Annotated in this window: 88 protein-coding genes, 3 pseudogenes and 1 riboswitch; of the genes and pseudogenes, 42 read left to right on the forward strand and 49 right to left on the reverse strand. The window is 67.2% G+C overall.

Translation table 11 applies throughout. The features are described from left to right. The 3 genes and pseudogenes from ABD243_RS16920 to ABD243_RS16930 form a co-directional block, all read right to left on the reverse strand. Positions 1 to 182, reverse strand: a pseudogene (locus tag ABD243_RS16920) (cation:proton antiporter); the annotation flags it as partial. Continuing rightward, positions 179 to 616 carry a hypothetical protein gene (locus ABD243_RS16925; protein ID WP_344367551.1) on the reverse strand — a complete coding sequence of 146 codons (438 nt, stop codon included), beginning with the start codon at positions 614 to 616 and terminating at the stop codon, positions 179 to 181. The gene ABD243_RS16925 and the pseudogene ABD243_RS16920, both read right to left, overlap by 4 nt. Positions 617 to 651: 35 nt before the next feature. Beyond that, complete coding sequence (locus ABD243_RS16930) at positions 652 to 906, reverse strand: hypothetical protein (RefSeq protein ID WP_344367552.1); 255 nt, start codon at positions 904 to 906, stop codon at positions 652 to 654. Between the two features lie 177 nt (positions 907 to 1,083). Beyond that, positions 1,084 to 1,282: riboswitch (cyclic di-AMP (ydaO/yuaA leader) on the forward strand. A gap of 4 nt (positions 1,283 to 1,286) precedes the next feature. On the opposite strand from ABD243_RS16930, the gene ABD243_RS16935 reads away from it, so the two are divergent. Continuing rightward, positions 1,287 to 1,961, forward strand: coding sequence for an NlpC/P60 family protein (locus tag ABD243_RS16935; RefSeq protein WP_344367553.1), 675 nt, complete (start codon positions 1,287 to 1,289; stop codon positions 1,959 to 1,961). A gap of 129 nt (positions 1,962 to 2,090) precedes the next feature. Here the strand turns inward: ABD243_RS16935 and ABD243_RS16940 are convergent, their stop codons facing one another. From ABD243_RS16940 to ABD243_RS16960, 5 genes are all read right to left on the reverse strand, one after another. Continuing rightward, positions 2,091 to 3,098, reverse strand: coding sequence for a sensor histidine kinase (locus tag ABD243_RS16940; protein ID WP_344367554.1), 1,008 nt, complete (start codon positions 3,096 to 3,098; stop codon positions 2,091 to 2,093). Then, on the reverse strand, positions 3,091 to 3,765 hold the full coding sequence (locus tag ABD243_RS16945; protein WP_344367555.1) for a response regulator transcription factor: 675 nt from the start codon (positions 3,763 to 3,765) through the stop codon (positions 3,091 to 3,093). Before ABD243_RS16945 ends, ABD243_RS16940 begins: the two co-directional genes overlap by 8 nt. Positions 3,766 to 3,770: 5 nt before the next feature. Then, a complete protein-coding gene (locus ABD243_RS16950) occupies positions 3,771 to 4,493 on the reverse strand; it encodes a VTT domain-containing protein (protein WP_425547241.1) in 723 nt (240 codons plus the stop codon). Between the two features lie 12 nt (positions 4,494 to 4,505). Further along, positions 4,506 to 5,276 carry a phosphatase PAP2 family protein gene (locus tag ABD243_RS16955; protein ID WP_344367556.1) on the reverse strand — a complete coding sequence of 257 codons (771 nt, stop codon included), beginning with the start codon at positions 5,274 to 5,276 and terminating at the stop codon, positions 4,506 to 4,508. 109 nt (positions 5,277 to 5,385) lie between these two features. After that, positions 5,386 to 5,943: a dihydrofolate reductase family protein gene (locus ABD243_RS16960; RefSeq protein WP_344367557.1), complete on the reverse strand. Its 558-nt coding sequence runs from the start codon at positions 5,941 to 5,943 to the stop codon at positions 5,386 to 5,388. A 206-nt stretch (positions 5,944 to 6,149) separates the two neighbouring features. On the opposite strand from ABD243_RS16960, the gene ABD243_RS16965 reads away from it, so the two are divergent. The 3 genes from ABD243_RS16965 to ABD243_RS16975 all read left to right on the forward strand — a co-directional run bounded on the left by ABD243_RS16965 (position 6,150) and on the right by ABD243_RS16975 (position 8,896). Next, a complete protein-coding gene (locus ABD243_RS16965; RefSeq protein WP_344367558.1) occupies positions 6,150 to 6,347 on the forward strand; it encodes a helix-turn-helix transcriptional regulator in 198 nt (65 codons plus the stop codon). Then, positions 6,347 to 7,552 (forward strand): type II toxin-antitoxin system HipA family toxin, encoded by a 1,206-nt coding sequence (locus tag ABD243_RS16970; RefSeq protein WP_344367559.1) that lies wholly within the window; start codon positions 6,347 to 6,349, stop codon positions 7,550 to 7,552. Before ABD243_RS16965 ends, ABD243_RS16970 begins: the two co-directional genes overlap by 1 nt. 174 nt (positions 7,553 to 7,726) lie before the next feature. Then, the gene (locus ABD243_RS16975) at positions 7,727 to 8,896 is read left to right on the forward strand and encodes a serine hydrolase (protein ID WP_344367560.1); all 1,170 of its coding nucleotides are present in this window, start codon (positions 7,727 to 7,729) and stop codon (positions 8,894 to 8,896) included. 13 nt (positions 8,897 to 8,909) lie between these two features. On the opposite strand, the gene ABD243_RS16980 is transcribed toward ABD243_RS16975, so the two are convergent. The 4 genes from ABD243_RS16980 to ABD243_RS16995 are packed head-to-tail and all read right to left on the reverse strand — an operon-like array spanning position 8,910 to position 16,596. Then, on the reverse strand, positions 8,910 to 9,797 hold the full coding sequence (locus ABD243_RS16980; protein WP_344367561.1) for a hypothetical protein: 888 nt from the start codon (positions 9,795 to 9,797) through the stop codon (positions 8,910 to 8,912). 43 nt (positions 9,798 to 9,840) lie between these two features. Continuing rightward, entirely contained in the window at positions 9,841 to 12,981 is a 3,141-nt protein-coding gene (locus ABD243_RS16985) for an efflux RND transporter permease subunit (RefSeq protein WP_344367562.1), read from the reverse strand. Between the two features lies 1 nt (position 12,982). Further along, positions 12,983 to 13,453 carry an efflux RND transporter periplasmic adaptor subunit gene (locus ABD243_RS16990; protein ID WP_344367563.1) on the reverse strand — a complete coding sequence of 157 codons (471 nt, stop codon included), beginning with the start codon at positions 13,451 to 13,453 and terminating at the stop codon, positions 12,983 to 12,985. Continuing rightward, entirely contained in the window at positions 13,450 to 16,596 is a 3,147-nt protein-coding gene (locus ABD243_RS16995; RefSeq protein WP_344367564.1) for an efflux RND transporter permease subunit, read from the reverse strand. The genes ABD243_RS16990 and ABD243_RS16995 overlap by 4 nt, the downstream gene beginning before the upstream one ends. Positions 16,597 to 16,865: 269 nt before the next feature. Here ABD243_RS16995 and ABD243_RS17000 point away from each other — a divergent pair, with 269 nt between their 5' ends. After that, the gene (locus ABD243_RS17000) at positions 16,866 to 17,060 is read left to right on the forward strand and encodes a DUF1918 domain-containing protein (RefSeq protein WP_091252400.1); all 195 of its coding nucleotides are present in this window, start codon (positions 16,866 to 16,868) and stop codon (positions 17,058 to 17,060) included. A gap of 48 nt (positions 17,061 to 17,108) precedes the next feature. Here ABD243_RS17000 and ABD243_RS17005 read toward each other — a convergent pair whose 3' ends face one another. Next, positions 17,109 to 18,563, reverse strand: a complete 1,455-nt coding sequence (locus tag ABD243_RS17005; RefSeq protein ID WP_344367565.1) for a DUF5129 domain-containing protein — start codon at positions 18,561 to 18,563, stop codon at positions 17,109 to 17,111. 104 nt (positions 18,564 to 18,667) lie between these two features. Between ABD243_RS17005 and ABD243_RS17010 the strand changes: the two genes are divergently transcribed. The 3 genes from ABD243_RS17010 to ABD243_RS17020 are packed head-to-tail and all read left to right on the forward strand — an operon-like array spanning position 18,668 to position 21,396. Beyond that, entirely contained in the window at positions 18,668 to 19,201 is a 534-nt protein-coding gene (locus ABD243_RS17010) for an LpqB family beta-propeller domain-containing protein (RefSeq protein ID WP_344367566.1), read from the forward strand. Continuing rightward, positions 19,198 to 20,880: a DUF5671 domain-containing protein gene (locus tag ABD243_RS17015; protein ID WP_344367567.1), complete on the forward strand. Its 1,683-nt coding sequence runs from the start codon at positions 19,198 to 19,200 to the stop codon at positions 20,878 to 20,880. The genes ABD243_RS17010 and ABD243_RS17015 overlap by 4 nt, the downstream gene beginning before the upstream one ends. A gap of 48 nt (positions 20,881 to 20,928) precedes the next feature. After that, complete coding sequence (locus ABD243_RS17020; RefSeq protein WP_116768291.1) at positions 20,929 to 21,396, forward strand: SRPBCC family protein; 468 nt, start codon at positions 20,929 to 20,931, stop codon at positions 21,394 to 21,396. Positions 21,397 to 21,441: 45 nt separating this feature from the next. Here ABD243_RS17020 and ABD243_RS17025 read toward each other — a convergent pair whose 3' ends face one another. Next, positions 21,442 to 22,479: an isopenicillin N synthase family dioxygenase gene (locus tag ABD243_RS17025; RefSeq protein ID WP_344367568.1), complete on the reverse strand. Its 1,038-nt coding sequence runs from the start codon at positions 22,477 to 22,479 to the stop codon at positions 21,442 to 21,444. A gap of 438 nt (positions 22,480 to 22,917) precedes the next feature. Between ABD243_RS17025 and ABD243_RS17030 the strand changes: the two genes are divergently transcribed. Further along, complete coding sequence (locus ABD243_RS17030; protein WP_237563547.1) at positions 22,918 to 23,859, forward strand: alkaline phosphatase family protein; 942 nt, start codon at positions 22,918 to 22,920, stop codon at positions 23,857 to 23,859. A 37-nt stretch (positions 23,860 to 23,896) separates the two neighbouring features. On the opposite strand, the gene ABD243_RS17035 is transcribed toward ABD243_RS17030, so the two are convergent. The 3 genes from ABD243_RS17035 to ABD243_RS17045 form a co-directional block, all read right to left on the reverse strand. Continuing rightward, a complete protein-coding gene (locus ABD243_RS17035) occupies positions 23,897 to 25,099 on the reverse strand; it encodes an alkaline phosphatase family protein (protein ID WP_344367569.1) in 1,203 nt (400 codons plus the stop codon). Beyond that, complete coding sequence (locus ABD243_RS17040) at positions 25,096 to 26,364, reverse strand: alkaline phosphatase family protein (protein WP_344367570.1); 1,269 nt, start codon at positions 26,362 to 26,364, stop codon at positions 25,096 to 25,098. Before ABD243_RS17040 ends, ABD243_RS17035 begins: the two co-directional genes overlap by 4 nt. 96 nt (positions 26,365 to 26,460) lie before the next feature. Next, on the reverse strand, positions 26,461 to 27,168 hold the full coding sequence (locus ABD243_RS17045) for an endonuclease/exonuclease/phosphatase family protein (protein ID WP_116768287.1): 708 nt from the start codon (positions 27,166 to 27,168) through the stop codon (positions 26,461 to 26,463). A gap of 170 nt (positions 27,169 to 27,338) precedes the next feature. Here ABD243_RS17045 and ABD243_RS17050 point away from each other — a divergent pair, with 170 nt between their 5' ends. Further along, complete coding sequence (locus tag ABD243_RS17050) at positions 27,339 to 28,142, forward strand: thioesterase family protein (RefSeq protein WP_344367571.1); 804 nt, start codon at positions 27,339 to 27,341, stop codon at positions 28,140 to 28,142. 16 nt (positions 28,143 to 28,158) lie between these two features. Here the strand turns inward: ABD243_RS17050 and ABD243_RS17055 are convergent, their stop codons facing one another. Then, a complete protein-coding gene (locus ABD243_RS17055; RefSeq protein WP_344367572.1) occupies positions 28,159 to 28,548 on the reverse strand; it encodes a DUF2177 family protein in 390 nt (129 codons plus the stop codon). 16 nt (positions 28,549 to 28,564) lie between these two features. Between ABD243_RS17055 and ABD243_RS17060 the strand changes: the two genes are divergently transcribed. Continuing rightward, positions 28,565 to 29,311, forward strand: coding sequence for a lipoate--protein ligase family protein (locus ABD243_RS17060; protein ID WP_344367573.1), 747 nt, complete (start codon positions 28,565 to 28,567; stop codon positions 29,309 to 29,311). Between the two features lie 9 nt (positions 29,312 to 29,320). Here ABD243_RS17060 and ABD243_RS17065 read toward each other — a convergent pair whose 3' ends face one another. Next, a complete protein-coding gene (locus ABD243_RS17065) occupies positions 29,321 to 30,856 on the reverse strand; it encodes a carboxyl transferase domain-containing protein (protein WP_344367574.1) in 1,536 nt (511 codons plus the stop codon). Next, positions 30,850 to 32,109 (reverse strand): CaiB/BaiF CoA transferase family protein, encoded by a 1,260-nt coding sequence (locus tag ABD243_RS17070; RefSeq protein ID WP_344367575.1) that lies wholly within the window; start codon positions 32,107 to 32,109, stop codon positions 30,850 to 30,852. Before ABD243_RS17070 ends, ABD243_RS17065 begins: the two co-directional genes overlap by 7 nt. Before the next feature lie 126 nt (positions 32,110 to 32,235). On the opposite strand from ABD243_RS17070, the gene ABD243_RS17075 reads away from it, so the two are divergent. Both ABD243_RS17075 and ABD243_RS17080 read left to right on the forward strand, forming a co-directional pair. After that, entirely contained in the window at positions 32,236 to 32,943 is a 708-nt protein-coding gene (locus ABD243_RS17075) for a FadR/GntR family transcriptional regulator (RefSeq protein ID WP_344367576.1), read from the forward strand. A 6-nt stretch (positions 32,944 to 32,949) separates the two neighbouring features. Beyond that, positions 32,950 to 34,281 carry a carboxylesterase family protein gene (locus ABD243_RS17080; RefSeq protein ID WP_344367577.1) on the forward strand — a complete coding sequence of 444 codons (1,332 nt, stop codon included), beginning with the start codon at positions 32,950 to 32,952 and terminating at the stop codon, positions 34,279 to 34,281. A gap of 27 nt (positions 34,282 to 34,308) precedes the next feature. Here ABD243_RS17080 and ABD243_RS17085 read toward each other — a convergent pair whose 3' ends face one another. The 3 genes from ABD243_RS17085 to ABD243_RS17095 form a co-directional block, all read right to left on the reverse strand. Next, positions 34,309 to 35,139: an oxidoreductase gene (locus ABD243_RS17085; protein ID WP_344367578.1), complete on the reverse strand. Its 831-nt coding sequence runs from the start codon at positions 35,137 to 35,139 to the stop codon at positions 34,309 to 34,311. 166 nt (positions 35,140 to 35,305) lie between these two features. Next, positions 35,306 to 35,563 carry a hypothetical protein gene (locus ABD243_RS17090; RefSeq protein WP_344367579.1) on the reverse strand — a complete coding sequence of 86 codons (258 nt, stop codon included), beginning with the start codon at positions 35,561 to 35,563 and terminating at the stop codon, positions 35,306 to 35,308. A gap of 44 nt (positions 35,564 to 35,607) precedes the next feature. Next, the gene (locus ABD243_RS17095) at positions 35,608 to 36,240 is read right to left on the reverse strand and encodes a cysteine hydrolase family protein (RefSeq protein WP_344367580.1); all 633 of its coding nucleotides are present in this window, start codon (positions 36,238 to 36,240) and stop codon (positions 35,608 to 35,610) included. Between the two features lie 133 nt (positions 36,241 to 36,373). On the opposite strand from ABD243_RS17095, the gene ABD243_RS17100 reads away from it, so the two are divergent. Further along, entirely contained in the window at positions 36,374 to 36,907 is a 534-nt protein-coding gene (locus tag ABD243_RS17100) for a GNAT family N-acetyltransferase (protein ID WP_344367581.1), read from the forward strand. 95 nt (positions 36,908 to 37,002) lie between these two features. Next, positions 37,003 to 37,491 (forward strand): hypothetical protein, encoded by a 489-nt coding sequence (locus ABD243_RS17105; RefSeq protein ID WP_344367582.1) that lies wholly within the window; start codon positions 37,003 to 37,005, stop codon positions 37,489 to 37,491. On the opposite strand, the gene ABD243_RS17110 is transcribed toward ABD243_RS17105, so the two are convergent. From ABD243_RS17110 to ABD243_RS17140, 7 genes and pseudogenes are all read right to left on the reverse strand, one after another. Next, the gene (locus tag ABD243_RS17110) at positions 37,481 to 37,987 is read right to left on the reverse strand and encodes an NAD(P)-binding domain-containing protein (protein WP_344367583.1); all 507 of its coding nucleotides are present in this window, start codon (positions 37,985 to 37,987) and stop codon (positions 37,481 to 37,483) included. The two genes, ABD243_RS17105 and ABD243_RS17110, sit on opposite strands and share 11 nt — an antisense overlap. Before the next feature lie 60 nt (positions 37,988 to 38,047). Beyond that, the gene (locus ABD243_RS17115; RefSeq protein ID WP_344367584.1) at positions 38,048 to 39,322 is read right to left on the reverse strand and encodes a cytochrome P450; all 1,275 of its coding nucleotides are present in this window, start codon (positions 39,320 to 39,322) and stop codon (positions 38,048 to 38,050) included. A gap of 55 nt (positions 39,323 to 39,377) precedes the next feature. Next, complete coding sequence (locus tag ABD243_RS17120) at positions 39,378 to 39,791, reverse strand: oxidoreductase C-terminal domain-containing protein (protein WP_344368074.1); 414 nt, start codon at positions 39,789 to 39,791, stop codon at positions 39,378 to 39,380. Positions 39,792 to 39,821: 30 nt separating this feature from the next. Continuing rightward, a pseudogene (locus ABD243_RS17125) lies at positions 39,822 to 41,009 on the reverse strand (FAD-dependent oxidoreductase); the annotation flags it as partial. Between the two features lie 100 nt (positions 41,010 to 41,109). After that, positions 41,110 to 42,396 carry an ABC transporter permease gene (locus ABD243_RS17130; protein ID WP_344367585.1) on the reverse strand — a complete coding sequence of 429 codons (1,287 nt, stop codon included), beginning with the start codon at positions 42,394 to 42,396 and terminating at the stop codon, positions 41,110 to 41,112. Next, positions 42,393 to 43,091: an ABC transporter ATP-binding protein gene (locus tag ABD243_RS17135; RefSeq protein WP_344367586.1), complete on the reverse strand. Its 699-nt coding sequence runs from the start codon at positions 43,089 to 43,091 to the stop codon at positions 42,393 to 42,395. Before ABD243_RS17135 ends, ABD243_RS17130 begins: the two co-directional genes overlap by 4 nt. A 120-nt stretch (positions 43,092 to 43,211) precedes the next feature. Further along, positions 43,212 to 44,588 carry an alpha/beta hydrolase gene (locus tag ABD243_RS17140; RefSeq protein WP_344367587.1) on the reverse strand — a complete coding sequence of 459 codons (1,377 nt, stop codon included), beginning with the start codon at positions 44,586 to 44,588 and terminating at the stop codon, positions 43,212 to 43,214. 276 nt (positions 44,589 to 44,864) lie between these two features. Here ABD243_RS17140 and ABD243_RS17145 point away from each other — a divergent pair, with 276 nt between their 5' ends. The 11 genes from ABD243_RS17145 (at position 44,865) to ABD243_RS17195 (ending at position 55,733) form a co-directional block, all read left to right on the forward strand. Continuing rightward, positions 44,865 to 47,474 carry a bifunctional lysylphosphatidylglycerol flippase/synthetase MprF gene (locus ABD243_RS17145; protein ID WP_344367588.1) on the forward strand — a complete coding sequence of 870 codons (2,610 nt, stop codon included), beginning with the start codon at positions 44,865 to 44,867 and terminating at the stop codon, positions 47,472 to 47,474. A 242-nt stretch (positions 47,475 to 47,716) separates the two neighbouring features. Continuing rightward, positions 47,717 to 48,037 carry a hypothetical protein gene (locus ABD243_RS17150; RefSeq protein WP_344367589.1) on the forward strand — a complete coding sequence of 107 codons (321 nt, stop codon included), beginning with the start codon at positions 47,717 to 47,719 and terminating at the stop codon, positions 48,035 to 48,037. Next, complete coding sequence (locus ABD243_RS17155) at positions 48,034 to 48,960, forward strand: hypothetical protein (protein WP_344367590.1); 927 nt, start codon at positions 48,034 to 48,036, stop codon at positions 48,958 to 48,960. The genes ABD243_RS17150 and ABD243_RS17155 overlap by 4 nt, the downstream gene beginning before the upstream one ends. Continuing rightward, on the forward strand, positions 48,947 to 50,257 hold the full coding sequence (locus ABD243_RS17160) for a V-type ATPase 116kDa subunit family protein (protein ID WP_344367591.1): 1,311 nt from the start codon (positions 48,947 to 48,949) through the stop codon (positions 50,255 to 50,257). The genes ABD243_RS17155 and ABD243_RS17160 overlap by 14 nt, the downstream gene beginning before the upstream one ends. Before the next feature lie 12 nt (positions 50,258 to 50,269). After that, positions 50,270 to 50,710: an ATP synthase subunit C gene (locus ABD243_RS17165; RefSeq protein WP_344367592.1), complete on the forward strand. Its 441-nt coding sequence runs from the start codon at positions 50,270 to 50,272 to the stop codon at positions 50,708 to 50,710. Between the two features lie 18 nt (positions 50,711 to 50,728). Further along, on the forward strand, positions 50,729 to 50,953 hold the full coding sequence (locus ABD243_RS17170; RefSeq protein WP_344367593.1) for a V-type ATP synthase subunit F: 225 nt from the start codon (positions 50,729 to 50,731) through the stop codon (positions 50,951 to 50,953). Next, positions 50,950 to 51,471, forward strand: a complete 522-nt coding sequence (locus ABD243_RS17175) for a hypothetical protein (protein WP_344367594.1) — start codon at positions 50,950 to 50,952, stop codon at positions 51,469 to 51,471. Before ABD243_RS17170 ends, ABD243_RS17175 begins: the two co-directional genes overlap by 4 nt. Beyond that, the gene (locus ABD243_RS17180; RefSeq protein ID WP_344367596.1) at positions 51,459 to 53,207 is read left to right on the forward strand and encodes a V-type ATP synthase subunit A; all 1,749 of its coding nucleotides are present in this window, start codon (positions 51,459 to 51,461) and stop codon (positions 53,205 to 53,207) included. The genes ABD243_RS17175 and ABD243_RS17180 overlap by 13 nt, the downstream gene beginning before the upstream one ends. After that, on the forward strand, positions 53,204 to 54,649 hold the full coding sequence (locus tag ABD243_RS17185; RefSeq protein ID WP_344367597.1) for a V-type ATP synthase subunit B: 1,446 nt from the start codon (positions 53,204 to 53,206) through the stop codon (positions 54,647 to 54,649). Before ABD243_RS17180 ends, ABD243_RS17185 begins: the two co-directional genes overlap by 4 nt. After that, positions 54,646 to 55,302, forward strand: a complete 657-nt coding sequence (locus ABD243_RS17190; RefSeq protein ID WP_344367598.1) for a V-type ATP synthase subunit D — start codon at positions 54,646 to 54,648, stop codon at positions 55,300 to 55,302. Before ABD243_RS17185 ends, ABD243_RS17190 begins: the two co-directional genes overlap by 4 nt. Continuing rightward, positions 55,299 to 55,733 carry a universal stress protein gene (locus ABD243_RS17195; RefSeq protein WP_344367599.1) on the forward strand — a complete coding sequence of 145 codons (435 nt, stop codon included), beginning with the start codon at positions 55,299 to 55,301 and terminating at the stop codon, positions 55,731 to 55,733. Before ABD243_RS17190 ends, ABD243_RS17195 begins: the two co-directional genes overlap by 4 nt. Before the next feature lie 72 nt (positions 55,734 to 55,805). Here ABD243_RS17195 and ABD243_RS17200 read toward each other — a convergent pair whose 3' ends face one another. Together ABD243_RS17200 and ABD243_RS17205 are read right to left on the reverse strand one after the other, a co-directional pair. Further along, positions 55,806 to 56,519, reverse strand: coding sequence for a GAF domain-containing protein (locus ABD243_RS17200; RefSeq protein ID WP_344367600.1), 714 nt, complete (start codon positions 56,517 to 56,519; stop codon positions 55,806 to 55,808). A 27-nt stretch (positions 56,520 to 56,546) separates the two neighbouring features. Continuing rightward, positions 56,547 to 57,227, reverse strand: coding sequence for a GAF and ANTAR domain-containing protein (locus ABD243_RS17205; RefSeq protein ID WP_344367602.1), 681 nt, complete (start codon positions 57,225 to 57,227; stop codon positions 56,547 to 56,549). 398 nt (positions 57,228 to 57,625) lie between these two features. Here ABD243_RS17205 and ABD243_RS17210 point away from each other — a divergent pair, with 398 nt between their 5' ends. Together ABD243_RS17210 and ABD243_RS17215 are read left to right on the forward strand one after the other, a co-directional pair. Continuing rightward, the gene (locus ABD243_RS17210) at positions 57,626 to 58,129 is read left to right on the forward strand and encodes a hypothetical protein (protein WP_344367603.1); all 504 of its coding nucleotides are present in this window, start codon (positions 57,626 to 57,628) and stop codon (positions 58,127 to 58,129) included. Beyond that, positions 58,126 to 58,353, forward strand: coding sequence for a hypothetical protein (locus ABD243_RS17215; protein ID WP_344367605.1), 228 nt, complete (start codon positions 58,126 to 58,128; stop codon positions 58,351 to 58,353). The genes ABD243_RS17210 and ABD243_RS17215 overlap by 4 nt, the downstream gene beginning before the upstream one ends. Positions 58,354 to 58,381: 28 nt before the next feature. Here ABD243_RS17215 and ABD243_RS17220 read toward each other — a convergent pair whose 3' ends face one another. From ABD243_RS17220 to ABD243_RS17235, 4 genes are all read right to left on the reverse strand, one after another. Beyond that, on the reverse strand, positions 58,382 to 59,254 hold the full coding sequence (locus ABD243_RS17220; protein WP_116767950.1) for an SGNH/GDSL hydrolase family protein: 873 nt from the start codon (positions 59,252 to 59,254) through the stop codon (positions 58,382 to 58,384). A gap of 158 nt (positions 59,255 to 59,412) precedes the next feature. Then, a complete protein-coding gene (locus ABD243_RS17225) occupies positions 59,413 to 60,516 on the reverse strand; it encodes an ABC transporter permease (protein WP_344367607.1) in 1,104 nt (367 codons plus the stop codon). 27 nt (positions 60,517 to 60,543) lie between these two features. Continuing rightward, entirely contained in the window at positions 60,544 to 61,653 is a 1,110-nt protein-coding gene (locus ABD243_RS17230) for an ABC transporter permease (protein WP_344367608.1), read from the reverse strand. Then, entirely contained in the window at positions 61,650 to 62,588 is a 939-nt protein-coding gene (locus tag ABD243_RS17235; RefSeq protein ID WP_344367609.1) for an ABC transporter ATP-binding protein, read from the reverse strand. The genes ABD243_RS17230 and ABD243_RS17235 overlap by 4 nt, the downstream gene beginning before the upstream one ends. A gap of 224 nt (positions 62,589 to 62,812) precedes the next feature. Between ABD243_RS17235 and ABD243_RS17240 the strand changes: the two genes are divergently transcribed. Genes ABD243_RS17240 through ABD243_RS17250 form a run of 3 tightly spaced genes read left to right on the forward strand, consistent with a single transcriptional unit; the run spans position 62,813 to position 65,235 of the window. Beyond that, the gene (locus ABD243_RS17240; RefSeq protein ID WP_116767955.1) at positions 62,813 to 63,877 is read left to right on the forward strand and encodes a hypothetical protein; all 1,065 of its coding nucleotides are present in this window, start codon (positions 62,813 to 62,815) and stop codon (positions 63,875 to 63,877) included. Between the two features lie 18 nt (positions 63,878 to 63,895). Next, the gene (locus ABD243_RS17245) at positions 63,896 to 64,435 is read left to right on the forward strand and encodes a methyltransferase family protein (protein ID WP_116768002.1); all 540 of its coding nucleotides are present in this window, start codon (positions 63,896 to 63,898) and stop codon (positions 64,433 to 64,435) included. Between the two features lie 11 nt (positions 64,436 to 64,446). Beyond that, entirely contained in the window at positions 64,447 to 65,235 is a 789-nt protein-coding gene (locus tag ABD243_RS17250; protein ID WP_344367610.1) for a GNAT family N-acetyltransferase, read from the forward strand. A 26-nt stretch (positions 65,236 to 65,261) separates the two neighbouring features. Here the strand turns inward: ABD243_RS17250 and ABD243_RS17255 are convergent, their stop codons facing one another. From ABD243_RS17255 to ABD243_RS17280, 6 genes and pseudogenes are all read right to left on the reverse strand, one after another. After that, complete coding sequence (locus ABD243_RS17255; RefSeq protein WP_116767957.1) at positions 65,262 to 65,876, reverse strand: hypothetical protein; 615 nt, start codon at positions 65,874 to 65,876, stop codon at positions 65,262 to 65,264. A gap of 31 nt (positions 65,877 to 65,907) precedes the next feature. Then, positions 65,908 to 66,399 (reverse strand): NADH-quinone oxidoreductase subunit E, encoded by a 492-nt coding sequence (locus ABD243_RS17260; protein WP_133247526.1) that lies wholly within the window; start codon positions 66,397 to 66,399, stop codon positions 65,908 to 65,910. 498 nt (positions 66,400 to 66,897) lie between these two features. Then, positions 66,898 to 67,596 (reverse strand): annotated as a pseudogene (locus tag ABD243_RS17265) (pyridoxal-phosphate dependent enzyme); the annotation flags it as partial. 92 nt (positions 67,597 to 67,688) lie between these two features. Further along, positions 67,689 to 68,030: an Hpt domain-containing protein gene (locus ABD243_RS17270; protein WP_237563508.1), complete on the reverse strand. Its 342-nt coding sequence runs from the start codon at positions 68,028 to 68,030 to the stop codon at positions 67,689 to 67,691. Between the two features lie 196 nt (positions 68,031 to 68,226). Continuing rightward, positions 68,227 to 68,868, reverse strand: coding sequence for a VC0807 family protein (locus ABD243_RS17275; RefSeq protein WP_344367612.1), 642 nt, complete (start codon positions 68,866 to 68,868; stop codon positions 68,227 to 68,229). A gap of 589 nt (positions 68,869 to 69,457) precedes the next feature. Next, on the reverse strand, positions 69,458 to 70,498 hold the full coding sequence (locus tag ABD243_RS17280) for an NAD-dependent epimerase/dehydratase family protein (protein WP_344367613.1): 1,041 nt from the start codon (positions 70,496 to 70,498) through the stop codon (positions 69,458 to 69,460). A gap of 135 nt (positions 70,499 to 70,633) precedes the next feature. On the opposite strand from ABD243_RS17280, the gene ABD243_RS17285 reads away from it, so the two are divergent. The 3 genes from ABD243_RS17285 to ABD243_RS17295 all read left to right on the forward strand — a co-directional run bounded on the left by ABD243_RS17285 (position 70,634) and on the right by ABD243_RS17295 (position 74,465). Then, positions 70,634 to 73,348, forward strand: a complete 2,715-nt coding sequence (locus ABD243_RS17285; protein ID WP_344367614.1) for a winged helix-turn-helix domain-containing protein — start codon at positions 70,634 to 70,636, stop codon at positions 73,346 to 73,348. Positions 73,349 to 73,473: 125 nt separating this feature from the next. Further along, a complete protein-coding gene (locus ABD243_RS17290; protein ID WP_344367615.1) occupies positions 73,474 to 74,163 on the forward strand; it encodes a hypothetical protein in 690 nt (229 codons plus the stop codon). A gap of 32 nt (positions 74,164 to 74,195) precedes the next feature. After that, positions 74,196 to 74,465: a hypothetical protein gene (locus tag ABD243_RS17295; protein ID WP_344367616.1), complete on the forward strand. Its 270-nt coding sequence runs from the start codon at positions 74,196 to 74,198 to the stop codon at positions 74,463 to 74,465. Here the strand turns inward: ABD243_RS17295 and ABD243_RS17300 are convergent. The 4 genes from ABD243_RS17300 to ABD243_RS17315 form a co-directional block, all read right to left on the reverse strand. Then, positions 74,462 to 74,962, reverse strand: coding sequence for a DinB family protein (locus ABD243_RS17300; RefSeq protein ID WP_116767965.1), 501 nt, complete (start codon positions 74,960 to 74,962; stop codon positions 74,462 to 74,464). The two genes, ABD243_RS17295 and ABD243_RS17300, sit on opposite strands and share 4 nt — an antisense overlap. Positions 74,963 to 75,038: 76 nt before the next feature. Then, on the reverse strand, positions 75,039 to 75,683 hold the full coding sequence (locus ABD243_RS17305) for an MBL fold metallo-hydrolase (protein ID WP_116767966.1): 645 nt from the start codon (positions 75,681 to 75,683) through the stop codon (positions 75,039 to 75,041). Next, positions 75,680 to 76,765 (reverse strand): S-(hydroxymethyl)mycothiol dehydrogenase, encoded by a 1,086-nt coding sequence (locus tag ABD243_RS17310; protein ID WP_116767967.1) that lies wholly within the window; start codon positions 76,763 to 76,765, stop codon positions 75,680 to 75,682. Before ABD243_RS17310 ends, ABD243_RS17305 begins: the two co-directional genes overlap by 4 nt. A gap of 147 nt (positions 76,766 to 76,912) precedes the next feature. Further along, positions 76,913 to 77,170 (reverse strand): mycoredoxin, encoded by a 258-nt coding sequence (locus ABD243_RS17315; protein WP_091252308.1) that lies wholly within the window; start codon positions 77,168 to 77,170, stop codon positions 76,913 to 76,915. Between the two features lie 135 nt (positions 77,171 to 77,305). Between ABD243_RS17315 and ABD243_RS17320 the strand changes: the two genes are divergently transcribed. Continuing rightward, on the forward strand, positions 77,306 to 78,055 hold the full coding sequence (locus ABD243_RS17320) for an SOS response-associated peptidase (RefSeq protein WP_344367617.1): 750 nt from the start codon (positions 77,306 to 77,308) through the stop codon (positions 78,053 to 78,055). 16 nt (positions 78,056 to 78,071) lie between these two features. On the opposite strand, the gene ABD243_RS17325 is transcribed toward ABD243_RS17320, so the two are convergent. Further along, on the reverse strand, positions 78,072 to 78,494 hold the full coding sequence (locus ABD243_RS17325) for a VOC family protein (RefSeq protein ID WP_116767969.1): 423 nt from the start codon (positions 78,492 to 78,494) through the stop codon (positions 78,072 to 78,074). A gap of 14 nt (positions 78,495 to 78,508) precedes the next feature. On the opposite strand from ABD243_RS17325, the gene ABD243_RS17330 reads away from it, so the two are divergent. Continuing rightward, the gene (locus ABD243_RS17330) at positions 78,509 to 78,835 is read left to right on the forward strand and encodes a chorismate mutase (RefSeq protein ID WP_091252314.1); all 327 of its coding nucleotides are present in this window, start codon (positions 78,509 to 78,511) and stop codon (positions 78,833 to 78,835) included. A gap of 29 nt (positions 78,836 to 78,864) precedes the next feature. On the opposite strand, the gene ABD243_RS17335 is transcribed toward ABD243_RS17330, so the two are convergent. Both ABD243_RS17335 and ABD243_RS17340 read right to left on the reverse strand, forming a co-directional pair. Continuing rightward, the gene (locus ABD243_RS17335; RefSeq protein ID WP_091252316.1) at positions 78,865 to 79,251 is read right to left on the reverse strand and encodes a hypothetical protein; all 387 of its coding nucleotides are present in this window, start codon (positions 79,249 to 79,251) and stop codon (positions 78,865 to 78,867) included. Beyond that, positions 79,248 to 80,522 (reverse strand): Vgb family protein, encoded by a 1,275-nt coding sequence (locus ABD243_RS17340; protein WP_344367618.1) that lies wholly within the window; start codon positions 80,520 to 80,522, stop codon positions 79,248 to 79,250. Before ABD243_RS17340 ends, ABD243_RS17335 begins: the two co-directional genes overlap by 4 nt. A gap of 272 nt (positions 80,523 to 80,794) precedes the next feature. Between ABD243_RS17340 and ABD243_RS17345 the strand changes: the two genes are divergently transcribed. The 6 genes from ABD243_RS17345 to pdxS all read left to right on the forward strand — a co-directional run bounded on the left by ABD243_RS17345 (position 80,795) and on the right by pdxS (position 89,213). Further along, positions 80,795 to 81,130 carry a DUF6504 family protein gene (locus ABD243_RS17345; RefSeq protein WP_344367619.1) on the forward strand — a complete coding sequence of 112 codons (336 nt, stop codon included), beginning with the start codon at positions 80,795 to 80,797 and terminating at the stop codon, positions 81,128 to 81,130. Next, complete coding sequence (locus ABD243_RS17350; RefSeq protein ID WP_344367620.1) at positions 81,127 to 84,639, forward strand: DNA polymerase III subunit alpha; 3,513 nt, start codon at positions 81,127 to 81,129, stop codon at positions 84,637 to 84,639. Before ABD243_RS17345 ends, ABD243_RS17350 begins: the two co-directional genes overlap by 4 nt. 158 nt (positions 84,640 to 84,797) lie before the next feature. Next, entirely contained in the window at positions 84,798 to 86,807 is a 2,010-nt protein-coding gene (gene thrS / locus ABD243_RS17355; protein WP_344367621.1) for a threonine--tRNA ligase, read from the forward strand. Positions 86,808 to 86,826: 19 nt separating this feature from the next. After that, the gene (locus tag ABD243_RS17360; protein ID WP_344367622.1) at positions 86,827 to 87,447 is read left to right on the forward strand and encodes an HIT family protein; all 621 of its coding nucleotides are present in this window, start codon (positions 86,827 to 86,829) and stop codon (positions 87,445 to 87,447) included. Beyond that, the gene (pgsA, locus tag ABD243_RS17365; protein WP_116767973.1) at positions 87,440 to 88,078 is read left to right on the forward strand and encodes a phosphatidylinositol phosphate synthase; all 639 of its coding nucleotides are present in this window, start codon (positions 87,440 to 87,442) and stop codon (positions 88,076 to 88,078) included. Before ABD243_RS17360 ends, pgsA begins: the two co-directional genes overlap by 8 nt. Positions 88,079 to 88,286: 208 nt before the next feature. Beyond that, the gene (gene pdxS, locus ABD243_RS17370) at positions 88,287 to 89,213 is read left to right on the forward strand and encodes a pyridoxal 5'-phosphate synthase lyase subunit PdxS (protein ID WP_344367623.1); all 927 of its coding nucleotides are present in this window, start codon (positions 88,287 to 88,289) and stop codon (positions 89,211 to 89,213) included. Positions 89,214 to 89,342 lie beyond the last annotated feature (129 nt).

Raw genomic sequence — 89,342 nt, forward strand, 5'->3', positions numbered from 1 at the left:
ATGTTGGCCAGGAAGCTGAACGTCGGATCTGCCGGGTTCACCAGGCCCAGGCCCGTCCGTCCGATCGCGATCCCGGCCAGCAGTTCGCCCAGTACCACCGGCAGCCGCCAGTGCACCGGCAGAGCGAGCAGGGGACCAGCCAGGGCGACGACGGCGATCAGCGCCAGGGTCAAGAAGGTCATGGCTCGAGACTGCGGGACGGCCCCGGGCCAATCGGGGCAACAAGCTTCACCGGAATGTCGGTGTTCTCGTCCGTGAGGTAGGAAGCGCAGACGCGGTGATAGCCGTCGGCAATCTGGGCCGCGACTCCGGCGTCGAGGTCCCCGCGGACCAGGAGGACGGGGGAGAGCGGGCGGCCGTCGGCAATCTTGGCCAGGTCGGAGGCCACATGGGGGTTGTCCCGGGTCAGGAGCGGCAGGCCTGAGGCCCGCAGGATGTCTTTGGCCACGTGGTGGGTTACGGGCGCCAGGCGCAACGACTCCACGATGACGGCGGCCCGTGCGTCATCGGTGAGCAGCGAGAGATAACGACCGGCGGCCGGATAGTCGTGTTCCTCGGGCTCCCCGCGCCACAACACCTGGTCGCCCTCATGGCCCTTGTCCGAATCCTTTGTCATGGAATGAGACTAGTCCCGTGGAGGGGGCAGCGCGCCTACGTTCCTGACCGCCGTTCCACCACCGCGTAGGCCTTGCCGTCCAGGAATGCCCAGTCGTTGACAACCATAAACCCGAGGGCGTCCACCCGGTCGTTCAGGACGTGTTCGTCGAAGCCGCCGTCCCGTGGCTCCGCATCCCATGTGGACACGTGGACGTCCGGGCCGTCCAGGATCAGCAGTTCGGTATTGACGTCGAAATCCTCCTGGGGCTGGTTGCTCAACTGGCAGATGGCGACACAGTGGCTGTTCATTTCGGGCCTCCGCTTCCAAGGTGGTGCTGATGGCATCATCTTATGGTCGAAAAGCTGCGCCGCCCTATGGGCAACTGCCGGACCGCACTGTGGCGGCCGTTACCTGAATGTGACTTTTGCCTGCGGTTCGCGCTACGGTGGATAAGTGCCTGTTGTCTCCGATACGGGCGCTCCCCAGCCGATTGCCTAACTCTGCCGCGGCCCGGGGGTAACTCGCACCAACGACCGGCAGAGACGGGGAAACCACTTTTGGCCTGCTGATACGCAGGCCTTGGGGTGAAGCCGCACAGTGCCCGCAACGACGGGCCCCGGAGTGCGGCCGGGTGACTCCCATCCGAATCCGACAGCTCACCTCGCAGGCATTGGGAGAGGCTACATCCATGTCTTCAATCAATACTTTTGCGCGCCATGCCGCCGTCCTCGCCGCCGCATCCGGTCTGGTTCTTACCAGCGGAATGGCCGCCAACGCAGCCCCGGCACCCGTGCAGCGGGAATCCGCCCCGGCCTCCGCCGCGGACGTCAAGGGACTTCTCAGCGCGCCCGTCAGCGCCGATTCAAGCGTCAAGATCAGCTTCGACCGCCCCGCAGTAAGCTCTGTCGCCGCGCCGGTCATCGAACAGCCCAAGCCCGTTGCCGCTGCTCCCGCAGCAGCGCCGGCAGCAGCACCCAAGGCGGCCGCGGCGCCGTCCGTACAGGTGCAGGCAGCTCCGGCGGCCGCCCCGGCCGCGGCGCCCGCCGGTGGCCGCAACGCCATCATGCTTTCTGCCGCATACAGCCAGCTGGGCATCACCCAGGACTGCACCGCGATGGTGGAAAAGGCCCTTGGCGCGGCCGGTAAGCCCGTCGGCGACATCGGGCCCCGGGCCTTCCTCGGCCTCGGAATCGTTGTGGCGGCCCCGCAGCCCGGTGACATGGTGGTCCAGTCCGGCCACGTCGGCATCTACGCCGGCAACGGCCAGGTGATCAGCGGCGGCATGAACGGCGCCAACCAGACGATCGTGCACCCGCTGTCCTGGCTCACCGCGACCGGCGGCGTGACCTTCGTCCGCGCCTAAACCCCGCAGGGGCCAGACGGCCACTCCCGGGGCCACCCAATCCGGAAAGACCGGCGATCGATTTTCCCTTGGGGGCAAGCGATCGCCGGTCTTTCCCTTACCCGGATTCTCACGGATTCCCCCGGTCTCTCAGTCATTTTTGCCCGCGGCGAGCGGAAGCGTCATCTTCATGACCGTGCCGGCGTCGCCGGTGGAGGCAACCTCGACGGCGCCTCCGGCAGCCACGGCGATCTCCCGGACCAGGGCCAAGCCGATGCCAAAGCTCCGTTGTCCCTGTGTTCCGCCGGTGCTGGCGGTCCGCACGAAGCGGTCAAAGATCCGGGCCTGGTCCACTCCGGTGATCCCGGTCCCTGTGTCCGCCACGGTGATGACCGCGCGGTTCTGCTCGATCGCCGTCGTGATGGTCACACGGCCGCCCGGCGGGGTGTGGGAGAGGGCGTTGTCCGCCAGGGCCAGGACGGCGCGGCGCAAGGCGTTGGCGTCGATCCTGGCCAGCGGCCGGGCAACGGCGAAGAAGTCCAGGCGCACGTCCCGTTGCTCCGCGACCAGCCGAAGGCTTTCGGCGACGCCGGAGGCGGTGTCGGCGAGGTCGGCAGGCGCTGCCGAGCGGTCAGGGGCGTCGGTGGTGGCCGCGAGGAGCAGTTCGTTGACGATCCCGGTCAGCGTCGCCGCGTCCTCCCGGATCCGGGCCAGGTCCTGGGCCTGTTTGGAGCCGGGCTCGGTGTTGCGCTGGGCAAGCTGGATCCTGGTGTCCAGGATGGTCAAGGGAGTGCGCAGTTCATGGCTGGCGTCCTGGACGAAGCGCCGCTGCCGGGCCAAGGCGTCGCCGAGGGGGCGGATGGCGCTGCGCGCGCTGAGCCATCCGACGATGCCTGCCAGCACGATTCCCGCGACCCCGGCGATGAGCATGGCTTCGAGCACGTCCCGGGAATCCAGGTAGGCGTAGGCCGCCCCGGCCGATGCCGAACGCGGAACTTCAGGATGGGCCAGCTGGTTGACGAGGTACAGCGCCGTGGCGGCGAGGAGTCCGAGGACCATGACCGCGCAGGCGGCGCTGATCCGCAAGGCGACTTTGAGGGAGGCCTTGCGCAGGGTGGAGTGGTCCGGGGTTTCGCCGGCGCCCCCGCCGTTACTCATGGGCATCGCCGATCTGGTAGCCGACGCCGTGCACGGTGCGGATGACGGCCTTGGAGATCTTCCGGCGCAAGTGGTGGACATAGGTATCGATCACCCCCGGCTGGTCGGAGGCATGGAAGTGCGCTGAGAGGAGTTCGTCCCGGGTGAAGACCCGGTCAGGTTCCGCGGCCAGGGCTGCCAGGAGCTGCCCTTCCTTTGCGGTCAGCGACACCGTGTGCCCGTAGACCGAGCGGATCGAGCGCTGCGCCGGGTCAAGTTCCCAGTCCCCGATGCTCAGCGGTGCCGGCACTGCGGCATAGGTGCGCGTCAGTGCGCGCAGTCGTGCCGCCAGTTCGCCGGCGTCGAACGGTTTGGTCACGTAGTCGTTGGCGCCGGCGTCCAGACCCCTGACTTTCTCCTCTGCGTCGCCCAGCGCGGTCAGGATCAGGATGGGCGTGCCGATTCCTTTGGACCGCAAGGCCCCGATGAGGGCGATGCCGTCCATCACGGGCAGACCGCGGTCGATCACCATGACGTCCCAGGCCTCGGTCAGCCCCACGTGCAGGCCGTCACGACCGTTGGTGACCAGCCGAACGTGGTAATCCGTGTCCAGAAGCTCGGCGATGAGCGGTCCCAGGGCGGCGTCATCCTCGACGAGCAGCAGGGACGGCCGGTCAGCGGTTGTCATGTCAGCTATTCTTCCGTGACCAATTCCCGGGCCGGCAGTCCCTCCCCGGTTTCCGCCTCCGTGTCGCCGGCAGTTACCCCCGCGCGCCGGCTGGTGCGGCGGCGCCTGAGGAACTGCACGATACCCGGGACGACGGAGAGCAGGACCATGCCCACGGCGATGACGTCGATGTTTTTGGCGACGATGTCAAAGTGTCCCAGCCAGGTACCCAGCATCGTCACGGAGATTGCCCACGCCGCCGCGCCGGTGATGTTCCAGAGGACGAAGGATTTGTACTCATAGCGTGCGATCCCGGCACTGAGCGGCGCGAAGGTCCTGACCATGGGGACGAAGCGCGCGAGCACGACGGCGGCGCCGCCGTGCCGCCGGAAGAAGTCTTCCGTGGTGGTCAGGTGGGCCGTCTTCAGGATCCGGGCATCGTCCTTGAACCATCGCCGGCCGAAAGTGCGGCCCAGCATGTACCCCACCTGGTCCCCGACGACGGCGGCCGCGGTGACGACGCCGATCAGCACCGGCAGCGTCAGGTGCAGCTGCTGGTGCAGGAGCCCGGCGGTGAAGAGCAGCGAGTCTCCGGGCAGGAAGGGAAAGAGCACGCCGGACTCGATGAAGACCATGAGCGCGATGACGCCCAGGGCTCCCGGGCCCAGACCGGCGAGCAGGCTTGCCGGATCCAGCAGCGACGGTGACCCGGCGGCCTGCGCGGCCGGAAGGAGGGCTGAAATGTCCACGGTGTGCAGAGGTTACTTCCTCTCAGATGCCGGCTCAGAGGCCAGCGGGCGGGCGATGGCACGGGCAGGTAGCCGGTCCGCGATCTTCGGCGCGGCAACGTTCCAGAGCCCGGTGAGCATCACCACGGCTGCGCTCGCAGCCAGGAATGATGCCGTGACGTCGGAGGGGTAGTGGACGCCGATGTACAGCCTGGACCACGCCACGATGAGCGCCATCGCCGCGGCCGCGAAGGCCGATACCTTGGCCCAGCGGGTCCCGCGGGCCAGGAAATACAGCGCGAAACCGAGAGCGACGGCAAAGGACACATGGCCGCTCGGGAAGCTGTTGGAGCCGGTTTCCGGTGCCAAAGGATCGAACAGCAGCGCGGGGTTCGGCCGCTGGCGGGCCACGAGGATCTTGAAGAATTCGCTGGCCACCCAGCCGGACACTGCCACCAGGCCGAATGCTATCGCCTTGACCAGTCCGCCGCGGAACAGCCAGATGCAGAGGGCGACGGCGGCGATCAGCGCGACGCCGGCGACCGGGCCAAACACGACGTTCAGTATCATCGCGACGGCGGTCAGGGCCGCGGCGTGATGCTGGCTGAGGTCCTGATCGACGCCGAGCTCGGTGGCGCTGAAGCCCGGCGTCAGCTGCGCCGCCAGGCCGAGAGCCAGGACGGCGGCGGAGAGGAGGAGGCCCAGCAGCAACCAGTGGCGGACCTGGGGGAGGGCCAGCAGCTGCGGCCGCGCGGCGGTACGACCTAGTGCTGTATCGCGTTCAACAGGGACGGGTCCAGTCATGGGTCCTCCGGCTCGGGACAAGGGCGCCAGGTTGGCGCCGGTTTCCACTCTTCCGCGAGGCAATTAAGAAACGCTTAAGAAGTGCCGCCCGGACGTTCCGCAGGGCTGATTACGCGGCGTAGCGCAGCAGGGTCACTCCGTTGCCGAAGGTCCGGGTCTCCAATAGCCGGAGCTGGACCGTTTTGTCCTCAGGCTTGAACAGGGGACTACCCCGTCCCACGAGAACCGGATGGACGTACAGCCAGTATTCGTCGATCAGTCCGAGCCGCCGGAAAGTGTCCGCGAGATTCGCTCCGCCAAGGGCCAGGTCGCCGCCCGGCTGCGACTTCAGCGCCAGGACTTCTTCGGCCACGACCTCCGGCACCACGGTGGTGTTCCAGCCGGCTGTCTTCAGCGTCCGGGAATACACGATCTTGGGCATCTCCCGCCAGATGTGGGCGAACTCGGCCATCGGGGCGCTGACATCGGGGTCGGCGTCCGCTGTCGGCCAGAACTCCGCCATCAGCTCGTAGGTGACGCGGCCGTCCAGGAAGGCGTCCATGGCGGCGAGCTGCTCGTTGAAGTGGCGGTGCAGTTCGTCGTCGACCATGTGCCAGCTCAGGTCCCGGTCCGGGCCCTCAAAGAACCCGTCCAAGGACACCTGCATGGCCATAATAATTTTCCGCATCGGGCGCTCCTTGCGTTTTTTCCAGCGTACCCCCGGCAGAATCCTGCCGGTTGGGGGGTTTCGGTCATGTCCAGCCCCCGCCCCACCGCCGATCCGGCAGGATCTTGCCGAATTGCAGCCACTGAGGCAGGATGGGAGCCACGACCCGCCCAAGCGGCAGCATCCTGCCTCTTCCGGTGCGGGGAATAGGGGAGGCAGGCGCGGCTGTGAGTGATGTTTTGTCAGTGGCTGCGGGCATCCGGAGCGCCCGCAAGGACGCCGGAATCACGCAGGAGGACCTGGCCCACCTGGCGGGAACTTCGGTGCGCACCGTCCGATCCATCGAAACGGGAAGCGGCAACCCGTCGCTGCAGGCCGTCATCGCCGTCAGCAATGTCCTGGGCCTGCACCTGACGGTGCAGTGATGGGGGTCCTGGCGCCGGGGGACCTGCAGGACCTGAAGTTCGTCCGGTCCGCGGACGTCTATAAGAGCGGCATTTTGGCCGGACACCTGAGCCGGACCGATTCCGGCGCGGTGAGGTTCGACTATCTCCCGGACTATCTCACGTCCGGCCTGCCTCCCGTGGCTGTCTCCCTCCCGCTGTCCGCGGCAGCGGTGGAGAGCACTGCCGGGGCGTTGCCGGCGTTTTTCGCCGGACTCCTGCCGGAGGGGCACCGGCTCACGGTCTTGAAGAACGCGACCAAGACCAGCTTCGACGACGAACTCACCCTCCTGCTGGCCGTGGGGGCGGACGTGCCGGGGGATGTTCAGGTGGTCCCCGCGGGTGCCCCTCCGGCGGAACCGCCCACCCTGGCCGACACGTCCCGGCCGGAGGAACTCGACTTTTCCGTGCTGGCCAACACGGTGGACCTGCACGGCCTGCCGGGGGTCCAGCGGAAGACCAGCGCCTCGATGCTGACGACGCCGCTCGCCCTGCGCGGGCACCGCTACGTGCTCAAACTGGACCCGCCGGAACATCCGCATCTGGTGGTCAACGAGGCCGCTCATTTGCGCGCCGCGAAGTCGCTGAAGATCCCTGTGGCCAAGAGCCGGGTCATCGCGGACCGGAACGGCCTCCCCGGCCTGCTGGTGGAACGGTTCGACCGCGTCAGGAATCCGGCCGGCGACTGGATCCGGCTTCCCCTGGAGGACGGCACCCAGGTGCTGGGACTGCCCCCGGCAGCGAAGTACGGCGTCAGCTCGGAGCAGGTGGCAGCGGCCCTGGCCGGGATCTGCAAGGCACCGGTGGTCGCGAGCCGCAACCTCTACCTGCAGTTCGTCTTTGCCTGGCTGACCGGCAACGGTGACCTCCATGCCAAGAACCTGGCCGTCCTCGGGAACGGACCGGGACGCACCATCGCCCCGGTCTTCGACGTCCCGTGCACCCTCCTCTACGGCGACGAAACCCTCGCTCTGCCCGTCTCGGGGAAGACCAGGAACCTCAAGGCGAGGCACTGGGCAGAGTTCGCCGCCACGCTGGGCCTTCCACCGCGAGCGGCGGCCTCGGCCAACAGGACCGCGCTCGCCGCCGCGGGCACCGTCAGGCTGGAGGACCTGCCGTTCACCGGGTCGCCGCTGCACGGTGCGCAGCGGGAACTGGGATTTCGACGGCGGGAGCTGACCGGCTGATCGCAGCTTTTCCCACGGCCAGGCTCTTGCGCGGGGTCTTGCGCCAGGCTCTTGCGCGGGGTCCGGGGAGGGTGCAGAATGCAGGGACTTTAGTGCCCCACAGCGGTCAGTCGCCGTCCGAGGGAGAAACATGTCTGCGAACGTTTTTCGAACAGATGCCCCGGGGAATTCGGGATGACTGAGCCGGCGCGTCATTACGGGTCCGGCGGGCACCGGGTCTCCGACGGGTCGAAGCCCGGGCCATGGCCCCTCGCCTGGCGGGTGGGAAGGATCCGGCCGCAGTACCTGACGGCGGCCGCCGTCGCAGTCGCCCTGGCGGTGACCGGCAGCGTCTACGCGAGCGGCCAGGCGGGGATGCCGGGGATGCCGGCTGAGCCCGCGGCCGCGGCGGCCGCTGCGGCTTCCGGTACCGCCGTCACGGCCCCGCTCACGGCGCAGGCAACGCCGGCAGTCACTGACACCAGCCAAGCGGCCGCGACGGAAGCTACCGTGCCGGAAACTACCGGGCCGGAAACCACTGATCTGGCCCTCCCCGCCCCGTCCGCGACTGCCGCCCCCTCCGTCACGCCGCCCGCGGCCTCCGGTACTGCCGTCCCCTCCGTCACGACGCCTCCGGAAATCGCCGACGAGCCCGTCGCTGCCGTCACGGTCCCGACGGTCACACCCGAACTGGGCAGCCGGATCAACGCGATCATCGCGGCCAACAGCGCGTATGCACTGGGGGTGTCGTTGATCGATGTCTCGGACGGCGTGGTCCACGGCTACGGGGTCCAGGGCAATTTTGTCGCCGCCAGTACAGCCAAGATCCTTGCCGCGTCGGCCTATTACCACCTCGTCGAGACCGGCCGCGCCTCGCTGAGTGCCCCGTTGGGCGCCTCGACGGCGGGGGCCCAGATCCGCCAGATGGTTCAGCAGAGCAATAACGATTCATGGCTCCTGATACTTCGGGCTGTCGGTCAGCAGCGGATGACGGCTTACGCCGCGTCAATCGGGATCGGCTACGACTTCACGGTGAACCTGCTGACCCCGGAGGAGATGGCGCGGACCCTCTACCTGCTCTACACGGGGCAGCTGCTCAATGCGCGCAACACGGCCCAGCTGTTGTCCTACATGCAGAACACCAATTACGAGACCCTGATCCCGCCCGCGGTTCCGCCCGGCATAGGGGTTCACCACAAGTACGGGCTGCTGTTTGGAAACCTGCATGATGCCAGTGTCCTGGACAAGGACGGCCGCGCCTTCGTGTTTGTCGTGTACACGCGCGGCCGCGACTACTCGGACATGGGCCCCCGTACGGCGATCATTCAGCAGCTCACCCGGACGGTGACCGCCGCGTTGTTCTGAGCAATGATGGCTGTTAGGAACCGGTGCAGGCCTTTTCGGTGGTGCCGTAGACGTCAGGACTGACCGTATAGCCGTGGCGATCCTGGGCCAGCGCACGCTTGTTGACGGCGGCCAGGGCGGCCGCATCAAGCATCGTGGTCGAGACGAGGTTGAGGAACTCCTGGCTGTCCCCGCTGGACGCCGTGACTTTGAAGCTCCCCACGCCGGCGCGGTAGTACTTTTGCTGGTGGCCGACAGACGCCCCGTCCAGCGGGTTGAATTCGTCGATCTTCAGGACATTGGCTTTCCGGCTGACCACCTGGGCGCAGTCCAGGAAACCAATCGAGGGCGCTGACGCCTGCGTATAGGGTCCAAATCCTTTTGCGGGGTGCGCCAACATGGCGATGCCTGCCCGTGCCTTGTCGACTCCCGAGATGAACGTGTTCGGGGCGCCGGTAAACTTCCCGGCGTCGAACTCCTCCGGGTACTCACCCAGGAGCCAGACGGCTCCCTTTTCGGTCTGCGCGAAGAAGGCCAGTTCGGATTCCCCAAGGACTCCGTCCGAGTAATCGCGGTCCCACAGGACCACCGTGCGGACTCCGTCGATCTCCTTTGTCAGTCCCGTCACGATCGACACCACGCGGTGCGTGTGGACCTCCGGCGGACTCGTGGTGAGGTCCTTGACGGTGCCAGTGAACTCGGAGCGGGTTCCCGGCTTCATGGGAAGCCAGGTGTTGTCCACTGTGGGCTCGTGGGGGAAGTTTCCGGCGTTGAAGTCGGGCAGCGAACCCGGTCCGCAGTCTGTCGCGGTCGAGGCGCGGGCCGGCGCGGGTGCGGTGCCGGCCTCCCCTGCACCGGCCGTGAGGAGGGACAGCGGCAACGCCAGGAGGCAACTGACTACGGCAATGTTCTTGTGCAACATCGGACATTCCTTTGCGGGGTTCCAGGCCGGCCCGTAGCCGGGTTCAAACGGTCGCCGGGCCGGCGGCCGCGCGTTCCTTCTGACGTGTCTTCTTGGATTTGGCGAACCGGAGATAGAGAGAGGGAACGATGAACAGATTGAGCAGGGTGGAGGTGACCAGGCCGCCCAGGATGACGACGGCCATGGGGTGTTCAATTTCGTGGCCGGGGATGTTGCCCATGACGACCAGGGGCACCAGTGCCAGCCCGGTGGCCAGGGTGGTCATGAGGATCGGCGAGAGCCGCTCCGCCGCCCCGCGCATCACCAGGGGACGGCCGAAGGTCTCGCCCTCATGCATTTCCAGATACTGGCAGTGGTTGATCAGCAGGATGCCGTTGCGGGCAGCTATCCCCATCACGGTGAGGAAGCCAACGAGGGACCCGAGGGACAGGACACCGCCGGTCATGTAGGCGGCTATGACGCCGCCCACCAGGGCTACCGGCAGCGTCAGCAGCGACAGCACGGCCAGCCGCCAGCTCCGGAAGGACGCCTGCAGCAGCAGAAGGATCACGGCAAGCGCCGCCGCGGAGAAAATCATCAAGCGGTTCGTTGCCGCTTCGCGTTCGGTGTACTCGCCAAGCAGCTGCACGCTGTAGCCGGTCGGCAGATCCAGGCTTTCCAGCCGCGACTGCAGCGCGCCGACCACCCTTCCCAAGTCCGCCCCCTGGGCCAGGAACGATCCCACTTCCACGCGGCGGGAGCCGTTGGTGCGGTCGATCTGGTTCGGCGTCGGCACCAGGCTCACGTTCGCGACGTCGGCCAGGCGCACCCGCTGTCCGCTCGGCGTGTCGATGGGCAGGTCTTCAATGCTGGTGACGCTGGCCCGGGTCGCCGGGGTGCTCCAGACCTGGACGTCGTAGGCCCGGCCGTCGCGGAAAACGTCCCCGACTTCCTCGCCTGCCACGAGCGTCGCGGCAGCACGCCGGACGTCGCCGGGCTTGAGCCCGTACTTTTGCGCCGCGGCCAGATTGACCGTGACGGCGATCTGGGGGACCTCCACTTCAAGGGAGACATGCGCGTCTTCGGTGCCCTGGATCCCGTCCAAGATGGCCTTGACCCGCTGCGCCTGTTCCCGCAGCACGTTCAAATCGTCCCCGTACACACGGACCAGGATGGGCTCGCTGGCGCCGGTGATGACCTCTTCGATGCGCTCCTTCAGATATGTTTGGACGTCGCGGTGCAGTCCCGGGTAGCCGTCAACCACTTCCTGGATGGCGGCGACCGTCTTGTCGTAATCGGCGTGGCGGTCGATGCTGATCCAGTGTTCGCCGGCATTGACACCGACGATCTCGTCCGCGGCGAAAGCCTGCCCAATGTGCGTCCCGCAGTTCAGGACGCCGGGGACCTTGAGGAATTCCTCGCAGCCACGCTGCGCGATCCGGTACTCCTCCGCGGCAGAGGTTCCCGGCTGCGAGACCCAGTGCATCAGGAAGTCCCGTTCCTTGAAGGTGGGGAACAGGGACGAGCCCATCAGGGGAGCGATGACCAGGCCCACGACCGCCAGCACCCCAAAGCCGGCGTAGCCGTACCGGGGCCTGTTCATGGTCTTGGACAGGGCGGCGTGGTAGCCGCGTTTGAGCACCCGGACCAGGGGAGGGTCGCGTTCCTCGAGTTTGGCGTTGCCCAGAAGGATCAGCGCCAGGGCCGGTGTGACAGTCAGTGCCACGAGCATGGAGGCGAGGACAGCCAGGGTGTAGGCGACGGCGAGCGGGCGGAAGAAGACGCCCGTGAGCCCGTCCAGGAAGAAGATCGGCACGGCCGCGACCACGATGATCAGCGTCGCGTACACGATCGGGCTCCGCATCTCGAGCGAGGCCCGCAGGACCACCGACGACGCGGATTCGTCACCGCCCGCGGCGCGGTGCTGTCGGAGCCGGCGCATGATGTTCTCGACGTCGATGATCGCGTCATCGACCACGACGCCTACGGCGATCACCAGCCCCGCCAGGACCATCGTGTTGATCGAACTGGACGTGAAATACAGCACCAGTGCGGCTGTGAGCAGGGACAGCGGAATGGCGATGAGGCTGATCAATGCCGTGCGCCATTGGAAGAGGAACGCGACGAGGATCATGACGACCAGCAGGCAGCCCAGCAGCAGCGCGACACTGAGGTTGGAGATCGCCTCCTCAACGAAGCTGGCGGGACGGAAGATCGTGGTGTCGAAGTTGATGCCGCTCAGGCCCGGCTGCAGTTCGTGCAGGGCCTCCTCGACGCCCTTGGTCACATCCAGGGTGTTGCCCCAGGGCAGCTTCTCGACGATCAGCATGAGCCCGTGGCCGTTGTTGATCACGGCGTCACCAATGAGCGGCTGATGGTCCTCCACGACCTGGGCCACATCGCCCAGATGCAGTGCCACCCCGTCCTTTTCCCGAATGGTCACCTGGGCCAGGTCTGCAGGGGTCTGGATCGGCTGGACGTGACGGATGCCCATCCTCTGGGTGGGGCTGTCGATGAAGCCGCCTGTTCCGATGAACCGTCCGGGCGAGTATTTCAGCAGACCGGCGTCCAGGGCGCCGGCGGTGACTTCCATAACCTGGTTGAGGGAGACGTTCTGGGCCTTGAGCTTGTCAGGTTCAACCTGCACCTGCAGCATCTGGAGCCGCTCACCCCAGATGGCCACGTTGGCCACACCAGGTACCCGCAGCAGCCGGGCCCGGATCGTCCAGTAGGACAGCATCGACATTTCGATGAGCGAGTGCTCCTGGGATGTCATCCCGATCTTCATGACCCGGCTGGTCGAGGACAGCGGCTGCAGCATCACCGGCGGGGCCGCCCAGGTGGGCAGCGCCGCGGTTACCGAGGCCATCCGTTCCGACACCAGCTGGCGGGCGTTGAGCAGGTCCGTGCCCTGGTGGAAAACCAGCACGATCGACGACAATTGCGGCACGGACTTTGACCGCAGCTCGTCCAGACCCGGCATGCCGCTCACGGCGGCCTCGATCGGCACGCTGACGAGCTCTTCGACTTCCTGGGCGGTCAACCCCAGGCACGCGGTCTGGATTTCCACGCGGGGCGGGGCGAATTCGGGGAAGACGTCCACGGACGCGGCACTCAACTGCAGGGAACCTAGCAGCATTACGGCGCAGGCGAGGGCGACGACGATCGTCCTGAATCGGAGGCTGATCCCGATGAGCCAGCGCATGTCAGTGGGCCGTGTCGAATTCAGCGCCGAAGAGTTCCTCGGCCCCCGTCGTGACCACTACGGTGCCGGCCGGAGGCCCCTCCGTCAGGACGGCGACGTCGCCGTTGATGCGCTCGACCGTGATGGGCTGGCGGATGTAGACCCGGGGCTCGGGGTTGGTGTACACCCACGTCTTGCCCGTGCTGTCATAGATTACGGCCCCGTAGGGGACGGTGAGCTTCTTGGTCTGGGGATCCGTGGCCGTCGCGGCGGTTTCGATTCCGACGCGTTGGACGGCGTGTTCGGTGAGGGTCAGCCGGTGCAGGTCCGTGCCGGGCACTTCGGCAACGACCGCAGGGTCGCCGTCGGCCGGGGCGGCTGCCGGCGTCGGGCTGCAGCCGACGACGCTGAGTGCCGTCAACGCCGTCACAAACGCCCCGATGATGAATGACGCAACCTTGGTGCCCCGCTGCTGCGAAGGTGTCGAATTCATGATGCATCCTGACTTTCCGTCCGTACAGCGGAGCCCTGGCCGGTCTCTGCGCCGGGTGCCGGCTTCGGCTCGAACCGGAGCAGCACGGCGGGCACGACTATCAGGGTGAAGAAGAGCGTTGTCAGCAGGCCGCCCCAGATGATTACGGCGAGCGGCTGGATGATTTCCGTTCCGACGACGCCCCCGAAGAGAACCAGGGGCAACAGCGCCAGGCCCGATATCACGGTCGATATCAGCACGGGACCAAGCCTCTCCCGGGTCCCGCGGACCACCAGGGCAGGCCACGGTGCAGTGGCGTCCCCGGCACGCAGGCTCCGGACGTGGCCCGTCAACAGGAGGGCGCCGCGGACGGCGATCCCCAGGACGGCGGCGAATGCGACCAGAGCCACCAGCGAGTTGACCCCGCCCGTGGCCTGGGCGGCCAGCACGCCGCCGGACAGCGCGAGGATCAGGCCCAGGAAGAGCGGTGCGGCAAGCCGCCAGCTTCCCGTCGCCGTTTGCAGCAGGACCAGGATGCCGGCCGCGGCAACCGCCGCGAGGAGCCATAGCCACTGGTAATTGCTCTGCTGCTGCGCGTATTGAGTGAGGATTTCCGCGTGGTACGACATCGGGAACTGCATCTTCTGCAGGCTTGCGTCGATGTCGCGCTGGATGTCGCCCAGGGGGCGTCCCTGGATCTCGGCTTTGACGTCGATGCGCCGCGACGTGTCATCGTGCAGGATGACGGACTCGTTCCCGACCATGGTCACTTTCGCGATGTCGCCGAGGCGGGCATGTCCGCCGTTGGGGGTGTCGATGATCAGGTCGCGGACGCTGTCCAGGCTGTTGCGGGTGGCTGCAGTCCCCTTCACGATGACCGAGAAGACTTTCTGCTGTTCGTAGAGGTTCCCGACTTCAATGCCCTGCAGCAGTGCGGCGGCCGCACGCCGGACGTCGCCGGGGACGACGCCGGCCTTTTGGGCGGCGGCGAGGTCCACCTTGACCTCGGCGATCGGCTGCTCGGCCGGCAGGTCGACATGGGGGTTAACGACTCCGGCCGTGTGCTCCAGCAGCTGTTGCACCTCCGCCGCCTTCTGCCGCAGGATCGCCGGGTCGAGTCCGAAGACCCGGACGGCAAAGCCGCTGTCCGCCTCTTCCCGGATCTGGTCGATGCGCTCCTGGGGGTAGGTGGAGATCTTGCTTGTCAGGCCCGGATAGCCTGCGATCACCCGGTCGACGGCGGCGGCCGTGTCGGCGTAGGAGGCGTCGTCGGCCACGGTCACCCACAGCTCGCCGGAGCTGACGTCGCCGACCTGATCGGAGGTGATGGCCCGCCCGACGTGCCCACCGACGTTGGCCACGCCAGGGAGGGCGCGCAGCTCTGCGGCTGCTGCCGCGGTGACCCGGCTCATTTCCTGGTCGGAGGTGCCGGCACTCGCGTTCCAGTGCACCACCAGGGTCTTGTCCGCCAGCACCGGCACGACGGGATTGCTCCCGGCCAGCTGGGGAACGAGTGCAAGTCCGGCCAGTGCCACCACCGCAGCGGCGGCGAACACCCACCGTGTCTTCCCCGCCAGGCGCGTCACGAGCCGGCCGTACGCGCCTTCGAGCCGCCTTAGCGACCGGCGCTCCGGCGCGTTGGAAGCGACAGGAAGGACGAATGCCAGGGCAGCAGTGACGGTGATCGCGATGATCATCGAGACAACCAGGGCGATCAGGTAGCTCTGCACCAAGGGCCCGAAGAGGGCGCCGTTCTCACCGGAAATGAAGAGCGCAGGCATGACAGCCAATGCCATGATCAGCAGCGAGTAGAGGATCGGCGTGCGGACAGCCCGCAGGGCCGCCGGGATCACGGAATCGCCCGGTTGCCGGTCCTGTGCCTGCTGGCGCCGTGCCCGGGCAATGCCGTTGAGGTCCTCCGCGACATCGCCCACGATGACCGCCAGGGCCAGCACCATGCCGGCCAGGACCATGGTGTTCATCCCGGTGCCGCGCCAGTCGAGCACCAGCGCCGCCGCGGTCAGCGACACCGGAATGGTGATGAGGCTGATCAGGGCCGTGCGCCAGGAACGGAAGAAGACGCCGAACAGGGCAACGATCAGCAGGAGAGTAATGAGCAGAGCGACGCCGAGCGTCCCGACCTCGTTGTCGATAAATGAGGCCTGCCGGTACACGCTGGTATCGATGGTGACCCCTGGCAGGCCCGGCTGGAGCGCGCGGAGTGCCTCGTCAACGCCGCGGGTCACGTCCATCGTGTTTGTCTCGGGGAATTTCTCGATGACCAGCAGCAACTCGGCGTCCCGGCTCAGCAGGGCGTCGCCGATCAGCGGCTGGTGGTCCGTGGCCACGGTGGCCACGTCCTTGAGCAGGAGATTGCCGCCGGCCCCCTCGATGGGAACCTGGCCCAGATCCTCCGGCGTGGTGATCGGCAGGACATGCTGAACACCGATCCGCTGGTGGCCCGTCTCGAAGAAGCCGCCGGTGCCCGGTGTGGATGCCTCCAGGTAGCTCAGCGGCGAAACCCACACTGAGTTGCCGGTCGTCTTGATGACCTCGTCCAGCGTAACCCCCTTGGCCTGGAGCTGCGCCGGATCCACCAGGACTTGAAGTTGTTGGTCCCGCAGGCCCCAGATCGCCACGTTCGCGACGCCGGGCACGGCCAGGAGTCCGGGCTTCATGGTCCAGCGGGCCAGCACTGACATGTCGATGGCCGACATGTCTTTGGAGGTCAGCCGGATCATCATGACCCGGCTCGTCGAGGACAGCGGCTGCATCAGCACGGGCGCCGCCGACACGTTGGGGAGTGCGCGTGCCTGGGTCAGCCGTTCGGAGACCAGCTGGCGAGCGCGGAAGAGATCGGTCCCTGGCTTGAAGACCATCTGGATTGAGGAAAGGCCCGGCACGGACTTGGACCGGATCGCCTCCACCCAGGCAACGCCGTTCAGCAGGTCGGCTTCCATGGGCGAGGTGATGAGCTGCTCAACCTCGGCGGCCGAGAGTCCTAAGGCTTCAGTCTGGATTTCCACCTGCGGCGGGGCGAATTCCGGAAAGGCGTCCACGGACATGCCCGGCAGGCTGGTGAGCCCGAGGGCCAGGATTCCCGCCGCCGCGGCGAGGACCAACAGGCGGAACTGCAAGACCCAGCGGAGGATTGCACCCATCATGGCCGGTACCGTGCAGGCTCCACAGGAGTGCACACATCAGGGGAATCAGGGTCGAGTCGTCGGCGTCGTCTGTATCCGGGGCCGTGGAGTGGCCCCGCCGCGAAACCGATCACCGGGAAAAGGGTTTTTGAGGCTTTTCCTGTTTGCCAAATTGCCTGTTTGCTACGCACGGCGCGGCTCCTTGGTTCAAGGCCATAGCGCCCCCCAGCCGTCAAGAGCAATAATGATCTTCGGGCACACAGGCGTCAATAGAAATGCAGGTGACCGCCATGAAGGCAGCCGCAGGAGACCGCATCATCATCCGTGGGACCACGGTGGAGTCCACGGACCGGCACGGTCTGATCCTTGAGGTCAAGGGAGCCGATGGGGCGCCCCCGTACCACGTCAGATTCGACGACGGCCACGAGACGATCATGTTCCCCGGCGGGGATTTCGTCGTCGAACGGGCCGGGAACGGGCCCTAAAAGGCACCTTCGGAGAGCGCCGGGAACTGGGCCCCAGGACGCTCCGCCCTAGAAACCCGACGAGCTCCCGGAGCCGGAAAAGCTGCCGCCGCTGGATCCGTACCCGGTTGTGGCTCCGCCGCCGCGGGCGGTGCTGACGCTGCTGACGCCGGTGCTGAAGCCGGAATTGAAGTTCGGCACCGAGAAGAAGTAGTAGGACGGATACACGGTGCCGAGGATGCTCGGCTCGTAGGAGCGGCCGTACCTGGCTTTGGTCCCGGCCTGGGCGCTCTCCATGTCCTTGCGCATGAGCCCGGCCTCCTTCTCGTTGCGGGCGTAGGCCCCGATCACGGTATCGGCGTGCTGCTTCAGCAGTTCGGACAGCCGGGTCCGGGCATCACGCAACCGGTCCAGCGCCGTCTCGGGCGTGATGGAGCCGTCGGCCAGTTCCGATGACCAGCGTTCAAGGTCGCTGCGGCTTTCATCGCGAAAGGACCGCAGGGCAGCCGCCGTCGCTGAGGATCCCTCGGCACGGCGCTGGCTGAGCATCTCTTCCAGGCCGTTCAGGTCGCTGCGGAAGGGTGCGAGCTGGTGGTCCCAGGCGGCCGGCCAGGATGCTCCGCGGTTGAGCAGGGCATTGGTATCGGCAATCACGTCGTCCAGCACGTCCAGTTCTGCCGCCGCGTCGGCGTAGTTCCGGATCAGTTTGAGGTTGGGCCGGCGGCTAAGGTCCCGGCGGCTGAGGGCATGCACCTGATTGGAAAGCTCGGTGGCCATGTTGTAGCGGTTCATGAACGTGCGGTGTTTTTCGAGGACCGTGCTGCCGTACCGCGAGGATTCGGGGATGGTGCTGGCGTTGAGCTCGGTGACCTGCAGGTCCATGCTGACGTTCGCGTAGCTGGCGTCGCCCCGCGCGAGTTCCTTCCGGCAGGACACCCTGGTCCGCCACCGGACGATCAGCCATGCTGCCGCGCCGCAGACCGCGGCGGTCACCGTCAGCCAGGCCGAGGCAACGAAAGCCGTGGACCGGTACCATGGCTGGTTGATGAGTTCGGCGCCGCGGCGGACCCCGGCAATGGTGCCGTCAGTCCACTGGGCATCGCGGAACAGTTCCTTGGAGGCGTTCTGGATGTCCTCGCGCTGTTCGAGGGAGACCTTGCGGTCCTCACCCATGTAGGTCCCGACATGCCGGCCGACCGGGTCCAGGGCAAAAATGAACAGCCCGTCCGCCCACTTCTGCCCGTCGGGACTGATCCATTCGGGATGTTCGGCGCGGGCGAACCTCAGGACTTCCTCGTTCAGGTTGTCCGCGGCCGTGCCGTTGTATGTGTAGATCGCAACCTTGGTGGGCTGATAGAACTCGGTGGACCGCACCGCCGGCAGGAGCGTGTTTTGGTCCAGGACCCCGGCGCGGTCCTCAACCACGACGGCGGTCGGTGTCACGGCGAGCGCCGCGGCGGCTCCGCCGAGCAGTCCGACCATGAGCAGGAGCACAGCGGCGAGGGCATTGCGCATGATTCCCATTTTCCGAGCGTAGTGGGTGGCCCCGGCCGCGTCGATGCAACCGCCGCGGGAACGGGACGAAAGACACCATGACCGCGCACCGGCCCGGCGTCCATACTTGCGGCATGAGTTCTCCGCCGGAAGGATCCCAGCCCGAACGACCTCCAGGAGAACCAGAACCGGAGGAAACGAAGCCCGTTCCGGCGCGCCCCGCCAGGCCCGACCGGACCCTGCTGGCCATCATGGTCGCGATCGCGGTGATTGTGATCGTTGCCCTGGCTGTCGTCCTGACCCGCGGAGAACCGGCGCCGCTGGCCGAGTCGACGCCCGCCGGCGTCGTGCAGCGCTATGCCGCCGCTGTCATTGCCGGGGATGAGGCGGCCGCGTCCGCCTACTTGACCCCGGCCGCCCGGAGCAAGTGCAACAACGAGGCCCGTCCGCCCGCGCAGAACCTGCGTGTCACGCTGGTCTCCACCACCGAGCGGCCGGAGTCAGCGGACGTGCGGGTGCTCATCACCGTGTCCGAGCCGGGCGGGCCGTTCGGCAGTGCTGAATACCAGGTGGAGGACGTCTTTGACCTCGTTCGGTCGGGGAACGGCTGGCAGATCGACAACGCACCCTGGCAGCTGACGGTGTGTCCCGGTCAGGTGAAGCAATGAGCGCCCAACGGACGGTGCGCCGGCTGATCACCTACGCGCTGCTGTTCGCGCTGGTGGTGATCGCCGCCGTCGGGCTTGGCGGACTGCTGGGCCGCCTGTTCGTGACGGGAACGGAACTGGCCGTGGACGATGTCGCGGGGCTGGCGCGCTCGCTGGCCTTCGCCCTGATCGGCGGCCCGCTCGCGGCCGTCTTGTGGTGGGTGGTCTGGCGGCGGCTCGAGGACCCGGAGGAACGGTCCGCCGTCGGGTGGGGCCTCTATGTGACCGGCGCCTACCTGGTTGCCCTGCTGATCGCGTCCACCAATCTGATCAACACGCTGTCCTCGCTGATCGGCGGCCCGGGCCAGGAGTGGCGGCTGTCGCTGGCCACGGGACTGGTGTGGGCGGCGGTCTGGGTCTGGCACCGGTGGATGTGGCGCCATCCCCGGAAGGGTCCGGCCGAGCTGGCCGAGGTCCCCACGGTGCTCGGCTCGGTGCTGGGGCTCGTGCTGGGCGTCGGCGGCGCCGTCTCGGCCCTGTCCACCCTTCTGGATGCCGCCCTGCGGGGCGCCGCGGTTGAGGCATCGGTGGGCAAGCCATGGTGGGTGTCGGCGCTGCAGTCCCTGGTTTGGGCCGTCGGCGGAACCGCCGTCTGGTGGTGGCACTGGAAGCACGACGGCGGCCGGCGGCTGCGCACCGGGCTGGCTGACGTCGCACTCATCACCGTCGGGGTGCTCGGCGCCGGCATCCTCACCCTGGCCGGGTCCGGGGTGGCACTCTTTGTGGCCCTTCGCCTGCTGTTTGACCGTACCGAAGCGCTGGAGCTGTTGCTGGAGCCCCTCGCTCCCGCCGTGGCGGCGGCTGCCATCGGTTGCCTCGTCTGGGTTTACCACCGCAACATCGCGAGCGGGCGCTCGGAAACCACCCTTCAGGGCGGCAGGCTCGTGACCTCCGGCGTCGCGCTGGTCGCGGCGGCGTCGGGGATCGGCGTGATCGTGAATTCGGTCCTGGCCATGACGGCGACGCCGCTGGCCGGCGCCGGGGCGCGGACGCTCCTGCTCGGGGGAATCAGCTCCCTCCTGGTGGGCGGGCCTGTCTGGTGGCTCGCATGGCGTCCGCTGGAGCAGGCGGCGGGGACAGGCACAGCAACCGGCGCCGGACTGAACGCCCGGCGGATCTACCTGGTCGCCGTGTTCGGCCTGAGCGCCGTCGTTGCGGTGGTCACCCTGCTGGTGATCGGGTTCCGGCTGTTCGAGTTCTTCCTGAGCGATGTCAGCGGCGGAAGCCTCATAGACCGGATCCGCGCCCCGCTGGGGCTCCTGGTCGCCACCGGGCTCGTGTTCGGCTACCACTTCGCGGTATGGAGGCAGGACCGGGCCGTCCTCGCCACGGTCGGTCCGGTCCGTCCGCGAACGATCGGCCACGTGATCCTGGTGGCCGGACCGGATTCCGCGGCCTTGCGCCGCGTCATCAGCGAGGTCACGGGGGCAGCGGTCACCGTCTGGACGCGGGCGGACGCCAGGGCTGCTGACCTGACCGGCGTGCCTGCACTTCCCGGCGGCCCGCCCGGGCCACTCCAGGAGGCCGGCGCGGCGCAGGAAGAGCAGCTGGCGGCGGCACTGCACGGCGTGTCAGCGGCCCGGGTTCTGGTGGTTGCGGATCAGCACGGGGGGATCGACGTCATCCCGTTGCAAGGCTGACCGTCTGTCCTGCGTCAGGTGGGGCCGGCCACGCCCTAGGATGGCGGCATGTCTACCTTTGAAGTTACGCGCAGCGCAGTCATTCCCGCACCGGCAGAGGACATCTTTCCGCTGGTCGACGACTTCCACGAATGGACCAAGTGGTCGCCGTGGGAGTCTGTTGACCCTGCCATGGAGCGCAGCTATTCCGGCGTCGAATCCGGCGTCGGCGCCAAGTACGCCTGGAGCGGCAACCGGAAGGCCGGCTCCGGCACCATGGAGATCGTGGACGCCGCCGCGCCACGCAGCATCAAGATCCGCTTGGAGTTCACCAAGCCCTTCAAGGCCGTCAACCCCACCACGTTCACTTTCACGCCGTCGGGCAGCGGCACTCAGGTCACGTGGACCATGACCGGGGAGAACAAGGGCATCGGCAAGGTCTTCGCCCTCTTCATGAACATGGACAAGATGGTTGGTGCAGACTTCGAGAAGGGGCTCGCCGCGCTCGCCACGGCTGCCGCACAGCCAAAGGCCTGAGCAGGGAAGCCCCGCCCGGTGACGTTGCCCCGCCGCCGGGGCAGTTCAGGACCCGGTGGTCGGGACCAGTTCGGGGTGATGGATCCGGGCGACCTCCGGGTGTGCGCGCAGCCAGCCCTTGAGCACGTTGGCGCCGTAGGATGCGAGCATCGGGTTGTCCGGGTCATCGGTGATCCCCCGGGACCGGGCCGCGAGCGCGGGCGGGAGGGGCACCGGATCTATGACGGCGTCGAGCCGGGGCGACCAGAAGAACGGGACCGTGTAGCGGTCGACGCCGGGCGGGGGCGCCTCGACGCGGTGGATGGTGGCCGCCAGGTAGCCCTGGGTCGCGACTTCGAGCATTTCTCCGAGGTTGACCACCAGGGCCCCCTGAACCGGCTCCACCGGAATCCAGTTGTCGCTGCCCGGCGGGAGCACCTGCAGGCCGCCGACCTCGTCCTGAAGCAGCAAGGTGACGAAGCCGTAGTCCGCATGGGCGCCGACCCCCTGGGGACCGGCATCGGCGACGACGCCGCCGACATAGTGGACGAGCTTGGCCATCCAGGCCGGCGAGTCCCGGAACGGTTCGTCGAAGTAGTCTTCCGGCAGTTCCAAGGACACGGCGATGGCGCTCAGCAGTTCTGCGCCGATCCGTGACATGCGGTCCGCCCAGGCCATGCACACGCTCCGCAGCTCAGGCAGCGCGCGGTCCGGCATCAGGTTGGGCCCCTGCACCAGCCAATACGGCTGATCCGGCGGGTAGCCCTCGACGGCGGGGCGCTCCGGTCCAAAATCGAGCTGTTCACGGGCGTCCGGCCGCCCGCGGGTGACTTCGTGGCCCAACCGCGTGTAGCCGCGGAAATGCGGTGAGAGCCGGTTGTCCAGTTCCAGCCTGGACTCAAGCGGAAGCTCGAAGAAGCGCCGGGTGACGTCGAAGAGTTCGTCCACCTCGCCGGGAGTGGCCCCGTAGCCCGTGAGCTGGAAGAAGCCCACCCGGTGCGAAGCATCGCGCAAGGCTTCAATAAACGCCGGGTCAAAAGTGCCGTCCCGCCCTCTGGCTGCACTGAGATCCAGCAACGGAATCGAATCCGATGGTGCGTTCATGCTTGCAAACTACCACCACGGCATCCCCTACTGAACGGTAGGCCGGTTCCGGTTGCCCGGACGCCAGCCGAATTGGCGGTGCCGGTTCCCAGCTATTGCCTAGGCTCCTCGCGGGCTTTCTTGATCGCGGTGTGTAAGAGTTCAACAACGAAGGTTGCCAATGCCACGCCGATCGGGTTAACGAGAAAGCCGGAATCCATGCGCCGGAACGCCACGAAAGCTCAACGTCGAATCGCCGCGCGGCTGCTTGTTGCAGCAGTCCTGGTGCTCTCAGCAGCAGCGTGTCAGCCCTCGCCGCCCGGTGGCAGCCCGGGAACGGGATCCGGCACGCCTAGTGCCACGCCGAGTACCGGCGCGTCAGCGGGCACCAGCAGCCCCGGCACCACGTCCGGGGGCTCTGCCTCGGCGCAGGCGGGCTCAAAACCGGGGCATGTGTTCGTGATCAACCTCGAGAACAAGGGCTACAACAAGGTGTGGGGTGCCGGTTCTGAGGCCACCTATCTCTCCCAGACGCTCCGCAGCCAGGGCGTCCTGCTGTCCGAGTACTACGGAATCGCCCACAACTCGAACCCGAACTACCTGGCCCAGATCTCCGGCCAGGCATCGAACGCCATGACCCGCGACGACTGCCCCACGTACGTCGCTTTCAAACAAACGGGGACGGCCGCGCTGGGGCAGGTGGAGGGAACCGGCTGCGTGTATCCGGCATCGGTCCCCACGGTCGCCGGACAGCTCAGCGCCGCCGGCAAGACGTGGAAGGGGTACATGGAGGACATGGGGACGCCATGCCGGCATCCCAAGCTCGGCGCGAAGGACACCAGCCAGGGTGCCAAGGTGGGCGACCAGTACGCGACCCGGCATAATCCGTTCGTGTATTTCGAGTCCATCACCTCGACCCCGGACTGCCAGAGCAACGTGGTGGACTTCAGCCAGCTTGCCGGTGACCTCCAGTCCGTCGACACCACACCCAATTTGGCCTACATCTCGCCGAATCTGTGCAACGACGGCCACGACAGCCCCTGCGTCGATGGCAGCGCCGGCGGGCTGGCGGCCGCTGACAGCTGGCTGAGCCAGCAGGTCCCGGCGATCCTGGACTCCCCGGCGTTCAAACAGGACGGGATGCTGGTCATCACCTTCGATGAAACAGAGGGAAAGACGGTAGGACCGTCAGCCCTGCTGCCGGGCGGGACGGCCGGCGGCAAGATCGGTGCGCTGGTCATCTCGCCGTTCACCAAGGGCGGCACGACGTCGGATCAGGCGTACAACCACTTCAGCCTCCTGGCCAGCATCGAAGACGCCTTCTCGCTGCCGCGGCTCGGTTATGCCGGGGCGCCGGGCCTGAACAGCTTTGGCGCGGACGTCTTCAACGCCGGCTCCTAGCGGCGGCGCCCCGCCCTCGTCGCTGCCACGGCGCCGTTTAGACCCCCGCGTTGTAGACGTCGAGCCCGAAACGGTTCAGTCCCGGGGTTCCCGCATAGCCCAGGTATGGCAGGCCAAAGCTGTCTTCGATACTGGCCAGCAGGCTGTAGTGGTTGTAGGGGGTGGTGGACCACGTTCCACCCTTCGTGAAGGGTGAGATCACGAGGGAGCCGACGCGGCCACCGCCCGGGCCGGTTATGCCAGGCTCGGGGGTGTTGGGCCCGGCGGTTGCGGCGCAGCAGGCAGTGGCGTCGGACTGCGGCCCGTCGGATTCGTCAAACGTGATCACCAGGACGCCGTCCTCCTGGAAGGCCGGGGACGACGTAATGACAGGTACCCATTGCTTCAGCCATTCGTCCGCGCTTGCCAGGCCGCCGGGTTGTCCGTCCACGCAGGGGGTGTCGTGGCCGTCATGACACAGGTTTGGGGTGATCATCGACAGGTTCGCGGTGGTGGCTACCGAGGTGAGGTCCTTCGTCAGGGCGGTGAGGTCGACGTCGTTCTTGGCGCAGTCCGGGGAGCCGGTGATCCCTGCGAAGTAGACAAAGGGGTTGTGGCGGGCCGCGTACTGGTCGCCGACCCTGGCCTTCTGCGTGTCATCCACCGCGCCGAGGGCCGGGTGGCGGCACGGCGTTCCCATGTCTTCCATGTAGCCCTTCCACGTCTTGCCGGCGGCGGTGAGCTGCCCGGCGACGGTGGGCACCGTGTCTGGGAAGACGCAGCCGTCCCCGACGGCCTGGCCTTGGCTGGCCGTTCCTGCTTCCGCGAAGGGAGAGTAGGTCTGGCAATCGGCCTGCATCTGGGGGTTGGGGCCCTGACCGGAAATCTGGGCGACGTAGTTCGGTTGTGAATTGTGAGCCGTGCCGTAGTACTGATTGAGCAGCACGCCCTGGCCGCGCAGCGTCTGCGAGAGATACGGTGCGGCCGACGCCGGGCCCCAAGTCTCGTCGTAGCCCTTGTTTTCGACGTTGATCACGAAGATGTGCTTTGCGCCGGGCAGGTAGCCCTGGCCCGCGGTGGTTGCGGCCGGCGCGGCCGCATTGGCTGGCGTGGCCGCCGTGACGGCCGAAGGGCCGTAGCTGAGCGCCGCGGCGGCCAGCACGAGCAGCGCGGCGGAGGCGAAGCGCTTCAAGGTGCGGCGGCTCGCGCGCCGTTGCCGTGCGGCGCGTGCGGCGGGGGCTGTTTGGGTAGTGCGGTTCACGGGAGATTCCATCCGTCGGCGAGTGCTTTTTCTTTGAGTCCAGACCATTCCTCGGCCGGTGGTGGTCCGACGGGAGTGCAGGCGGGGCCGGCCACGAACGGCGGGACAAAGTATTTGGGAGCGGCCAGGTTTGCCGGCCTGCTGAAGTCCAGGACTTCGGCGATGTTGCGGGCTGCCCGGTCGCGCGGGGTCAAGGGCGGCAGGTTCCATCGCCATTCGATGGCCTTGAGGACCGAGGTGTGGTCGTAGACGTCGTGGGCAACGTACCGGCGTCGTGCGCGGGGTGAGACCACCACGGAGGGAACCCGGAAACCGCGCAGGGCGGTTTCCGGGTTGGTGTCCGGTGCGGTGGCTGGCGCGACGTGGTCGTAGAAGCCGCCCCACTCGTCGTAGTTGATGACCAGCAGGGTGTTCGCCCAGGCCGGCCCGGTCGTGACGGCGTTGTACACCTCTGCGAGGAAGAGCTCGCCGGAGCGGATATCGGCGTGCGGGTGGTCGTCGCCGGAGGTCCCGGAGCCTTCGTCGGTGAACCGCGGGTCCACAAAGGACACCGCGGGCAGGGTCCCTGCGGAGCAGTCGGTGAGGAATTCGGAGTAGTGGTGCGAAATGCCCTGATACTTGGCGCCCCAGAGCGCGGTGAAGGGGATGTCGCCGTAGTAGTACTTGCCGGAAACGCCGGCGGCGGCAAGCCGGTCCCAGATGGTGGGCAGCGTGGACGTCACCGTGGAGTTGTGCAGCCGGTCGGTGGCGGCGGCGTGCTGGTAGAACCGGTTCGGGTAGGTTTCAGCCATGGTCGCCGCGAAATACTGGTCGCAGACCGTCCAGTCCGGACCGGCCTGCCGCCAGAAGTCGAGGTCGGCGGCGTTGTAGTACCCGACGGCGAATTCGTCGTTTTCGCCGGCCCGCAACCAGCCGTTGTTCTTGCCGTTGTTGTACTGGATCCGGCCGCCTTCGTAGGAGTGGTCCGGATCCGGGTGGCCACAGCCTTGGAAGTCTGCCAGGTGGTGCGTGGTGTGCGGAATACCGTAGCGGTCCGTGAAGGTCAGGCCGGCCTGGGCGCCGTCAGCTCCGGGGAGCCAGCCCAGGAAGTGGTCAAAGGAACGGTTTTCCATCATCACGACGATGATGTGGTCGATGCCCGATGCGGCGGCCGGGGGCAGGACGGCCGTGGCGGCCTCCGCCGCGCGCCAGCTGGTGCCGGCAGCTAGCGCGGTAGCCGTGGCCGTTCCGGCAGTGGTCAGGAACGTGCGTCTGGAGAAGTTCACGCCCAGCAGTAGATCACGGCAAGATTACGATAAGCCTGCTTTCGATACCCGGTTCACCGTTTGTTCACCCGGTGTTCTTGACCGCGGGATGGCCCGCTACGGAGCGGCGGGTCCCGAACCGTTTCCGGACGCCTCCTGGCCGTATTCGGCCGTGATCAGGATGGGAAGGTGGTCCGAGGCGCCGCGGGGCAGTGTCTCCACGCTTTCGATCTCCAGCCCCTGGGAAGTGGCGAAGTCGAAGTGGCCCTTGAAGACCTTGTAGCGGGTGTAGGTCCGGCGGTCGCTCATGGTGAGGTCGTAGCCGGCGTCCTTCATCTGCGCTGTGAGGGATTTGGTGAAGAACGGATAGTTGAAGTCACCCACCATCAGTGACATCAGCCCGCCGCCCATGCTGAGCAGCTCGGCGTGGGCGGCATGGATCTGGTTCCGCCGCAACGAGTTCGACGCCGTCAGCGGTGCGGCGTGGAAGGAGGCGATGACGAGCTCGTGGTCGGTCTCGTTGTCCGTGACACGCGTTCCGATGAGCCGCTCATGCGCGGGTGCCAGGACGCGGTCGTGGAGGGACTTCTTCAAAGCGAAGGTCTTGGTGTCGTAAGCGGTGAAGCGGTCCTTGCGGTAGTAAATCGCCAGGCCCAGCCGGTTCCCCCGGGTGGCGTCGGCCAGGTGGAGGTTGCCGATGGTGGCCGGCAGGTCCTCGGTATCGCACTCCTGGAGGCACAAAGCGTCAATCTCGAAATCGCGGGCCAGATCGACCAGCTCGCCACTGGCCTTGTGCTTGCGGAGGTTGTAGCTAATGACTCGGATCAGGAGAGCACCCCTTCGGATGATAGTTGCGAACGCTGTGATCGAGTCTACCCAGTCCGGCTGGCCGAACGCTGAATATTGAGCGCATCAGGGACCCCGTGGCCTCCCGGCGAGGCGTTCGGCGATAGGGTGGTCTGGAATTCTCCGATGGAAGCTGCGAAAGGTCGACGTTGACTGCTGAACTGCCTGTTCTGGCCGAGGGCGATTTCTACTATGAGGCGCTGGGGGACGGGCGTTTCCGCTCCACAATCCACGCTCAGGGTGCCTGGAACGTGCACGAGCAGCACATGGCCCCGGCATCCGGGATCATGGCCGACTGCCTGGCCAGGCACGAGCCGCGCGAGGACATGCGCATGGCCCGTCTCAGCTACGAAATCCTCGGGCTGATCCCCGGCGGGGACTTCGAGGTGGTGACCTCCACCCTGCGCCCGGGCCGGACCATCGAACTGGTGCAGGCCGAGCTCGTCGCGGGTGGCCGCACGGCCATCCGCGCCACGGCCTGGCGGATGATCACCACGGACACGTCTGCCATCGCGGCTTTCGAGGATCCCCGGATCCCCGCCCCTGAGGACTGCGAACCGTACGACGCCGCGAGCGTGTGGCCCGGCGGCTACATCGCGTCCCTGCACATGCGGATCGCCGAGGGCCACCGGGCGGGGTCCGGGACGGTGTGGCTCCGCACCGTCCATCCGCTGACCGACCGGGCGGACAGCGGCGACCTCGCCCGGCTGATTGGCCTCGTGGACACGGCCAACGGCATTGCCGCCCGGGTCCCGCCGGGCAAGGGCAGCTACGCCTTCCCCAACCTGGACCTGCAGATCCACATGTACCGGCAGCCGGAGGGGGAGTGGCTGGGGCTGGATAACGAAGTATCGTTCGGCACCGACGGGATCGGGCTGACCTCCACGGTGCTGCATGACCTCACCGGACCGTTCGGCCGCGCCGAACAGATCCTGACGCTGCGAAAGTCCTAGTTCGTCCGGGAGATTCCTAGTTCGTGTGGAAGACGACCCAGCCGGCCAGCGTGGCCAGGCCCGTCAACGCCGCACCCCAGAGGATGTCGACCACGATCAGCTGCCACGGCCAGGTCTTGAGGGTGGCGGCATTGGTCAGATCGTAGGTGGCGTAGCCAAACACGCCCAGGGCGGCACCGTAGCCGACGGCGGAGAGCCAGCTGCCGCCGTCGAGCGCGGGCCGCAGGGCAAAGAACACGATCCCGGCAATGTAGATCACGTAGAACACCACCGCGTACCCTAGATTGGGCTTGTCGGCCAGCAGGCCACCAATCTGGCGGCGGTAGAACGGGTTCATCGTCTTGAGCCAGATGGCGTCGATGATGGCGAACGCGGCGGCTACGACGAGGAATTGCAGGATGACCATAAGGGAGCATAACAACATGCCGCAGGCGCCAGCCGGACCCCGGACACTGTCGGTGGTGCGGCAGGAGGAATCGCTCGGCGCCGCCGCCGACCTCGACTTCGCGCTCGGGCTCCTCCAGAAGGTCAAGACCGGTGCGCTGGGTCCCACCCTCCGGCTCTACCGGCCCGTTCCCACGGTCGCCTTCGGGCAGCGCGACACGCACCTGACCGGCTTCGAGGCCGCCGCCGCCGCCTGCCGCGAACACGGCTTCGAGCCTCTGGTCCGCAAGGCCGGCGGCCGCGCCGCCGCGTACCACCAAGGAACGCTGGTCATCGACCACCTGGAACCCGATACCGACGCGATCGCCGGGGCCAAAGGCCGGTTTTCGCTGTTTGGCGAACTGCTCGCCCGGGCGCTGCGCGACGCCGGCGTGGACGCCGGCGTCGGAGAGATCCCGGGCGAATACTGCCCCGGCGAGTTCAGCGTGCACGGCCGGGACCCGCAGGTCCCGGAACACCTCATCAAACTCGTGGGCACCGCCCAGCGGGTGGTCGCCGGCGGCTGGCTCTTCAGCTCCGTGATCGTGGTGGAGAATTCCGCCCCGATCCGCTCAGTCCTGGAGGCCAGCTACGCCGCGCTCGGCCTGGAATGGAACCCGGCGACGGCGGGCGCCGCCGACGACCTCGTGCCGGGCCTCGACGTCAACGCCGTCGAAGCCGCCGTGGTTGCCGCCTACGGCCGCTACGCCGCGCTCAGTGATGCGGAGTTCTCGAGCCTGCGCTAGGCGCGGTCCTCAACCGGACCGGGGAGCAACAGGTGGGAGCAGGCCGCCCAGGTTGCGGTACTTCGCCAGCCGCCGGGGGAGTAGCTCGGCGATTCCTGCACTGGCGAGGGTACCGAGTTCGTGCTCGATGGCCTGGCCCAGCCGCCGGCAGAAGGCCTTCGGTTCGTCGGCGGCGTCGGGGCATTCATCCACGATGTGCTCCACGAGTCCGTTGGCGTGCAGCGATGCCACGTTGACACCCTGGGCTTCCGACATGGCCGGCGCGCAGCCGGTGCTCCGGTGGACGATGGCGCTGGCGCCCTCGGGCGGGAGGGGAGACAACCAGGCATGCTGGGCCGCGATGGTCCGGTCCGCGGGCAGGAGGGCCAGTGCGCCGCCGCCGGCACCCTGGCCGAGCAGGACCGACACCGTGGGCGCGTTCAGTCCGATGAGGTCATGCAAGGAACGGGCGATCTCGCCGGCCAGGCCGCCTTCCTCGGCCTCCGGTGACAGCGCCGCGCCGGCGGTGTCGATCACGGTGACAAGAGGCAGCCCGAGTTCTTCGGCCAGGCGCATGCCGCGCCGGGCCTCGCGGAGGGACGCCGGGCCCATCGCCGTCTGCCGGGAAGGCCGGGGCCGGGTGTGGCCGATGACCACACAGGATTGATGGCCGAAGCGGGCCAGCGCGAGCTGAAGGCCGGGGTCCTTTTCGCCCTGGCCCGTGCCGTTGAGAGGCAAGACGTCCCGGGCGCCGTGCGCGAGTAGTTGGCGCACATCCGGCCGGCGGGGATTGCGGGAGATCCTGATCGATTGCCAGGCGCCGGCGTCGGACGGCTTCACCGACAGCGTCGCGGGAGGCACCACCCGCGGGTGCGGGCCGGCAGACACAATGCTCAAGGCGCGGTCGACGACGTCGGGCAGTTGCCCGGGCGGGACCACCGCGTCGATCAGACCTTGGTCGAAGAGGTTTTCGGCCCTCTGGACGCCCTCCGGGAACGGTTCGCCGCGCAGGGCCTCGTAGACCCGTGGTCCAAGGAAGCCGAGCAGGGCTCCGGGCTCGGCGGCCGTGATGTGGCCAAGGGATCCCCAGGACGCCATGACGCCACCGGTGGTGGGATGCCGCAGGTAGACCAAGTAGGGCAGCCCCGCCTGCCGGTGGGCGCGGACGGCCGCGCTGATCTTCACCATGGACAGGAACGCGATGGTCCCTTCTTGCATGCGGGTGCCGCCGGACGCCGGGCCCGCGAGGAGAGGAAGGCCTTCGCGGGTGGCCCGTTCGACGGCGTTGACGATCCGTTGCGCCGCGGCGAGGCCGATGGAGCCCGCGAGGAACCGGAATTCGCTGACGATGACGGCGACCCGGCGCCCGCGGATGAGGCCCTCGCCGGTGAGGACGGATTCGTCCACTCCGGTCTTGGCCCGGGCGGCGGCGAGTTCCTGCCGGTACTCCGGCCCGGGATCGGGGTCCACGACCGGCGCGTCCCAGCTCCGATAGGAACCCGGGTCGAGGACCGCGGCGAGGAGTTCGGCGGCGTCCAGGTGCCGGACTTTCTGTTGGGTCAGCATGCCGGGTGACCTTCCTGTGCCGTGCCGGATTCTGTGGCCGTGCCGCCACTGCTCGGCGGCACCAGCCCAAGCCATGTACGGATCCGTTCACCGTCCTGGCCCAGCAGCGGCGGTGCAGTGTGGGCCTTCAGGGTGGTTTCGGTAGTGTCGGCGGGGCCGAAGAACCGCAGCGGGGGACCGGGCAGGCTCACTGTGCCGAGGACTTTGTGTTCGACGTCGATCACGAGCCCCTGCGAGCGAACCTGGTCCCATTCGTAGACCTCGTCCAGGGTTCTGACCTTGCCGGCCGGGATGCCGGCGGCGTTGAGTTTGGCGAGCAGCGGCTCGGCGTCGTAATCGGAGAACATGCGCTCCACTTCCTCGATGACTTTCTCGCGGTTGCGAACGCGGTCCGCGTTGGTGGCGAACTCCGGCCGCGCGGCGTCGATCCCGAACTCGGCAGCGAACGTGCGCCAGAGTTTTTCGCTGCCCACGCTGATCTGGACCCGGCCCTGCCGGCAGTGGAACAGGCCGTAGGGGGCGATGGAGGGGTGGTGGTTGCCCTGGGCCCTGGGAACCTCGCCGGCCACGGTGGACCTGGTGCCCTGGAAGGCGTGGACCCCGATCAGCGCCGCCAGCAGCGAGGTGCGGACGATCTGGCCCTGGCCGGTGCGTTCGCGCTGCAGCAGCGCGGCCAGGGTGCCGAACGCCCCGTACATGCCGGCGAGGAGGTCTGCGATGGGGACCCCGACGCGCTGCGGATCGTCCGGCCCGGACCCGGTCAGCGACATCAGCCCGGCCTCGCCCTGCAGGATCTGGTCGTAGCCGCTGCGCCGGGATTCCGGGCCGTCGTGCCCGAACCCGGTGATAGACAGGACCACCAGCGCCGGATTCAGGGCATGCATCTCCGCAGCGGAGAACCCGAGCCGGTCCAGGACGCCGGGACGGAAGTTCTCGATGACAACATCGGCGCGCTCCAGCAGTTCACGCAGGACTGACCGGCCGTCGTCGCTCTTCAAATCCAGGGCAATGGACTCCTTGTTGCGGTTGCAGGACAGGAAGTACGTGGCCTGGGGATCGTCCTCGGGGCCCACGAACGGCGGGCCCCAGCCGCGGGTGTCGTCTCCGGTGCCGGGGTTTTCCACCTTGATCACCCGCGCGCCGAGATCTGCCAGCATCATGCCGGCGTGCGGGCCGGCGAGGGCGCGGCTCAGGTCCACCACGAGATAACCGGTCAGGGGACCGTGGTCGCGCGGCATGGGTTCAGAAGTCATGAGGTGGGCTCCGGATCTGGCGATGATTAGATTACTGGCTTAGTGGCCTAGCCTCCTAGACACTAGGTGTCTTTGTCAATAGTTCTCCGGTACTCTTAGAAGTCAGGACAGGCTGGAAGGACGCGCATGGCAAAGCAGGCAGCAACGCATCAGATATCCCGCGTTTCACGGCCGCGGCTCTACGAACAGCTGGTGGAGCAGATCATGGATTTCATCGAGGCCGCCCAGCTGGGTCCTGGCGACACGCTGCCTGCCGAGCGGGACCTTGCCGAGCGGCTGGGGGTTTCGCGGGCAACGCTGGCGCAGGCCCTCGTGGCCCTGGAAGTGCTCGGCGTGATCGACGTCCAGCACGGCACAGGTGCAGTGCTGGTCTACCGGCCCAACGTTCCTTCGGTGATCAAGGGCCTCCGCGAGCACCGCAGCCGGCTGCCCGAGATCGTTGAGGCGCGCAGCACGCTCGAGGTCAAGCTGGCCGAGCTGGCCGCGGCACGGCGCACCGGGCAGGATATGAAGGCCATCGATCAGGCCCTCGACGCCATGGCGGAAGAAGTCGCCACCGGAGACCGCGGTGCACGCGGCGACGAGCTCTTTCACCAGGCGGTGACCGCCGCCGCGCATTCGGCCGTGCTGGCCCAATTGATGACATTCATTGCCGGAATGGTCCTGGAAACGCGCCTCGAATCGCTTGGACAGCCCGGCCGTCCGGAGCAGTCGCTCGCCTCCCACCGCAAGATTGCCGATGCGATCAGGTCCCAGGATTCGGCCGCCGCCGCGGCGGCAATGCTGGAGCACATTGACCTTGTCTCCGATGTGGCCCTGCTGAAACACGGCTGAACCGGTATGACTGCGGACCATTCTTTCGCACCGCCGTGCGGTCCCGTTACCGGATGGCGCGACGGCTCCGTCGTGCGTGCCACCGGCATTCCGTACGCCACCGCGGGCCGTTTTCAGCCGCCGGCGCCGGCCTCCGACTGGACGGACGTGCTCACGGCAACGTCCCTGTCCCCGGCATGCCCGCAGGCCCCGGTGCCCTTCCTGGACGACGTGCTGGGCACCCGCTACGGCGAACTCCCCGGCGACGAGCATTGCCAGCACCTGTCGATCACCCTGCCCGCCGACGTCGGGGACGGCGAACGGCTGCCGGTCATGGTGTGGCTGCACGGCGGGTCCTACACGTCCGGCTCGGGGGACCTGGCGATTTTCGACCCGGCCGTGCTGGTTGCCGAAACCCGCGTCATCGTCGTCTCGGTGACCTACCGGCTGGGCATCTTCGGATATTTGTCTACCAGCACCGGCCGGCCGGCCAATCTGGGCCTGCTGGACCAGATCGAGGCGTTCCGCTGGGTCCAGCGCAACATCACATCCTTTGGAGGCGATCCGGGCAGGGTCACCGCCTTCGGGCAGTCGGCCGGCGGCGACGCCGTCGCACACCTCATGGCGACGCCGGACGCGGCGTCTCTCTTCCAGCGGGCCATCATCCAAAGCGCACCTTTGGGGATTACCCGCGGGCGGGAAAAGATGAGCGCCGCCATGGGCGCCGCCGCGGAAGCCGTCACCGACGCCACCCCGGCGATGGAGGTCGTCGCCCTCGAGGAGGATGTGGCCCGGGCTGCCAGCAAATTCGGGCTCATGGCTGCCATGCCGTTCGGAACCCAGTACGGGCACGCGCCCCTGCCGAAGGCGTCCGAGGTTGACCAGGCCTGGAATGCTGCCGCGCCGGGGATCGACATCCTCATTGGCCACACGGCGGAGGAGGCCCGGCTGTTCCTGCCCCAAAGCCCACGCCTCAGCCGGGTGGCGCGGCTTCCCGTCGTCGGTGGCGCCGTGCTCAAGGCCGTCACGTGGGTGGTCACCGAAGTGGTCTACGGCAAGTCAGCCAGACAGTTTGCCAGGCGGCATGTGCGCGCCGGCGGACGGGCCCACAGCTACGTACTGTCCTGGCGGGCACCCGGCAATATTTACGGCGCCGCACACACGGTTGACCTGCCGCTGCTGTTCGGCCACCAGCGGACATGGGAGTCCGCCGGACTCCTGGCCGGTGCGACCTGGGACGAGGTCAACGCCCACGGCCGGGCGATGCGGGCACTCTGGGCAAAATTCGCGTACGGGGAGAGCCTGGGAACCCGGGGAGAGATTCCCGGCGCGCTCCGGTACCGCGCCGTCCGAACGTAGTCCGGGCGCTGACGCCGCCGGGCCGGTTCAGCGGTCGATGCCGGTGCTGAGGCTGAGCCCGCGCCATTGGTCCAGTTCCGTACGCTGTGCGTCGGCGACGGCGGCAAAGGCGTCGAACGCGTCTTTGCCGAGCACCATGAGCGAGGGCGGGTTGGCGCTGTCGACGACTGCCAGGATGGCTTCTGCGGCCTTGGCCGGGTCGCCTGGCTGGGTGCCGTGGACTGTGTCGTTCTCCTTGCGTCGCTTCCCGGCCGTCTCCGCATAGTCCGGAATCGCCGTCGCCGACTGGGTGAGTGAGCGGCCGGCGAAGTCGGTCCGGAACGCGCCGGGCTCGATCACCGTGACCTTGATGCCGAGGGGCTGCAGTTCCTTGTGGAGGGACCCGGACAGGCCCTCCAGGGCCGCCTTGGTTGCCGAGTAGTAGCCGGACCCGGCCGGTGAGATGCGTGCTCCGATGGAGGTGATGTTCAGGATGTTCCCTGCCCTTCTCGCGCGCATGTCCGGGAGGACCGCTTTGATCATGTCGATGGCGCCGAAGACGTTCGTGTCGAACAACTGCCGGATGTCGGCGTCGTCCGCTTCCTCCACCGCGGCGCGGTAGCCGTAGCCGGCATTGTTGACCAGCACGTCGATGCCGCCGAAGCGCGTCCGGGCCTGCTCAACTACGGAGCTGATTTGTGCCTTGTTGGTGACGTCGAGGGGGAGGGCCAGTGCGGTGTCCGGGAATTCGGCCGCGATGTCCTCCAAGGTGGCGACGTTTCGTGCCGTGACGACGGCGTTGTGGCCGTGCGCGAGCACTGCCTGGGCGAGGGCGCGGCCGAGCCCGGTCGAGCATCCTGTGATGAGCCAAGTGGACATTGGGTCTTCCTTTCATTTCTCCGGAACCGGAGCATGGAGGCGGTCCGCGTGGGGCCGCCAGGGGTTCCTATACAGAACACCGCAGAATCGGCACGTTTGGGAGTGGCTGTTGATACAGGTAGTGACAGACCCCCTCGGAACCGGCCGGCCCGGGGTGGAAGCGCGCCTATGTCAGGGCGACGGCGATCACCCAAAGCAGTGCGAAAGCCCCGACGGCGATCATCGGGCGGTTACATTGACTCTTCACTGTTCCGTCGGAGGACTGGAGTCCGGAGGTGCGGGCGTCCTGCCAGGCCTTGGCGATCTCGTCACGGCCGGTGGCCACCACGGGACGGCCCGACGCCGAGCGGTGCGTTCTGTACTGCAGCGCAGAGTCCGTCCTGTGAGCCTTCGGTTGATTCAGGTTCGCGTCCGGTGCTTTCAATGGTCCCCCTCCATGCCCCGAGCAGTCGTCAGGATAAGAGGAACCTACATCAATCGGCCTTCTGCGGCTGCGTCGCGTCCTGCCTGAGTGCTGGCGAAAATGTCCGGTTTCGGGACGGACGTGCCGTGTTCAACAGCGTCGATCCACTCACCGGTGGTCAGGACGGAGGCGAAGCGCGACTGCAGAACCACGAGCACGGCGCTGTGCAGCTGTTCGGCGCCCAGTGATCCCGCGTGGTTGGACATGGCTAGAGTTCCTGTGGCGTCGGAGAGGAACTCGACCTTCAGTCCACGGTGTGCCGCGTCCCGGGCTGTTGATTCGTCGCAGTTCTGCGTCATGTATCCGGCGATCACGACCGTGTCGATGTCACGCTCAGCGAGCCATTCCTCGAGATCTGTGCCGGCGAAGCAGGAGGGAAGGGTCTTTTCGATCAGGTGGTCATGGCTACGGCTGCTGACGACGGGATGCAAAGCGAATCCATGGCTGCCGCGGGCGAAAATTGGCGATGTTTCCGGCGCAGTTTGCTGGACCGCAATGACAGGAATGCCTGCTTCCGTAGCGGCGTCGATGGCTTTGCCGATGTTGGCCAGGCTCACTTCCGGGTCGGGGAAACCGATCGGCAGGTTTCCGGAGATGTATTCGTTCTGCACGTCGATGACGAGAAGGGCGCGGTTCACGGGGGTCCTTGAATGTGCGTGGTCGAGCGGGCGAGAGGCATCCCGGCGTTGCGATCCTAACCTCTTTCCGTGAGGGAGAGTCCCTCCCGCGCGCCGCACGGCACCGGTGAACTCAGTTGGTAGATTCGCGAGCATGACCACTTCGGATATCAGCGTCAGGGCCGCGACCGAAGACGACGCCGCACGGCTTGCAGAGATTCACGTTGCGGCATGGCGGGCCACGTACCGTGGCGTCATGACCGATCAGTATCTTGACGGCCTCGACGTCGGACGCGCGGCGTCTGCGTGGCGCCGCAATATCCGCGAGCCCCGCGAGGGGACTATGCACCTCGTGGTCCGATGCGGCAATGAGGTGACGGGATTCGCCATTGTCGGTCCCGCCGTCGGAGGCCCGGCAGCGGGCGCCGGTCAGCTGCACGCGATCAATGTGCATCCGGACTGGTGGGCGCAGGGCGCAGGCTCGGTCTTGTTTGCAGCCGCCGAACAGCAGTTGATCGAACTCGGCTATGAGCGGGCAGTTCTCTGGGTGGCGAAGAGCAACGATCGGGCCATCAGCTTCTACAACAACCGTCGCTGGCTCCACGACGGAGCGACCCTGGAAGACACCAGTTTCGATCCTCCCGTGTCAGAGAACCGCCACAGCCGGACCTTCCCTCGGGCGCGGTAACCGGCTCATTCATTCGTGGCAGGCTTCGGCAACGATCAGGGCACGAATCCGGCACAACCGTGTCCCCGGGCTGTTGTTCCGCCGAGAATGACCGGATGGCATTCTGTCTGAAGTACCGTGGCCGGCGGTTCACGACCGCTGCGCTGATGGGTGCCCTGTTGCTGCTTGCCCCGATTTCGGGTTGCTCTTCGGCGGCAGGCGGGGAGCCGCCGTGTTTCCCGCCCGCCTATTCGCTGACCCCCGCGGAAGCCACGCTGGGGGACAAAGTCACCGTGGCGGCGCCGGACGCCGACTGCAATCCCCGCTACGGCATGAACGCACGAATCCAGGTGAGCTTGACCGACGCCTCGGGTGCGGAAGTCGTCAAAGCTACAACGGCAATGAACGACGCCGGCGGGTTCTCCTACACATTTGTCGTACCTCTTCGGGCGGTGGCCGGAGATGCGGTGGTCACCGCCGTGCCGTACAACATTGACTGGTGCGATGACACCGGCAGGAACAACCGCGTGGCGGCCTCAGGGGATGTCCTGCCGGAGCGGGTGTCGTGCGTGATTCCCATGCAGCCCCTGGCTATCACGCGCTGAAGCGCTTTCCTCGGCGGTGTGACGCGGTCGGCGGCCTAGTTCCCGATATCCCTGGTGAGGATCTTAAATCCCACGCCGCGGCCCGGGCCCTGTTCGAATGCCAGAGCGAACCAGAGCTTGGCGAAGTCATCGACGAGGCCCGGTCGACGCGGGGGTCCGGTGCGTGGTCGCTGATCAGGGCGATGCTGTTCATGGCCGTGCCGCCGGTGTTGTTGGTGGCGTCAATGACGATCTTGTGGTCAAGCGCGGCGGCCGTTGCCGTTACGGCGTGTTCCATGGCGGCGCCGTTGATGGCCAGCAGGACGACGTCTGAGGAGGCGATCGCGTCGTTGATGGTGTCGCGGGCAGCGCCGATGCCGTTGGCGTAGTCGGTGAGGTTGGCGTCGTCGGGGGTGCGGACGCCGAAGACCACCGGGTAGCCGGCTTCGGTCCAGCGGCGGGCACGAGTGCGCCCGATGATGCCGGCGCCGATGACGGCGATTTTGGGCTGGATCAAGAGAATTCTCGATTCTGCAACGCCGACGCGGGGCCGCAGCCAAAGCCGGGTCAGCCGGCCCTACCGGACCGTGCCGTCGCCGGCGGGCCCGTCAGGGGCGAGGACGCCGTTGATGTCCACCGGGAGGTGGGACGGGCCGCGCAGGAACGGGCTCGGCCGGTATGGGGGCGGGTCGGAGACCAGGCGCGGGTTCTCCAGCCTGGTGGCGAAGGCGGTGAGGGCGATTTGCGCTTCCAGCCGGGCCAGGGGCGCCCCGAAGCAGAGGTGAACGCCGCCGCCAAAGCCGAGGTGTTTGTTGTTGTGCCGGTCCGGGATGAAGAGGCCGGGATCAGCCACGTGGGCGGGGTCCCGGTTGCCCGCGGCCAGGACCAGGGTGAGGGAAGCGCCGGCCGGGATGGTGGTGCCGGCGATGTCGATGTCATCGAGGGCCGTTCTGAACGGGACGAAATGTACGGGCGGCTCGTAGCGAAGCAGCTCCTCGACCATCGGGATGGCCATGCCGGGATCATCACGCAACCTCTGGAGCTCGGCCGGGTGGCGCAGCAACGTCAGTGCGCCGTTGGAGATGAGGTTCACGGTGGTTTCATGTCCCGCGATGAGCAGGAGAAGCCCGGTGCCCACCAGTTGTTCGTCCGGCATGCGGCCTTCCGGGCCGTCATCGGTGACCATCGCCGACAGCAAGTCATTCCCCGGAGCGCGCCGGTGGGCGTCGACCAGCTCTTCCATGAACGCGCGCAGTTCCTTGCCGGCCTCAATCCGCTTCTTTTGCTGTGTTTCGGGATCCAGGCCGGGATCCGTCGATTGCAGGGCAACGTCCACCCAGACCCGGAAGCGCTGTTCATCCCCCGGGGGCACTCCCAGAAGTTCGCAGATCACCGTGACGGGCAGCGGATACGCCAGGTCATCGACGACGTCGATCCGGCTGCGGGCCGCCATGTTGTCGATGAGGTCAGTCGCAATTTCCGTCATCCGCGCCTCCATCCCCGCCACCCTGCCCGGCGTCGTGGGTGGTCCGAAATGTCGCATGGTGATCCGCCGGAACTTGTCGTGATCCGGAGGATCCATGCTGAGGAACGTTGGCGTCATGCCCGGCCCGTCCCCTTCCCCGTCCTCACCGGCGGCGGCGCGCATCGCAGCGGCCGCCGGGTTGCGCTCAATGTCGGAACTGACCCGCGGATCGTGCAGCAGGGCGGCAATCTCCGCATAGGTGCTCACGAGGTAGCTTCCGTCCGGAAGCCGTGTCACAGGGGTCTTGCGGAGCTCTTCGTAGAAGGGGTAGGGGTTGGCCCGGTTGGAGTAGTCGAGGATCTGCTCCCATGTGCTGGGCTGGGACATGGCGAAGGCTCCTTGGGTCGTGGGGCCGGTGGCTGCCGGTCTCCGGGGCGGCGCTCTACGGGACGCGGCGGTCAGTCAGCCTGGCGCGTCGCTCATTGGGATAGTGGCCGGTTACGACGACGGTCGCGTCCTGGGTGGGGTTGGCGGCGGCCGGGAATCCGGCGGGCACCGGCCGGGCTTCGGCCGGTTCGTCAACGTGGCGGAACGTGGGCGGGAAAGGCGCCGCCTGCTCGATCAGCGGTTCGTAGAATTCGAACCATTTGTTCTGGTTGAAGGCCACCGCAGCCACGATGCGTCCCTTGTAGCCGTAGACGGCCAGGAACCGCCGCAACGCGACCGATCCCTGTACGATGGCGACCTCGTCCGCAACCGAAGGCACGCCCACGCTCTTGATTTCGGTGCCGAACTGGACGGACCAGAATTTCGGCACGGCAAGGTGCGGCCAGCGTTCGGTCTCGCCGCTGACCATATTGTGTGCTGCAACTTCGGCCTGAGAGATTGCGTTGCCCCAGTGCTCGACGGCGAGGAACTGGTAGCCGAACATCGGCTGCGGGGCGCGGGATGCGTCGCCGGCGACGAAGACATCGTCGGTGACCAGCCCGTTGACGTCGAAAGCGCGGCAGCCGGCGTCGCACGCGACGCCCCACGGGCCGCTGGCCAAGCCGGAACCGGCGAGCCATTCGGCGTTACGGACGGCCCCGAGCGCGGTGACGGCCACGTTCACGTCCAGTGCTGTGCCATCGGACAGGTGGGCGCGGCACAGCTGTCCGGTCGCGTCGCCTTCGAGCGAAACCACCCTGACGCCGCAGCGCAGATCCACGCCGTTCTCTTCCTGCAGCTCTCCGGCGACTGCGCCGATGACACCGCCGAGAGCCGCGCCGAGCGGTGCCGGACCCGCCTCCGCCACCGTGACCGACAGGCCGAGTTAGCGGCACACCGAAGCGACTTCGCAACCGATGAACCCGGCGCCGATGACCAAGACCCGACGAGGGCGGCCGGCCAGGAGCTTCCGAAGCGTGGCCGCATCCTCCCGGGTCCGCAAGGTCAGGACTCCTGCCAGCGCCGCCTCCGCTGCGTTGGGCCAGGACCGGGCCCGCACCCCGGTGGCGATCAACAGCTTGTCGAACCCGATCCGGCTACCGTCGGCGAGCTGCACCTGTCGTGCGGCCAGATCCAGTCCTGTGGCGGCGACGCCCAGACGCCAGTCGACGTCGAGTGCCCGGCGGCGTGGCAGCGACGTGTCTTCGGACCGTACCGCACCGGCCAGGACCTGTTTCGACAGCGGCGGCCGGTCATACGGCTCGTGTGTTTCCTCGCCGATCAGGGTCAACGAACCTGTGAACCCCTCCTCGCGCAGCCGTTCCGCTGCGCGCAGGCCGGTCAGTGACGCGCCCACGACGACGATCCTTCCGGATCGTTTGAAGCTGCCCCCGTTGCCTCCGCTAGCGGCTGCCGCACCTGGGGATTCTGTCGGAGGTTGCGAACTCGCCGGCTCCTCAAGCTGGTCGAGCCGGATGGCCTGTACGGGACAGGCGGCCGCAGCCCGCCGGATCCGTGTTCGCTGCCCCTCGTCAGGGGCGGGGTCGTACGTGAGTGCCTCGTCCCCCTGGATCGTGAAGACGTCCGGTGCGAGGAAGGCACACTGCGCGTAACCCTGGCATTTAGTGAGATCGACGACGAGCCTCATGCCGAGCTTCTCCCTGTTTCGTCAAGCCAATCGAGTCTAAGCCTCGCGGGCCGGCCGCGGAAGAGGCCTGCGGCCGGCTGCGGCGAGGCCCTGGCGGGCCTTATTCGTAGCGGAGGGCGTCGATCGGGTTTTGCCGCGCTGCCCGCCACGCCGGGAGGGTCCCGGCGATGAAGGCGATGGCCATGACCAGGAGGATGACGCCGGCAACGGAGCCGGGAGCGAAGGCGAGGATGTGGAGGCCCTCCAGATCGCTGAGGGGCCCGCGGGCCAGGGCGCCGCTCACCGCGGTGCCGAGCCCGATTGCGGCGGCGGAGCCGATGGCGCTTCCGAGGAAGCCGATGAATGCCGCTTCGGTGCTGAAGAGCGCGAAGACGGATCCGCTGCCCATGCCCATGGCTTTCATGAGGCCGATTTCCCGGGTGCGTTCCTGCACGGACATCAGCAGGGTGTTCACGATCCCGAAGCCTGCGGCCACCAGGGCGATGACGGCGAAGGCGTCCAGGACGCCGATGATCCCGTTGATGACGGTTTTGACCGTGCCGATCCGGTCATCGAGGGTCTGGGCGGTGTAGCCGGCTGCGGCGAGCTTGCCCTTCATGTCGTTGACCTGGGCGGCGGAGGACGGGGCGAAACTGGCTGTCACGTTCGCCCAGACGGACTTTGATGCGGCAGGGGCGCCGGTTCCCTGGGCATCGGCGAGGGCCGTTGAGAGGGACTTGTTGATGAAAGCGCCGCCGCCGCCGAGCAGTGCGCTCTGTTCAATGCCGGTGATCCGGGCGGTGATGGAGTGCATGATTCCGGTCGCGTCGGTGATGCCTATCGTGGCGTCCTGACCGACGGCCTGGTTATTGTCGGCAAAGCCGAGCGGGGTCACGTAGCTGGAGGGAAGGATCAGCTGCGGCTGGGCCGCGGAATCGTCCAGGGGAGCGCCCGCCGCGAGCTGCGGCTGCGCCCCGGCAAGGGGGCTGACCGACAGCTGGTACTTGTCGTGGTCGTTCCATTGGATGAAGTCCGGGCTGAGCCGGGTCACCGGGGTGACGCCTGTGATACCAGGGATGGCGCCGATCGCGTCCAGATCGGCCTGGCCCAGGGCCAGCTGGGTTGAACCCGGCCTGCCGCCGGCCGCAAGGACTTTCGTAGTGGCGTCGTATTTTTTCGGTCCCGAGGCGGGATTGCCGCTCGTGTCAGTTTTGGCGACCGTGAAGGAATTGCTGGAGCCGACGGCGGCGATCTGGCTGTCGATGTAATTGGAGATGCCGGTGCCAAGACCGTTGGTAATGGTCAGGGTGAACGCTCCGACGAAGATCGCCAGGATGGTCAGCAGCGTGCGCAACTTGCTGCGGAAGCTGTTCGCCATGGCGGTCTTCAGGATTTCGAGCGGGTTCATGCCGCGTGCTCCTCGCCGGTGTTGATCAGCAGGCCGTCACGGATATAGAGACGGCGGTTGAAGCGTGCGGCAAGATCGTGGTCGTGGGTGACGGTGATCAGGGTGATGCCGTGGTTGGAATTGAGGTCGAACAGGATGTCCTCGACGATGCGCCCGGTGGCCGTGTCCAGGTTCCCGGTGGGCTCGTCCGCGAACAGGACCTGGGGACTGTTGATCAGGGCCCGGGCGATCACGACCCGTTGCTTCTGACCGCCGGAGAGGTTGCCGGCCTTGTTGCGGGCTTTGTCGGCCAGTTCGAGCTGTTCCAGGACGGCCATTCCGCGGGTGCGCCGTTCCCGGCTGCCGACGCCGGCAATCTTGAGGGGGAGGGCGACGTTCTCCAGCACGCTGGAACCCGGGTTGAGGAAGAACTGCTGGAAGACGAAGCCGAACATCGTGTTCCGCAGCGCGTTGAGCCTCCGCCCGCTCAGGGTCTTCGCGTCAGTCCCGTCGACGTGGACCTGCCCGCCGCCGGGGGTGTCCAGGAGTGCGAGGATGTGCATCAGCGTTGATTTGCCGGAGCCGCTCTTACCCACGATCGCCACGGAATCGCCGCGGTCGATCTCCAGGGAGACGCCTTTGAGGGCGTCGAAACGGTCGGGCCCGCGCCCGTAGGTCTTGGTGAGGTCTTGGGCGGCCAGAATTGGCACAGGCATGGGGTTCCAATCAGGAGGTGGGACGGCATAAAGGTCAGGGGAGGGGCGGGCGGCGCCGGGCGGTCGGTGGCCCGGCAAGCTAGGTCAAGAAGCCCTGCGAACCGAAAGCGGTGGAGGCACTCATGACGGGGCGAGGCCGAATCTCTGGAAGAGCAGCGGCAGCCCGGTTTTGAGGCCGTAGCTCACAGCGTCCCCGCGATGTCCGATGCCGGGCCCGACGAACCGGTGCGTTGTCATGCCGGCGGCCTTCGCCTCTGCCGCGGCCTTCGCGCTCTGGGGCCCGTATTGCGGGTCAATGGCGCCGTTGGTGAAGATGGCGAGCAAATCGGTGTACGTGTGGGCTTTGAGGATCGTTACGGGCTTCTCCGCATCGAATGCGGCCTGGCTGCCGCCGAAAATGGTTTTCACGGTATTCGCCGCGGTGCCGTCCACGGGCTCCAGCTCTCCGGAGATGTCCAGCAGCGAGCCGAAGAGCTCCGGTCGCTTGGCCGCGAACGAGAGCGCGCATTCCCCGCCGTTGGAGTATCCGGCCACGGCCCACTGGGTCCGGTCCGTCGCCACGTTGAGGTTCTTACGGATGTAGTTGACGACGTCGGTAGTGACATAGGTGTAAACGTTGCCCTTGGCGGAGTCAACGCATACAGGATTCTTGTAGGGACTCCCCAGCTGATCCACCGTGAGGAATAGCGGGGCCAGCCCCTGGTGTCGCTGGGCCAGGGTGTCGAGCTCCTCGATGGCCGTTTTGCTCTGTTCGGGGCCGCCCGGCTGGCCCATCATCATGATGACGATCGGTAGATCCGGCGGATTGTCCACCAGGGCAGCGGGCGGGAGGTAGAGGGTGGCATCACGGGCGTGGAATCCTGAGGCGTCAGCCGGAATCGTGACTGTTCCGCTTCGTCCGACAGACGGCATCCCCGCAGGGGGCTTCCATTCTTGCCACAATGCGGACCCGGTGACTGGCTGGTGTGCCGGGTTGAGTTTGGGCAGGGCAAGATGCGTCGTCTGGCTGATGCCCAACATGGCTCCCAATGTCGGGTTCAGTCCATAGCCGGCGTTGATCCCGAGCGCCGCCGTCGTGATGAACAGCACACTGGCGAGCACGGCAACCGCCTTCCGCCACCAGCGGGACCGCCACAGGTTAACGACAGCCAGGCCGAGCCCTGCGAACGCGAAGATCACCCAGACGCGGGTGTCCGTGTCCAGTGGCAGGCCGAAGACGTTCAGCACCCTTTCGCAGACAAACAGAGTCAGGGCTCCGGTCAGGGCGCCGGCAGCCACGGCGACGGCCGCCGTGACGAGCCACCTCCGCCGGCCGGGCAATTGTGATGCGTGCGACGCCGGGTCGCTGGCCTCCCCGGCTGACGGCCGCGGCCGGCCGATCCGGCGCGGCAGTAGCCCGGCGCGCAGGAGCAGGAAGAGGACCGCCAAGGCGGACAAGGCATAGAAGGAATAGAGCAACGGCTCATTGATGACGCTGACATTGAGGAGTTGCTCCATCGTGTTTCCTCCTGTCCGCGATTGGGGTTGCGCCCGGCGGTCCGCCCAAGGCTGCACGCTGCTCCGCACGGGAATGCAGGCGCCTTCACGGGCTTTTATAGCACGCCAGCCGTAGGCGAAGCTGGGAATTTGAGGGGTGCTACCATCGTTCCGGCCCCGGGGCGCCGTCGATGGGCGATCAGCGGAACAGCCTTTGCGGGCTCGGACGTAAGTGGTCAAATGGAAGCGACAGGATGGGCCTGCCTTGAGTGTCCCGAAATCCTGAAAGGATTCCCAGTGCCAGAATCGCCGCCCCTCGCCGGGCACCGGCGGTTGCATCGCCGCAGGCCGGTGCGATGGCTGCTCTCGGTGTTGCGGGGGGCTCCCGTCACGGTGGCGTTCGTTGCTGTCTTCTGGATCATGGGTCTCCTGACCTCGAGTATTGTCTCCGGCCCCGCACTGCGCTGGAGGGCCGATGTGGCGGCCACGGCGCAGTCGCTGCCGAATCATTGGTGGACGCCTTTGACCGCCGCGTTCTGGGCCCGGGATCTGCTCGGCTATGTGGTGGGAACGGTGCTGGTGCTGTTGGCCTGCATACCGTTGGAACGGCAGCTGGGCAGCAGGAAGTTCGCGCTGGCGGCCGTTGTGACCCAGATTGCGGGGCTCGTGGCGGCCGCAGGATTTTGGGCGGGCACCCGTGCCCTTACGGGGAACTGGGCCCGGGAAGTGGGCGGAACATTTTTTCTTGGCCCGAGCGCTTTCATCTGCGGGACCGCCCTGGCCGCCACGGCTTCCATGGGCACCTTGTGGAGGCGGCGGATCCGTCTGGGGCTCTTTGGGCTCCTGATTCTTCTCGCCCTCTACAACGGGGGGTTCGCCGATCTGGCGCGACTTGGAGCCGGTGCTGCGGGTGCGCTCCTGGGCCCGATCCTTCTGGGCCGCCGCCCCCGGCTGGTGCGCCCGGTGAGTTCACGGCATGAGGGGAGGATCCTCGTAGCTCTCCTCGTGGCAGTCTCGGCCGTCGGGCCGGTGGTTGCGGGCCTGGCCCCGCACGCTGTCGGGCCGCTCTCGGTCTTGCGCTTCCTCTTCACGGACATCCGGCCCGTGGACCCCCAGACATTGCAGAACGTCTGCGCAGTCCCGGCCCAGCACCGGGACTGTGAGGCCGCGCACCTGCAACTGAGGGCAGGGGCGGGCGCAATCTTCATGGCGATTGTTCCGTCCTTTCTTCTGCTGCTGCTTTCTGAGGGCCTCCGACGCGGACGGCGCTTCGCCTGGGCCGGTGTGCTGGTGGTCCAGGCCGCGCTATCACTGCTGGCCCTCATTACGTTGGTGGGGGTGCTCCTGGCGGCAGGACCGGACACGGTTGCCGGGGAACTGGTGGATGCGAGCCAGCCGGGCCACAGCACCCAACCGCTGGCACTTGTGGTCCCGCTTCTCGTCCCCGTCATGATTTTCGGCGTGGTCTTGGCCTGCCGGAGGTTGTTTCCTGTCGCCGCACCCCCCGGGACCTACACCCGGCTCGCCCTGCAGGTCCTGGCCCTGGCCGGCGTCCTGGGCGTTATCTATGTCGCGGCCGGGCTGGTCCTCGCAGCGGATTTCACCCCCGTCCCCGGACTCGCCGATCTGGTGGCCGACGTCCCCGACAGGTTCCTGCCGCTGGGCTTCACGGTGGACGTTCCGCCCGCCTTCTTCCCGGAGAGCACCTTGGCAGTTCTGCTCTACGAGGGAGTCGGCATTGTCTTCTGGGCCATCACGGGCGTCCTGGTCCTTAAATCCTTTGTCCGTCCGACACACCCCCGGCACGGCGATGACAAAGACAAAGCGTTGGCGATCCTCACATCACAGGAAGGCAGTTCCATATCCTGGATGACGACGTGGACCGGGAACGCCTACTGGTTCTCCCGCACGGGCCAGAGCTTCATCGCTTACCGCGTCATCGCCGGAATCGCCCTGACGGCCGGCGGGCCCGTTGGACCCAAGAACCTGATCCCGGCGGTAGTGGAGGAGTTCTACGGCTACTGCAGGTCCAATGGGTGGACGCCCTGCTTTTACTCCGTTACTGCGGAGGTCCGGGATGCAGCATCCGGCCTCGGCTGGGACTCCGTCCAGGTCGCCCAGGAAACCGTCCTTCCCCTGGACACCCTGTCGTTCAAAGGGAAGAGATTCCAGGACATACGCACGGCCTTGAACAACGCGGCCAAGGCCGGAATCCATGCAGAATGGATTCGCTATCCCACGGCCGGCCTGGGCATCCAGACCCAGATCCTGGCCATCTCAGAAGAATGGGTCGCGGACCGTAAAATGCCCGAAATGGGGTTCACCCTTGGCGGGCTCGACGAACTCAACGACCCTGAAGTTCGCTGCCTGCTCGCCATTGACGCCCACCAACAGGTCCACGCGGTCACCTCCTGGCTTCCGGTCTACCGCAACGGACTGATCGTCGGCTGGACCCTTGATTTCATGAGGAGGCGCAGCACCGGCTTCCGGCCGGCTATCGAGTTCCTCATAGCCTCCGCAGCAACGAGCCTCAAGGATGAGAACTGCGAATTCATCAGCCTCTCCGGGGCGCCCCTGGCCCGGGTGTCTCCCACCCTCCACCCGGACGGGACGCCGGAGCGTCCGCCTGCGACCGCCGGCCTCGACCGGCTCTTGGATCGTCTGGGATCCGCCCTTGAACCCGTCTACGGATTCCGGTCCCTCCTGGCTTTCAAGAGCAAGTTTCACCCCCGCTATGTCCCTCTCTACATGGTCTATCCGGACTCGGCAGCCCTGCCCGGCATCGCCAATGCCCTCACCCGCGCCTACCTGCCGGACCTGTCCCTGGGCGAGGGGTTCCGGCTCCTGCGCAGCATCCTTAGCGAACGCGTCGGGACGGTTGGACATCCGGGTCGTCGGCCGCAATGAGGGCGGACGACCATGGGGTCTTTGGTCTCTGCCTTCGCGACAGGAGCCAAGGGATGATGTGAGGACCCGCTCAGGAATGTGGCTCTGCGGACCCGGAAGGCGGCCCTGAGGAATTCCCGGGAGACGAGATGGCGCGATTGAGTATTCTGGACCGTTTCAGGCCTGTAGGTACCCCGGGAGCTGCCGGGCCGGCCGGGGTGCCGGCTGCAGACGACCAGGGGCGGGCTGCAGAACTGGCACCAGTGTTCGCTGCACTCGCCGGCGACGTAGCAGCATGCGAGTCGCTCGTTGCGGAGGCACGCCTGAGCGCGGAAGGAGAGGTGGCCCGGGCCCGCGCCGAAGCGGCAGCAATCGTGGCCCGGGCCCGGCTTGACGCCGAGGCGGCACGCGTCAGGGCCGCCGTCCGGATCGAACAGGATGCATCGGAGCGGGACGCGCAGCTGCTGGAACAGGCACGCCAAGAGGCTGCAACACTGGAAAAGACCGGCCTGGCGCGCATTCCCGCCGTCGTCGGAGAGGTCATCGACAACCTGCTGGCTCCACAGAGCGCCGAGCAGTCATGAAAGCCGACTGGGTCGCGGCCTCTGTGCGTGCCCGGTCCATGGCGCAGCGGCGCGCCGGTGCCGGGGCCAGCCGGGCGATGGCCACCCAGCCGACGCTGGACAGTGCCGTGGCCCTCCTGCGGGAATCGAGCTACGGGCAACGACTGGCCGGGGCCCGCGGGCTCGCGGCCGCTGAACGGGCCGTCCAGGAAACCGTCCTGTGGCAACTGAGGGTGCTGGCGGGCTGGCTTCCGGCGTCGGGCACGGCGCTCGCGCGGACTGCTGCCGGGATTTATGAAATCGAAAACATTGCGGCCCTAGCGCATCACCTTGCCGGCGGAGGACCCACCCCGGAGTTCTACGCTCTTGGGGCGCTCGCCACCGCGTGGCCCAGGCTACGGACGGCGGGCTCGGCCGAAGAACTCGCCGCCATCCTGCGCGCCAGCGCCTGGGGTGACGTCGGCACCGCCGGGCCGGGCCCGATGCGGGATGCGCTGACCGTCGCATGGGTGCGAAGGCTGGCCGCCTCGGCAGCCGCGGCGCGGCCGTGGTGCGGCGCGGCGTGTGTACTCGCGGCCGCCAGGATCGTGCTGGTCGACGGCGCCGCTCCCGCCGCGCAGGTTCTGCACCTGTTGCGTCCAGTCCTTGGCAGTTCCTGGGAAACCGCTAGCGACATCGAAGGGTTCACCGCCGCCCTTCCACACTCTCTTCAGGGCGTGGTGCTTGGCGTTGCGTCCCCAAAGGACCTCTGGCGTGCTGAGGCCCGGGCGTATGCCGCGGCGGAGAACGATGGATTCCGTCTACTCCGGGGTTCGATGCCCGGGCCGGACGTTGTACTGGGCGCCATCGCGGTTCTGGCGATGGATGCCTGGCGTGTCCGGGCGGCCCTGGCGGCGGCTGCCTCCGGCGCGGGGTCAAGCGAGGTGCTCGATGCCGCGGCGTGAATCTCTGGCTCCCGTCCGGATGGAACGGGTGGCCCTCGTGGTCCCCGAGCAGGATCGCCGGCGCATGCTCGCAGAAGTGGCCCGCAGCGCCGTCGTCGAACTTGACCTTCCCTACGCGCCTGGCCGCGGCGCCGAGGAACTGGACAAGGCGGTGGCCGCCGCCATCGTCTCCGGGCCTGCCGCGGCGCTGGCGGGCTGGGCACCACGGCGCGAAATTCCCGCACTGACGGCCAGGCTTGCCCCGCTCGGGGCCGCCGTTGTCCCGCTGCCGCGGCCGAAGTGGATCCAGCCACCCACGCTGCTTGGCGGACAGGCGCGCAGCGGAGTGTCCCGGACACTCGTCGATACCTATGGAACCGTTCCCTACGCGGATCTGGATCCCACATGGGCCGCCGGCGTGGCCTACGTGCTGATGTTCGGGATGATGTTTGGCGATGTGGGACACGGCGCGATCCTGCTGGGCATGGGACTCTTCCTCCGCACGGGCCGGAGCAAAAGACTGGCCAAACTGCACAAGACCTGGCCGTTCGTGAGCGCGGCCGGGTTGGCCGCGATGTTCTTCGGCGCGCTGTACGGGGAGGCCTTTGGTCCCACCGGCCTGGTGCCGGTGCTGTGGCTGCAACCCCTGGAGGACCCGGTGCAGTTCCTGATCGCCGGCCTGTGGGTGGGAGCGTTGCTGCTTGCCGGCTCCTACGCCGTCGGCACCATCAACCGTGTCAGGGAGGGCGGCTGGGCCTACGCCCTGTACGCCCGCTCGGGCGTCGCCGGCTCCCTTCTATTCCTTGCTCTGGGGCTCCTCGTCTGGGGACTCGCGACGGGCACCGGGTCCCTGACGGCTGCCGCGGCGGTCATCGGTCTCGGCGCACTCATCTTCATCTACATCGGACTCTTCGTAGAAGCCGGAGGCGGGGCCACCGCCGTCTTCCAGGCACTCGTCGAGCTTGTGGACACTGTGATCCGTCTGGGATCGAACCTGGTCTCCTTTGCCCGACTCGCTGCCTTCGGGTTGACGCACGCAGCGTTGTTGACGGTGGTCTGGAATGGGACGACGGCGTTGTGGGGACCGGATTGGCGCGCTGCCGCCGCCATCCTGGTGTTCGTCGTCGGAAATGCCGTGACGTTCGCACTTGAAGCGCTGGTGGCGGGAATCCAGGCCCTGCGCCTCGAATACTACGAACTCTTTTCCCGCGTCTTCCAGGCCGAGGGGCGCCCGTTCAGGCCGTGGTCGCCGGAACTGACCTCCACCGCCGGGGATCCGGACGCCACCGCTTCGGTCCTCCCGTCCGGCACCGGCTGAAAGGCAATCACCGTGAACCTCTGGTTCGGCGCCATCCCTGTCTTCCTTATCGCCGCAACAGGAGCCGTCCTCCTCGTCAAGCGCTGGCGAAAATCGGCATTCAAGGTGCTGGCGGCGCTCAACGTCGCCGTGATGGGAGGGGCCCTGGCCCTTCTGGCCGGCGCGTTAAGTGCAGGCCCGGCTGTCGCAACAGGCCAGGTTCCTGCCCTTGCCGCGGCGGCCGCTGACACGACCACCGGTGCCGGCGGATCGGCCCTGATCGCTGCGGCCATCGCCGTGGCCGGCTCATCGATCGGGGCGGCATTTGCCGTGGCCTACACCGGATCGGCGGCACTGGCCGCAATGAGTGAACGCCCGGAAATCTTCGGCCGGGCAATGGTTGTTGTCGGGCTCGCGGAAGGAATCGCCATCTATGGCCTCATCATCGCCATCATCCTTATCGGCAAGGCATGAGCGCGGAGAGCTGGAACGATGCCAGGAACCATTGCCGCGATTGGTGAACCGGCGTTGCTGGACGGTTTCCGGCTCGCCGGCGTCGTCATCTTCACCGGTTCCACGGATGAGGAAATCCGCCGCGCGTGGACCGCACTGCCCCCGGACACGGCCATCGTCATCCTCACGCCCCGTTCTGCACGCGCGCTGGAGCCGGCCCTGACCGATCCCCGCTCGCCTATGACCGTGGTGCTTCCCTCATGAGCGGGCTGTCACCGGAAGCAGACGCCACATTGGAGCCGGTGCGGCGGGCACTGCGCTCGGCGGCCGAACAGCAGGCCGCTGAGCTCAAAGACGAGGCAAGCCGGCAAGCCGGTGCCCTGCTGGATGCTGCACGGGCCGAAGCGGCGGCGATCCTCGCCGCAGCAGTGAAGGAGGGCGAAGACGCGGCCCGCTCCGAGGCCGCACTGCGCTCAGCGCGGGCCCGCCGCCAGGCCCACGAGCTGGTCCTGGCACAGCGCAGTTCCCTACGGCTGGAACTGCACCGCCAGGTGCGGGAGGCTGCGGCCGGACTCACGTCAGACCCGCGCTACCCGGAACTGGTGGCACGGCTGACGGGACTGTGCCGGCAACTGCTGGGCCCTGATGCCCTCGTGTCAGAGAGCCTCGAGGGCGGCGTCTTCGCCGAGGCCGGTCCGCGCCGCCTGGACCTTTCGCTGCCTGTACTGGCCGAGATGACCCTGGACGCCATGCCCGCGGCGCGTGAGCTGTGGACCCCGTAACGTCCCGGCGGGTCGGCACCGTGGTGCGTGTCAGCGGACCTCTGGTGGAGATCGAGGGGGTGGAAGGACTGTCCATGCTGGAGTTGATCGCCGTCGGTCCCCGGCGCATCAGCGCCGAAGCTGTCGCCATTGCAGGGAACCGGGCAACCCTGCAGGCCTATGAATATACCGGCGGCTTGAAAGCCGGCGATGTTGCCGTCCCCACGGGTGATGAACTCGCGGGCCTCTTGGGGCCGGGACTGTTGGGACACGTGTTCGACGGGCTGATGCGCCCGTTGTCGTCTGCGCCGATGTGGCTGACCCCGGAGCGGTCCGGATCCGCGGAAGACCCCGCGGTTTTGGCCCGCGATTGGACCTTTCAACCGGCGGCGGTGCCCGGCACCACTGTCTCTGCCGGCCAAGTCCTGGGCACGGTCCCCAATTCCGGGGCGGTGGAACACCGGGTCCTGGTGCCGGCGGGTGTGTCCGGCGAGCTTAGCTGGCTGGCCCAGGAGAGTCGGGTCCACGTCCTCGACACCGTGGCCGTGATCGGCGGCCGCGAGGTGGCGCTGGCCGAACGCTGTCCCGTGCGCCGGCCGCGTCCTTTCCAGTCCAGGCACTCCGGCACGGTGCCACTGCATACCGGCCAGCGGGTCCTGGATCTGATATTTCCGGTGGCGCGCGGGGCCGCGGCAGCGGTGCCGGGCGGCTTCGGTACAGGGAAGACACTGCTGCTGCAGCAAATCGCCAAGTGGAGCGACGCCGACGTGATTGTCTATGTGGGCTGCGGGGAGCGGGGAAATGAGATGGCTGATGTCCTTGACGGGCTCTCCCAGCTCGAGGACGGGCGGACCGGCGGGAAGCTGATCGAACGCACCGTCATTATCGCCAACACTTCCAACATGCCGATGATGGCGCGAGAGGCGAGCATCTTCACCGGGATCACGGTCGCCGAGTACTACCGGGACATGGGGTACGACGTCGTCGTAATCGCGGACTCGACCTCCCGGTGGGCCGAAGCTCTGCGTGAATTCGCCAACCGCAACGGCGACCTTCCTGCCGAAGAGGGCTACCCGGCGAATCTTGCATCCGAACTTGCCTCCTTCTACGAGCGGGCCGGCCGCGTGACAACGCTCGGACGGATGACCGCCTCCGTCACTGTGATCGGGGCCGTTTCGCCGCCCGGCGGCGACATGACGGAACCCGTAACCACGGACTCCCAGCGCTTCGTCCGCTCCCTGTGGACGCTGGACCGGGACCTCGCCTATTCCCGGCATTATCCGGCGGTGAGCTGGACAGGTTCGTTCGCCCGCGACGCGGAAGCACTCGGCAGCTGGCATGCGGCCAACGGGGATCCGGGTTGGGCCGAGCGCCGAGCCCGGGCCGCTGCCCTGCTGGCGGAGTCAGACCGATTGGCCGAACTGGCGGAGATCATCGGGACGTCGTCGCTGCCGGGCCACGAACGGATGGTGCTGCTCGGCGGGCGCCTGCTGCGCGACGGCGTGCTGATGCAGAACGCGCTCAGCGTCAACGATGGTTTCTGTTCGGCGGACAAGGGCGCCGCTCTGCTGGATCTTGTGCTCGACGTCGTTGATTCCTGCCAGAGACTTGTGGAAGGGGGCGTGGCAGCCACCACGATCGAACAAGCCGATCTCGGTCGGGTGCTTCGCGCCCGTGAGGAAACGGGTCCGGGGGACGCGGCAGCTGTCCAAGCCCTAGGCGGCGAGGTGCTCAAGGCATTGGAGGCCCTGCAATGAATGACGCAACAGCCTCGGCATCCGGCGGTGCCGGGTCCGTGCCGTTGGCGGCAGGCTTCGCCGCGCAGATCTCCTACGGAGATGTACGGGAGCTCCGCGGGCCGCTGCTCATTGCGGGCGCGGTTGACGGCGTTGGCTGGGATGAATTTGCCACCATCGACATGGACGGCGGCGAGCGGCGCCATGGCCTCGTCCTCGAAGTGGACCAGGACCTCGCGACGTTGCAGGTCCTCGAAAGCACCGACGGCATGTCGCTGGGAGGAATCCGGATCCGCTTCGAGGGCCGTCCCCTTCACGTGCAGGTGGGAACGGAGTGGCTCGGCAGAGTTTGCAATGGACGTGGGGAACCGCTCGACGGCGGGCCGCCCGTGACGGGCACGGCAAGCCTGCCGGTCAGCGGTTGGCCGCTGAACCCGGTCTACCGGCAGCCCCCGCAGGAACCGGTCCTGACCGGCATCTCGGTCATCGACGCCTTGACCACGCTGGTCAGGGGACAGAAACTCCCCATCTTCTCCGTTCCGGGTCTGCCACACCTGACGCTGGCGACCCAGATCGCGGCACAGGCGACGTCAGGCGGCCACTCATTCCGGGTGGTGTTCGCCGCCATGGGGCTGACGCACGCGGATATCGCGTATGTGCGTGACCGTCTTGAGGAACGTTCCGCCGGGAAGGAGTTGGTGCTCCTGCTCAACGCTGCCGACGATCCCGTCATTGAACGGATCCTCACGCCGCGGATCGCGCTGACGATTGCCGAACAACTCGCCTACACCGAGGGCCACGACGTTCTGGTGATCATGTCGGACATGACCAGTTATGCCGAAGCGGTCCGGGAAGTGTCTGCGGCGCGGCGGGAGATCCCGGCCCGGCGGGGCTACCCCGGTTACCTCTATAGCGATCTCGCCACCCTCTATGAGCGGTGCGGGCGGGTCAAGGACCACGATGGTTCCGTCACGATCGTTCCGGTGCTGACGATGCCGGCCGGCGACATCACCCATCCGGTACCGGACCTGACCGGCTACATCACGGAGGGGCAGATTGTCCTTGCGCCCGACATTGCGGCACGCGGCATATACCCGCCGGTGGACGTCCTGTCCTCGCTGTCCCGCCTCATGCGCAGCGGCGCGGGCAAAGACCGGACCCGCGAGGACCACCTTGACGTGGCCGCCCAGGTTCTTGCTGCCATGGCGCGCGCGCGGCAGGCGGCGGAACTGGCGGAACTAGTGGGTGCGGCGGCGCTGAGCGAAACCGACCGCAGCTACATCCACTACCGGGAATTGGTGGAAACGGGCCTCTTCAACCAGGGGCGCGACGAAATCAGGTCCCTGGACGACACCCTGGGCAGGGCATGGGCGGCGCTGGGTGCGCTGCCGGAACAGGAGCTGACCATGGTTTCGACCGCGCTCCTGGAACGGTATCTTCCCCATCGGGAAGGCCGGCCATGACCAGCACGGGCCGGACAGGCAAGGTCCGGGTGGAGCGCCGGCTGATGACGGCCCGCCACGGCGCGCGCCTGCTGGACCGGAAGCAGCACATCCTGGCGGACGAGCTGGAACGGTTCCAACTTCGCATGGAACTGAGCCGTGCGGAGTGGGAGGAGTTGGCCAAGGAAGCGGCGCTCTGGCTGCGTCGGGCTGCCGCCCTGGACGGCAGCAGGCGGGTTGAGGCAGCGGCTCCGCTGGAGCCCGCCTGGGTCAGCGTGCCGTGGGGAAGCGCCATGGGTGTGCTGTATCCGGAGGACCCCGAGTGCCGGCTCCCGGCGGCGCCACACGCGGGGGGAAGCTCGGCCTTGTCCTACGCGGCCGCCGTTCATCGCAGGGCTCTCGAGGCCGGGGTGCGCTACGCCGCGGTGCAGCGTGCGGAACTGCTGCTGGCTGCCGAACTCGCGGCGACCCGGACCCGGCAGCGGGCGGTTGAAAACCGCTGGATTCCCAGACTGGAAGACGAACTGCAGAGCATCCGGCGGCAGCTTGACGCGCAGGAACTTGAAGAGAGCCTGCGCCTGCGCTGGGCGGCTGACCGGAACTCAGGAAACACGGGAACCACCGGAAACTCAGCAATCCTGGCGCAGGATCCCGACACGAGGGGGACCCGATGAGCGATGTGATCTTGGTGGCAGTCAATGACTCCCGGGCAGCTTTCCGGGCAGCGGAAGTGGCCGTCGAGTATGCGCGCCGGTTGGGCGCGAGCCTGCGGGTCGTGACGGTCAGGGACCCGGGGGCGCTTGATAGACATCCCGGTGCCATCGACCCAGCCGCCTTGGCCAGACATGCGGATCTGGCAGCCGAGGCCGCGCTCCGCCATGTGGCCGCGCTGGGGGCGGCGGCAGGAGTGCCGGTGTCTCTTAGCCATCGCTCTGGTCGGGTTGCGGCCGAAATCCTGGCCGAGGCCCGCGAAGCCAAGGCGGCCCTGATCGTAGTGGCGTTGGTGGACCGTCCCGGCAGTGCAACCCGCTACATCGGCAGCCACACCCTGCGTGTTCTGGAGTTCTCCGGCGTTCCTGTGATGGTGGTGCCCCTCGGGGAGTGAACGTCAGCGACGAATCGCAGGACCGAGACGAATGCCGGGCGACGCCGTCGAGGAGCCGGATTGCGGTTCGGGCTAGATGCTAATTCTGCGGTTGACGATCTTGTCCGCTGTTTCATAGATGGTCTGGTTGTGAGCGCGCGCGTAGCCGCGCAGCAGGGCAAACGCCGCGTTCATGTCGACCTTGGAGGTCTGTGCGATCACGCCCTTGGCCTGTTCGATCAGGATGCGGCTGCTGAGAGCACGCTGCAGCTGCTCGTTGATCATGGCGCTTTCCCTCGCCGCGCGTTCCTGCAGGAGGCTGATGGTTGCCACGTCAGCAAAGGCCTGTGCAATCGCGGCGTCCTCGGCGGTGAGGGGACCGGCCTCGTGGCCAAAGAGATTCAAAGCACCAATGGTCCGGCTGCGCAGGCGCATCGGGACGGCGTGCAGGGACCGGAATCCCTGGGATAGTGCAGAGGCCTGGAACAAGGGCCATCGGGAACCTTGCGCCGCGATGTCATCGACAGCTACAACAGCTCCGGTCCGGTAGCAGTCCACGCACGGACCCGCACCGGCCTCGAGCTGGAGGACCTCCACCAATTGGCTTTCCTCGCTCGTTGAAGCCATAACTTGGAGGTCTCCGGCCGGATCGACAAGCACGAGTCCTGCGGCGGCGGCGTCAAGAATGCCGACGGATTCATCTACCAGAGTGTGCAGGAGGTCGAAGACGTCGAAGTCTGCCACGAGTGTGTCCGCGATCTTGACGAAAGCGGCACTTACGCGTCCGGCGCGGCTTATCATCGCCATATTCGGATTCTACTGCATGCGCCCAACTCAGCCGCCCCCGGGGGTGAAGTCGAGGCTTCTGCTGACCACGTCCCTCGCCACCTCCCGGACGGTACGTCCGTGGGCGAACGCGTGCGCCCGCATCAGCAGAAGTGCGTCCCGTGCAGACGTCCCGGCTTGTGCCAGGACCATCCCGGTGGCCTGGTGGATCTCGCGCCGTGAGAGGGGAGAGCCATCCGGTGGTGGGTCAGTGCCGTCTCCGGTGGGAAGGGTCAGGAGCTGGCGCAGCAACTGCCAGGTCACGACGTCGGCGAGCTGCAGGGCTTTGGAATGCTCCGCCCGGCTAAGTGGGCCGGACACGGAACTATAGAGCTCTGCCACGCCGACATCCAGCGCGCCGAGCGCCAGCGGAAAAACAAAGAGGGCCGAAACATCCAGCTCCAACAGGGACTTTGCAAAGACCGGCCACGCGGCATGCGAACCATTGCGCACATCCGGTAGAAGCACGGGGCTGCGGGTTTTCAGGGCTTCCCAGCGTGGGCCTTCCCCGAGGTCGTACTGCAGCTCGTCGATTCTTGCAGAGACGGCGTCGCTGGCACACACCATTGTCTCCGGCGCCAGCCCCGAGAACACCGAGATTGCCGCTCCGGAAATCGGCAACGACTCAAGGAACCCGGCGCACAGGCCGGCATCAAGTCCGTCTGCCAATGAGTCTGAATCATCAACCATGCCGGGCCGCCGGACCAGGCGAGTCCACGAGGCCGAAGCTTCCCGCGGGGGGAGGGACATGCCATTCAATCGTCAGGCAGCTGGCCATGGGGTCGCGCCTCCTCGGCCGGGTCGCAGTGCCATCAATCGCGATGGAACCACCTCAATGTTTGTTCCAGTTTATGCCTGCCTCAACTTGACCCTGGTGGCGGCGCAAGCTCCTCCTTTTTGCCGCTGCTGTCTCAGCGGCGTGGACTTGCCCCGGCTCGCCCTACCTTCTTGAATCAAGATCCGATAAAGTGACCTTGTTGCCCCAGACCCCGGTAGCGCCATTCTTCGGCGTATTATCCAGGAGGCTCCCGCTGATGCGAGGCAACCCCGACCCCAGAGTCGAGTCCGTACACCCTTTCCACCGTCCCATGGCCATCATCGACAATCCGCGCGTCGAGCGCAGGAAAGCCAATGAGCAGCAGGACCAGACCGGTGATGGCGGGCAGGCGCCGGCGCCTCCGGTCCAGGCCTCGGAGCAGGTGCTGCCGGCCGAGCTTGCCGACTTCCTGTGGAGGCGACAGGAACCGGGTCTTGACCAGCTGCCGTCTTCCACCGGTGGGCGAGGTAACGCGCAAAATTTCGGAATCTGGCGGGATCAGCTGTTGGCAGAGATCGAAAACATCGCCGGGAAGCTGAGAGTGAAGGTGGAACGGTACGCCTTGGTGCGGGCAGCCTACTTTTCCGATCAAGCCGCGGAACCAACCAACGAAGTTGCCGTGGCCTGGATTCAGGATGCCCTTGAAGATATTGCCGCGACTGCCGTGGGCATCGAGATTGCCTCACGCGAACTATTTCTCCGCGCCAAGTCGGCAGGGGAACAGGACCTCAGAAACGAAACAGTCGACGAACGACAGACAGGAACAGCAGAATGACCAACCCCCTCGAGGCCGAATGGACTTGTTTCGTAGAGGCAAATGAGCCCCATCTCATTGAAGAGAACCTGAACGCCGCATTGGACGTAGCACTGGAGCACGCCATGAAGGACGGCCGGTTCGGCATTCTCGTGACTCGTCATGGACACACAAGGTTCACGGTCGCCCTCAGCGCCGATGTGCCCTACGGGCAGACCATGGAGGAGAACGGGCCCGCTTCATAAAAGCGGCAAGGCCCCTGGCCCGGCCGGGTTAGTCCTGTGCATCATTTCCGATGAATGTCCCGGGTGGCATCCGGGCGCCAAACACGGGGCCCGCGGCTGGCCGCTTGGCACGGAGCTCTTCCTGCGCGATCCGTTGTTTGAGGCGTTGCAGGACCCACGGGGCCAAGTGTTCGCGTGCCCAGAAAATGTCATCGGCCCTTGCCTCGCGCCACCTGCGCCCCGGGAGGTCTTTGGGCGTCATTGGTTGCAAGGTGTGGGGGACGTTGAGGGTATCCAACACCATCATGGCGATGGTGTGCTGGCCCAGCGCGGAGAAGTGCAGCCGGTCCGGATCCCACATCTGCGGGTGGGCGAGCTGACGCAGTGCCCAGAGGTCGGCGATGACCGCATCATGGCGGACCGCAATGGTGCGCATATTCTCGTTGAAGATGGCCACCCTGCCGCGGACCCGACCCAGCACGGGAGTTGCGCCCCAGTCCGGGCCGGCGAATATGACGACCATGGCGCCGGTGGAGGCCAGCAGTTCCACGCCGGCGTCCATCCGGGCGGCGAGTTTATCCGGATCGCTCCTGTGGAAGATCAAGTCATTTCCCCCGGCATTGAGCGTGATCAGATCCGGACGCAGGTCTAGAGCCGGACCCACCTGCTCATCCAGGATCTGGTGAAGCAACCGTCCGCGGATTGCCAGGTTTGCATAGGCGAAGCCTTCGTGTCCGTTGCTTAGCTCCTCCGCGACCCGGTCCGCCCAGCCCCGCAGGCCCCCCGGGCTCCGCGGTTCCGGATCCCCGACCCCTTCAGTGAATGAATCACCCAAGGCCACATAACGGCTCCAAGGGTGCAGACGGGCTCGGTCTTCAACAAAGCCAGCCTGCGCCGGACCCTCGGCGCTGGGAACGTTCATTCACACATACTGCGCTCAACCGAGGGCGGGCGCCATGCCCGGAGCTATCACATGACTTTCGGTCTACCCCTGGTATCAAGACTCTTGCCCGGAGGCCCATGCAGTGCCGCCCACGGACGGTGTGCGGGCAGCGCATTCCGTCCGGCCCCCATCCGGACTTAGTCGTCAAGGACGAGCCGCCGCCGGAGTGACATGATGCCCAAGACCAGGCCGCCTGCGGCGGTCAGCAGCAGCACCGCCACGTCCCGGCCAAGGTTGTCCGTCGACTGGTAGAAGATCGCGGCCTCCAGTGCATCGACCCCGTAAAACGTGGGCGTGAAGTGCGCTATGGTCTGAATCCATCCGGGCAGGAAGGCCGCGACGCTGATTCCGCCGCTTAGGAAGAAGAGGTAGATCGCCACGTTGATCCCGGCCGCCGATACCGGGGCGAACCGGCGGAACGTGGCTCCAAGGGCGGCCCCGACGCCGGCCGCCGCGAGTGCGATCAGCCCGATCACGGCCAGCGCCGGCAGCCAGTACCAGCCCGCCGGCCGCAGGAAGCCTGAGACGGCCGACAGGACCAGCACCAGCGCTGCCACCAGCATGGTGGTCACCCAGCACCCTAGGATCTTCCCGGCGATCAGGGCCCCGCGGCCGATCGGTGCAAGCAGCAGCGCCTTGATGGTCAGGTCCTCGAATTCCCGGGCGGTGGCCAGCCCGCCGTTGACGACACCCATGAGCGTCAGCAGCAGCACGAGGATGGGCACCAGTTCGAACTGTACGAGGTCAACGTCATGCGGCCTCAGATCCGACTCGGCGACGCCGACCATGACGGGGTTGTCCGGCTCGCCCGCGTAAAAGCGCGTGATCGCCGTCGGCAGCGATCGCCGGAGGTCGTTGGTGAAGTCCAGGTTCAGATTGTTGATCCGGATCTGTACCGGGTCCGGCCGGTGCATCCGGTAGTCGTCGTCGAAGGAGGCTGGGATGGTGATCACGGCGGCCACCTGAAGGGTATCGAGCAAATGCGCCGCCTCATCCGGAGTTGCGGCTTGGACGCGGAACGCGTCGGAGTCATTGAGGATCGAGACCAGGCGCTGAGCCTGCGGGCCGGTGTCCTCGGCCACCACTGCCACCGGATTGCGGCCGGTTGCCCCCGCCACGACGAAGATGATCAGCAGGAAGGCGATCGGCGGCAGCAGGCTGACCGCGATTGCCGAGGGTGTGCGCACCCACGTCACGATGTCTTTTGCCGCGATGGCAAGGACTGCCCGCAGGGCTCCCATCAGTGCGATCCCATCAGTGCGATCCCATCAGTGCCCCACCCCCCGGCGGCCGAAAACCAATGCGGTGAGCGCCACCGTGAGAAGGGTGAACCCGGCCAGGACCATCGTGTCGACGGTCAGGTCCTGGGTGGCCGTCTGGAAACCGTGGAAGGCGTGCTGGAACGCGGCGATCGCATAGGTGAGCGGGGATACGGCCGCGATGGCTCCGGGAACTTCACCCAGCCAGTTCGCCGGTCCGAACGGACCGCTCAGAAAGAACAGCGGCAGGACGCAGGCGATGGAGAGCGGGATCGCCTGCTGGCGCCGGCGGACCAGCGTCCCGACCAGCACACCGAGGGCAAGAAAGGCTGCGATCACCAAAAGGCCAAACCCGAGTACCTCCAGGGGATGGAGGGGCTGCACCCCGATCACCAGGATGACGACGCCCAGCACCAGAATGGCCGACGCTGCAGTGAGCGCGGCTGCGCCGAGAATTTTTCCGAGCCCGATCGCAAGCCGGCTAACCGGGGCCAGTGCCAGTTCCTTGATGGTTCCCAGTTCGTAGTCCCGCGCGGCGTTGACGCTGCCCTGCAACAGCGCGGCGAGCATCAGCCCGGCCACCACGATGCTGACGGCCAAGTAGGGGATGTAGCCGGTGTCGTGCTCCTGGACGTCGGACTCGACCGCCTTCACGACGACCTGTTCAGGGAACGCGGTGGCGTAGAAGGATGTTATGGACAGCGGCACCGCCCGCCGGATGTCGTTGGTGAAGTCGACGTTGAGGTTGTTGAGCTCGACCGGGATGTCCACCCGTCGTCCAGCGTTGAGCGCGGCATCAAAGTCTTGCGGTACCGTCACGACGGCGACGACGGTTCCCGCGCGGATCTCGCGCTCCGCGTCCGCCGGGGAGGCCGTATGGATGATAAACGACTGAGAGTTGTTCATGGCCTGAACGAATTGCCCGGCCAACGGGCCTTGGGTCTTCATCACCACCGCGATCGGCGCCTGGCCCCCGCTGATGGCGAACAGCAGGAAAAGCAGCAGGAAGTTGATCGGGATGATGATGCCGGCTATCGCGAACAGCGGTTCCCGGAGGGTGAGGCGGACGTCCACCGCCGCGACGGCCCGGACCACACGCAGGTTGTGTCGGAGGCTCATTCCCTGAGCTCCTTGCCTGTCAGGCTCAGGAAGACCTCGTCCAGGCTCGGTTCGCGGCTCTGGATCTCCTCGAGGCTCGTGGATTCGACCACCGCCGTCACCACCTTGCCGGTGACGGCGGCGCCCCCTTCCACAGTGACCTTTAGCCATTCGTCGGCAGCGACAGCGGAAACCACACCGGGCAGGGCGCGGACTTTCCGGACGATGTCCTCCGCCGGCACCGGCTGGGTGCGCATTTCCAGGACCGTGTCACCGAAGCTGCGGCGAAGGTTCGACGGCGAGTCCAGCGCCACGAGGCGCCCGCGGTCGATGATGCCCAGCCGGTCACAGAGGACGTTTGCCTCTTCGAGGTAGTTCGTGGTGATGAGCACGGTGGTTCCGCGCTCTTTGAGCTCGAGGATCCGGTCCCAGAGCGCGCGCCGGCTCTGCACATCGACTCCCAGGGCGGGCTCGTCGAAGTAGAGCAGCTCGGGCTCGTGGAGCAGTGCCCGGACCAGGGCCAGACGTCGTTTCATGCCGCCGGAGAAGGTGGAGACGCGGCTCTTTCGCCGTTCGTCCAGCTGCGCAAGCTCGAGCAATGACGTGATCCGCTTCTCGAGGCCCTTCCGGGGCACGTCGAAGAGATCGGCGTGAAAGCGGAGGTTGGCTTCCGCCGTGAGCTCCTCGTAGAGGGCGTTCTCCTGCGGCACCGTCCCCAGCGAGCGTCGGATCCTCTGCGGATCCACGAGCATGTCCACGCCAAGGACCGTAACCCCTCCGGAGGTCGGACGGCTCAGGCCGCTGATCATGTTGATGGTGGTTGTCTTGCCGGATCCGTTGGGCCCGAGCAGGCCGAAGATTTCCCCGCGTTCGACCCGCAGGCTGAGGTTGTCGATTGCGGTGAAGGAACCGAATCGTTTGGTGACTTCTGTAAGCTCGATGGCCGTTTCGGTCATGCCCTTACCTCCTTGGGCCACAGGCGCGGTGACCGGCCGGCAGCCTCATCGGGCGGCCCCACGGCTCCATGATGGGACGGGGCCGAACAAAACACAACCGGTCGCTGTTACGCATCTGGCGCTTGAACCCCGGGAGGTCCACGCTTTAAGGAGTCGGGCTGTAGCCCGACGTCGGGCGGTGCCGGATCGCCGAGGGCGGTCTGCGGAGTGTTAGGAGAACGACCATGGTTGACACGGCAGCCCCGGCTCTCAGGACCGGCGTCGGGCGGGACCTGGTCACAGAACTGCTGGGCATCTGGCTCCTCCTGGCGGTCTTCCTGGATGGCTGGGCACACCTCCACGTTCCCGGACTGGAAACGTTCTTCACCCCCTGGCACGCCGCTCTCTATTCCGGCCTCCTTGCCATGGCAGCGTGGACGGCCACCGTGATCTGGAGGAACCGCGAGCCCGGGCAGCCGCTCGCCCGCGCGATACCTGCCGGCTACCGGGGCACGGTGGTTGGAGTTGTCCTTTTCGCCGTCGCCGGCGTTCTGGACCTGGCATGGCATGAAATCCTGGGCATCGAAGTCTCTCTCGATGCGCTGGTAAGCCCCACCCATCTGCTGCTGGGGTTTAGCCTCTTCCTCATACTCGGTACCGGCGTCCGCAGCGCACGGGCCCGTGGCCGGTCGGGCGCCTTCGAGTGGTCGGCGCCGGCGCTGCTGGCTGTCGCCCTGATGACCGGTTTGGGCGCTTTCTTCCTCATTTACTGCTCGGCCTTTGTCCGGACCGCTCCCGCGGTCCCGTACATCCCGACGCCGATCGGCAGTCCCGGCCACACCCAAGCGGAGATGCCTGCGGCGATCGGTATGGCCAGCTACCTGGTGACCACGGCACTGATCATCGCCCCGTTTCTCTACACCTGGTCGGGAGCCCTGCGGCCACCTCGCGGCATCGCCACCATGCTGGTCGCCGTCGTGGCGTGGCTGCCCCTGGCGATGTCGGGATTCCGCCCGGCAGGTGTCGCCGGAGCGGCAGGTGCCACGCTGGCCGCAGTTGTGGCGGACGTGCTGATCGCCCGAGGGGGCGGCCAATTGACCGGCCGCCGGCTGCCGGCGGTCAGCGCGGTACTGGCGGCTCTTATCTGGACAGGCCAGATGATCGGGATCGCCGTGGTGTCAGGGGTTGGATGGCCTGTGTCGATGTGGCTTGGAGCCATTGTGCTGAGTTCGGCAGTGGCTGCCGGTCTGGCCTTCGTCAGCTCCTGGAACACCGGGAGCACGCCAACCCAGGAAGCAACGCACGTTTAGGAGGTTCAAGTGATCAGCATGACGGCATCCGGAGAGACGTCGCGGGAGAAGAGGCTCGCAGCCATTGGCACGGCGGTGTTCGCCGTCGCGCCGGCGACGGCGGCCGGGCTCGTTCCGTGGTTGTTGACGCGCTGGAAGGTGAAGCGGCCGGTGCCGGGCGGACTCCCCGCGCAATGCGCCGGCGTCGTGCTCATCGGTGCGGGCGCGGCAGTGATCACAAGTTCGTTTGTCCGGTTCGCCGTCGAGGGACTGGGGACCCCGGCTCCCTTTGCGCCGACGAAGCATTTGGTGGTCGGCGGCTGGTACCGATACGTGCGCAACCCCATCTACGTCGCCCTCGCCGCCTCGATTACCGGGCAGGGCCTCCTGCTGGGGCAGCCCAAGCTTTTTGCCCTTGCCGCCGTGGATGCCGTCCCGGTGGCCGCGTTTGTGGTGTTCCACGAGGAGCCCACGCTGGAACGGACGTTCGGACCTGAATATGAGATTTACCGCGCCAATGTCCCGCGCTGGCTGCCCAGGCTCACTCCCTGGCGGGACGGATCCGCTGTGCCGTTGTAGCGTGGAGGCCAATGACACTTTCGACGCAGCTTCTCATGGCCTATGACCAGCAACTCCGAACAGATGCGGAGACCCCGAGCGCGCTCGCCGTTGAACTACTGGGCCCGTTACGTCTGGTGACGTTTGCCGGCGGCCGAGGCTTCGTGACCTATCAGGATCTCGGTGGCGCCGACGCACCCACGATCGCGCGATGGGTGGCCGAGGCACTTGCTTTCTACCGCAGCGATCCAGCCATTGTGCGGGTCGAGTGGAAAACCCGTGGACACGATGATGCGCCCGGACTCCATGACGCGTTGCTCGCCAACGGATTTGAGCCCGATGAAACCGAGTCGATCATGATCGGGCCAGCCAAGGCGTTGACCGCGGACGTGCAACTCCCGCCCGGCGTCAGCCTCCGCCGCGTGAGCGAAGAACGGGACATCCGCGCCATGAGCGCAATGCAGGACGAAGTTTTCGGCGTTTCCGTCTCCAATGGCAACGCCGACGCAATCCTGGCCCGTGCGGCACGCGACGACGGGATGGAACGCTGGGTGGCCGAACACGAGGGATCGATGGTGAGCGCCGGGCGCCTCGAACCCGTTCCTGGCACGGAATTTGCCGGCATCTGGGGCGGGGCGACGCGCGCCGAGTGGCGCGGCCAAGGCATCTACCGGGCCGTTACCGCGGCCCGTGCCCGGGCCGCGCTGGCGAGGGGCAAGACACTCATCCACAGCGATTCAACCGAGTATTCACGCCCTATTTTGGAACGCTACGGTTTGCTCCGGGTGTCAACAACCACCCCGTATCGATGGCGGCGCTGAAGATCTTGGAGTCCGGCACGGGGCGGTCACCAAAATTTCTGCACACCCGGGGCTGCGTCACGGAGCCGGGCACCTTCGAGGACGATGGAGCACTCCTCTAAGCCGAACTCTCTCCACTGTGCGAGCACTCGGAGGTCTCCTGCCGGCGGCAACGGCCAGAGCCAGAGCGTGCCTGTGCCGGAGAACTCGTCGTCGCCCCCGTTCCCGCCGCCGTTTCTCAGCAGGAGGACCGGGGCTGGCGGCTGCTGGGTGCCGTCGAAGACCCCGTGCGGGTGTGCGCCCGTGCTGGCCTTGGCGCCATCGGGAAAGGCTGCGCCGAACAGGAGCATGGAAGCAGCGCCGGAGCCCCTGCGTGCGCCGGGTCTGCCCCGGAAGAATGCGTCGTTGAGATCCGCCCATTCCTCATCGGTCTGTTCGCCCCGGCGGATGGTCCAGCACACATCGAACGAACAACCCGTGGAGAAGACATCCACGCTTTTTACAGCCATCACCATCGTCGGGCTCCGGTGCAGAAACTGCCCAACATGGAGCACGGCCGGCAGCTCGGACGGCGGGGCGCCCGCCCAGGCCGGGGGCACATACCGCGTTGCCCGTCCGCGCGGCGGAAGGGGCGGCACCGGGAATTCCTGGAAGAAGGTCATGGGTGATCCTTTCGTTGGCGTGCGCCCCCAGTCACTGCGGCCGGCCCGGGAGCTGGACCGTGATGGGCGGCGTTGTTACGGGACCGCCGCATTCTTCCGAGCCGCCGGTCCTGGTCCATTCCACCGGTGATTGCTGCTGGGCGAGCACCGTGCCGTCCTTGGCGAGCACGCGCGTCGTCACTTCGTGGGGCAATGGGCCGCTGACAGTGAACAACCAGGAATTGAGCGCCGTCTTGGAGGCAACGAAAGGTGCCGGGGACGGGGAAGCGTCACCCGGGAGGCTCGGGCCCGCTGTTTTCGGCGACGCAGCCTGTGCCGGGGCTGCCTCGCGAACGGAGCAGCCCTCCGGAGTGCAGAGCTGAACATCGTTGACGGCGGTGATGTCGCCTTCGAGCCTGACAGTGATGGTGCTGACCCAGCCAACTGCCGGGCAAACGACGTCGGTCATTGCGCAGGCCGACAGTGGCAGGCCGGCAAGCATGAGCACAACGGCAGAGCGAAAGATCCCCCAATTCGACCTCATCGTGCCAGTCTAGACAGACTCCCGGCCGACCGCTCGCCTCCCGCTGCGAGAGTTTCGCCGTCGAAGTCCGCCGGAAGAATTGTCCAGGTCCGCATCGGCGAGATCGCGATGGGGACCGCTGAGACGCCGGGCCGGTTACGCTGACCGTCCGCCCCCGGTGCCTGAGGAATGCTAAGCCGGCTTGCGTGACAACCGCGCCAACACCTAATCGCCGGCGTCGTCCTCCTGCTTCTTCTTGTCCCGGCCTGAGAAGAGTGCCTCGCACGCGGCCTCCGTCACGGCCTCGAGCAGAGCCCGGATGATCTCCCCAAGAATCCACATGCGGCCACGATTGGGCGAACGGCCCGCTTGGCCAACGAAGCAGGCCTTTCCCGGGAAATACACCGACCGGGCGACGGTCCCACTCGCGTGCATCCGCCCGGTCTTTGCCCGACGCTGTCAGTATGCCGGCGTCGGGATGCGCTCCAGCGTGCACGGATCTGTGTTGGCTCCGCACACGATCACCGCCACGCGCCATGCCCCCAGGGAGTCCGCCGCGATCCCGGAAACCGGCACATCGACCGGCTGTCCGGCGTCGAGGGCCGCATGCAGAGTAGGAATATTGAAGGGTTCCACCGCCACGACGCGTGAGCGGCCCTCGGCAGCTGCAGCAACGCCCGCGTACAGGCCGCCCCCGCCGACGACGATCGTGTCGATGCCGGGCTCATCCTCCAGGATCTCTTCGGCGAGGGTGCCCGCCCCCGCAGCGATCTCGAGCTGGTCGTAGGCATGGCAGAACAGTGCACCGCTGGCTTCCACGCACTCCATTGCAGCCGCATAGGCCTCCGCGTACTCCGCGCCGACCTGGCGGACGGCTGCCCCGTATCCAAGGAGGCGCTCGACCTTGACGCGCGGTGCCGTCTCCGGGACGAACACTGTCGCCGGAACCCCAAGCGCCGCTGCGGCATAGGCATTTGCCAGGCCCGCGTTGCCGCCGGACGCGGCCACCACACCGACGGCGGGGTCAAGTTCCCCTCGCTCCCGGGCGGCGAGAAGACGGTTGAAGGCCCCACGGGCCTTAAAAACACCGGTGTGCTGCTGAAACTCGCACTTGAACCAGAGCGGGGCGGCGGCGGTGCCTCCGCGGAGCAGGGGCGTGCGCCGTACATAGCCGTTGATGCGCCGCTCTGCCTCGAGCACATCGCTTCGGTTGATCACGGTTTTTCCTCAAATTGCCCCGCCGATACGGTCGCTAGAATAACGCGTGCCGCCGGTACGGTTTCCAACACTGCCGCCGAGCCGGCCCCGGGTCAGCCGTCAGTGTCCGGAGGCATGCTGGCCAGCACGTCCGTCAAAGCGGGACGGAGGTCTGCCGCGATGCGGGGGAGTGCGTCGGCGTTCGGGATCCGGCCCTCACGGAGTTCCTTCTCGAGGCCTGTGCAGTAGCGCGTCAGCTGCTCTGCTCCAACCATTGCCGAGCTTGTCTTCAGGCTCAGGACGGCATCGAGCGCATGCTCCGGGTCCGCCGTGCCCAGAGCCGTGTGCACCTGCGTCAGGCGGTCCCGGAGCAGGGCGAGGAAGTTGGAGGCAAACGTTGCTGCTGCGGTGCGACCGACGTGATCAACCAGATCCTGGAGTTTCGATTCGTCCACGACCTGTGGCGGGCGTGGATGAACGCCACTGTTTGGCTGCGCAGCCCCGGTAGGCGGTTTGCCCGCAGCGTCCCCCAACGTCATTGCCATAGCCTAACCGGTGCAGCAGACCCGCCGCTTCACGGTCGTAGTGTGGGCCCCTTCACAAGGCAGCCGTCCAATCAACTTACGATGCTTATGAGCCGAGATGGAGCCGTCAGGAAGACCGCGCTGCTTGCCGTCGTTTCAGGTCCCAGGCAGTCCAGGCGATGAGGGCGGCGAAAACGGTCACTGCCAGGGCGGCCGAAACCCCCACCATGACGTCAATAGGCAGCAGATAGACCAGGACGGCCCGCGTGCTGGCTTCAGCAATCAGTCCCGCACCCCAAACGGCGGAAATCTTCAGGTGCCAGCGGCGCACCCCAGGGTTGCGGTGGAATTCCCGGTCCATTTCCCCGGCGCGCTCCGGACTCCAGGTCTTGGCTGCGTCCAAAGTCAGGGGATGTCCCAGGGCAGCCAAAACCAGGAACGAAACACCAAGGCCGCCGGTGATAGCAGAGTCCTTGAGCAGCAGAAACCGCGGGTCACCGGTAAGGAAAGAAAGGCCCAGGCCGAGTCCGAAGACGATGACCATCAGCATCGCAAACGGGTTCAGGGAATGTCCCTTGAACGCGGTCCACAACAGCCGGCATGCAGCTGCTCCCGTCGCCGCCAGCAGTGCTGCCCAGTCCGTGGCACCGGCCAGGTGCAGGACGTAGTAGGCAGCGAGCGGTGCCCCTACGTCCCAAGCCAGACCCCGGACCAGCGCACGCGTCACCAAACCCGGACGTTCCCGTCCCGAAGCCTGCTCAGCGTTCATCGGGGTGCTCCGTCCCTCTTCCGGATGCGGGCTCTTTGAACAACACACCGGCTACAGCAGTCTTCCGAAGAAGACCGAGGACCATGCAGTCAGCAGCACGATCACGAGCATGCCGTCCGCCAAACGACCTCCGGCCGTGACGGCATACCAAGCCTTCCCCGAGACCGGGGACCAGGCCCTTCGTTGGCCGAATTCGGTGAATCGCCGCCACGGGGACCCCGCCGAAATCGGCGATCACCGGAGCCGCCGTCTTCAGCTCCCCTCCGCTTATGACCAAGAGCTTCACCGGCCAGCAACGCCATGCTAGGTCCGAGCAGGAAGCGTCGTCAACAGGCCCGCAACCGGGTTGAATCGCCTCGGGATGCTCCTATTCCTGTCGATTCGTGGCTTGGGGTGTTCGGCTGGCTGGACTCCGGCAGGAGGGTGATCGACTGCCCTAGCAGTGAACAGCGCATCCAGCTGCTTGGGAACACCGCCATCTTCTCGCACCGGGTCGCCACGACCGTCCAGACAAGTTCCTCAGGATCCCGCGCAGTAAGTGACGAACGGGAGACCATCGTTTCTGCCCGAAGTCAGGACGGTCGTGTCCTCAGCATGAACAAGCACTTGTTGGCCTGCCCCGGTCTGTGAGGTACGCATCCTCGAGGTCGTAGTCGGTGAAGTTGCTGAAGAACCCGTCCGCGGCGTCGGGCCGGTTGGCAGGCGAGGCAAGGAGCCAGTCAATTTCTGCCGTCACCGTCTCGGCGTAGGTGCCCACAGGCTCGTAACCCAGTGCCGTGGAAGCCTGGGTGTCGAGGACCAGCGGCGGGGTGAAGTTCCAGGGGTGGGCACCCAGTTCGGGATGGTCCCCGGCCTCGAGGAGGATCTCTTCCCACTCGTGGCCGAGGTAGGCCGCGACGGTGCGGGCGATCTCCAGGCTGGTGGGCGCATCGGGATCTGCGCTGTTGAGGATCCGTTGTCCCGGGCGGGCGGCGACTGTTTCGATGAGGGCCGCGGTGTTGACGGCGGCACTCGTATGGTCGCCTCCCGCGCCAGCCGTGGCCAGGAATACTGCGGGGCGGCGGTCGAGGATACGCTTCACGAACATCCACTCCCGCGGCACGGCTGCGCCTTCGCCATGAACCTTGGATGGGCGGATGACAGTGACGGGATGCCCGGTGTCGAGCAGCACATGTTCGGCGGCGACTTTGTTGGCGCCGTAGCCCTCGCGGGAATCGTAGCCGCCGTTCAGCGGCTTCATGGTGGGCCGGTCTTCCCGGATGGGATGCGGGAAGCACGGCGGGACGTCCGAGTTGACGTGGTTGCCGGCGTCGTCGGTGTACACGGCTTTGCTGGACAGCATGACCGCAGACCCGACCCCGGAAAGGTGCGGGAGGAGCAGGCGGGCTTCGGCAGCTGTGTAGCAGGCGGCATCAACTAGAAGATCCGCGCCGTTTCCCAGTGCCTGCGCCAGATCGTGTCCGCTGCGCCGGTCCGATGCGAGGAACCGGGCGCCCGCAGCACGAAGAGCGGACGGCATCTTTGACGCGTCCCGGCCCGTGATGCGGACCTGCCACCCGGCCTCCAGCAAGCGGTGCGCGATGGCCCGGCCAAGCACGCCGGTGCCCCCAAGAATGACTGCCTGTTTCATTCGCACCACACTAGTGGGCCACCAGGCGGCCGCAGCGCAGTGACTTCACCCGGATTCGCCGGCGTCTCCCCGGTACGCTGAAGCTATCTGCAGCACACTTCAGCCAGGGTTGTGAACGTTTGGAACGGGGATCCCATGGCATATCCGGTGATTGCCACGAAGCTCTACGTCCCCAGGCCGCGACGTGGACTGGTGGCACGCCCGCGGCTCAGTGAGCTTCTGCGCCGCGGAGCCGAGTCGTCACTGACGTTGGTGTCCGCCCCCGCAGGGTTCGGCAAGACGACTCTCCTTGCCGGGTGGTTGGCTGAGGTATCCGGCGAAGACCATTGCGTGGCGTGGCTCTCGCTCGATCAAGCCGACAGCGAGCCTGCGGTGTTCTGGACCTATGTGGTGACCGCGCTCCAAACGGCGGTGCCCGGCGTCGGCTCTACTGCGCTCGAACTGACGGGGACGTCCCCGTTCCCCACCGAGCGTGTGCTCACTACGGTGCTGAACGAACTGGCCGCCGCCCCGGCCGCTGTCTGGCTGGTGCTGGACGACTACCACTTGGTGGACGGCCACGATGTCGGCGAAGGTATGGCCTTCCTGCTGGAGCACCTTCCGCCCCACGTGCACGTCGTGATCAGCACGCGCGCCGACCCCTCGCTGCCGCTGTCCCGCTGGCGCGTGCGCGGCGAGCTGGTCGAGATCCGTGCCGCGGAGCTGCGCTTCACGCCGGAGGAGGCCGCCGCCTACCTCAACGGGGCGGCGGGACTGGACCTGGCAGCCGGGGATGTCGCGGCTTTGGAGGAACGCACGGAGGGGTGGATTGCCGCGCTGCAGCTCGCCGCGCTCTCACTCCAGGGGCGCGACGACGTCGCCGGTTTCATCGCCCGGTTCGCCGGGAACGACCGGTATGTGGTCGATTACCTCGTCGAGGAGGTGCTGCAGCATCAACCTGAACCGGTTCGCGGCTTCCTCTTGCAGTCCGCTGTGCTTGACCGGCTGACGGGGCCGCTCTGTGACGCCGTCACCGGCCGCGACGACGGAGGCCAGATGCTCATGGTCCTGGAGCGGGCGAACCTCTTCCTTGTCCCGCTGGACGAGCGGCGGGAATGGTACCGGTACCACCACCTCTTTGCTGACGTGCTGCGCGCCCGCCTGCTCAGCGAACGGCCTGAGCAGGTTCCCCTGCTGCATCAGCGCGCCAGCCGGTGGTTCGAGGCCAACAATCTGCCAGCTGAGGCGATCAGGCACACAATGGCCGCCGGGGACTTCGACCACGCAGCTCACCTCATGGAACTGGCTGTGCCGACGATCCGGCGCAACCGGCAGGACGCGATGCTGCTCGGCTGGCTGAGGGAACTGCCCGACGACGCCGTCCGGCGCAGCCCGGTGCTGAGCGTCTTCTCCGGCTTCATGCTCATGGTCTCCGGAGACCTCGATCAGGTCGGCCCGCGGCTTGACGACGCGGAACGCGCGCTGGCTGCGGTACCGGCCGGGGAGGTTCCCCCTTGGGCCGATACCGCAGCGCTCCAGTCGTTGCCATCGACCATCGCCGTCTACCGCGCCTCGCTCGCGCAAGCACGGGGCGATGTGGCCGGCACGGTCGAACATGCCCGGCGCGCACTGAATCTGGCCCGCCCGGGCGACCATCTCGGGCGGGGCGCTGCCGCCGGATTCCTAGGTCTCGCCGCGTGGGCAAAGGGCGACGTAGCGGCAGCGCTGGAGACGTTCACGCAGGCCGTGGCCAGCCTCCACGCTGCCGGCAACCTGGTCGACGAGCTCAGCAGTACGGTGGTGCTTGCCGACATGTGGCTCGCGGCCGGCCGGCCGGGCAAGGCACGCCGGCTCTACCGGAGCGCGCTGCAGCGGGCCGAGGCACACGGCGAGTCCGTAGCACGGGCCACCGCCGAGCTGCACGTCGGACTGGCCGAGATCGACTGCCAGGCCGGAGACCTGGGCAGCGCCAGGCGACACCTCGACACCGCCGCAGTATTCGCCGAGCGGGCGCCGGTGACCGAAAGCCGCTATCGGTGGTTCGTGGCGATGGCGCTGATCGCCCGGGCCGAAGGAGCCCCGGAGAAGGCGGTCAATCTCCTGGACCAGGCGGAGACGCTCTACCAGCGGGGGTTCTTCCCCGATGTGCGCCCTATCGCTGCGATGAGGGCCAGGGTCCGGATCGCCCAGGGCAAGATGCCGGAGGCCGAAGAATGGGCACGCGAGCGCGGCGTGTCCGCCACGGACCAAGCCAGCTATCTGCGCGAGTCCGACCACCTCACCCTGGTACGTCTGCTCATCGCGCAGCACCGTACAGACCCCGGCGGCATCGCGATCGGCCCGGCAGCCCGCCTATTGGACCGGTTGCTGGTGGCCGCTGGGGCAAGTGGCCGCGCCGGAAGCGTCATGGAGATCCGCATGCTGCAGGCCTTGGCACAGGACGCTCAGGGGCATCGGACGCAGGCCCGCGAGGCTCTCGGCCGGGCATTGGCCGAGGCACCCGAGCCAGGCGACTACGTGCGGCTCTTCCTGGACGAGGGGACCCCGATGATGGAGCTGCTGCGCGACGCCACACGCCACGGCATCGACGGAGACCACGCCCGCCGCTTGCTCAGCTTGGGTGCGTCCGTCCAGGCGCAGTCCCCCGGCCCGGGGGAGCGCCCGCCGCCGTCGTCCGTTGTCCCTTTGAGCAAGCGGGAGCTGCAGGTGCTCAGGCTCCTCGACAGTGAGCTGAGCGGGCCGCAGATCGCCGTCGAACTGTTCATCTCGCACAACACGCTGCGCACCCACACCAAGCACATCTTCACCAAGCTCGACGTCACGGACCGCAGGGCGGCCGTCCGCCGGGCACGCGAAAGAGGCCTGCTGTAGCCGCGGCGCGCACATCTCACCCTGTCAGTCACATCGCGGGGTGACGCCCGGTCACCCCGTCCGTCCCTACATTTGAGTCATTCCGCGGCGCCCCGCCACGGAAACCCAGAACCAGGGAGCCGGACATGTCCATCACCACCACCAAACTCACCCGCTGGGCCGGCCTCTGCGCCGTTGCGGCGGGCCTGCTGTTCATCGGCGTCCAGATCAACCACCCGCACCTGGATGCCGCCTTCGTCACCACCACCGAATGGACTGTCCGCCAAAGCCTGAAGGTCCTCATGTCCGTCCTGTCGCTCGTTGGCATCACCGGCATGTACCTGCGCCAGGTGAAGCAGACCGGAGTGCTCGGCCTGATCGGGTACACGGTGTTCGGCGTTGGTTATCTCATCATGATGAGCGTCGAAGTCATTGGTTTAGTGGTCCTTCCGGCCCTCGCCAACAGTGCACCCGGCTACGTCAACGACGTTCTCGCCGCAGCCACCGGCGGGCACCCGGCCGGCGACATCGGCCTGATGCAGCCCCTCAGCGTGGTGTCTGGCCTCACCTACCTGGCCGGCGGACTCCTCTTCGGCATCGCACTCTTCCGCGCCAACGTCCTGGCCCGCTGGGCTGCGGCGGTCCTCGCCGGCGGCACCGTCGCAACCATCGCGATCCCACTGCTTCCGCAGATCAACGAAAGGCTGTTCGCCGTCCCCACTGGTGTCGCCCTGATCGGCCTCGGATACTCGCTGTGGCGCGATCAGCGCGCCGCAGCCGGCCCCGACCAGCTCAATTTCACCGGGGCGCCGCTCAACCCGGCTGACGTCAAGTGAGCACGCAGGGCGACGGCGGAGGCCGGGCCACCATGACCTGGCACCCAGAACGGCCGGAGCCCACGGGCTACCGGCTCCGGGTCAACGGACACCTCGACGAGCAGTGGTCCGCCTGGTTCGGCGACCTGGCCCTGACCCACGATAGCGACGGTACTACAAGCCTCAGCGGTTTCGTCGCCGACCAGGCGGCCCTGTTTGGGCTGCTCATGAAGGTCCGGGACCTCGGCATCATCCTGGTCTCCGTCGAGGCCATCGGTCCGGCTAGCTCACTGCCCCGCTCCGCCGCGAACTCCCAGCGCTAGCTCCGGGCGGCGAGGATCTGCTCGCGCAGGATGTCCGCGTGACCGCAGTGCTGGGCCAGTTCCCGGAGCATGTGCAGGTAGACCCACCGCAGGGGCAGCGGACCCCGTCGGTTGCCCCGGACGAGGTCGTCAAGATCCAGCGGCGCGGCCGCCCGGCGGGAGTCCCCGCAGGCACGGCTGTAGGCGGACTGCAGGCCCGCGATGGTGTCGCCCGGCTCGAGGATGAACGATTCGTCCGGGGTGGCCGGGATCCCGATCTCCGCCCGGGTCCGGCACGTGATGGCCTCGTCAAACCAGACCCTCTCCACAAACGTGGCGTGCTTGACCAGCCCCAGGAGGGTGGTCCGCGAGGGGACCAGCGATGCCCGGGCCTCCTGTTCCGTGAGCCCGTCCAGGCAGTTGTGCAGTGCCGCCCGGTGCTCGTCGAGGAACGAATCGAACTGGGTGCGCAGGTCCGCGGTCAGGGTTGCCGGATCCATGCTGGGAAAGGGGCTCATGGGCCCTCATCCTAGGGCGGGACGGCCCGGTCCGGAAGTGGCGGACCGGGCCTTTCCAGGGGGCACCGGTGCGGGGTCAGTGCCCGCGGGCGATCCATTCCTCAAGGTGCGGCGCTTCGGCGCCGATCGTCGTCGGATCTCCGTGGCCGGTGCGCACCACCGTGTCCGCCGGGAGCGGCAGGAGCCGGTGGCGGATGGACTCGATGATGGTGGGGAAGTCGCTGAAGGACCGTCCGGTGGCCCCGGGGCCGCCCTGGAACAGCGTGTCGCCACTGAACACGGTGTGTTCAGAAACAGCGCCCTCGCCCTCGAACAGGAAGCACACGGATCCGGGCGAATGGCCGGGCGTGTGCAGTGCCGTGAGCCTGGCCCCGGCGACGTCGAAGGTGTCGCCGTCGGCAATCGCGTGGTCCGGCCCGGTGCCGGGGAACACCTGCTCCCACAGCATCCAGTCGTCCCGGTGCAGGTACACGGGCGCGTTCACGAGCGTCCGGACGTCGCCGACGGCGCGGATGTGGTCATCGTGGCCGTGCGTGAGCAGGATCGCGGCGACCTTCCGGCCCGCGACGGCCGCGGTCACGGCAGCGGGATCGTGAGCGGGGTCGATGATGACGCATTCGGTGTCATCGCCGACGATCCACACGTTGTTGTCAACGTCCCAGGTCCCGCCGTCGAGCGAGAATGTCCCGGAGGTGACCAGCCGGTCGATCCGGACGCTCACAGCTCCACCACCGAGCGCAGCACCGCGCCGGCGTGCATCTTCCCGAAGGCTTCTTCGATCTGGTCGATCGTGATCCGCTCGGTCACGAAGGCGTCCAGGTCCAGCTTGCCCTGCCGGTAGAGGCTGATGAGCATGGGGAAGTCGCGCGAGGGCAGGCAGTCGCCGTACCAGGAGGACTTGAGCGAGCCGCCGCGGCCGAACACGTCCAGCAGCGGGAGCTCCAGGGTCATGTCGGGGCTCGGGACGCCCACCAGCACCACGGTGCCGGCGAGGTCACGGGCGTAGAAGGCCTGCTTGTACGTTTCCGGGCGGCCGACGGCGTCAATCACCACATCGGCGCCGAAACCGCCGGTCAGTTCGCGGATTGCTTCCACGGGGTCGACGGCGGAGGAGTCCACCGTGTGGGTGGCGCCGAGTTCCCGGGCGCGCTGAAGCTTCTTGGCGTCGATGTCGACGGCGATCACGGTGGTGGCGCCGGCGAGCGCCGCACCGGCGATGGCCGCCACGCCCACGCCGCCGCAGCCGATCACGGCGACCGAATCGCCGCGCTGGACGTTCCCGGTGTTGATCGCGGCGCCGATCCCTGCCATCACGCCGCAACCGAGCAGCCCGACGGCGGCGGGGTCGGCGTCGGGATCCACCTTGGTGCACTGGCCGGCCGCCACGAGGGTCTTCTCGGCGAAGGCGCCGATGCCCAGGGCCGTGCTTAGCTCCGTGCCGTCTTCCAGCGTCATCTTCTGGGTGGCGTTGTGGGTGTTGAAGCAGTACTGGGGCTCACCGCGGCGGCAGGCCCGGCACTCGCCGCACACGGCACGCCAGTTCAAGACCACGCGGTCACCGGGAGCGACCTCGGTGACGTCCGGTCCGACGGCGCTGACAACGCCCGTGGCCTCGTGGCCGAGCAGGAAGGGGAAGTCGTCGTTGATCGCGCCCTGCTTGTAGTGCAGATCGGTGTGGCAGACGCCGCACGTGAGGATGTCCACGAGGGCCTCGCCGGGACCGGGGTCCGGCACCAGGATCGTCTCCAGGGTGACATCGGCATTCTTGGAACGGACTACTGCGCCCTTGACTTTATGGACCATGGCATAAGCTCCTCTGCTCGAATCGCGGGTTACCCGCACAACTTACCCGCAAATCTACCCGCACAGCCTGCCGGGACAACGGGGGACGGCACGGCCCGTGGGGGCCGCGCCGTCGTGATTTGGTGCTGCTTTTGGATAAAGGAAAGGCTAGGCGGCGAGCCGGCTCTTGACCTCGGCCGCGGAGGGGTTGGTCGCGGCGGTGCCGTCCGGGAACAGCACGGTGGGGACGGTGCGGTTGCCTCCGTTGAGCTGCTCCACGAGATCGGCAGTGCCTTCGACTTCCTCGATGTTGATCTCGGTGTACCCGATGCCCTGCGCGTCCAGCTGCTTCTTCAGCCGGGTGCAGTAGCCGCACCACGTGGTCGAAAACATGGTGATGGTGCCGGTTTCGGGGGTGAAATCCACGAAGTTCTCCTCAAGCTAGTGGTTGGGGCCGGCGTGGAGGGCCGGGCGCCCACGGAAGTCGTACGTCACTTCCAATAACCGTACCGCGCAGCACACTATTCCCGCACGACGGTCCGCGGTGGCATGCTGGAGGGCATGTGTGGACGCTACGTGATGGCCCGGGCCGTCGGAGACCTGCTGGCCGAGTTCGACGCCGAACTCGAACACGAGATCGCGATCCCGCCGTCGTGGAACGTCGCCCCGACCGCGGACGTGCCCATTCTGCTCGAACGGCTCATCGATGGGAACCCGGTGCGGCAGCTGCACCTTGCGCGCTGGGGGCTGGTGCCGTCCTGGGCCAAGGACCCCGGGATCGGCTCGAAGATGATCAACGCCCGCAGCGAGAGCGTGCTGGAGAAGCCCTCGTTCCGGAAGGCCGTGCGGTCCCGGCGCTGCGCCGTCCCCGCGGACGGCTACTACGAATGGAAAGCCGGTGAGGGCCGCAGCAAGCAGCCGTACTACGTGCACCCGAGCGACGGCGGCCCGATGGTGTTCGCCGGACTGTACGAATGGTGGAAGGACCCGTCCAAGGCCGACGGCGATCCGCACCGCTGGCTGCTCTCGACATCGATCCTGACTACCGACTCGCCGCCCGAAGGCTATGCCGGCGGGATGCTGGCGGAACTGACGGCCCTGCACGACCGGGTCCCGCTGCCGATGGACCGGGCGACCATGCAGGCCTGGTTGGACCCGCACACCGGGGACGCCGCCACCCTGGTGGACCTGGTCCGCTCGGGGGCGCACGATGTCGCCGAGGGCTGGACCATCGACGCCGTCGGCACCGCGGTCGGAAACGTGAAGAATGATTCCGCCGAACTCATCAAGCCGGTGGGCAGCCTGTTCTAGTCACAGCGTCTTCGGGTCACAGTGTCACAGTGCCGCCGTCGTCGACCTCCCAGCCGGGATTGAAGGCGACCTCCCAGCGGTAGCCGTCGGGATCGGCAAAGTACCCGGTGTAGCCGCCCCAGGACTGGGTCTTCGGCGCCGCGACGATCGTGGCTCCCGCGGACTCGGCCTCCGCCATCACCCAGTCAACTTCCGCCGCGCTGCCCAGGTTGTGGCTCAGCGTGATGCAGGGAATGCCGGCTGGCGGATCGGTGGCCGCTTCGGCCTGCATCTGACCCGCGTCCCAGAGCGAGAGGATGAGGCCGTGATTGGCCTGGATAAAGAGGACCTCGCCCCGGACTTCCCGGCGGACGGGCCAGCCCAGGCCATCCACATAGAAACTGCGGGAGGCGTCAACACTGTGGACACCCAGTGAAATTAAATCGACTCGTGGCTGCATCTTTGGATACTGTCATGAACATGTCCACAAATCACGGATACGACAAAGATGCCCAGGCCGACAAGGCACAGCTCGCAGCTGTGCGGGTGGCAGTGGATGAGGTGGATGAGCAGATCGTGGCGCTGATCGGCCGCCGGGAGCGGCTGATCCGGATCGCCGGGACCCTGAAGGCGGACAGCGCGGAGGTTCGGGCGCCGGGCCGCGTGGAGCGCGTGATCGAACACGTCAAGGCCGTCGCGGAGCAGAAAGACATCGATCCCGACATCGTCGAGAAGACCTACCGCGCCATGGTGGAGGCCTTCACCGCGCTCGAACTCGAAGTGTACAAAGCCGGCAGCTGAGGCTTCTGCTTCCTGCCGGGCCAGCGCGCCTAGAGGGCCTCTTCCACGGGCACGTTGGACTGGTAGTCCCGGCCGTCGGCGTCGCTGAACGCCGTCATGAGGTGACCCTTCGGCAGCCCCAGCACCGTGGTGAGCGGGAAATGGCCGGTAATGGTGTTGCCCGAGTGCTCGACGCCCTTGAGGTCGAAATTTTCCTCGGTGCCGTCATGGCTGAAGCAGTAGAAGGACACGGCCTCGCCGTTCATGAACTCGATCCCCATTCTTCGCTGATGGGAATGGTCCGGGGTTGCCGCCACGAGCCCCACCACATAGGCGCCCTGGCCGGGGATATTGCCGTCTATATCAAAAGTCGCCACCAAGGTTGAATCCTTGGCGGCGATGCTTACGTGCTTCAGGAGTGCGTTGTGGGAGCTCATGGCTCAATCCTGCTACCTGCACCTGCGTCCGTCCACCCCTGATCTGTCGGTGGTCTGCGGAGCAGCTCGTTCGCGGCGTGGGGATCGGCGGTGCCGTCCCCGGTCCCATTGACGTGGTCGCGTAGGGCTGCCTTCCTGCGGCGTCCCGCGGCCACGGTGAATAGCACGATGAATAGGGCGACGGCGATAGCTGCGGCGCCGGCGATGCCAGCCGGAGTGTTCCAGGGGCTTGCCGCCCCGTCGGCGGCTCGGGTCCCGGTGGAAGCCTGCGTCTCTTGGGGCTGGGGGCTGCCGGAGGCCGGTGCGTAGCGGGACACGGAGCCGTTGTTGGCGCCGTTGCCCGGGCTCGCCACGATGATGGTCCCGTCCGGGGCTACCGCGAGGTGGCCGGGGTTGTTCTCCGTTGGGATGGAGGGGCCCGTTGCTGTGGCGCCCGGCGTTATTACGGACAGGGCGGGGCTTAGGGCGCTGGCCACGTAGAGCGTCCCGTCTTGCCCGACGGCTGCCTCCGTGGGTCCGCCCGGGACGTAGATGGTGTAGGCCACGGTGTCGGCGCCTGGTGTGATGACAGCGACGTGATTGGAACTGATGTTGGTGACATAGATTGTCCCGTCCGGTCCGGCGGCGATCCCGTGGGGGTTCTCTGTCTTTCCGGGGGTGGAGCTGACTTGGATGGTCCGTGAGACGGTGTTCGCCCCGGGCGGGATCACCGAGACCGTCCCGCCCTCTTGGTTCGTCACGAACGCGGTGCCGTCCTTCGTCACTGCCACTTCCACCGGGCCGGCGCCGACCGTGACGGTGCGGTCCACCGTCGATGCCCTGGGCGCGATGATCGATACGGTGCGTTCGGCAGGGTTCGGAACGAAGACCGTGCCGTCGGGTCCGGCGGCGATCAGGTGGTTCCCGCGCGACACCGGAATGCTCCGGGCGACAGCCGCCGCTCCGGTAGGGATGACGCCCACCACGTCCTGGCCCGTGGCGCTGTCTCGTTGGGCCACGTACAGGGTGCCGTCCGGGGCCAGCGCGATCCCGGAGACATTGTTGCCCGTGCTGATGGTGCGGGCGGGTTGGGGCGCTCCCGGCGGTATCACCCGGATGCCGCCGGCCGCGCCGTAATTTCCCACGTACGCAGTGCCGTCAGGACCAACTACCACCCCGACCGGTGTCCCGCCGACGTCGAGAACCTCCGCGGGGGCCGCCGCGGCCGGTGCCGCTCCCAGAAAAAGGACTGCTCCCACCGCGGCAGCAGTCCTCAGGCTTTGATGCTTCACTTTTCTACCCCCATAGATGTGCCGTGCACCGCGGCGCTGCAATGCCGGTTCAAGAAGCCTACTCTGCGGTACCAGTGAGCTCTGGCCGACGCAGTCCACTGTGCCATCATGCATCCGGTGCAATGCCGCAAGGAATGGGTTTTGTCGCCACTCCGACGTAGACTGGCTTTATTCGAAGATATGTTCGAATATCGTGAATGCAGTGGCGTGAATGCAGTGGCGTGAAAGCGGGGACTGGGCCGGCTCCAGCCCGGACTGGGTCGGGAGGCAACGTGGGCATGTTCAGCGAGTCCGTGGATGTCGCCTGCACGCCCTCCGGGCAGCCCCTGCGGCTTGACTGGGCGGCCCGGCACTACACGGTCTGCGCGGAACCGGTCCGCTGGTATGAACGCCGCCAGTGGTGGACGGAGGAAAGCCGGGCACCCCTCGGGAGCGGTCCGGGCCTGGTGGACCACGAGATCTGGCGGGTCCAGGTGCGTGCCGACGGGGAGGACGCGGCGGAGCCCACCCTCACCCTTGACCTGAGCCGGCACGTCAGCAGCGGCCGGTGGCGGCTCGTGCGAATCCACGACGCCCTGCAGCCCCACCGGAAGCCCGAAACAGCATGAGCTTCACCCATCTGCACGTCTCCACCGCCTTCAGCGCCCACTACGGCGTCTCATGGCCGGAGGAACTGGCCGCGGCCGCAGCCGCCGACGGCGCCACCGCGCTGGCCTGCACCGACCGTGACGGGCTCTACGGAACCGTCAAGCACCTGAAGGCGTGCATGGCCGCCGGGCTGGATGCGATCGTCGGGGTGGACCTCGCGGTCTTTGACGACGACGGCGACCTCCGCGCCCAGCTCGGGGGACGCGTCGTCGTGCTGGCGCACGGACACAACAACGGCGCCGGGTACCGGGCGCTGTGCCGGCTGATCTCCGACGCCCATGCCCGTACCACGGGCAAGGCGCAGGGAGCGGTTCCGGTGGCCGTCACCCGGGCCGAACTGGCCTCCCGCACCCTGGACCCGGAAACCCTGCAGCCGGTCCTGACGGTGCTGATCGGTCCGGACTCCGACGTCGGCCGTGCCATGGGCGGCCGGCGGTACCTGCGGCCGCGCACCCTGTTCAAACGCTGGCTGGACGCCATGCCCCCCGGGACGCTGGCGGCGGAAGTCGTTTCCCAGCTCAGCCCGCCCGGGGAACCGCTGAGCACCGCCCACGCGGTGCGCATGCTCAAACTCGCCGCGGAACACGGGGTGCCCGCCGTGCTGAGCAACGCCGTGCGGTATGTCGCCGAGGACGGCGCGGCCACCGCCGACGTGCTGGACTCCGCCCGGACGCTCAAATCCCTGCCCGAGCTCTCCGCCGCCCCGCTGCTGCAGCCCAACGGGCAGGGCTGGCTCAAATCGGCGGCCCGGATGCTCGAACTGGCCAAGGAGATCATCCACGCCGCCGGGTACGGCACGGCGGACCTCAAACGGCTCCTCGCCCAGACCGAGGCGCTCGCGGACCGCTGCCGCATGGACCCCGTGGCCGACATGGGTTGGAAGCAGCCCGTGGTCCCGGAAGCGTCCGTGATCGGGATCGCCGGCGACGCGCTCGCAGAGCTGACCCTGCGCTGTGAGGCCGGCATCGGCCGCCGCTTCCCGGGAATCTCCGGGCAGCGGGAACAGCAGATGCGGACCCGGCTGAAACACGAGCTCCGGATCATCGACTCACTGGGCTTCGCCTCCTACTTCCTGACCGTCGCCGAAGTCTCACGGATGATCCTGGCCATGGGCGTCCGGGCGGCCGCCCGCGGTTCGGGCGCCTCCAGCCTGGTCAACTACCTGATCGACATCAGCCAGGTGAACCCGCTCCAGCACGACCTCATCTTTGAACGCTTCCTCTCCCGTGACCGCGCCACGCTGCCCGACATCGACATCGACGTCGAAAGCGCAGAACGGCACAACGTCTACCGGAAGATCTTTGAGCGCTTCGGAGCCGAACGCGTCACGCTGATGAGCATGCAAAACGGCTACCGCGCTCGCGGTGCCGTGCGGGACGCCGGCCTGGCCCTGGGCATGGACGACGGCGAGGTCGGGGAAATCGCCAAGCAGCTGTGGCGGTTCTCGGCCCGGCACTTCCGCGAAGCCCTCGTGGAGAAACCCGAACTGAAGGAATTCGCCGACCGGGTGGAGCAGCGCGGCTTCAGCGAAAACCAGCAGCTGGACCTGCTGGTGGACCTCACGGAACGGCTGGACCGGCTGCCCCGCCACATCTCCATGCACCCGTGCGGCGTTATCCTCGGCGACGCCACCCTGCTGGACCGCACCCCCGTGCAGCCCAGCGGCCTGGGCCTGCCCATGAGCCAGTTCGACAAGCACGACATGGACCCCATGGGCATGCTCAAACTCGATGTCCTGGGCGTCCGGATGCAGAGCGCCATGGCCTTCGCCGTCCGGGAGGTTATCCGGCTCCACCCCTCCAAGGCCGAGGTAGTGGCCGCCGGCGCACATCAGGCCGGTCCGGACGGGACGGGCCCGGATTACATTGCCGAGGACGGGCACATCGACCTCAACGCGGTCCCGCTCGATGACGAACCGACCTTTGAACTGATCCGCAGCACCCACACCCTGGGCTGTTTCCAGATCGAATCCCCGGGCCAGCGCGAACTGATCGGCAAGATGGCACCCCGGGAATTCAACGATCTCATCATTGACATCTCGCTGTTCCGGCCCGGCCCGATGAAATCCGACATGGTCCGGCCCTTCCTGGAGCACCGGCACGGGTTCGCCCCCGAGGTCTACCCGCACCCCGACCTCAAGCCGGTCCTCAAGGAGACCCACGGGGTCACCGTCTTCCACGAACAAATCCTCAAAACCTTCGACGTCATGACCGGATGCGGGCTGGCGCGCGCCGACGAATTCCGCCGGGCGCTGGGCAACGACGTCCTGGAGGCCAAGGTGGAGGAGTTCTTCCGGAAGGAGGCGCGGGCCCGGAACTACAGTCCCGAGGTGGTGGACAAGGTCTGGGGCACGCTGAAGGCCTTTGGCAGCTTCGGGTTCTGCAAGGCCCACGGAGCCGCCTTCGCCGTGCCCACCTACCAGTCGGCCTGGCTCAAGGCGCACCACCCGGAGGCTTTCCTGGCCGGGCTCTGGGAGCACGACCCCGGCATGTACCCCAAACGCCTGCTCGTGGCCGAGGCGCGCCGGCTGGGCATCCCCATCCTTCCCCTCGACATCAACCGGAGCCAGGCCGAGTACCGGGTGGAACGGGTGGAATCCGGGCCGGACCGGGGCAAGCTGGGCATCCGGCTGAGCCTGAACGGCATCTTTGGGCTCTCCGCCGCCGAGCTGAAGCGGATTGTGGCCGGCCAGCCCTACGATTCCCTGGCGGACCTGCGCGCCCGGTCGCGGCTGAGCAGGCCGAGTATCCAGCGCCTGGCCCAGCTGGGCGCCTTCGACACCCTGCACCGGGCGTCCGGGGGAGCGGCGAACCGGGCGGATCTGGTCCAGCACCTGCAAAAGCTCCAGGCCCGCCCGCACCGGAAGGGCGTGGAGGTCATTGAGGGCCAGCTGGCGTTGCCGCTGGGTGACGTGGAACTGAAGAACCTCAAGGCGGTGCTGCCCGCGCCCAGCATGGTGGACAACGTGCGGGCGGAACTGGACCTCATGGCCGTGGACGTCAGCGAGCACCTCATGACCAGCCACCGTCCGCTGTTGGACCGGTTCGGCGTCACCACCGCGGACAAGCTGCTGGGACTGCGCAACGGCACGGAGGTGCTGGTCGCCGGGGTGCGGGTGGCCACCCAGACCCCGCCCATGCGCGGCGGCCGCCGGGTGGTGTTCATCAGCGTCGACGACGGCACGGGCTGCGTGGATTCGGTCTTCTTCCACGAGGCGCAGGAGCAGTCCGGGTCCTTGCTGTTCGGGACCCGTTTGCTGCTGATCCGCGGCACCACCCGCCGGACCGGGCCGCGGGGGATCAGCATCAGCGCCTCCATGGCCTGGGACCTCAGCCGCCCCGAAACCCTGCCGTTTCCGGTAGCGGCGCCGGGGTCCCCCGCCTATCCCGGGCCGGAGCTGTCCGTTCCCCTGCCCGGCCCCCTGGACGGGATCAGCAGGAACCTCGCCATTACCGGGCTGGGCGGCTGACCGGCCTGCGGCGCGGCCGCAATAGCGCTGCGCCTGCGGCGCCGCCGCACCCGTGGCGCGTTGGTTGGCCTCTGGAGAAACCGATAGCATGGACGAGGCTGGCTGTGGTCCCCGTACGCCACAAGCTACGAAGCCTTAACTTTGAATAGGAGACACCCGTGTCAGATGCCCAGCAGATCACCCTTCTCGTCGACGGCGAAGAGACCAAGGTGACTACCGGGACCACCGGCGCGGAACTCTTCTTTGAGCGCCGCGATGTTGTTGTGGCCCGCGTCAACGGCGAGTTGAAGGACCTGGACCAGCCCCTTCCCGAGCACGCCACGGTCGAGGCCATCACCATTGATTCCCCGGACGGGCTCAACGTCCTGCGCCACTCCACTGCCCACGTCATGGCCCAGGCCGTGCAGCAGCTGCGCCCCGACGCGAAGCTCGGCATCGGCCCCTACATCACCGACGGCTTCTACTTCGACTTCGACGTCGCGGAACCGTTCACCCCGGAGGACCTGAAGGCCCTGGAAAAGATGATGCAGAAGATCATCAACCAGAACCAGAAGTTCGTGCGCCGCGTCGTCACCGAGGACGAGGCCCGCGAGGCGATGAAGGACGAGCCCTACAAGCTTGAGCTCCTGGGCAAGAAGAACGACGCCGCCGACGCCGGCGAGGGCGTCAACGTCGAGGTGGGCGCCGGCGACCTCACCATCTACGACAACGTGGACCGCAAGAGCGGCGACAGCATCTGGTGCGATCTGTGCCGCGGCCCGCACCTGCCGAACACCAAGCTGATCTCCAACGCCTTCGCCCTGACCCGGTCCTCGGCCGCCTACTGGCTGGGCAACCAGAACAACCAGCAGCTGCAGCGCATCTACGGCACCGCCTGGCCCACCAAGGATGCGCTCAAGGCCTACCAGGAGCGCATCGCCGAGGCCGAGCGCCGCGACCACCGCAAACTCGGCGCGGAACTGGACCTGTTCTCCTTCCCGGACGAGCTCGGCTCCGGCCTGCCGGTCTTCCACCCCAAGGGCGGCATCATCCGCAAGGCCATGGAGGACTACTCCCGGCAGCGCCACGTCGACGCCGGCTACGAGTTCGTCTACACCCCCCACATCACCAAGGGCCACCTGTACGAGGTTTCCGGCCACCTGGACTGGTACCGCGAAGGCATGTTCCCGGCCATGCACATCGACGCGGAACTGAACGAGGACGGCACGGTCCGCAAGCCGGGCCAGGACTACTACCTCAAGCCGATGAACTGCCCGATGCACAACCTGATCTTCCGGTCCCGGGGGCGCTCGTACCGCGAACTGCCGCTGCGGCTCTTCGAGTTCGGCTCGGTCTACCGTTACGAGAAGTCCGGCGTGGTCCACGGACTGACGCGCGTTCGGGGCATGACCCAGGACGACGCCCACATCTACTGCACCCGCGAGCAGATGAAGGACGAGCTCACCACCACGCTGAACTTCGTCCTCGGGCTGCTCAAGGACTACGGCCTGGATGACTTCTACCTCGAACTCTCCACCAAGAACCCGGACAAGTTTGTCGGCGACGACGCCACGTGGGAGGAAGCCACCCGCACCCTCGCCGAGGTGGCCGAAGCCTCCGGCCTGGAGCTGGTCCCGGATCCGGGCGGAGCCGCGTTCTACGGCCCCAAGATCTCGGTCCAGGCCAAGGACGCGCTCGGCCGCACCTGGCAGATGTCCACCATCCAGCTGGACTTCAACCTGCCCGAACTCTTCGAACTCGAGTTCCAGGCCGCCGACGGCACCCGCCAGCGGCCCGTGATGATCCACCGCGCCCTGTTCGGCTCGGTGGAGCGCTTCATGGGCGTGCTGACCGAGCACTACGCCGGAGCCTTCCCGGCCTGGCTGGCTCCCGTGCAGGTGGTGGGCATCCCGGTGGCGGAGGCCTTCAACGACTACATGTTCGACGTCGTCGGCCAGCTCAAGGCAGCCGGCATCCGCGCCGAGGTGGACATCTCCTCGGACCGCTTCCCGAAGAAGATCCGCACGGCCAGCAAGGACAAGATCCCGTTCGTGCTGATCGCCGGCGGAGACGACGCCGAGGCGGGAGCGGTGTCCTTCCGCTTCCGTGACGGCAGCCAGGACAACGGCGTGCCCGTCGCCGAAGCCGTCCAGCGGATCGTCGACGCTGTCCGCAACCGGACCAGCTAGGCAGACGGAAGGGCAGCGCGTGCAGGAATCCACAGGGGCCGGGCCGGAGTATCCGGGCGACCACGCCGTGACGGACGACTTCGGCCTGGCCGGGGTCCCGGACGCTTTCCAGCGTCTGTGGACCCCGCACCGGATGGCGTACATCAAGGGGGGCCAGCACCAGTTCAAGAACGTGGACGACTGCCCGTTCTGTGTGGCGCCCGAGCGGGAGGACGAGGACTCCCTGATCGTGTACCGGGGACGGACCAGCTACGTGGTGCTGAACCTCTTCCCGTACAACCCGGGTCACCTGCTGATATGCCCCTACCGGCACATCCCCGACTACACCGATCTCACGGTCGAGGAAACGGCGGAATTCGCCGAGTTGACCCAGACGGCCATGCGGGTGTTGCGTAAGGTCGCCAACCCCACCGGCTTCAATCTGGGCATGAATCAGGGCGTCACCGGCGGGGCGGGTATCGCCGGCCACCTGCACCAGCATGTGGTGCCGCGCTGGGGCGGGGACGGGAATTTCTTCCCCATCATTGCCCAGACCAAGGCGATCACGCAGACGCTCGGCGAGGTTCGCCAGCAGGTGGCCGACGCCTGGCCGGAGGAAGTGCCCGCGGAGCAAGAGGCAGCCGGGGAGCAGGATGCTTAACAGGCACGCGCGCGGGTTCTTCACCGCGCTGTTTTCTCCGGTGGCCCGCTGGCTGCTGAAGATCGGTGTCTCCCCGGACGCCGTGACCGTGGTGGGCACGCTGGGTGTGGTGGTCGGCGCGCTCGTGTTCTACCCGCTCGGGCAGCTCTTCTGGGGAACCCTGTTCATCACGGCCTTCATTTTCTCCGACGTCATCGACGGCATCATGGCCCGGATGCAGCACCGCGGCGGCCGGTGGGGCAACTTCCTGGACTCAACCCTGGACCGTGTGGCCGACGGCGCCCTGTTCGCCGGCGTCGCCGTCTGGTTCTTCACGGGAGGCGCCAATCCGCCGATCGCCATTGCCGCCGTCGTCTGCCTCGTGCTGGGCATGGTGGTCTCCTACGCCCGGGCCAAGGCCGAAGCCCTGGGTTTTCACGCCAATGTCGGCATTGCCGAGCGCGCCGAGCGGCTCGTGTCCGTGCTGGTGGTCACGGGACTCACCGGACTGGGCCTGCCCACCGTGGTGCTTTTCGTGACCCTGTGCCTCCTCGCGACGGCGAGCCTGGTCACCGTGGTCCAGCGCATCATGACCGTCCACCGCCAGTCGCTGGAGGAACCGGACGGCACCGCCTCCGAACGCGCCGCCTGAGCAGGCCATGCGGCGTCCCGGCAGACCCGCGGAATCCCCGGTCCCGGGCGCATTTGCGCTGCTGTAACCAGAATTCTGCCGCGCCCCGGCCGGGGGCTAGTATTAGCTTTACCGGCCAATGGATCCGGTAATCCGGTGTGTGCGAGGCACGTCATGAACGTGCCGTCCGCGCCCCGGCGAGGTCATCTATCTACCCATAGGGGTTTTTGTGTCTACACCTGATGTAAGCAGCGAAGCCGGCGCGTCCGCGAAGAACGTCACGGGCAGCAGCCGCGTCAAGCGCGGCATGGCGGAGATGCTCAAGGGCGGCGTCATCATGGACGTCGTCAACGCCGAGCAGGCCCGCATCGCCGAAGACGCCGGTGCCGTGGCCGTGATGGCGCTGGAACGTGTTCCGGCCGATATCCGTGCCCAGGGCGGCGTGTCCCGCATGTCCGACCCGGACATGATCGACAAGATCATCGCGGCCGTATCCGTGCCGGTCATGGCCAAGGCCCGGATCGGGCACTTCGTCGAGGCGCAGGTCCTGCAGTCCCTGGGCGTGGACTACATCGACGAGTCCGAGGTCCTGACCCCGGCCGACTACACCAACCACATCGACAAGTGGAAGTTCACGGTTCCCTTCGTCTGCGGTGCGACCAACCTCGGTGAGGCCCTGCGCCGCATCAACGAGGGCGCGGCAATGATCCGCTCCAAGGGTGAAGCCGGCACCGGGGACGTCTCCAACGCCACCACGCACATGCGCCAGATCCGTGCCGAGATCCTCAAGCTCGCCTCGCTGCCCGAGGACGAGCTCTACGTCGCGGCCAAGGAACTGCAGGCCCCGTACGAACTGGTCAAGGAAGTCGCCACGACAGGCAAGCTCCCGGTGGTCCTGTTCACCGCCGGCGGCATCGCCACCCCGGCCGACGCCGCGATGATGATGCAGCTCGGCGCCGACGGCGTGTTCGTCGGCTCCGGCATCTTCAAGTCCGGCAACCCGGCCCAGCGTGCCGCCGCCGTCGTGAAGGCCACCACCTTCTACGACGACCCGGACGAGATCGCCAAGGCCTCCCGCGGCCTGGGCGAGGCCATGGTCGGCATCAACGTCGACGAGATCCCGCAGCCCCACCGCCTCGCGGAGCGCGGCTGGTAGCGTTCGACTGCTTCTCCACAGACTCGGCGCCGAGGCGCCTCGTCAATGGAGCCTCTGCAGCCTCTCTTATTAAGCCAAGAGAGTCGGGTGCGATTGTCGCCTGAGTAATAACCCCGACGCCGGGCCCCC

Origin of the sequence: Arthrobacter humicola, assembly GCF_039531445.1 — a bacterium.
GTDB classification, from domain to species: Bacteria; Actinomycetota; Actinomycetes; order Actinomycetales; family Micrococcaceae; genus Arthrobacter; species Arthrobacter humicola.

Bases quoted from the DNA above. Each gene is read 5' to 3' on its own strand.
- ABD243_RS16990 (WP_344367563.1), bottom strand. From the start codon at position 13,453: ATGAATTCGACACCTTCGCAGCAGCGGGGCACCAAGGTTGCGTCATTC.
- ABD243_RS17105 (WP_344367582.1), top strand. From the start codon at position 37,003: ATGGCATTCTGTCTGAAGTACCGTGGCCGGCGGTTCACGACCGCTGCG.
- ABD243_RS17325 (WP_116767969.1), bottom strand. From the start codon at position 78,494: ATGCAGCCACGAGTCGATTTAATTTCACTGGGTGTCCACAGTGTTGAC.
- ABD243_RS17285 (WP_344367614.1), top strand. From the start codon at position 70,634: ATGGCATATCCGGTGATTGCCACGAAGCTCTACGTCCCCAGGCCGCGA.
- ABD243_RS17155 (WP_344367590.1), top strand. From the start codon at position 48,034: ATGAAAGCCGACTGGGTCGCGGCCTCTGTGCGTGCCCGGTCCATGGCG.
- ABD243_RS17210 (WP_344367603.1), top strand. From the start codon at position 57,626: ATGGCCATCATCGACAATCCGCGCGTCGAGCGCAGGAAAGCCAATGAG.
- ABD243_RS17205 (WP_344367602.1), bottom strand. From the start codon at position 57,227: ATGGTTGATGATTCAGACTCATTGGCAGACGGACTTGATGCCGGCCTG.
- ABD243_RS17230 (WP_344367608.1), bottom strand. From the start codon at position 61,653: ATGAGCCTCCGACACAACCTGCGTGTGGTCCGGGCCGTCGCGGCGGTG.
- ABD243_RS16935 (WP_344367553.1), top strand. From the start codon at position 1,287: ATGTCTTCAATCAATACTTTTGCGCGCCATGCCGCCGTCCTCGCCGCC.
- ABD243_RS17060 (WP_344367573.1), top strand. From the start codon at position 28,565: ATGCCGCAGGCGCCAGCCGGACCCCGGACACTGTCGGTGGTGCGGCAG.
- ABD243_RS17280 (WP_344367613.1), bottom strand. From the start codon at position 70,498: ATGAAACAGGCAGTCATTCTTGGGGGCACCGGCGTGCTTGGCCGGGCC.
- ABD243_RS17085 (WP_344367578.1), bottom strand. From the start codon at position 35,139: ATGTCCACTTGGCTCATCACAGGATGCTCGACCGGGCTCGGCCGCGCC.
- ABD243_RS17000 (WP_091252400.1), top strand. From the start codon at position 16,866: ATGAAGGCAGCCGCAGGAGACCGCATCATCATCCGTGGGACCACGGTG.
- ABD243_RS17250 (WP_344367610.1), top strand. From the start codon at position 64,447: ATGACACTTTCGACGCAGCTTCTCATGGCCTATGACCAGCAACTCCGA.
- ABD243_RS16980 (WP_344367561.1), bottom strand. From the start codon at position 9,797: ATGTTGCACAAGAACATTGCCGTAGTCAGTTGCCTCCTGGCGTTGCCG.
- ABD243_RS17175 (WP_344367594.1), top strand. From the start codon at position 50,950: ATGAGCGGGCTGTCACCGGAAGCAGACGCCACATTGGAGCCGGTGCGG.
- ABD243_RS16960 (WP_344367557.1), bottom strand. From the start codon at position 5,943: ATGCGGAAAATTATTATGGCCATGCAGGTGTCCTTGGACGGGTTCTTT.
- ABD243_RS17290 (WP_344367615.1), top strand. From the start codon at position 73,474: ATGTCCATCACCACCACCAAACTCACCCGCTGGGCCGGCCTCTGCGCC.
- ABD243_RS17335 (WP_091252316.1), bottom strand. From the start codon at position 79,251: ATGAGCTCCCACAACGCACTCCTGAAGCACGTAAGCATCGCCGCCAAG.
- ABD243_RS17275 (WP_344367612.1), bottom strand. From the start codon at position 68,868: ATGAACGCTGAGCAGGCTTCGGGACGGGAACGTCCGGGTTTGGTGACG.
- ABD243_RS16925 (WP_344367551.1), bottom strand. From the start codon at position 616: ATGACAAAGGATTCGGACAAGGGCCATGAGGGCGACCAGGTGTTGTGG.
- ABD243_RS16985 (WP_344367562.1), bottom strand. From the start codon at position 12,981: ATGCGCTGGCTCATCGGGATCAGCCTCCGATTCAGGACGATCGTCGTC.
- ABD243_RS17015 (WP_344367567.1), top strand. From the start codon at position 19,198: ATGAGCGCCCAACGGACGGTGCGCCGGCTGATCACCTACGCGCTGCTG.
- ABD243_RS17010 (WP_344367566.1), top strand. From the start codon at position 18,668: ATGAGTTCTCCGCCGGAAGGATCCCAGCCCGAACGACCTCCAGGAGAA.
- ABD243_RS17080 (WP_344367577.1), top strand. From the start codon at position 32,950: ATGACTGCGGACCATTCTTTCGCACCGCCGTGCGGTCCCGTTACCGGA.
- ABD243_RS17300 (WP_116767965.1), bottom strand. From the start codon at position 74,962: ATGAGCCCCTTTCCCAGCATGGATCCGGCAACCCTGACCGCGGACCTG.
- ABD243_RS17130 (WP_344367585.1), bottom strand. From the start codon at position 42,396: ATGAACCCGCTCGAAATCCTGAAGACCGCCATGGCGAACAGCTTCCGC.
- ABD243_RS16930 (WP_344367552.1), bottom strand. From the start codon at position 906: ATGAACAGCCACTGTGTCGCCATCTGCCAGTTGAGCAACCAGCCCCAG.
- ABD243_RS16955 (WP_344367556.1), bottom strand. From the start codon at position 5,276: ATGACTGGACCCGTCCCTGTTGAACGCGATACAGCACTAGGTCGTACC.
- ABD243_RS17190 (WP_344367598.1), top strand. From the start codon at position 54,646: ATGACCAGCACGGGCCGGACAGGCAAGGTCCGGGTGGAGCGCCGGCTG.
- ABD243_RS17245 (WP_116768002.1), top strand. From the start codon at position 63,896: ATGACGGCATCCGGAGAGACGTCGCGGGAGAAGAGGCTCGCAGCCATT.
- ABD243_RS17055 (WP_344367572.1), bottom strand. From the start codon at position 28,548: ATGGTCATCCTGCAATTCCTCGTCGTAGCCGCCGCGTTCGCCATCATC.
- ABD243_RS17075 (WP_344367576.1), top strand. From the start codon at position 32,236: ATGGCAAAGCAGGCAGCAACGCATCAGATATCCCGCGTTTCACGGCCG.
- ABD243_RS17350 (WP_344367620.1), top strand. From the start codon at position 81,127: ATGAGCTTCACCCATCTGCACGTCTCCACCGCCTTCAGCGCCCACTAC.
- ABD243_RS16995 (WP_344367564.1), bottom strand. From the start codon at position 16,596: ATGATGGGTGCAATCCTCCGCTGGGTCTTGCAGTTCCGCCTGTTGGTC.
- ABD243_RS16940 (WP_344367554.1), bottom strand. From the start codon at position 3,098: ATGAGTAACGGCGGGGGCGCCGGCGAAACCCCGGACCACTCCACCCTG.
- ABD243_RS17260 (WP_133247526.1), bottom strand. From the start codon at position 66,399: ATGAGGTCGAATTGGGGGATCTTTCGCTCTGCCGTTGTGCTCATGCTT.
- ABD243_RS16970 (WP_344367559.1), top strand. From the start codon at position 6,347: ATGGGGGTCCTGGCGCCGGGGGACCTGCAGGACCTGAAGTTCGTCCGG.
- ABD243_RS17115 (WP_344367584.1), bottom strand. From the start codon at position 39,322: ATGTCCCAGCCCAGCACATGGGAGCAGATCCTCGACTACTCCAACCGG.
- ABD243_RS17240 (WP_116767955.1), top strand. From the start codon at position 62,813: ATGGTTGACACGGCAGCCCCGGCTCTCAGGACCGGCGTCGGGCGGGAC.
- pgsA (WP_116767973.1), top strand. From the start codon at position 87,440: ATGCTTAACAGGCACGCGCGCGGGTTCTTCACCGCGCTGTTTTCTCCG.
- ABD243_RS17195 (WP_344367599.1), top strand. From the start codon at position 55,299: ATGAGCGATGTGATCTTGGTGGCAGTCAATGACTCCCGGGCAGCTTTC.
- ABD243_RS16945 (WP_344367555.1), bottom strand. From the start codon at position 3,765: ATGACAACCGCTGACCGGCCGTCCCTGCTGCTCGTCGAGGATGACGCC.
- ABD243_RS17005 (WP_344367565.1), bottom strand. From the start codon at position 18,563: ATGGGAATCATGCGCAATGCCCTCGCCGCTGTGCTCCTGCTCATGGTC.
- ABD243_RS17310 (WP_116767967.1), bottom strand. From the start codon at position 76,765: ATGGTCCATAAAGTCAAGGGCGCAGTAGTCCGTTCCAAGAATGCCGAT.
- ABD243_RS16975 (WP_344367560.1), top strand. From the start codon at position 7,727: ATGACTGAGCCGGCGCGTCATTACGGGTCCGGCGGGCACCGGGTCTCC.
- ABD243_RS17235 (WP_344367609.1), bottom strand. From the start codon at position 62,588: ATGACCGAAACGGCCATCGAGCTTACAGAAGTCACCAAACGATTCGGT.
- ABD243_RS17135 (WP_344367586.1), bottom strand. From the start codon at position 43,091: ATGCCTGTGCCAATTCTGGCCGCCCAAGACCTCACCAAGACCTACGGG.
- ABD243_RS17170 (WP_344367593.1), top strand. From the start codon at position 50,729: ATGCCAGGAACCATTGCCGCGATTGGTGAACCGGCGTTGCTGGACGGT.
- ABD243_RS17120 (WP_344368074.1), bottom strand. From the start codon at position 39,791: ATGGTCAGCGGCGAGACCGAACGCTGGCCGCACCTTGCCGTGCCGAAA.
- ABD243_RS17220 (WP_116767950.1), bottom strand. From the start codon at position 59,254: ATGAACGTTCCCAGCGCCGAGGGTCCGGCGCAGGCTGGCTTTGTTGAA.
- ABD243_RS17070 (WP_344367575.1), bottom strand. From the start codon at position 32,109: ATGACTTCTGAACCCATGCCGCGCGACCACGGTCCCCTGACCGGTTAT.
- ABD243_RS17100 (WP_344367581.1), top strand. From the start codon at position 36,374: ATGACCACTTCGGATATCAGCGTCAGGGCCGCGACCGAAGACGACGCC.
- ABD243_RS17185 (WP_344367597.1), top strand. From the start codon at position 53,204: ATGAATGACGCAACAGCCTCGGCATCCGGCGGTGCCGGGTCCGTGCCG.
- ABD243_RS17320 (WP_344367617.1), top strand. From the start codon at position 77,306: ATGTGTGGACGCTACGTGATGGCCCGGGCCGTCGGAGACCTGCTGGCC.
- ABD243_RS17160 (WP_344367591.1), top strand. From the start codon at position 48,947: ATGCCGCGGCGTGAATCTCTGGCTCCCGTCCGGATGGAACGGGTGGCC.
- ABD243_RS17255 (WP_116767957.1), bottom strand. From the start codon at position 65,876: ATGACCTTCTTCCAGGAATTCCCGGTGCCGCCCCTTCCGCCGCGCGGA.
- ABD243_RS17020 (WP_116768291.1), top strand. From the start codon at position 20,929: ATGTCTACCTTTGAAGTTACGCGCAGCGCAGTCATTCCCGCACCGGCA.
- ABD243_RS17140 (WP_344367587.1), bottom strand. From the start codon at position 44,588: ATGGAGCAACTCCTCAATGTCAGCGTCATCAATGAGCCGTTGCTCTAT.
- ABD243_RS17200 (WP_344367600.1), bottom strand. From the start codon at position 56,519: ATGGCGATGATAAGCCGCGCCGGACGCGTAAGTGCCGCTTTCGTCAAG.
- ABD243_RS17025 (WP_344367568.1), bottom strand. From the start codon at position 22,479: ATGAACGCACCATCGGATTCGATTCCGTTGCTGGATCTCAGTGCAGCC.
- ABD243_RS17295 (WP_344367616.1), top strand. From the start codon at position 74,196: ATGACCTGGCACCCAGAACGGCCGGAGCCCACGGGCTACCGGCTCCGG.
- ABD243_RS17330 (WP_091252314.1), top strand. From the start codon at position 78,509: ATGAACATGTCCACAAATCACGGATACGACAAAGATGCCCAGGCCGAC.
- ABD243_RS17215 (WP_344367605.1), top strand. From the start codon at position 58,126: ATGACCAACCCCCTCGAGGCCGAATGGACTTGTTTCGTAGAGGCAAAT.
- ABD243_RS17225 (WP_344367607.1), bottom strand. From the start codon at position 60,516: ATGGGAGCCCTGCGGGCAGTCCTTGCCATCGCGGCAAAAGACATCGTG.
- ABD243_RS17065 (WP_344367574.1), bottom strand. From the start codon at position 30,856: ATGCTGACCCAACAGAAAGTCCGGCACCTGGACGCCGCCGAACTCCTC.